The following is a 111,161-nucleotide window of genomic DNA, read 5'->3' as shown; positions in this document are numbered from 1 at the left end:
GCATGGCCATGGATGACGAGGAGACGGTGGCCTTGATCGCCGGCGGCCACACCTTCGGCAAGGCCCATGGCGCGCACGACGCCAAATGCCTGGGCGCCGCCCCCGCCGGCTCGGGCGTGGAGAAGCAGGGCCTGGGCTGGGAGAACAAGTGCGGCACCGGCAACGGCGCCGACACGGTCACCAGCGGGCTGGAGGGCGCCTGGTCCGCCAACCCCATCGCCTTCACCACCCAGTACCTGGACAACCTGTTCGGCTTCGATTGGGTGCAGACCAAGAGCCCGGCGGGCGCCATCCAGTGGGAGCCCAAGGACAAGAGCGCGGGCGACCTGGTGCCCGACGCGCACGATCCGAACAAGCATCATCCGCCGATGATGTTCACGACGGACCTGTCGCTGAAGATGGACCCCGCCTTCCGCGCCATCGCCCTGCGCTTCCAGAAGGATCCGGACGCGTTCGCCGCCGCCTTCGCCCGCGCCTGGTTCAAGCTGACGCATCGCGACATGGGACCGCGCGCCCGCTACCTCGGCAATGAGGTCCCGAAGGAGGTCTTCTCCTGGCAGGATCCCATCCCGGCGGCGGATTACGCCCCCATCGACGCCCAGGACGTGGTGGCGCTGAAGGCCAAGATCCAGGCGTCTGGCCTCAGTGTTCCCGAACTGGTGCGCACCGCCTGGGCATCGGCCGCCAGCTTCCGTGGCACCGATATGCGCGGCGGCGCCAACGGCGCCCGCATCCGGCTGGCGCCGGAGAAGGACTGGGCCGTCAACGACCCGGCGGAGCTGAAGAAGGTCCTGGCGAAGCTGGAAGGCATCCAGGCCGACTTCAACCGTGCCCAGAAAGGGGGCAAGAAGGTGTCGCTGGCCGACCTGATCGTTTTGGGCGGCGGCGTGGGCGTCGAACAGGCGGCCAAGCAGGCGGGCTACAGCATCGAGGTGCCGTTCCGGCCGGGCCGCACCGACGCCACCCAGGCGCAGACGGACGTCGCCTCCTTCGCCTATCTGGAACCGGCGGCCGACGGCTTCCGCAACTACTATGGCAAGGACAACCGCCTGTCGCCGGCCGAGGCGCTGGTCGACAAGGCCAACCTGCTGACCCTGACCGTGCCGGAGATGACGGTGCTGGTCGGCGGCTTGCGGGCGCTGAACGCCAATGAGGGCCAGTCGGCCACCGGCGTGCTGACCAGCCATCCCGGCACGCTGACCAACGAGTTCTTCGTGAACCTGCTGGACATGGGCACGAAATGGTCACCGTCGACCAAGACCCCGGGCCTGTATGAGGGGGTTGACCGGGCCAGCGGCGGCCTGAAATGGACCGCCTCCCCCGTCGATCTGGTCTTCGGGTCGAATTCGGAACTGCGGGCGGTGGCGGAGGTCTATGCCGCCGAGGACGCGCGCGAGAAGTTCGTGCGCGACTTCGTGGCGGCCTGGACCAAGACCATGAACCTGGACCGGTTCTGACCCAGTGCGGGCTGGGCTGTCGGGGCGAAACGGCCCATGCCGCTGGTATCGTCGGCTATAGCTGAGTCTGTCCGCGAGCAGCTTCACGCCCAAAGGCGATTCCACCTTTGGGCGATCTGCTCTAGGCGCCGCGCACGGCGTTCAGGAAAGCGTGGATGAGGGCCGGGTCCTTGTGGCCCGGCCTGTCCTCCACGCCGGACGACACATCCACCGAGGCGGCGCCGCTGATGCGGATGGCGTCGGCCACCGTCTCCGGTGTCAGGCCGCCGGACAGCATCCAGGGCTTGGACCAGTGACGGCCGGTCAGCAGGGTCCAGTCAAAGGCGACGCCGTTGCCGCCAGGCAGGGCGGAACCCTTCGGCGGCTTGGCATCGAACAACAGCATGTCCGCCACCGGTTCATAGGCCGAGGCGGCATCCAGGTCGGCCGCCGTTTCCACCTTCAGCGCCTTCATGACGGGCACACGGTGGGCGGCGCGAATCCCGGCGACCCGTTCCGGCGTCTCGTCGCCGTGCAACTGGATCAGGTCCAGCGGCACCTGGGCCAGCGCCCGGTCCAGGAAGGCGTCGGTGGGATCGACGAACAGGCCCACGGTGCGCACGCCCGTGGGCACCGTGCGCGCCAGTTCCGCCGCCAGGGGCAGCGAGACGTTGCGCGGTGACTTCGCGAAGAACACCAGCCCGATATAGCGGGCACCGCCGGATGCCGCCGCCGTCAGCGCCTCGGGATGATTGATCCCACATATCTTCGCCTTGACGGGCATTTTCGTGTTCCTCAAGCGTCGGCGGCGCATCCGCGCCTTGGCTATCCTCAGTTTCCAGTCCGCTGTGCTCCCCAGAAACTTCCGGCGCCCGCGGTCGGGGGCTAAGGGGGCGGCCTGGTATTCCTTACGCCGCCAACTCGGTGACGATGCGCTGGGCGGCCTGCACGGGGTCGGGGGCGTCGGTGATGGGGCGGCCGATGACCAGGTAGGTGGCGCCGGCCGTCACGGCGGCCGCCGGGGTCATGATGCGCTTCTGGTCGTTGGCCGACGCCCAGACGGGGCGGATGCCCGGCACCATCAGGGTGAAGTTGGGGCCTAGTTGCCGGCGCAGCACGGCGCATTCGTTGGGGGAGCAGACGACGCCGTCCAGCCCGGCGACATGGGCGAGGTCGGCCAGCAACGCCACCTGGTCCGCCACCGGCCGGTCCACACCCACCGATGCCAGGTCCAGCACGCTCATGCTGGTCAGCACGGTGACGCCCAGCAGTTTGGGCCGCGGTAGCCCCAGTTGGGTTGCGGTTTCGTCGGCGGCGTCCGCCGCCGCCCGCATCATCGCCGCCCCGCCCAGGGTGTGCAGGGTGATGAAGGCGGGGGCCAGCGGCATGACGGCCCGGATGGCGCCCGCCACGGTGTTGGGGATGTCGTGCAGCTTCAGGTCCAGGAACAGGGGCAGGTCCAGCCCCTCGGTCACGGCGCGGACGCCGTCAGGCCCCGCCGCGCAGAAGAACTCCAGCCCTAGTTTGATGCCGCCGACATGGCCGGCCAGCCGCTGGGCCAGGGCGCGGGCGGCATTCGGCTCGGGCGTGTCCAGGGCGACGAAGGTGCGGCGGGCGGGCGGGATCATGGCGGGGCGCATCTCCGGCTGGGGCGAGTCGATGGGACTTTAGAGGAAATACGGGATCCGCCACCGTCGCGCATGCGCAATTATCCGCGCGTTCCTATGCGCCGTCCTCGCCCCCATCATCATCCCCATTGGCCGCCCGCTCTGGCCGCCAACCGCCCAGCGGGTAGGAGCGCAGGGCGTGATAGGTGCTGCCCTGGCGACCCAGCACGCTTTCATAAAGGATGAACTGGTCCACCGGGAACGGGCCCGCCTGGAACAGGCCGTATTCCTCCAGGAAACGGCCAAGGCGCGCCGGGGGGGTATCCCGGCCCAGGGTCGCCAGGGTGACATGGGGGCTGAACTTGCGCGTCTCCGCCGGCAGTCCCGTCCGCACCACGGCACTCTCCACCTTGGCCTGCAGGTGGTCCAGGGCCGGCTCGGGGCCCACCCCGGCCCACAGGGTGCGGGCCCGCACGCCCTGGCCGAAATGGCCCAGCCCGTCCAGCGTCAGGGCGAAGGGGGGCGCCGTCACCAGGTCCAGCGCCTCATCCACATCCTGCGCCACGCCCTCATCCACCTCGCCGATGAAACGCAAGGTCAGATGATGGTTTTCCGGCCGCACCCAACGGGCCCCGGGCAGGCCGCCGGCCAAGCGGGACAGGGTGTTGCGCACCGCTTCCGGCATCGCCAGACCCACGAACAGGCGGATCATCTTCTCCCTCCCCACCGAATCCCCGTCCGCACCGGGGCCCGGTCCCCGGGGGCGGACCCTTCAAGCCAGCGTGGCCTTCCGCACCTTCCGCGCCGTCAATGTAGTACGCCGGCATGGAGTTTCAGGCGCTCCGCCGTCTGTGCCAGCCGCTTGTCGCGTGTCCACAGGGCCGTGCCGCTGGTGAGCCGCGTCGCCGCCAGCAAGTGCGCGTCCACATAGCCGATACCGGAGCCTGACAGGGCATGCTCACGGATGAAATGCAGGACTTCACCCTCGCGGGCGACCACCGCTTGCGGCAGATCGGCAAGGAGTCCAAGGATTTCGTCCCGCTGGCGCAAATTGCCAAGCGCCAGCTCACCCAGGATGAACGGATGGGCAAGCACGCGCCCTTCATTCAGCAATCGGCTCAAGACCGGATCACCCTGCCGCAGGTGGTCGACCCAGATGGAACTGTCCACCAGGATCATTCAGGACGCCGCCGGGATGCCGTCTCCAGCTCCGGCTCGCTGCCGCCCAGGAGCGCAAGCCTTCGGGCGGTTTCGCGCTCGATCAGGGCCTTCAGGGCCTCACGCACCAATTCGGCCTTTTCCTTCAGGCCAGTGAAGGATTGCGCCTTGGCCACCAGGTCATCATCAAGCGCGAGTGTCGTACGCATGGAAGCCTCCAATTCAAGGCACGAATTTGGCACCGATCCGTGGCAGGTTCAATGCCTAGAAGGCCATGTAACCGAAGGCGCCTCCCTGTTCTTCGTCGCCCGGCCGGTATCCGATACCGCGCCCTTGCGCAGGATCAGGTCCCGGCCAGGCGGAACATCTTCTCCCTCCGCACCGGGGCCCGGTCCCCGGGGGCGGGCCTTTCAAGCAGGGGGCCGTCAGGGACAAGGTGACGGGTTGGCGCGGTGCACGGCCTCGATCTCCGCCAGCACCGCCTCATCCAGTTTAAGGTCGAACGCGGCGATATTGCTTTCAAGGGTGGCCATGCTGGTGGCGCCGATGATGGTGGCGGTCACGAAGGGCTGCCGGTGCACGAACGCGATGGCCATCTGCGTCGGGTCCAGGCCATGGCGGCGGGCAATGTCCAGATAGGCCTGGGTGGCGGCGTCCGCGCCCGGCCGGTCATAGCGTGAGCCGCGGCCATCGATGGACCGGCGGGTGCCTTCCGGCACGGCGCCGTTCAGGTACTTGCCGCTCAAGGTGCCGGCGCCCAGGGGCGAATAGGCCAGCAGGCCCACCTGCTCGCGCACCGCCACTTCCGCCAGGTCACCGTCGAAGGCGCGGGACAGCAGGTTGTAGACGTTCTGGATGCTGGCGATGCGCGGCAAGCCCTGGCGCTCCGCCGCCCGCAGATAGGCCATGACGCCCCAGGCCGTCTCATTCGACACGCCGACATGCCGGACCTTGCCGGCCGTGACCAGTTCCCCCAACGCCTCCAGCGTCTCCTCGATGGGCACGCCACCATCGATGGCCTCGCCCTCCGGGGCCGGGCGGCCGAACAGGGCCAGCGGCCGTTGCGGCCAATGCACCTGATAGAGGTCGATGTGGTCGGTGCGCAGGCGGCGCAGGCTGGCCTCCACCGCGGCGGTGATGTTGGCGCGGTCCAGCCGGTGGCGGCCGTCCCGCACCCAGGGCGCCGGCGTCGGGCCGATGACCTTGCTGGCCAGGAAGATCTGGTCGCGCCGGCCGGTCTTGGCGAACCAGGTGCCGATGATCTCCTCCGTCCGGCCATAGGTCTCCGCCGTCGGGGGGATGGCGTACATCTCGGCGGTGTCGAAGAAGGTGATGCCCCGGTCGACGGCATAGTCCATCTGCGCGTGGCCCTCGGCCTCCGTGTTCTGGCGGCCCCAGGTCATGGTGCCCAGGCAGATGGCGCTGACGCTGATGTCGGTGCGACCGAGACGACGGTATTCCATGGCGGACTTCCTTCGATGCGGGAAAAGGTTAACGTCCGTCATACGCGACGGTGGGGGCCGGGGAATAGCCCCGGCGGAGCTGTAAAACCGCTATTTGCCGGAGGGCGCGGCGTCCTTGAGGGTGGTCAGCGCCTTGGCCACCACGGGTTTCAGCCCCCGGACCATGACCGCCACGCCATCGCCGTTGGGATGCATGCGGTCGGCGATGGTCAGCTTCGGGTCCAGGGCCACGCCGTCCAGGATGAAGGGGTAGAAGGGCACGGCGTACCGTTTGGCCAGGTCGGGATAGATCGTGTCGAAGGCCGCGACATAGTCCGCACCCAGGTTGGGCTGGGCCTTCATGCCAGCCAGGATGGTGGAAACGTGCCGGTCCTTCAGGGTGGCGAGGATCTTGTCCAGGTTGGCGCGGGTGGATTTGGGGTCCACGCCGCGCAGCATGTCGTTGGCGCCCAGTTCCACCACCACCAGGTCCGGCGCGTCGCCAAGCATCCAGTCCAGCCCGGCCAGGCCGCCGGCCGAGGTCTGGCCGGACACGGCGGTGTCGCCCACCGTGACGTCGAAGCCATCATGACGCAGCGCCGCCTCCAACTGGCGGGTCAGGCCCTGGCCCGGTGGCAGGTTGTAACCGGCCGACAGGCTGTCGCCCAGCACCACCACCTTCAAGGGGCGCGCCTGCGCCGCGCCGGCCGCCAGGCCCGCCAGCAGCAAGAGGGGAAGGAGGGAGAGTCGCATGCCGGAACCTGCTCGCTGTTGAAAACGCCCCTGGCCGAAGCCGGTTGAAGACACCCACGGGCTTGGCCCGTCAGAACACCCACGGACTTGGCCCGTTGAAAACCATCCGGGCCGGGCCATATCGGCTGGAGATCCCCGAAATCCCCTGAAAGCCCCGCGCCCATGCCCGTTTCCGAACCCGCCCTGCGCCTGGATGGCCTGACCCTGACGTTGGAAAGCGCCGCCGGCCGCGTCAACATCCTGAAAGGCATCGACCTTTCGATCCAGGCGGGGGAACGGATCAGTATCGTCGGGCCCAGCGGGTCGGGTAAATCCTCCTTGATGATGGTCATCGGCGGGCTGGAACGGCCCACCGGCGGCACGGTCGCCGTCGCTGGCCACACCCTGAACAGCCTGTCAGAGGATGGTCTCGCCCGCTTCCGCCGCGATCATGTGGGGATCGTCTTCCAATCCTTCCACCTCATGGGCGCGATGACGGCGCTGGAAAACGTGGCGTTGCCCATGGAACTGGCCGGCGACCTTGACGCCTTCGACCGTGCCCGCGATGGCTTGGCGGCCGTGGGCCTGGCCCACCGACTGGACCACTATCCCGGCCAACTGTCGGGTGGGGAGCAGCAGCGCGTGGCGCTGGCCCGCGCCTTCGCCCCCCGCCCCCGCCTGATCCTGGCGGATGAGCCCACCGGCAACCTGGACCAGGAAACGGGGGAGCAGATCATCCGCCTGATGTTCGACCAGGCGCGGCGCCATGGCACCACCCTGATCCTGGTGACCCACGATCCGGGCTTGGCCGCGCGCTGCGATCGCACCATCCGCCTGGCCGATGGCCGGGTGGTGGAGGACAGCGTGGCCCGCATCGCCTTGGCCGACTGAGGCGCCACCATGATCAACCTTGGTGAAGTGAAGCTGGCGGCCCGCCTGGCGCGGCGCGAACTGCGCGGCGGCATCCGGGGCTTCCGCATCTTCCTGCTGTGTCTGGCCTTGGGCGTGGGGGCGATCGCCGCCGTGCAGTCGGTGGCCGGTGGCATCCAGCGGTCCCTGACCCAGGACGGCCGCGCCATCCTGGGCGGCGACGCCTCCGTCCGCGTGCTGTACCGCGAGGCCACGGCGGAGCAGCGCCAGTGGCTGGAGGGGCAGGGCACGGTCGCCGTCACCGCCGACATGCGGGCCATGGCGCGCAAGGCGGTGGACGATCCTGGTGCCGACGCCGACCTGGGCGCCTCTGGCCTGGTGGAATTGAAGGCGGTGGACGGGCGCTATCCGCTCTATGGCCGGCTGACCCTGACGGACGGCGGCGCGGACGCGCAAGCCCGCCTGGCCGCGCGCGACGGCGTCTACGGCGCCTTCGTCGACGACACGCTGGCCGCCCGCCTGGACCTCAAGCCTGGCGACACCCTCATCGTCGGCGACGCCACGGTGCAGGTGCGCGGCATCATCGACCATGAGCCGGACAAGGCGGGGTCGGGCAGCATCGCCCTGGGCCCCCGCCTGATGATATCCGCCGACGCCCTGCCCAGCACCGGGCTGGTGCGGCCCGGCAGCCTGGTCAACTGGTCCTACCAGCTGCGTCTGCCCGATGGCACCGACGCCGCCGCCTGGGCCAAGATGGTCGACAAGACCTTTCCCGACGCCGGCTGGCGGGTGCGGGATTACCAGAACGCCGCCCCGCAGCTGACCCGGTTCATCGACCGGCTGGCCCAGTTCCTCACCCTGGTGGGCTTGACCGCCCTGCTGGTGGGCGGTGTGGGTGTGGGCAACGCCGTGCGCAGCCACATGGACGCCAGCGTCCATTCCATCGCCACGCTGAAATGCCTGGGAAGCCCCGCCCGCCTGATTTTTCAGATCTATCTGATGCAGATCCTGGCGCTGGCCGGCCTGGGCATCGCCGGCGGTTTGGTGCTGGGCGCCGTGCTGCCGCTGGCGGCGGGCCGGGCGTTGGCGGGCTTGCTGCCCATAACGGCGGAGATTGGCGTCTATCCCGGCCGCCTGGCGGTGGCCGCCCTGTTCGGCCTGGTGACGGCGCTGGTCTTTTCCCTGTGGCCCCTGGGCCAGGCGCAGGGCGTGCCGGCGGCGCGGCTGTTCCGCGAGGGTTTCGCCGGGCGGCGGGGCCGGCCGCCGCTGGTGGTGCTGGCCGCCTTGGCTTGGTTGGCGACCGCCTTGGGGGTGCTGGCCGTGCTGACCTCCGTCGATCAGAAGCTGGCGGCCTTCTTCGTCATCGGTGCCGCCGCCACCCTGCTGCTGTTCCTGGGGGCGGGCACCGGCATCACCCGCCTGGCCCGCCTGCTGCCCCGCCCCCGGCGCCCGTCCCTGCGTCTCGCGCTGGCCAACCTGCACCGGCCGGGCAATTTGTCGGGCATGGTGGTGCTGTCCCTGGGCTTGGGCCTGACGGTGCTGGTAGCCGTGGCCCTGATCGAAGGCAACTTCCGCCGCGAGGTGGGGGAGAGCCTGCCGGCCAACGCCCCCAGCTTCTTTTTCGTCGACATCCAGCCCGACCAACTGGACCCGTTCCGTCAGACGGTGCTGGCGGTGCCGGGCGCGCACGATCTGGAGACCACGCCCAGCTTGCGCGGCACCATCGTGCGGGTGGAGGGCAAGCCGGCGCAGGAGCAGGTGCACGACCCCGACAAGAAATGGGTGGTGAACGGCGACCGGGGTGTCACCTATCAGGCCGCGGCACCGGCGGGCGACAAGATCCTGGCTGGCGCCTGGTGGCCGGCGGACTACAGCGGCCCGCCCAAGCTGGCCATTTCCAAGGATATCGCCCAGGCCTTCGGCATCGGCCCCGGCGCCCACATGACCCTGTCCGTCCTGGGCCGCGAGATCGAGGCGGAGGTGGCGGTGGTGCGCGACCTGGACTTCACCACGCTGGGCATCAACTTCACCCTGGTGATGAGCCCCGGCGTGCTGGAGCATGCGCCCCAGACCTACCTCGCCACCGTGCGGGCGCCCGCGGCGGACGAGGCCGCCCTCCAACGCGCCGTCATCCGGGCCTTCCCCAACATCACCGCCATCCGGGTGAAGGAGGCGCTGGCCACCGTCTCCACCATCATTGTCAACATCGGCATGGCGGTGCGGGTGGTGGCCGCCGTCACCCTGGTGGCCGGCACCCTTGTGCTGGCTGGTGCCATCGCCGCCGGCCACCGCCGCCGCGTCTATGACGCCGTGGTGCTGAAGGTGCTGGGGGCGGCACGGGCCACCATCCTGCGCACCTTCCTGATCGAGTACGGTGCGCTTGGCCTGGTGACGGCGCTCATCTCCGGCGCCTTGGGCACGCTGACCGCCTGGGCGGTGCTGACCAAGGTCATGAGCATGAAATGGGTGTTCCTGCCCCAGACCTTGGTGCTGACCGCCGTGCTCAGCACCGCCATCACCCTGGCCCTGGGCCTGGTCGCGACCTGGCGGGCGCTCAGCCAGCCGGCGGCCCCGCTATTGCGGGAGGAGTGATAGGGCTTTTGTTACTACGGGTTTGTAGTAACATCCTCGTATGGACAGGCTGTTCGAATGGGATCCGATAAAGGCGGCGAGCAATCACCGCAAGCACGGGATCACCTTTGAAATCGCCATGCGCGCCTTCGATGATCCCTTCGCCCAAACCCGGCAGGATCGCATCGAAGGTGGTGAGATTCGTTGGCAGACCCTGGGTATGGTCAAAAGCAGTCTGGTGCTGTTGGTCGCCCATACTCTGTGGGAAGAGGACGACGAGGGCCAAACTGTCGAGGTCGTCCGCATCATCTCAGCCTGAAAGGCCACACGGACGGAAAGGCGCCGGTATGAGCACGAAGATGGTTAGGATGAAAATGTCCGATCTTCCTCCCTTGACCGAGGCGGAGGAGGCTCAATTGAAAGCCCTGGCCGAACGGCCGGACAGCGAAATCGACACCAGTGACATCCCCGAATTGACGGAGGAGTTCTGGAAGAACGCCGTGCGCGGTCGTTTCCACAAGCCGACCAAGACGTCAACCACCGTGCGGATCGACTCCGACGTGCTGGCTTGGCTGCGGTCACAGGGCAAGGGCTACCAATCCCGTATCAATGCCATCCTGAGGCGGGAAATGTTAGCCTCCCTCAAGAACGGCTGAGGAGGCGGCGATGAATCCGGAACAGGCGGTCAGCAAGCTGCGCGCCCATGAGGCCGAGTTGCACCGGGCCGGCGTGGCGCATCTGTTCCTGGTGGGGGACTCTGTTCCGGCGGAGCGGGGCGGCGGGGTGGAGCTGTTCCTGGACACCCATGACCCGCGCTTCAGCCTGATCGAGTTGGCCGACATCCAGGACAGGGTGCGGGCCATCCTGGGCCGCCAATCGGACGTGGTCACCCGTGACAGCCTGCACCCCCGGCTGCGCAACCGCATCGAGGCGGAAGCCCTGTGCGTGTTTTGAGCGGCCCTGGGCGTCTTTCGAAAGGCGGGGGTTGAGATGCGGCGCAGCGTCATCCTGCGGCTGGGCGATCTGAGGGAGATCCTGGACGGTATCAGCGGCATCACCGCCGGCATCGCCTATCCGGACTTCGCCGCCAACTGGGGCCTGCAGCGCGCCGTGGAGCGGGCGTTGGAAATGGTGTCCGCCTCCGTCCAGCACATCCCCGCCGACCTGAAGGCGGCGGAGCCCGATATTCCCTGGCGGCAGATCGCGGCCATGGGGCAACTGCTGCATCCCCCTGACCGGCGGGTGGCGACCCGCGTGCTGTGGAACAGCGTGCTGGAACACTTGCCGGCCCTGTCCGGCGCGGTGGAGCGTCTGATCGTGCTGACGGAAGGCCGCTGATGGGAAACTTAAGAGCAGCGGCACGAGATTCTGACTTGTGCCGCTGTAGCCCGCGACTGCGGGCGCTGGAGCTTTGCGGGGAGCGTAGCGGACTGGAAAGCGAGGAAGCCAAGCGACCGGATGGTCGCGCCCGGCGATTGAGGGCCGGCATTTGACCGGTCACGATCAAATGCCGTGGGTATTAGAGCAACACGTCCAGGAACATGCCGCGGCGGTAGCGCGCGGGCAGGGTCAGTATGCCGTTGACCATCAGACTGGCCAGTTCACGGGCGGTGGGCCAGCGGCTGCCCGGCTTGGCCTTTTGCACGGCGCGGGTGGGTGCGGGCGGCGGAACCAGCATGGAGTTCCGCCCCGAACCATCGGGGATCAGCCCGCCCAGGCGGGAAGAGGTGGGGCGCGTCTCGACCATGGGCGGATCATATAGCGATGAGGCCCCGCCGGCCAAGGCCCCTTAAGGCGCAATCCGGCGGAAGGGTCGTGCGGACGGCATCACAGATAATCGTGGACGATATCGACGCTGGTCTCCACGCCGACCTTGTCGAAATTGGCGGCCAGCCAGCACTCCGCCGTTTCCCGTCCCTTGGTGAACAGATATTGCAGGAACTCCGGCTCGGCGTTCAGCTTGCTGGAGGCGTGCATGTCGGCCAGGGCCTCGTCATTCTCGATGACGTGCATGCGCAGGGCCTTGTACTGGTCGGACTGCAGGTCGCCCGAGTCGATCAGGCGCGAGACGAAGCGGATGGAGCGCATTTCGCGCATCAGTGAGGCGTTGAAGGTGATCTCGTTCACCCGGTCGGCGATCTCGAACGGGGTCTTGGGCACGCCCTTGCGCATCAGCGGGTTGATTTGCACGACGATGATGTCGTGGCTCTCATTCTCATACGCGATGGGCCATAGCGACGGGTTGCCCATGAAACCGCCGTCCCAGAAATACTCCCCCTTGATCTCCACCGCCTGGAACATCTGGGGCAGGCAGGCCGAGGCCAGGACGGCATCCACCGTGATGTCGCGGTTGCGGAAGATCTTGACCTTGCCTGTCTCCACATTGGTGGCGGACAGGTAGAGATCGATGCCGGCGGCGTAGCGCACCACATCGAAATCCACCAGATCCTCCAGGATGCGGCGCAACGGGTTGATGCCCAGCGGATTGCTCTGATAGGGCGAGACCACCATGTTCATCAGGTTGATGAAGGCATAGCCCGGGCTGTCGTCCACCCGCCAGCTGCCGCGCAGCCGCGACAGCCAGCTGCGCTGCAGGGGGGAGGCGCGCCCGGCTTCGCCCACCTTGGTCCAGAAGGCGCGCAGCGCCTGGCGGGCGCCGTCGCGGCCGTCCTTGCCATAGCCATGGGCCATGACCACGGCGTTCATGGCGCCGGCGCTGGTGCCGGAAATGGCCTCCACCTCCAACCGGCCATCCTCCAGCAGGCGGTCCAGCACGCCCCAGGTGAAGGCCCCGTGCGACCCGCCCCCTTGCAGGGCCAGGTTGACCCGCTTGTGGGGCCGGCTGGCACGCCCCTGGTCGGGCGGGCGGGGCGTGTCCTGGGGGGAGGAATTGTCGGGCATGGGGAGACCTGTCGTTTGTTGGCCGATGGTGCGACGCAACCGGATGGTGGCGGCGGCAGAGGGGAAGGCGGCCGGCGTCCCGTGGGGCGGAAAAAAGATATGGGGCGGCTTCGCGAAGGGCCAAGGGCGGCATTTCGCCCCGTTCGGCAGGGCGACCCCCGAGGCGCAGTTTAGCCCCGCCGGTCGCTGGCCGTCTTTGGCAAATGTTCAACCGGCATGTTGCGCCGCCAAAAACGCAGGCGCCCGGCTTTGCGCGTTCCCGGGTCTTCTGGTAAAACCGGCGGCGAGCGGGGGGTATCCCATATCCATTCGCGCATGGGGGCGCGATGCCGTGGGGAATCCTGGGTGGTAAACGACAGGCTGTCGGGGGGACGATGAGCAGGGGGGGCGGGTCCGGGGGGGCCGCGCATACGCGTCATGCCATTGACAGGGGGGGCCATCGGTCGCACCTTCCCTCGACCATGATCCGCGTCCATGCCACTTGCGTCAGTGTTGGCGGCGCCGGCGTCCTCCTCCGGGGGGCGTCGGGGTCGGGAAAGTCCGACTTGGCCTTGCGTCTGGTGGATGCGGGCGCCCTGCTGGTCGCCGACGATCAGGTGCTCCTCACCGCCGATACCCCATCCGCGCCGACCGCCGTCCTGATCGCCACCGCGCCCGAACGCCTGGCCGGCCTGCTGGAAGTGCGCGGTGTCGGCATCCTGCCCGTTCCCTTCGCCCCGTCCGCCCCCCTTCGCCTGGTGGTGGATTTGATGGACCGCGACGCCGTCGCCCGTCTGCCGGACCCGGCCGCCGTGTCGCTGGCGGACGTCATGGTGCCCCGCGTCGCCCTTTGGCCCTTCGCCGCCTCGGCCCCCGCCACGGTGCGCCTGGTGTTGGCCACGCTGGCGGCGGGCCTGCCCCTGGTGCCCCCCACCTGGGAGGAGGTCGCGGCATGAGCCTGCAGCAGACGCCCGCCCCTGCGGTGGCGCCCCAGGACAAGGCCCCCCTGCCGCCGGTGGTGGTGATCACCGGCCTGTCCGGTGGCGGCCTCTCCACCGCGCTGAAGGCGCTGGAGGATCTGGGGTATGAGGCGGTGGACAATCTGCGCCTGTCGCTGCTGACCCATTTGGTGGAACAGGCCAGCGACCGGCCGCTGGCCATCGGCATCGACAGCCGCACCCGCGATTTCTCCGCCGACGCCGTGCTGGCGGAACTGGACCGGCTGCGCCACGCCACCGGCCGGCCGGTCAGCCTGCTGTTCATGGAGGCCTCGGACGAGGCGCTGCAGCGGCGCTATACCGAAACCCGCCGGCCCCATCCCCTGGCCACCGACCGCCCCGTGCCCGACGGCATCGCCCGGGAACGCACCTTGCTGTGGTCCTTGCGTGACAATGCCGATGTGGTCGTCGACACGACCCAGCTTTCCATCCACGATGTCCGCCGTCTGCTGGGCGGGCATTTCCGGTTGGACACGGCGCCGTCGTTGCATGTCTTCGTGACCAGCTTTTCGTTCCGCCACGGCGTCCCGCGTGAGGCTGACCTGGTGTTCGACGTCCGTTTCCTGGACAATCCCCACTGGGATCCCGATCTCCGTCCCCTGACCGGGAACGATCCGCCCGTGGGCGCCTTCATCGAGAAGGATGGGGATTTTCCCGCCTTCTTCGACAACCTCACCCGCTTGCTGGCCCCCCTGCTGCCCCGCTACATGAGCGAGGGCAAACGCTACCTCACCATCGCCGTGGGGTGCACCGGGGGTCGTCACCGCTCCGTCTTTGTCGCCAACCGGCTGGCGGCATGGTTGCAAACCCAGGGCTCCAGGGTGGGCGTCGCCCACCGGGAATTGGACCGGTCCGGCGTAGTCCCGGAGCCCGCGCTTGTCGTCAATAGGGAGACCCGATGATCGGTATGGTCCTCGTGACCCACGGCCGCCTGGCCGAGGAGTTCATACTGGCCCTCCAGCATGTGGTGGGGGAACAGCCGCAGGTGCGCGCGGTCTGCATTGGGCCGGAAGACGACATGGAAAAGCGGCGGGAAGACATCCTGGCCAAGGTCGCGGAGTGCGACAGCGGCGCCGGGGTGGTGGTCCTGACCGACATGTTCGGCGGCACGCCCTCCAACCTGGCCATCAGCATCATGGACCGCGCCAAGGTCGAGGTGATCGCCGGCGTGAACCTGCCCATGCTGATCAAGCTGGCGTCGGTGCGGAAGACGGAGACGCTGGAAAGCGCCGTCCAGGCCGCGCGCGAGGCGGGCCGCAAATACATCAACGTCGCCTCGTCCCTGTTGGCGGACAGCTGAGCCATGACGGGCGAAGGGGAGGGGGCGGATGGGCGTGACATGGGCGCCTTCGGGCCGCCGCGCACGGCGCTGATCCAGAATCGCCGGGGCCTGCACGCCCGCGCGGCCGCCAAATTCGTGAAGCTGGCGGCGGAATTCGACGCCGAGGTCGAGGTGGAGCGGGGCGATACCCAGGTCAACGGCCAGTCCATCATGGGGCTGATGATGCTGGCGGCCGCGATCGGCACCTCCATCACCCTGCGGGCCAAGGGCCCCCAGGGGGAACAGGCCCTGGACGCGCTGGTCGCCCTGGTCGATCGCAAGTTCGATGAGGACTGAACGGCAAATGGCCGATCGTTCATCTGGGCGTGAGGGTGGCCGGGGCCGCGCGGCGAAGGTCGTGGTGGACCGCGTGCTGCGGGGCGTGGGCGTGTCGTCCGGCATCGCCATCGGGCCGGCCCACGTGGTCGACGCCGGCGCGCTGCTGGCCCCGGAATACGCCGTCGTCGAGGCCGAGCTGGAGGCGGAAGTCCAACGCTTCGCCGCCGCCGCCGACAAGGCGCGCCGCCAGGTGCGCAAGCTGAAGAGCAAGGCGTCCACCCTGCCCGGCAGTGCCGCGGAGGAGATCGGCTTCCTGCTGGACGCCCATTTCGCCATGCTCTCGGGCTCCCGCCTCATGCGCGGGGTGGAACGGCGCATCCGCGAGGACAAGGTGAACGCCGAGGCGGCGGTGCAGGCGGAGATCACCAGCATCGCGCAAAGCTTCGCCGACATGGAGGACGCCTACCTGGCGGCCCGTGTCGCCGACGTGCGCGAGGTGGGGCAGCGCCTGCTGCGCAACCTGATGCAGCACAAATACCAGGCCTTCTCCTTCCTGCCGGAGGGCTGCATCGTCCTGGCGGAGGATCTGAGCCCCGCCGACACCGCGCTGATGGATCCGCGCCGCATCGCCGGCTTCGCCACCATGCTGGGCGGTGCCGAGGGGCACACCGCCATCATGGCGCGATCGCTCGGCCTGCCGGCGGTGCTGGGCACGCTGGGCCTGATGCAAGGCGTGCAGAACGGCGACACCGTGGTGGTGGACGGCATCACCGGCCAGGTCTGCGTCAACCCCAGCCCGGACGTGCTGGACGGATACCGCCGCCGGCGGGCGGAACTGCTGGCCGAGCGGGCGCAGCTGAAAAGCCTGCGCAAGCTGCCGGCCATCACCCGCGACGGCACCGCCGTCACGCTCAACGCCAACCTGGAGCTGCCGCGCGAGCTGGACGGCGCCATCGAGGTCGGCGCCTCGGGCGTGGGCCTGCTGCGTACCGAATTCCTGTTCATGAACCGCGAGGACCTGCCCGACGAGGATGAGCAGACGGAGATCCTGACCCGCATCGTCGCCAACATGGACGGCAAGCCGGTGACGGCCCGTACGCTGGACATCGGCGGGGAGAAGATCGCCACGGCGCTGCGGGGCTATTTCGCGGAGCCGACCAACCCCGCCCTGGGCCTGCGCGCCATCCGCCTGTCGCTGAAGGAACCCAAGCTGCTGGAAACCCAGCTGGCCGCCATGCTGCGCGCCGGCGCCCACGGCAATCTGCGCATCCTGCTGCCCATGATCAGCTCCATCGCCGAGGTGCGGCGGGTGCGCGAGATCATGGCGACGGTGGTGCGCCGCCTGCGCCGCCGGGGGGTGAAGATCGCCAGCCCCTTGCCCAAGCTGGGCATCATGATCGAGATTCCGGGGGCCGCCCTGTCGGCCGACGGGCTGGCGCCCTTCTGCGACTTTTTCGCCATCGGCACCAACGACCTGATCCAATACACCCTGGCCATCGACCGGGGCGACGAGCAGGTGGCCGACCTGTACGACCCGCTGCATCCGGCGGTGCTGCGCCTGGTGCAGTTCACCACCGAGGCGGCGCTAAGGGCCCGCATCCCCGTGTCCATTTGCGGCGAAATGGCCGGCGATCCCCGCTATACCGCCCTGCTGCTGGGCCTGGGCATCCGTGAGCTGTCCATGGCGCCCAACAACCTGCCGGTGGTGAAGCGCCGCCTGCGTGGCCTGGACCTGGTGGAGGCCACGCGCCGGGCCCGCACCATCATGGACCAGACCGACCAGGGCCGCATCGCGGCGTTGCTGGACGATTTCAACGACGCGGCGGCCTAACCGGGCTTGACCGGATTCCAACGTTGGCCGCACCTTCGGCACTGCCAGCATTGCTGGCAGTCGCTGGAGACCCCGCATGCCCACAGCATTGACCGTTCGTGGCCTGGATGAGGAATTGGTGCGCCGCCTGAAGCTGCGCGCCGCCCGCCATGGCCGTTCCATGGAAGCCGAGTGCCGTGACATTCTGCGCCAGGCCTTGGCCAACGAGCCGCAGGATTTCCGCGCGCTGGCGTCCTCGCTGCGCCAGTCCCTGGCCGACCGCCCCCACCGGCCGGCTGGCGACGTCATGGCCGGCGTGCGGACGGAGACCTGGGCCGCCGTGCCGGAAACGCGGGAGGTGGCGCCGGACCTCGGCGCGGGAGAGGAGGCATGAGCCTGCAATTCGTCATCGACGCCTCCGTGGCATTGCAATGGGTGGTGCCGGAGGCGACCAGCTCCGTGGCCGACCGCCTGCTGGGCCACCGCCTGCTGGCGCCCGACGTGCTGATGGGCGACCTGGCCCAGGTGCTGGGGGCCAAGGTGGTCCTGGGCGATCTGACGGCGGTGGAGGCCGCCACCGCCGCCATGGCCCTTCAGGGGGCGGAGGTGGAGCTGATGCCGTCGCGGCCCCTGCTGGCCGACGCGGTTCGCCTGGCGGCCCAGCTGACCCACCCGGCGCAAGACTGTCTGTACCTGGCCTTGGCGCAGGGACTGCAACTGGTCTACGTCACCGCGAACCCCGTCCTGGTGCGGGCGGTGCGCGGCCCCTTGGGTGGTCGCCTGGCCGGCCGGGTGGTGCTGGTGCACGAGGTCGAGCGGTTCTTGCGGTGACGCCCGGCCCCGGCGGGCTCGCGAACGGATAGCTTGCCAACAAATGCACACATAAAGATGTCTTTATGCTTGCTGGTCGGCCATCGCGCTGTTACACCCAGGCCCATCATCCAGCCTGGAAAGGCCGTGGCGTCGGCACCTCTTGCCCGCCCTGACGGCACCCACGGCACCAGAGGAGCATCGCCCCCATGACCGCCTTCACCGACTACAAAGTCCAGGACATCGGCCTCGCCGGCTGGGGTCGCAAGGAAATCACCATCGCCGAGACCGAGATGCCGGGCCTGATGGCCCTGCGCACGGAATACGCCGGCAAGAAGCCGCTGGACGGCGCCCGCATCGTCGGCTGCCTGCACATGACCATCCAGACCGCCGTGCTGATCGAGACGCTGGTGGATCTGGGCGCCTCCGTGCGCTGGTCCTCGTGCAACATCTTCTCGACCCAGGATCACGCCGCCGCCGCCATCGCCGCCGCCAACATCCCGGTCTTCGCCTGGAAGGGCGAGACGGAGGAGGAGTTCTGGTGGTGCATCGAGCAGACGCTGCGCGGCCCGGCCGAGGGTCCCTATGCTGGCTGGACCCCCAACATGATCCTGGACGATGGCGGCGACGTCACCCAGATCCTGCACGACAAGTACCCCGAGATCCTGGCCGGGATCCGCGGCCTGTCGGAAGAGACCACCACGGGCGTGCATCGCCTGTATGAGATGATGAAGAAGGGCACGCTGAAGGTTCCGGCCATCAACGTGAACGACAGCGTCACCAAGTCCAAGTTCGACAACCTGTATGGCTGCCGCGAGAGCCTGGTGGATGGCATCAAGCGCGCCACCGACGTGATGATGGCCGGCAAGGTCGCCGTGGTCTGCGGTTATGGCGACGTGGGCAAGGGCTCCGCCGCCTCGCTGCGCAGCCAGGGCGCCCGCGTCATGGTGACCGAGATCGACCCCATCAACGCCCTGCAGGCCGCCATGGAAGGCTACCAGGTCGTGACGATGGAAACGGCCGCCCCCCTGGGCGACATCTTCGTCACCGCCACCGGCAACGTCGACGTCATCACGCTGGACCATATGCGTGAGATGAAGGACCGCGCCATCGTCTGCAACATCGGTCACTTCGACAGCGAAATCCAGATCGCCGCCCTGCAGAACTACGTCTGGGAAGAAGTGAAGCCGCAGGTGGACGAGGTGGTGTTCCCCGATGGCAAGCGCCTGATCGTCCTGGCCAAGGGCCGCCTGGTGAACCTGGGCTGCGCCACCGGCCATCCCAGCTTCGTCATGTCCGCCAGCTTCACCAACCAGGTGCTGGCCCAGATCGAGCTGTGGAACAACCACGAGAAGTACGAGAACAAGGTCTACGTCCTGCCCAAGCACCTGGACGAGAAGGTCGCCCGCCTGCATCTGGCGAAGATCGGCGCCGCCCTGACCACGCTGACCCAGGCGCAGGCCGATTACATCGCCGTCAGCCCGCAGGGCCCGTTCAAGCCGGACCACTACCGGTACTAAGCGTCGAGACTGTCGCCCGGGCCGCAAGGCCCGGGACCTTTGGGGAAGGCCGGGTCGCAACGCCCGGCCTTTTCTTTTGCCCCCGTCATCGCCGCCGGAACATCGGGTCGCCAGGCTTTGTTCGGCGAGGCAAGGGTTTGCCACGAAAACGTAGCCTTCCGTTGGCTTGGCACCCACCCCGTCATTAACTAAGATTCAGGCGTCATGCCCAAGAACGCCGCGTCCCCGCCCATCGCGCTGCCCATCGCGCTTGCTGTCGCCGCCCTGGCCGCCTCCGGGATCCCGTGCTTGCGCCTGGTGTTCCCCGACCTGCCGCTCCCGCTGGTGCTGGCGGGGTCGGCCGCCAGCCTGGCGGCGGCGGGTGTCTGCCTGACGCGCCTGACCGGCCAGCGCGCCCGGGTGGCGGCGCGGGCGGGTCGGGCGGATGCCCTGCTGGCGGGCTGCCCTGATGAGTGGCTGGCCTGGCGGACCGGCCGCGTGGTGGCGGCCTCCTCCGGAATCGGCGGCTGGCTGGGGCTGCCGGCGCCCCAGCCGGGCGACCGGCCGCAGGACATCGTCCAGGCCTTCGCCCCGTCCGATGCCGACGCCCTGCGCCTGTCCATGCGCGAGTTGGAGGACGACGCCAAGCCCTTCGTCCGCCAGCTCTACTGTCCCCAGGGGCGGCGTACCCTGATGCTGATCGGCCGGCCGGCGGCGCCACCGGTCACGCCGGGGGATGGCGGCGACCAGCCGGCCGCCCTCAGCGTCCTGTGGCTGCGCGACGTGACCGGTGCGGCGGCCGATGTCCAGGCGCTGGCCGGGCGTTGCCAGGGGATGGAGGAAAGCCTCGCCCGCTTTCGCGGCGCCCTCGACCTGCTGCCCTTTCCTCTGTGGATGCGGCGGGCCGACGGCGCGCTGCTCTGGTGCAACCAGGCTTACGGCGCCGCGGTGGGGCTGGCCCCTGAGGAGGCCGTGGCCCAAGGGGTGGAATTGCTCACCGGCCCCGGCGCCGCGCGGTCGCTGGCCGCCCGCGCCTTGGCGGCCAAGGCGCCTGCCTCGGAAAGCCGCCATGTCATCGTCGCCGGCCAGCGGCGGTTGTTGCGCCTGACGGAAACGCCGCTGGCCGCTCCCGTGGGGGTGACCGGCGCCGGACCCGCCCTGCTGGGTCATGCGCTGGACTGCACCCGTGAGCAGGAACTGGCGTCGGAACTGGACCGTCACATCGCCGCCCACGCCGACGTGCTGGAACATTTGGGTTCCGCCATCGCCATCTACGGCGCCGATACCAAGCTGAAGTTCCACAACCGCTCCTACGCCCGCCTGTGGGGGCTGGACGAAGCCTGGCTGGCGACCGAGCCCGGCTATGGCGAGGTGCTGGAGGACCTGCGCAGTCGCCGCCGCCTGCAGGAGGAGGTGGACTTCCCCCGGTGGAAGCGCGCGCTGCTGGCCCAGTTCACCAATCTGACGGAACCGCGCGAGGACATGACCCACCTGCCGGACGGCACCACGCTGCGCAACATCACCGTGCCCCATCCCTTCGGCGGCCTGATGTTCGTGCTGGAGGACGTGACCAACGCCCTGGCGCTCGAGTCCTCCTACAACACCCTCATGGCCGTGCAGCAGGAGACGCTGGACAATCTGGCGGAGGGCGTGGCCGTGTTCGGCGGCGACGGCCGGCTGAAGCTGTGGAACCCGTCCTTCGCCCGCATCTGGCGCCTGAAGCCGATGGATTTGAACGGTGAGCCGCACATCACCCAGGTGATCGACAAGCTGCAGCCCCTGCTGGACCATGACGGCGACTGGCCGGCCCGGCGGCGCGCCATGATCGCCGATTTGCTGGAACGGTCCAGCTATGCCGGCCGGCTGGAACGCACGGACCGCAGCATCGTCGACGTTTCCAACGTGCCGCTGCCCGATGGCGCCGTGCTGATCAGCGTGCTGGACATCACCGACAGCGTGCGGGTGGAGGAGGCCTTGCGCGCCAGCAACGAGGCGCTGGCGACAGCCGACCGGCTGAAATCCGAATTCATCGCCAACGTCTCTTATCAGCTGCGCACGCCGCTGAACGCCATCATGGGCTTCGCCGAGATCCTGAATAACCAGTATTTCGGCGCCCTGAACGAACGCCAGGCGGACTATACCAAGGGCGTGCTGGAGGCCAGCCGCCGCCTGCTGGCCCTGATCAACGACATCCTGGACCTGGCCACCATCGAGGCCGGGTTCATGACCCTGGACCGCTCGCCCGTCGATGTCGCGCAGTTGCTGGAGGCGGTGTCGGGCCTGACCCTGGACTGGGCGCGCAAGCAGGATGTCACCCTGCGGGTGGAACATCCCTGCGACATCGGCATGCTGGATGCCGACGAGCGCCGATTGAAACAGGCGCTGTACAACCTGGTCAGCAATGCCGTGAAGTTCACGCCGCCGGGCGGCCAGGTGGTGCTGGCGGCCACGCGCCAGATGGGTGAGCAGGGACCTGAGATGGTGTTGTCGGTCAGCGACACCGGCATCGGCATTCCCGCCGCCGATCGTCAGCGGGTGTTCAACAAGTTCGAACGGGGCGAGGTGCAGAACCATCCCGCCGGCGCCGGCCTGGGCCTATCGCTGGTGAAAAGCTTCGTCGAACTGCATGGCGGCTGGGTGGAAATCAGCGATAGCGAGCATGGCACGCTGATCCAGTGCCACCTGCCCCTACGCCAGCCCGCCGCGATGGCGGTTTAGTTCCAAGAGGGGCGCCCTCAAACGGCGGGGGTTTCCGCCCGCCGTTTGAGGGAAACGGCGCGTGTCACGCGCTGGTGTCGACCTTGCCGGCGTTGGTGCCGGCCTTGGCGACGCAGACCATGGCCTCGCGCAGCAGGCGGCCCTGGATGGTGTAGCCGGGCTGCAGGATGGTGACGACGGTGCCGGCGGGCTTGCCGCTGGCGTCGACCTCGGCCACCACCTGGTGGAAGTTGGGGTCGAAAGGCTGGTTCAGCGGATCCAACTTCACGATGCCGGCGCGGTCGAAGGCGGCGATCAGCTGGCGCTCGGTCGCTTCCACGCCGGTCAGCAGGTTGTTCACCTGGTCGTTGCCGGTGCGCACATCGGCCGGCACGGCCTCGATGGCGCGGCGCAAATTGTCGGCCACGGCCAGCAGCTCCTTGGCGAAGCCGGACACGGCGTACTTGGCGGTGTCCTCACGTTCCTTCTGGGCGCGGCGGCGGGTGTTCTCCGCCTCGGCGATGCTGCGCAGCAGCTGGTCCTTCAGGGACGCGACCTCGGCCTCCAGCGTGGCGACGGCATCCTTGGCGGCCGGCGCTTCCTGCTGCGGGGCGGCGTCGGTTTCGGGGGCGGCGGTCGTCTCGGTGTGATCGGTCATCTTGCGTGCGGTCTCTACGGGTGTGCGGAAGAAGGCGGCTTGCCACCGCCGGGACGGGTGGAAGATAGGTATACTACAGCCGTCGCGCCAGAGGCCATGCGGCGGCGGTGGGGTCAATAATGGGGCGGCCCTAGCCGATCATCCGGCTGATGACCTTCGCGGTATAGTCAACCATGGGAATGATGCGGGCGTAATTGATCCGTGTCGGTCCGATCACCCCGATGGCGCCGACGATCTGGTCCTTGCCGTTGGTGTAGGGCGAGACGATCAGGGAACAGCCGGCGTGGCTGAACAGGTTATTCTCCGCCCCGATGAAGATTTGCACGCCCTCCGCACTACCCGTCGCCTCCAGCAGGCGCATCATGGCGTCGCGGGTCTCCAGCGCCTCGAACAGGCTGCGGATGCGTTCCAGGTCCGACAGGGCGCTGACATCGTCCAACAGCTTGGCCTGGCCGCGCACGATCAGCACGCCGTTGTTACGGCTGCCGGCCCAGGTGGCCATGCCCGTGTCCACCACCCGGCGGGTCAGCTCGTCCAGCTGGGTGCGCTGTTCCTCCGCTTCCGCCAGCAGGCGGGTGCGGGCCTCGGCCAGGGTGCGGCCGACCACGCGGGCGTTCAGGTAATTGCTGGCCATCTGCAGGACGGAGGAGGGGATGCCCATCGGCACCTCCACCACCCGGTTCTCCACCAGGCCGTCCTCCGTCACCAGCACCACCAGGGCGCGGCCGGGCTGCAGGTTCACGAATTCGATATGCTTCAGCGGCCGGTCGGTCTTGGGCGCCATCACCAGCCCGGCGCAGGACGACAGGCCCGACAGCATGGTCGTCGCCTCTTCCAGCGCCTCGGGCAGGGAGCGGCCGGAGGCGGCGCACTGGGCGTCGATGCTGACCCGCTCATCCTCCGACAGGTCCCCCACTTCCAGCAGGCCGTTGACGAACAGGCGCAGGCCCACCTCCGTCGGCACGCGGCCGGCCGAGGTGTGCGGGGCCTTCAGCAGGCCCAGCTCCTCCAAATCCGCCATGACGTTGCGGATGGTGGCCGGCGACAGGCTGATGCCCAGGCGCCGCGACAGGGTGCGGCTGCCGACTGGCTCGCCCGTTTCGACATAAGCTTCCACGATCTGCCGGAAGATGTCGCGGGAACGCTGGTTCATCTCGGTGATCATGGGGGCGCGGGTCGGGTCCACGGGGTGGCGGCGGGCCTCAAGGCACGCCCATCCCTAAATCTAATGGGCGCGGCGGGTGTTATCAATCACCCCGGATCAATCCCGCCGGGCCCCCTGGGCTCCCTGTGCCCCTTGGGCCGCCCCGGCGGCGGGCGTGCCATGCGTGGGCACATCCAGGGTGGACAGGGCGGCCCATCCGTCGCTACGTAGGGTCTTCTCTTTTCATAGACAGCCACGGGACCGCCCCGCCATGACCCGCCCTTCCGGCCGCGCCGCCGACCAGCTTCGTGCCGTTTCGCTTGAGACCGGCTTCGCCAAGTACGCCGAAGGCTCCTGCCTCGTGCGCTTTGGCGACACCCACGTGCTGTGCACGGCCAGCGTCGAGGAAAAGGTGCCGCCCTTCCTGCGCGGCCAGGGCCTGGGCTGGGTGACGGCGGAATACGGCATGCTGCCCCGCGCCACCCACAGCCGCACCGACCGTGAGGCCGCCAAGGGCAAGCAGTCCGGCCGCACCCAGGAAATCCAGCGCCTGATCGGCCGCGCGCTCCGCGCCGTCACCGACCGCAAGGCCATGGGCGAGGTCCAGGTGAAGATCGACTGCGATGTGCTGCAGGCCGACGGCGGCACCCGCACCGCCGCCATCACCGGCAGCTATGTCGCCCTGCACCAGGCCTTCAGCCACCTGTTGCGCATCGGCGTGGTGAAGCAGATCCCCCTGATCGACAGCGTGGCCGCCATCTCCTGCGGCATCTACAACGGCCAGGCCGTGCTGGACCTGGATTATGCCGAGGACAGCAACGCCCAGGCCGACGCCAACTTCGTGCTGACGGGATCCGGCGGCATCGTGGAAATCCAGGGCACGGCCGAGGAACGCCCCTTCGACGAATCCCAGTTCAACGAGCTGCTGCGCCATGCCCGCCACGGCATCGGCCAGTTGACCGCCCTGCAGAAGACCGCCCTGGGCCTGTGATCACGGCGGCCCCATATTGACCGCGATGGGGCTTGGCATCAAAAGCCAAGCCCCTAGCCCGCGCCTCCTATTTACGAAAACGGGCGGGCGCCGGAGATTTCCGGGGAACGCAGTGGACTGGAAATCGAGGACAAGCCAAGGGGCGGATGCCCCGCCGGCGCTTGAGGAAAACAAATGACTCCACGGAAATTCACCGGTGACACCCTGATCATCGCCACCCACAACAAGGGCAAGGTGAAGGAGATCGCCGCGCTGCTGGGCGACCACGTCGCCAACTTTCCCACGGCGGGGGATCTGGGCCTGCCGGAGCCGGAGGAAACCGGCCTGACCTTCCGCGCCAACGCGGAGCTGAAGGCCCTTGCGGCGGCCCAGGCGTCGGGTAAGCCGGCGCTGGCTGACGACAGCGGCATGGCGGTGAAGGCGCTGGACGGCGACCCCGGCATCTATTCCGCCCGCTGGGCCGGGCCGGAGAAGGACTTCCGTGCCGCCATGGCGCGGGTGGAGCGTGAACTGCCGCCCGGCGCCCCGCGCGACGCCAGCTTCATCTGTGCCCTGACCATCGCCTGGCCGGACGGCCATGTGGAGACGGTGCAGGGCGAGGTGCACGGCCAGCTGGTCAACCCGCCCCGGGGCGACCGCGGCTTCGGCTACGACCCCATGTTCGTCCAGGACGGTTACACCGTGACCTATGGCGAGATGGAACCGCACGAGAAGCACGCCATCAGCCACCGGGCCGACGCCTTCCGCCAGCTGGTGGAGCGATGCTTCCGCTGACCGCCCCCACCCCGGACGCCGCCGCCATCCCGGGCGGCTTCGGCCTCTATGTGCACTGGCCGTTCTGCGCCAGCAAATGCCCCTATTGCGACTTCAACAGCCATGTCCGCGAGGGCGTGGACCAGGCCCGCTGGCGTGCCGCGATGCTGCGGGAACTGGACACCATGGCCGATCGCCTGGCGCGCGACGGCGGCCCCCGCCGGCGCCTGGACAGCGTCTTCTTCGGCGGCGGCACACCCTCCCTCATGCCGCCGGAAACCGTGGCCGCCCTGCTGGCGCGCGCCGACCAGCATTGGGGCATATCCTCCGGCGTGGAAGTGACGTTGGAGGCCAACCCGACCTCGTCGGAGGCGGCGCGCTTCGCCGGATTCCGCGCCGCCGGCGTCAACCGCCTGTCCATGGGCATCCAGGCGCTGAACGACACCGATCTGAAGGTGCTGGGCCGCAAGCACTCGGCGGCCGAGGCGCAGGAGGCCATCGCCCTCGCCAAGCGCAGCTTCGATCGTTTCAGTTTCGATCTGATCTATGCCCGCCCCGGCCAGACCGTGGCCGTCTGGCAGGATGAACTGTCCCGCGCCCTGGACCTGGCCGTCGGCCATTTGTCGCTCTATCAGCTGACCATCGAGGAAGGCACCCAGTTCCATACCCTGCATCAACGTGGCGCCCTGGTGGTGCCGGATGAGGAGGTGGCGGGCGACCTGTATGAGGCGACGCAAGCGCTGCTGAACCAGGCGGGCATGCCGGCCTATGAGGTGTCCAACCACGCCCGTCCTGGCCAGGAAAGCCGGCATAATCTGGTCTACTGGCGCTATGGCGACTATGTCGGCGTCGGCCCCGGCGCCCATGGCCGCCTGACACTTGATGGCCAGAAGATCGCCACCCGCACCCACCGCGCGCCAGAGGTCTGGCTGCAACGGGTGGAGGAGGGCGGCACCGGCGCTCACGCGGATGAGGGGGTGACACCGGAGTTGCGCGCCCGTGAGGCCCTGATGATGGGCCTGCGCCTGGCCGAGGGCGTCAGCCTGTCGCGCCTGGCGGCCGAGGGCGCCGGCCTGTCGCCCGTCAACCCGGCGGCGGTGGAGCGCCTGACCCGCCACGGCTTCCTGACGCGGGACAACGATCGTTTGGTCGCCACGCCGGAGGGGCGCCAACGGCTGAACGGCGTGCTGGCGGCGTTGCTGGGGTAGAGGCGGCAAGGGCTTGAGGACCAGGCATGGCAATGCCATCCTGATCCGGCCCTCCCCGTGCTTTCCAGGTCCCTTCCATGACCGTAACGCTCCGCTTGTTCGCCGGCGCCATGCGTCGGACCGTGTGCGGTATCCTGGTGATCGGTTTTGCCCTGCTGACGCACCAGGGGGCCGCCGGTGGCATTCCGTTTGTCGGTTGTCCGCTGGATGGGCAAACAGGACCGATACCGGCGCCGAAGAAGGATTCCGTTCCTCCGTTACCGGCGAGTGTTTCCGCGAAGATGGTAGCGCGGTTGGCATATTATCGCGCCGATTTCGGAGAGTTGGGGGTATTTGCCCCCAAAGGTTGGCACTGCTTCGGCCTGTATGGATCCAGCGGGTCGCAACTGGTGGTGATGGCCAAGCCGCCGGCCAGCCGGAACCTGTTCAAGGCCATCGAACACATCGACGGCCCGGCCATCCATCTGTCATTGATCGAGGGTGGCACATCCGGCCGGTTCGAAGTCGCTCGTATCGTTGCCCGCGTTTTTCCCATCGCCCAAGACTTCGTTGAGCAAGTGGTTGCCGAGGGGATAGAGGAGAAATCGGCCTTTCCGCAGGGACCTTATCCCACCGACATCATCGTCCGCCATGGCCCTACCTCGGTGGATTTCGTAACCCCCGCGGGGCAAGAGGGGATGGGCACCCACCATAGCTGGCTGCCCAAAGGCGATCAGCCCATCACCGGCAGCATCCTGCTCTTCCCTGATGATGACATGGACGCCCGCGTTCTGGCCTTTCGCCTGCCCCCGGAGTCGCGGGATTTGGGGACTGTCATCCAGGCGACGTTCCGGCCGGATTAAGCACTGCCTCCGTCGTCATCACCCGGGCATACTCACCCGCCATATTGGCCAGTGACAGGGCGTGCACGTCCTCCGCACTCCACACCCGGCCCCGCAGGTCGCGCTTGGCGAAGGTGTAGGTCGCGTCGCTGACCACGGTGGTGGCGTAGCCCAGATTGCCGGCCATGCGCGCCGTGGCCTCCACCGAATTGTTGGTGATGACGCCCGCGATCACCAGGGCGGTGACGCCCCGCCCGCGCAACAGATCGTCCAACCCCGTGCCGATGAAGGCGCTGTTGGTGCGCTTGGCCACGATGGTCTCCCCGGGCAGGGGCATCGCCTCATCCTTGAAGGCGTTGCCCGGTTGGCCGGGACGGTAGCTGGAGTTGGGTTCCACCGAATCGTGGCGCACATGGATGAGGGGCCAGCCCCGCGCCCGCCACGCCGCCAGCAGCCGGGCCACATTGGCCTCGGCCTCCGGATTATTGCGCGGCCCCTCCGCCGCCCAGCGCGGGTCGTCGATGGCGCGTTGTAGGTCGATGAGCAGCAATGCGGGCGGGATCATGGAATACGGGTCCGGCGATAGGCCGCGTATTCGCGGGTCAGCTTCATGAGGCTCACCGCGATGATACCGGCAAAGCAAAAATAGGTCGTGGTGTTGTAGAGCTGGATGGGGTGATAGCTATCGGGAAGGCCGCGCTGGACGCAGACAAGAAAGGCCAGCCCCTGGCTGACGGCCAGCAGGATCAGCCCGAAGATGGGCAGGGCGAGGACGCAGAGCGCGGATAGCGCGATCCCCACGAAGACCAGTTCCAGCACCAATTCCTTGTCGGGCACCTGCGGCTCCCGTCCACCCAGAAAAAAGGCGATGCCCGCTTCCGTAACCAGGCCATAAGCGGCCACGACGATCATGCCCACGATGGCCAGGACGGAGAAGGCGCGCCAGGCGAGGGCCGTCGCCCTCACCGCACCACCACCCGGCGGTAGCTCAACGCCTCGGCTATGTGCAGGCGGCGCACCGTCTCGGCGCCTTCCATGTCGGCCAGGGTGCGGGCGACGCGCAGGACGCGGTGATAGCCCCGGGCGGACAGGCGCAGGCGGTCGGCGGCCTCGGTCAGCAGGGCGCGGCCGGCGGCCTCCGGCGCCGCCACCTTTTCCAGCAGTTCGCCGTCGGCCTCGGCGTTGGTGCGGATGGTCGGGTGGCCCGGCTTCGTCAGGGCGGCGTAGCGCTCGGCCTGGATGCCCCGGGCGCGGGCCACGCGGGCGGCGACGATGGCGCTGGTCTCGCGCGGCGGTGGCAGGGACAGGTCGGACGCCTTCACCGCCGGCACGTCGACATGCAGGTCGATGCGGTCGAACAGCGGGCCGGAAATCTTGGACTGGTAATCGGCGGCGCATTTGGGTGCCCGGCCGCAGGCCTGGGCCGGGTCGTCCAGATGGCCGCAGCGGCAGGGGTTCATCGCGGCCACCAGTTGCACCCGCGCCGGATAGGTGACATGGCCGTTGGCCCGCGCCACCGTCGCCCGGCCCGTCTCCAGCGGCTGGCGCAGGGCCTCCAGCGTCGGCCGGGCGAACTCCGGCAACTCATCCAGGAACAAGACACCCTGGTGCGCCAGGCTGATCTCCCCCGGCTTGGCGCGCACCCCGCCGCCCACCAGGGCCGGCAGGCTGGCGCTGTGGTGCGGGTCGCGGAAGGGGCGGCGGCGCATCAGCCGGCCGCCGTCCAGCTTGCCGGCCACGGAATGGATCATGGACAGGTCCAGCGCCTCCGCCGGCGCCAGCGGCGGCAGCAATCCCGGCAGTCGGGCGGCCAGCATGGACTTGCCGGACCCTGGCGGACCGACCATCAGCAGGTTGTGGGCGCCGCTGGCCGCGACCTCCAGCGCGCGCTTGGCCGTCTCCTGCCCCTTGATGTCGGCCAGGTCCGGCAGGGTGGTGCCGTCCTCCTCCTCCATCTTGGGCTGGGGGCGGGACAGCACCTGGGTGCCCTTGAAGTGGTTGATCAGCTCCAGCAGGGTGCGGGGGGCCAGCACCTCCAACTCCCCGGCCCAGGCGGCCTCGCCGCCGCAGGCCGCCGGGCAGATCAGGCCCCGGTCGGTGGCCACAGCGTGGATGGCGGCGGGCAGGGTGCCGGCCACGGCGGTCAGCGCCCCGTCCAGCGCCAGTTCGCCCAGGGCGCAGAAGCCCCGGATGTCCTCATCGGGCAGGATGCCCATGACGGTCAGCAGGGCGATGGCGATGGGCAGATCGTAGTGCGACCCCTCCTTCTGCACGTCGGCCGGGGCCAGGTTGACGGTGATGCGCTTGGGCGGCAGGGCCAGGCCCAGCGCGTGCAATGCCGCCCGCACCCGCTCCCGGCTTTCCGCCACCGCCTTGTCCGGCAGGCCGACGACGGTGAAGGCCACCTGCCCGCCCGACATCTGCACCTGGACATCGATGTCCAGGACATCCACCCCCTGGAAGGCCACCGTCGAAACCCGCGCTACCACCGGCCCCACCCCGTCCCGCCTCTACACGCCCGGGTAGTGTAGGCGGGCGCGGTCCCGCGCGCCAGCGATGGTGGGAACCGGGGTGCGACATTCGGGCGCCCGGGGTGCGACACCACGGTGACTGCAACTCTGTGACGGGAAACCATAACGCTTGCGTCTCTGTTGGTTAAACAAGGAAACTTTTATGCGCAAGCTGGGTGTGATGGGGTGGGCCGCCGCGGTGGCGATGGTGGTCGCGTCGGGGGCCGCGTCGGCGCAGGAGGGGGCGTCATGGGGCGGCCTGTACGTACAGGGCTTCATCGGCGACGCCGCTGGCCAGGCGCGACAGGACCTGACCAATGGCCGCACGACCGGCGACCATTCGGGAAACCAGGTTTCCGGCGGTGCCGGTCTGGGCTATGGCCTGCAGGTCGGCCGCCTGCTGGTGGGGGTGGAGGGCGACATCGCCAGCGGCAGCGGCGACATCACGGCGCACAACCCCTCGCCCGATTACAATTACACCACCCACAACGGCTGGCTGGCCACGGGTGTGGTCCGCGCTGGTTATGACCTGGGATTGGGTTTCCTGCCCTACGCCCTGGGCGGGGTGGCGGCGGGTGACGTGCGGTTGCACACCTACCGCACCGATGGGCCGGGATCGTCGATCGACTTCAGCCACACCCAGGCGGGTTGGACCTTGGGCGCTGGGGCGGAGGTGCCGCTGCCCCTGGATGCGTTCCGCCTGAAGGTGGAATACCGCTATGTCGACCTGGGGAAGACCGACGGGACCGGCAGCCTGGGCAACGCCGTCAGCGGCACCATGCGGCAGAACCAGGTGCGGCTGGCCCTGGCCTTCCGCATCTGATGGGCGACGGCGCTGGTCTTACGCGATCAGCGCCGCCTCGCGCCGGGCGATGGGCGGGCGCGAGGGGTGCAGGACGATGCCATCGTCGGCGATCTCCACCTTCGCTTCGGGATAGACGGCGGTGGCCAGCGCCAGGGCGTCCAGGAACACCGGTTTGAAGTGGCTGAGCTTGGCGTAATGCTCGCCGAACTGGCGGCGGAGCGCCGCCCAGCGCACCGGCGTCGCCTGGTTCAGCACGTGCAGGCGATAGGCCAGCCAGATGTAGACGTCGATGGCGGTGCTGCTGGCGCTGATGTGGCGCAGGGCCGCTTCAGACACCGGCACGGCGTGCTGCTTCAGGCTGTCGTAGAAGCTTTCGTTCAGCTCGATCACATCCTGGAACAGGGCCACCTGGCGCTGGTCGGGGTTGGACTTGAACAGGATGGAGTTGTTGACGAAGCCGGCGTTCTGCCGGGTGACGGAGGCGTCCGTCTCCCACAGGAATTGCAGGCTGCAGGCGGTGATGCGCTGCGCCTGTTCCATCACCAGGCGATAGGTCTTGCCGCCGGGGCTCTCCCCCATGGCCTTCAGCCAGGAGTGCCAGCTCTTGCCCAGTTCCACCTGGCGGGAATTGGTCTTCAGCGCCTCCGTCTGCAGATACAGCAGGATCATGCGCGCCTTGGCGCCATAGGGCACGCCCACCAGGCTGCCGTCGCCATGCCGGCCGCTCTGTACGATCAGGGTGCAGCGCCCCGTTTCCTTGCGGTGGTACTCGGGCTCCGGTCCCTTGTCGATGGAGCGGTGGGGCAGGCTGGTCAAAGCGAAGCCGGCATGGGTGATGCCCATGCTGTCCTCTTCCTGGGCCAGCATGGCGGCGGCCACGTCCACCAGGGTCCGGCCGGTCTTGCTGGTCGCCATTTCCCGCGCCCGGTCCACCCCATGTTCCAGGATGAGACGGTGTATGTCGGCCATGGCTGCAGCCCCCTGCCAGTCGGATGGTTACGGTCGGTTCGTGTCGGTTGATGGCTGGAGTGTTCCAAAGCGAAATCACTAAATCTAGGTCGGACTTTACCGGCCCCCGCTATTTGTGGGGTATTTGGAGTCTGTTATTTGATGTGCCGGTTAAGTCCGGGAAATAATCCCGAGTCGGGCCGGTAGAGTCCGGAGACCGGCCGGCAAAGTCCGGGGGAAAAGACTTCTTTCCATGCGCGCCACCGCCGCCGACACATCTTGTGGCCGGTAAAGTCCGGGGGGAGGCACGTCGATTCTGTGGATAACTTCCACTGGGCCGGTAAAGTCCGAGCCGAATCGTGACGAATCACCCGGAATGGGATCCTGCGGACGACTCCAGGGGACTCGAAGGCGGGGGCGACTCCGGCCCCGGCACGGACTTTACCGGCCCTGTCGACGGAAAACCGGGCGTTTTCGGCCGGGGGTGGTCGCGCCGAAGGGGCGGCGGGCGGCGGGCGCGCCGGCGCAAATCCGCGCCCGCCGGATCCACACGGACTTTACCGGCCCTGCCGGGAGGGCGGGGCTGTCCCGCCCCGGCATTTTTTCCTGGACTCGGACTTTACCGGCCTTGGGTTGGGTGGGGGATGGGGATTCGGACTTTACCGGCCCCTGCCGAGGGCGGCTCAGAAAGACGAAAGGCGGGGCGGCTCCGCAGTACCGCCCCGCCCATCCCTCACGGGCGGCGGATGATGGGGTCGCCGCCCGTCAGTTCTGTCCTGCCCCTACCGCCAGCAGGCCGGCGGTACCGCCTTGCGCACCAGCGCGGCGAAATCCTCCACCGTGCAGCGGTCACCGCCGCAGGCGGGCAGGGGCAGATCGACCTTACCCGCCGGATGCGCCGCCGTCAGGGCGGCGGCTTGCCGCAGGTCCTCCAGCGTTTGGTAGTACAGCGCGACATGGACATAGCGCTTGCCCGTCGCCGGATCGCGGCTGACCTCGAACGCCAGGGTGGTGTCCGGCGCCGTCTTGTCCGGCTGGCCGGGCAGGGTCCAGTCCAGCCCCAGCAGGCCCGCCACGTTGGACAGGTTGGTGTCGTGCCCCAGGATGGAGATCAGCCGGGCCCCCGCCGGCACGGGCGCGAGCGGGCCGCCGGCGGCCGGAACCTCACCCGTCACCGCCGCCACGATCTGACGGGCCAGCAGCGCGCCGTTGTGGCTGGCGATATAGGGCGTGCGGCGGGTCAGGTCGGCCTGGTAATCATGCACCGGCAGGATGGCGGCCAGGGCCTCCGGCGTGCCGGCCCGGCCCCAGCCCACCTGGGCGGTGGGCATGCCCTGCACGTATTCCAGGAAGATGCTTTCCGCCAGCATGGCACCCCGGGCCAGAGGGCCGTCCAGCTTCACCTCACCGCCCTTGTCCACCAGCTTGACCGGGCCGGTGGCGAAGCAGGCCTGCCCGCCGGTCGGGGAACCGGCCGCGCAGGCCTTGGGCGCCACCACCCGCACCAACGCCGCCAGCGCCGGGGCGATGGCGGCCGGCACGGCGGCGATGTCACCGCCGTTGGCCGCCGCCAGCGCCTTCTCCGCCTCCGCCGGGTCCAGGGGGCAGATGCCGCCCGACGCCGCGTCGAACAGCACGTCCTGGCTGTCCGGCGCCCGCCCGTGGTTTTTCAACCCGCAGCCGGGGGCGATGCCGTCGGCCAGGGCCTGGGCGCTGGCGCGGGTGCGCTGGTCACCGCTGTCGCCCCAGACGAAGACGGTGTCGCCGGCGGGACACCGGTCCGCGCCCAGCAGGCCCCGCTGGCGGTACAGATCGCCCAGATAGACGCCCAGCTGGCGGATGGCGTCGGCGCCGTGGGGGGTCAGGATGCCCTGGCCCACGGGCCATGCCGGCCAGTCCTGGTCGGAATGGCGGCGCAATTCCGCCGGCCCCTTGGTGGGGCTGCGCACGCCGTGGCGGGACAGCATCACCACCCGCTCCAGCACCAGGCCGGGGGCAGCCGGGGGCGTCGCGGGGGTGTCGGCCGAGGCGGGGCCAGCCAGGACGAGGCCAGCCGCCAGGGCCAGGGATGACACCAGCGGCATGAGCTTCCGCCTCATGCCGCCGCAGGACGCGACGGCGTCCGCCGGAGCGAGCACCGCAGGGCGCAGCGAGGATAGCCAAGGCCACGGATGTGGCCGCCGGCGTTTGAGGGGCGTTTGAGAGGTCACGATCAAATGCCGCTGGTATAAGGCCGTGCCGCGCATCACCACCCCGTGACCGACAGGTTGAAGAACACGCTGCGGCCCGGCGTCGTCCAGTACAGCGCCTGGCCGGTGGCGGACTGCGTGCCGGCGAAGCCGTTGATGCGGTGGGTGTCGAACAGGTTGCCGATCTTCAGGCTGGGGGTGACGTCCAGCAGGTGATAGCCCAGGTCCTTGAGGCGCCAGCCCACCGACACGTCGGCGACGAAGCCGGCGTGGATGCGGTAGGCGTTGGCGAAATCGGGCTGGCCGGTGGCGGCGTCGGTGGTGTTGTCCTGGCCATAGAACGGCCCCACCACCTTGCCGATGGCGGAGAAGTACAGGCCGTCGCGGCTGTCGTACATGACGCCGGTGGTGGCCATCCATTGCGGCGTGTCCGCCACCCAGACGTTGGTGTTCTTGTACTGCGCGCGGTTCAGGCTGGCGTTGGCGTAGAGCGACAGGGCGTCGGTCAGGGCGTACTGCGCCTCCCCCTCCAGGCCCTTGTAGATGACACCGGCGCCGTTGACGAAGGTGGTCTCCGTCGTGCCCGGCACCTGGCTGGTGGAGATGTAGTTGGAGAAATCGATGTAGTAGGCGTCGACGCCGACCATCCAGCGGCCGCGCTGCACGGCGGTGCCGATCTGGTAGTTCCAGGTCTCCTCCGGCTTGATCGAGGCGATCTTGGTCACCTGGAAGACGTCAATGGGCGGCGCCAGGAAGCCCTTGGCCACCTGGGCGTAGGCGGTCCAGCCCTCCTGGAGGGTGTAGTGGGCGGCGATGGAGGGCTGGGCCTCGGTGTAGGTCTCGCTGTAGTTCAGCGGCGCCGGCGGCTTGGTCTTGTTGTACAGCGCCTCGACGTCGCGGGTGAAGCTGGTCACCTTCACCCCCGGCACCAGGGTCAGGTCCGGCGTGACCTTCCAGTCGAGTTCGGCATAGGGCTGCCAGGTGGTGTTCACGTCGCGGTATTTATAGCTGTAGGCCGTGCCGTATTTCGTCGGGGCCCAAATGGCGCCCTGGGTCCAGTCGATGGTTTCGGAATGGCGGTGGTCCAGCTGGCGGTCGTACCAGACGCCCGCCTTGATGTCGCCGAAGGACAGGCTGTCGGTCAGGCGGAAGGTGTCGCCGAAGGTGCGGTAGTTGGCGTTGGCTTCCTTGCCCGGGATGTCGTTGGCATATGTGGCCACCTTCTTGCCAGCGGCGTTGTAGAAGGTGACGCCGTTGTCGGCGGCGTTGTTGTCACTGGCGTCCTTGGATTCCTGATAGTGGTGGCCGAAGCCGTTGGTGTAGGTCGTGTTGTCCAGCTTGAAGCTGTCCGTCAGTTCCGACTGGACCCGGATGTATTCGAAGTCGGAGCTGTAGCGGCTGGGCTGGTATTTGTAATAGGACTGCAGCTTCGGATTGTCGCCCAGGCCGTAATTGTCGCCGTATTTGGCGATGTCGGCCAGGGTGGCGCCTTGCGTCGTGTATTCGAAGGAGTGGTTCTTGCTGGCCGCCAGCGTCACCACCGTCTTCTCGCCGATGTCCAGCTGGTCCTTGAAGAAGTAGTTGGTGCGCTCTTCCGCCGCGTGGGTCAGATAGCCGTCGGAGGTGGTGTGCTGCACGTCGAAGAACATGCGGCCGACCACGGTGCGGCCGGTGTCGATCTCACCGCCGATGCCCTTGGTGTTCCAGCTGCCGTAGGTGGCATAGGCGGTGACGGACGGGTCTTCCGACGGGGTCTTGGAACGGAAGCCCAGGGTGCCGCCGAAGGTGGCCTTGCCGATGGTGGACGCTGTGCCGGGGCCACGATCCACCTCCGCCTCGCCCATGTCGTGGGCGACGAACAGGGCGGAGCTGGTGTGGTGCAGGTCGGTGGCGTCGCCGAAGGGGATGCCGTCGAAGGTGATGTTGAACTGGCTGTCCTGGAAGCCGCGCAGGCTCAACGTTTCCGCCTTGCCCAGGCCGGGGCCGTTGGGGCTCTGCGCATAGACGCTGGGCTGGAACTTCACCATGTCGTCGAAGCTGGACAGCGGCACGATGTTGTCGCGCAGGAAGCCTTCCGGAACGATGGAGGTGGGCTCCAGGGAGTCCAGCGGCACGTTGGACGGCGACACGTGCATGACCGTGGCGACGACGTTGATTTCCTCGATGGGGCCATCGGCCTCCGGCGTCTCGGCGGCGCGGGCCGCGCCGGCACCCAGGGTCACGGAGCTCAGGGCCACGGCGGCGGCGGCCCCCATCATCAGCTGCGCCCGCATCGGGCGCCTCGCCAGCTTCGTCCTCATCATCGTCCCCCTTCGTTGATCGCGGCGCCTTGGACGGCGCTTTGCCAAATCGCGTGCCGGGCTGGTACAGTCGGGGTGGAAGGCGGGTCTTGACGGCAGCCTGACGGAAATTTCAGGTATCCTTGATCATGGCGGGATCATAAGGGCTTAGGGGTCACCGCTTTTCTTGTGAATTTCATTTGACCCTTACATGACGGGATGATGACAGGCCGCCTCGCCTTGACCGCGCTGAACGCCGATGCCGGCGAACTGATCCAGGAGTTGGCGGTCCTGGGCTGGGATGTCAGCGCCGGCTCCGCGCCCGACGCGCGGCTGTTGATCGCCCCCAACCCTCACGCCCTGCTTCCGCTGCTGGGCGGTGACGTCCCCAGCCTCTGCCTCGCCGATGCGGATGCCGACGGCGAACGCGCCCTGCTGCGGGCCGGCGCGCACATGGTGCTGCCCCGGGGCTTGGGTGGGGAGGCCGTGGCGGCGGCCCTGTCGGCGCTGACGCGGCTGGCGGCGCCGGCGGACCGGGCCTTGCGCGTGGGCGATCTGGCCCTGCATGTCGACCGGCGGGTGGCGCTGTGCCGGGGCCGTCCGCTGGCCTTGGCGCCCTTGGACTTCGACCTGCTGCTGGTGCTGGCCGGCCGGGCGGGGCAGGTGGTGCCGGCGGCGGACCTGCGCGCCCAGCTGTGGCCGGACGCCGGGGACTCGGCGGATCGTCTGGCCGCCCACATCCACAGCTTGCGCCGGGCCCTGGGCGCCGCCGTGCCGCTGCACACCCGGGGCCACCGGGGCTATATGCTGGGCGGCGTTAGGTAATATACCGGATATCGTGGCTGGCGGCCGTGGGCCTAAGGTTCCCCCACTGGTACCACCATGCGGGTGATCCCCATGCGCGCCCTTCTGATCGGCAAGGCCACGCCCCCCGTCGCGCGTCTCTCGCGGTTGCTGCGGGAACGCGGCTGGCAGGTCGATGCCTTGGCCGCCCTGCCCGGGGTGCCCCGCATGGCCGATGTGGTGGTGCTGACCGGGGATGGCCGCCAGGGGCGTGAGCGCCTCGCCCAGGCGCGCCAGCGGTTTCCCGGCGCCCTTGTCGTCACCTTGGCCGGCGATCAGGCGGACCGCGCCGGCGCCTTGGCGCTGGGGGCGGACGACCAGGTGGATGCCGGGCTGCCCGGCGATCTGGTGGTGGACCGCCTGCTGGCGCTGCTGCGGCTGAAACGCCTGGGGCCGCGCCTGGCCTACGCCCTGGACGACCTGACGGTGGACGTGCGCCAGCGCCGGGTGCGCCGCGCCGGCCGCGACATCCTGCTGTCGTCGCGCGAATTCCAGCTGCTGGTCCTGCTGTTGCAGGCGGAGGGTGCCGTGGTGCCGCGCAGCGCCATCCTGGACCGGCTGTGGGCCGGGGACCTGGATGTGGCCGACAACGCCGTCGACGCCCTGGCCTCGCGCCTGCGCCGCCGGCTGGAGGGGCCGGGCCAGTCCCGTCTGCTGCACACCCTGCGCGGCGTGGGCTATCGCCTGCACGCCGCCCTGCCGGAAACGCTGGCGGCGTAAGCTCCGGTCAGCATTGGCGCTTGCCTCACCCGGCGGCCAGCGCCAGGTGGATCAGGGCGGAGACATTGTCGCAGCCGGTCTTCTCCATGACCCGGGCGCGGTGGTTTTCCACCGTGCGGGCGCTGATACCCAGTTTCCAGGCGATGACCTTGTTGGGGTGGCCGGCCACCAGCAGGTCCATCACCTCGCGTTCCCGGATGCTCAAGGTGTCCAGCCGGCTTTGCGCCGCCTGGGACTCGGCCAGGTGGCGCAGGGTGTCGCCGCTGCGGTCCATGGCGGTTTCGACGGCGCGCACCAGGGCGTCGATGGCGAAGGGCTTCTCGATGAAATCCACCGCCCCGGCTTTCAGCGCCGTCACCGCCTTGGGCACGTCGCCCTGGCCGGTCAGGATGATGATGGGCAGGGCGCAGCCGCGGCGGGCCAGTTCCGCCTGCAGTTCCAGCCCGCTCATGCGCGGCATGTTGATGTCGGCGATGATGCAGCCGGGCACGGCGTCCCCACCCGCGTCCAGGAAATCGACGGCCGATGGGTAGGCCGCCACCGGATAGCCTTCCGCCTGGAACAGGGCGCTCAGCCCGTCGCGCACCGCCTCGTCGTCATCGATGATGGCCAGGGTCAGTTCAGGCCGCGGCATGGGGCGCCTCCGCTGCTTCAGACGCGCCCGCCGGGGTGGCCAAGGGCAGCGTGAACGAGAACGCCGCCCCGCCCAGCGCGCCGCCGCCGGCCTGCAACCGGCCGCCATGGGCTTCGACGATGCCGCGGCTGATGCTGAGGCCCAGGCCCATGCCGGTGCGGCGGGTGGTGGTGAAGGGGGCGAACAGGCGGGGTGCCACCTCCGCCGCGATGCCGGGGCCGGTGTCGGCCACGCGGACATCCGCGCGGCCCCCTTCCGCCGCCGCCCGCACCTCGATCAGGATGCGGCGTTCGCCGTTGGCGCCGGCCAGTGCGTCCAGGGCGTTGCGCACCAGGTTGATCAGCACCTGCTCCACCTGCACCCGGTCGATGGACAGCACCAGGGACTCGTCCACCGCCAGGTCCAGGCGCGCGCCGGCGTTGGCCACCTCGTCCGCCAGCAGGCGGGTGACACCGGCCACCAGATCGCCGGCCGCCACCGGCCCGCTGGCCACTAGGCCGGTGCGGTAGAACTCCCGCAGGTGGCGGATGATGGCGCCCGCCCGTTCGGCTTGCGCGGCGGCCTTGCCCATCAGGTCCAGGGCCTTGGGGGCCCCGCCCGCCTCTCCCTGGGATTCCAGGATGCGGCGGCAGGCGCCGGTATAGCTGACGATGGCGGACAGCGGCTGGTTCAACTCATGCGCCAGGGCCGCCGCCAGCTCCTCGGTCAGATGGCTGCGGCTGGCCTGTTCCACGGCGGCGCGGTGCTGCCCCAGCGCGGCGGCCGCGCGCTTGCGGGCGGAGATGTCGCGGATGGTCAGCACGCCGACAGGGCCGTCCGGGCCGCCCGGTTCATCCGCGCCCGTCTCCGCCACCATGGATAGGGAGGATTCCACCGGCAGCCGCATCCCGTCCGCGCCCACCAGCCATTCCTCCCCCTCCTCGCGGTGCAGCAGGTCGGTCAGCGGGCGGCCACGCAAGGCCTCGGCCGGGCGGCCCGTCAGGTCGGCCACCAGGCGGTTCACCTGGTCCACCCGGCCGCCGGCGCCCAGGATGATGATGCCGTCGGGCGCCAGCTCGATCAGGGTTTTCAGCCGCGCTTCGCCCCGGGCCGCCGCCGCCCGCACCCGCTCGCGTTCCGAGATGACGGCCCCCAGCAGCAGGCCGGTCATGGCCAGCGACAGCATCAGGATCTGCAGCTTCAGCGCCTGATACGGCAGGATGTCGCAGGCGGCGATGCCCAGGCTTAGGCCGATCTCCAGGGCGGCCAGGGCCAGGACGGCGCCGGGCAGGCCGCTGCCCGCCGCCACCCACACCAGGGGGATGAACACGGGGTAGAAGCGTGACCCCACCACCCGGGGAAAGATCACCGCCACCGACAGGCAGATGCCGGCCACCTGGCCCAGGGTCTGCGCCCGCAGCAGCCGGCGCGGGTTCAGATGGCGGGACAGGCGCGGCGCCATCAGGGCCAGCGCCGCCGCCACGGCCACGCCTGCCATGTCGCTGATCCAGTGCTGCAAGGCCACCGTCAACGGGTCGGCCAGCATGGCCCGTCCGTCCCAGCCGGTCAGCGTCCACCCCGCCAGCGGCCAGGCTGGCAGGCACCAGGCCAGCGCCAGCAGCAGCAGGCTCTGCCCCAGGGCGCCGCCCATGGCCAGCACCAGCAGGCGGGTGACGCCGTCCGCGTCCTCCAGCACGAAACCCTCGCCATCCCGGCGCAGATGGCGGGTCAGCAGGATGGCGGGCACGGCGAAGGCCAGCGGCTCCACCAGCGTGGGGATGGCCGCAAGGGGGGCGAAGGGGTGGCTGGCCGGCACCAGGCCGGCGCGCAGGGCCAGGCCGGTCAGGGCCGCCAGCATCACCAACGGCAGGCGCCGCGCACCCCATAGCATGACCAGCGCCAGGCCGATGCCGGCGCGCACGTTCCACGGCGCCCAACCGGGCACCGCCGACACCAGCAAGGGGTCCAGCAGACCGGCCAGCGGATACAGTGCCAGCAGGGCCCACGGCCAGCGGTGGTCAGGGGACGGGGGAACGGCGGTGGACAACAAAAGGCCCCATCACGGTGGGAGACGAAGGCGCTTCCTTCGTTCCCCTGTGATAGGGCCCTTGCGTTACGGTCTTGTGACGGTGCGCGCGCCGTGCGCGCAACGCCCTCTTTACCGGGACGCCGTCTTCGCCGTCATCTTTACCGAGACGCCGTCTTCGCCGGCTTGGCCCACTTGGCCAGCCAGTCGACCACGGCCTGCGGCTCCATGTGGCGGGCGTCGGTCAGGTCGAAGGAGGCGTCGCCGTTCACCAGGGTGCCGTCGCCCTCCACCACCAGCACGGTGGGCACGCCCTTGAACTTGGGCACGCCAAAACGGGCGGGCACGTCCATGTTCTTGGTGTAGCGGCCCACATCCACCGACACCATGACGAAGTTCTTGTCCAGGAAGCTGTGGACCTCCGGCAGTTCCACCAGGCCGGCCAGCACGCGGCAGTCGCCGCACCAGTTGCCGCCGAAATCCAGCAGCACACGCTTGTGCTCCTTCTTCGCCTTGGCCAGGGCCGCGTCCACCTGGGCGTTCACGGCGGCGTTGTCGATCTGCTCGTCATAGGGGTAGGGCAGGGGCTGCTTCAGTTCCACATTGCCCACCTGCGGGGCGGCGACCTGGGCCGACGCAAGGGTGGGGACGGCCAGCAGGGCGGCGACGCCCAGGGCGGAAAAGGTGGCGCGGAGGGTCATCGCAGGCTCCTGGGCTAAAGACGGTCGCGTTTTTCCAAGCATGGGCTGGACGCGGGCGGCGATCATTATGCCTGATATGGGGCCGAGCGGAAGCCCCGCCAGGGCCTTGTCCCCGCCACCCACGGCATAACGGTCCGGCATTTACAGAATAGGCGCCTGTGATCCGGGAGGAATTACCACAATGAGCGATGTGGATAATAATCAGGTCATGACGCGCGCGGCCCTCAACCGTGCCCTGCTGGCCCGCCAGATGCTGCTGTCGCGCCACGCCGCCGGCGTGGTGGCGGCGGTGGAGGCGCTGGCCGGTCTGCAGGCGCAGGAAGCGCGACCGCCCTTCATCGGCCTTTGGTCCCGGCTGCTGGGCTTCCAACGCGACGATCTGCTGACGGCCCTGCGCGACCGCCATGTTGTTCGCGCCACCCTGCTGCGTGGCACCCAGCACTTGGTCAGCGCCCGGGACTATCTGGCCTGGCGCGGCCTGGTCCAGCCCATGCTGGGTGCCGCTTTTTTCGCGCTGGGTGACCGCACGCGGCACATCGACCCGCTGCCCATCGCGGCCGTGGCCCGGCCCTTCATGTCCCTGCCGCACACCTTCACCGGTCTGCGCGCCCACCTGGCGCACGCCTTTCCGGAGGAGCCGGACGACCGTGCCATGGGCCACGCCGTCCGCTGCCACCTGCCCCTGGTGACGGTGCCGGACGACACCAGCCCCTGGGGCGTGGCCCGTGATCCGCTCTATGTCGCCGCGGAGGAGTGGCTGGAGGGTGCGGTGGATTTGCAGGGCGACCTGCAGGATCTGGTGCGCCGCTACCTGGGCGCCTTCGGTCCCGCCACCGCCGCCGACATGCAGTCCTGGTGCGGGCTGAAAGGCTTGAAGCCGGTGCTGGAATCCATGGCGCCGGAGCTGGTGGCGCTGCGCGATGAGCGGGGCAGGGTGCTGTGGGACCTGCCCGACGCCCCCCGCCCGCCGCCGGAAACGCCGGCGCCGGTGCGCTACGTCCCCGCCTTCGACAACCTCATCCTGGCCCATGCGGACCGCGGCCGCATCGTGGATGAGGCCTGGCGCCCCCGCATCGTCGCCAAGAATCTTCAGGTGGCCGCCACCTTCCTGGTGGATGGCTTCGTCGCCGGCATCTGGAAGGCGGCGCGCAAGGCCAAGCTGGCGACCCTGACCCTGGAGCCTTTCGCCGCCTTGGCCCCGTCGGATGAGGCGGCGCTGCGCGAGGAGGGGGAGGCGCTGCTGCGCTTCCTGGAACCGGACGCGCCGGGGGCGGAGATCAAGATCACCCGACCGTCGTAAGCCTGTGTCCATCTTGTGCCGGGCGTCATCTTCCGGCCCGCCTTCGGGAACATGGGTTGCCGCCTTGCCTGCGCGGAAGCCAAAAAACTCCAGAGACGACATCCAATATATATAAATAGAACAAGGGGATGAGCGCATTTTGCGGCGCAATAAAACCTATCGGATATTTGTATTTTTCCAATCCCCTTCCGTGACAATTGGCCGCGATAGGTGTGCGCTATTGATTAGTTCGGGAAAGCATGCCTTTTTGCATATATATGTAGAACGGGGGTATCCGCCGGCGGGCGATGGCCAGCGGTATCGCCGTCCATGCCCATCCCCAAGATCTCGCTCGCTTGGGTTTTCAGGAACGTCATTCGGGCCGTCTTTCCCGGCCCTTCCGTTTAACGTGGCGCCCGGTTTTTCCTCTGGCCGCCTTGGAGAAACGACCATGGTGGCTTTTCCCGACACCGCTGGCGGTGCCGTGTCCGAGGTTGAACTGCCGTCCGCCGACGCCCAGCCCCTGGATCGCGGGCTGCGGGCCCGCTGGCGCCGCGCCCGCTTCATGGCGCCCGCCGACATCGGCCTGTTCCTGCGCAGCGCCAAGACCGATGGCGCCATCGGCCGCTGGCGGGGGGAGGTTGGGCAGCGCGCGGCGTTTGAGAACGCCTATGGCCGCTTTGACGATCCCTGGGCCTCGGGCAGCGACCGCTATCGCTACCAGGGATGGAAGTACGACCGTATCGTCGATTGCCTGCCGGCTGGCCGCCGCTTCTCAAGGGCGCTGGACCTGGGGTGTGGACTGGGGCTGCTCAGCACCCGGCTGGCCGCCCGTGCGGACGCCGTGGTGGGGATGGACATCGCCCAGGCGGCCGTGGACCGTGCCGCCATACGGTCGGCCGCCCATGGCAATGTCAGCTTCCGCCAGGGCGACGTGCTGGATTTGCCACGCGAGCTGGATGGTCAGTTCGACCTGGTGGTCATCGCGGACACGCTCTACTACCTGCCGCCGCCCCTCACCCCGGCCACGCTGAAGGGGGTGGCGGCGCGGGTGGCCGATCTGCTGGCCCCTGGGGGCGTCTGCCTGCTGGCCAACCACTATTTCTTCGCGGCCGATCCCGACTCGCGGCTATCGCGGCGCATCCACGACGCCTTCACCTGGTCGCCGCGCTTCCATCAGGTGCGGGAAAGCCGCCGGCCCTTCTATCTGGTCAGCCTGCTGGATCGATTGCCCTGATCGCTGCGGCGGCCCTTTCGGCCCGCCGTAGCCGGATATGCGCTTCCAGCCCATGCAGCCAGCGGCTGCGCAGGGTCGCCGGTCGTTCGGGATAGCGCTCGTCCAGGAAGGTCGCCTCGACCACCCGGTCGGTGCGGAAATGGCGGAAGTCCTGGCGCAGTTCGCACCACGCCACCAGCAGCCGCACCGTTTGCAGATAGGCCACCGCCACCGGCCAGACGGTGCGCCGGCTTTCCCGCCCGCCCTCGTCGGCGTAGCGCAGCGTCATCTTGCGCCCGGCATGGATCCAGGCCCGGGTCCGGGCGACATCCAAGCGGTCGGTGGGCGCGTCGTTGTGCGGCGGCGTGCGGGCCGCCGGTTCCAGCACGTAGGGGCGCAGGCGTTCCGGCACGGCCGCCGCGATCTTGGCGATCAGATCCTGCGCCGCGCGGGCCAGCGTCGCCTCCCCCTGTGCCGCCACCCATTGCGCGCCCAGCACCGCGGCCTCGATCTCATCGGGTGTCAGCATCAGCGGCGGCAGGTCGTAACCATCCTCCAGCACATAGCCGATGCCGGCCTCTCCCCGGATGGGGACGCGCTGGGCCATCAGGTCGGCGATGTCGCGATAGACCGTGCGCCTGGATGTCTCCAACTCGGCGGCGATGGCGTCGGCCGTCAGGGGGCCCCGGCTGCGGCGCAGGATCTGGATGATCTGGAAAAGGCGGTCGGCGCGTCTCATGCGGAGGACCCTGGCTCAACGCTGCTGACAGCATGTTGGCAGCAGGATGGCAGTAGAACGGGGGCATCGACAAGCCCGCCCCCGCTGGCCCGCCCCCGCTGGCCCGCCGGAAGATGCCCGCCGGAAGATAAAGGAACCCCGCCATGACCGTCGCCCAGCCCGCCCCCGTGCCCGCCCAGCCCATCACCCTGTATGGTGGTGGCGCCCTGTTCGGTCTGCCCGATGCCAGCCCCTTCGTCATCAAGGCGGAGGTGCAGCTGAAGATGGCGGGCCTGCCCTATGTGAAGACGCAGGCCATGCCCGACCAGGGACCCAAGGGCCAGATCCCCTTCATTGAGGACGACGGCCTGCGGGTGGGGGACAGCACCTTCATCCGCGCCCATATCGAAAAAACCTATGGGGTGGACCTCGACGCCGGCCTTACCCCGCGCCAGCGGGCGGAGGCCTGGGCGATCGAGCGCCTGCTGGAAAACCAGCTGTACTGGACCCTGGTCTACGGTCGCTGGTTGATCCCGGAGAATTTTGAGAAGGGGCCCGCCCAGTTCTTCAACCGCGTGCCCGAGGCGATGCGGGAAGAGCTGCGCCGGACGGTGCTGGAGCGGGTGACGCAGAACGTCCGCGCCGCCGGCCCCGCCCGTCACACGGCCGATGAGGTGACCGGCCTGTGCGACCGCTCACTATCCGCCCTGTCGGTCCTGCTGGGGGATCAGCCCTATTTCATGGGCGACCGGCCCAGTGCCGTGGACGCCACGGCGCTGGGCATGCTGGCCGGCCTGCTGACGCCCTATTTTGACACGGACCTGCGCCGCCGTGTGCTGTGCTACCTCAACCTGCTGGCCTACACCGACCGGCTGATGGCGGCGTTCTATCCGGACTTCGCCTGGGCACCGGTGGCGGTCGCGGCGGCGGCCTGACCCGCGTTTCGACGGGAGGGCGCCGCCGACGCCCGCCCGCTCCCCGTGCGTCGGAAAATGATCGTTCATAAAATCGGAACGATATCACCAGGTCATGGCCATTTTTCACGCAAGGAGTGAAGCGTATTCCTAAGGGTGTCGGGCCGGCGATGACGCGAAGGCCCCTTCAAGGACAAGGATACGCATCATGGCCCGTTTAGCGAACAAGACCGCCCTGATCACCGGCGGCACCAGTGGCATCGGCCTGGAGACGGCCCGCCAGTTCATTGCCGAGGGCGCCCGGGTGGCCGTCACCGGCAGCAGTGCCGCCAGCGTGGCCCAGGCGCGTGAGGCGTTGGGGCCGAACGCCCTGGTCATCCAGGCCGACGCCGGCGACGTGGCCGGTCAGAGGGCCATCGCGGAGCAGGTGGCACAGGCCTTCGGTGCGCTGGACGCCGTCTTCATCAACGCCGGCGTGGCTGATTTCCGCCCGGTGGAGGCATGGGACGAGGCCGGCTTCGACCGCTCCTTCGCCGTGAACGTGAAGGGACCCTACTTCCTGGTCCAGGCCCTGCTGCCGCTCCTGGCCAATCCGGCGTCCATCATCCTGAACACCTCGATCAACGCCCACATCGGCATGCCCAATTCCAGCGTCTACGCCGCCACCAAGGCCGCGCTGATCTCCATGGCACGCACGCTGTCGGGTGAACTGATTGGCCGAGGCGTGCGGGTGAACGCCGTCAGCCCGGGCCCCATCGCCACCCCGCTCTACGGCAAGCTGGGCCTGGCCCCGGCCGACATGGACGCCATGGCCGCCGGCATCCTGGCGCAAATCCCGGCCGGCCGCTTCGGCGAGCCGGTGGAGGTCGCCAAGTATGTGGTGTTCCTGGCCTCGGACGAGTCGCGCTACACGGTGGGCAGCGAACTGATCATCGACGGCGGCATGAGCACGCTGTGAGGCCAGACTGACATGAAGGATGTATAGGAGAGTATTTTTAGAAAGGAGAGCGCCGGATCAATTCAACGGCCTAACCTATCTATTCGCCTGTCACTTGAAGCGAATGGCGCGCCCGGAAGGACTCGAACCTCCAACCCCCAGATTCGTAGTCTGGTGCTCTATCCAATTGAGCTACGGGCGCTTTTTCGTCTCGCCGGTGTCGGCCGGTGAGGTGGGTGCTTGTAGAGGATGATCGGGGGGGATGCAACAGCTTTTTTCATCCCCCCACGATTTCTTTTCGCCCCCCGATCCGGCCCCGATCCGGCCCCGCACGGCGGGCGAAGCGGCGGTGCGTCGCGATGCATTGTCCAGGGGGCGGGGATGGGCTATCTACCAAATCCTGCCGTTGTGTGAATTTTTTGACTGTTTTGCGGAGCGCCGCCCCCATGACCAAGCACGCCGATACCGCCAAGAACTTCCCCGTCACCTGGGAAGAGCTGCACCGTCATGCCAAGGCGCTCGCCTGGCGCATCAGCGACAAGGGGCCGTGGAAGGGCATCGTCGCCATCACCCGCGGCGGCCTGGTGCCGGCCGCGATCCTGGCGCGTGAACTGAACATCCGCCTGATCGACACCATCTGCATCAGCAGCTATGACCACCAGAACCAGCGCACCGCCCAGAACCTGAAGCCGCCGGGGGCGGTGGAAGGTGATGGCGAAGGCTGGCTGATCGTCGACGACCTGGTGGACACCGGCAAGACCGCCGCCATCGTGCGCAACATGATGCCCAAGGCGCATTTCGCCACCATCTATGCCAAGCCGGCCGGTCGGCCGCTGGTGGACACCTTCATCACCGAGGTGTCGCAGGACACCTGGATTCATTTCCCGTGGGACCTCAACCCCATCGCCTACATGCAGATCCGCAACGACTGATCCGCATCGGCCCTCCGCCACGACGAACGGCCCCGCCCGGCATCCCGGCGGGGCCGTTCGCGTTTCCGCCGGACCTCAAGCGCCCGCTGGGCACCTACTTGGATTCAGGTGACACCACCTGGCTCAGGTGCGGGGTGTCGGGGTCGGCGATGATGGCGCGCAGGGCGGAACGATCCTGCGGCAGCTTGCCCAGGGGAACATCCATCAGGGTGTCGGCGCGGGTGTTCAGGGGCACCGGCCTGCCGTAGATGGCGTTCAGCCGCTCGTACTCCGCCCGGTGGAAGGCGTCGTCCTCCTCGGGGTTGGGGTAGATGCGGGGGGTGATGATGATGTCTTCCTGCTGGGTGGCGCCATTGGCGCGGCGGGGTCCCGGCGCGGGGACGGACACCGATTGGGTGGTGGCCGTGGGCTGGGCCGTGGTGGTCTGCTGCGCGCCGGCGGGCATAGCGAACAAGGCCGCCCCCAGCAGGGCGGCGGATGCGGTCAGCGGTGGGGAAAGGCGGGTCGGCATGGCGTCGGTCTCCTCTGATGCCGGCCCAGGGAGGGCCGAACGGGGAAGGAATCCGCGACCGCGAACGAAAGCCCCCCGGAACCCGCGACCGGGGTTGCGGGGAGGCGGCGGCGGGTAAGCCACTTGAGACCGATAATATAGGCGAGACCGGCTCTTATTCCCAGACGGCCAGGGCGCTTATTCCCAACCGCCTAGCAGGGGGCGCATGCGCTTGCTGTCCACGTTGCGCACCTTCTGGCGGCCGTGGACATGGGCCGGGGCGGGCGCGATGGGGCCGCCGGCCCGCACCGGGCGCTCGGCGAAGCGGCCCAGCGAGATCATGCGGTCGTACATGACGATGGCGGCGGCCACGGCCACGTTGACGCAGAACTTGATGGGGATCTTGATGATGTGCTCGCAGCGCGCCTGCATGGCCGGCGACAAACTGCCGCGCTCCGGCCCCAGGACATAGGCCGCCCGCAGCGGGTGGCGGAAGCTGGGCAGGTCCACCGCGTCATCCGTCAGTTCCACGCCCACCAGGGTGCAGCCCTCGGGCAGGGCCATGGCCGACACGCTGGGATAGGTGTAGAGCGGGACGTGGTCCTGGCCGCCGGATGTGTCCACCCGGTTGACCTCTTCCAGGTCCAGGGCCGCGTTCACGGTGAACACAAAACTCGCCCCGAACGCATGGCCGGAGCGCATGATGGTCCCGATGTTGCCCGACTTGCTGATCCCCTCGGCGCCCAGGGCGAAATATCCGCGCATGTCGCGCACCTTGCACAAGGCAAGCCCCTTGGGCAAGGTTCCAGCCCCCCGGGATTCAGGATTGCAGTCATGCCCCGGCCGGGGGAGAACCCGCGCGACGGACCAACCCCAAGGCAGAGCGGCCGGCCATGCACGACCACGACCATGATGACACCCACGGCCATGACCATGAGGGGGGCTGCTGCGGCGGCCACGCGCCGGCGGCAGCGGCCACCGTGCGCCAGATCGACATCCCCGACCGCTCCGACGCGCCCATCCTGGTGGAGGTGACGCGGGGGGCCATGGTGGAATCGCGCCATCGCGGCCGGGTCGTGGTGGTCGACGCCGCCGCCCGCGTGGTGGCCCATTGGGGTGACATGGACGGGCTGGTCTATCCCCGCTCCTCCAACAAGGCCTTGCAGGCCATTCCCCTGATCGAAAGCGGGGCGGCCGACGCCTACGCCGTCACGGATGAGGAACTGGCGCTGGCCTGCGCCTCCCACCAGGGGGAGGCCATGCACACCGAGCGTGTCGCTGCCTGGCTGGGCCGGCTGGGCCTGTCGGCGGGCGATCTGGAATGCGGCGCCCATCTGCCGACGCATGAGCCGACGGCCGCAAGCCTGCTGGCGGCGGGACGGACGCCCACCGCCCTGCACAACAACTGCTCCGGCAAGCACACCGGCTTCCTGGCGGTGGCCAAGCACAAGGGGGAGAAGCTGGCCGGCTACGTCCGCTACCAGCATCCGGTGCAACAGCGCATCCTGGGCGTCATCGAACAGGTGACGGGCCAGGATCTCAGCCGCGCGCCCTGGGGCGTGGACGGCTGCTCCATCCCCACCATCGGCCTGCCCCTGGGCGCCCTGGCGCTGGGCATGGCCCGCTTGGCCGACCCCGACGGCCTGCCCGACCGGCGGGCGGAGGCGGTGATGCGCCTGCGCCGCGCCTGGGCGGCGCATCCGGAACTGGTGGGCGGCACCGGCAACTTCGATACCGAGGTCATGCGCGCCGCCAACTCCGCCGTGCTGCTGAAGTCGGGGGCGGAGGGGGTGTGCTGCGCCGTGCTGCCGGAACACGGGCTGGGCATCGCGCTGAAGATCGAGGACGGAGCCCCCCGCGCCGCCGGTCCCGCCATGGCGGCGGTGCTGAAGCGCCTGGGCGTGCTGCCCGACACGGTATGGGACGGCGTCGCCCACCTGGCGGTGGCGCCCGTCACCAGCCGCAGGGGCGACACCGTCGGCGAAATCCGCCCCACCGCCGTGGCGGCGGGGTGAGCGACGGCGGCTGAAGCGCAGACCGTTCGTAGCGTACAAATGAAAACCGCCGCCGGGGGTGACCCCGGCGGCGGTTTCCGTTCAGGGCTGCCCCGCCCCGGTGTTTCAGTGGATGGACTCGCCGTGCAGGGCGATGTCCAGGCCGTCGCGCTCGATATCCTCATCCACGCGCAGGCCGATCACCAGGTCGATGATCTTCAGCAGCACGAAGGTGATGACGGCGCACCACACGACGGTGAAGGCGACACCTTCCAACTGGATCAGCACCTGGCCGGCATTGCCTTCGATCAGGCCCAGCTTGGTGTCCGGCGCGTCCTTCAGGGCCGCGGCGAAGGCACCCTCGCTGTTGCCGATGGCCATCTTGGCGAAGACGCCGGTCAGCAGGGCGCCGACGATGCCGCCGATGCCATGCACGCCGAAGGCGTCCAGGCTGTCGTCATAGCCCAGGGCGCGCTTCATGTAGACGGCGGTGAAGAAGCAGATGACGCCGGCGGCGATGCCGATGGCGAAGGCGCCCACGGTGTCGACGAAGCCGGCGGCCGGGGTGATGGCCACCAGGCCGGCGACGGCGCCGGAGATGATGCCCAGGACGGAGGGCTTGCCCTTCAAGGCCCACTCGACGAACAGCCAGGCCAGGGCGGCGGCGGCGGTGGCCACCTGGGTCACCGTCATCGCCATGCCGGCGCGCGGGCCGGCGGTCAGGGCCGAGCCGGCGTTGAAGCCGAACCAGCCCACCCACAGGAGCGAGGCGCCGATGAGGCTCAGCACCAGGTTGTGCGGGCTGAAGTCGGCGTTAGGGTAGCCCTTGCGCTTGCCGATGACCAGGCAGGCCACCAGGCCGGCGATGCCGGCGTTGATGTGCACCACCGTGCCGCCGGCGAAGTCCAGCACACCCAGCTTGGCCATGAAGCCGTTGGGATGCCACACGGTGTGCGCCACCGGGGCGTAGACCAGCAGTGACCACAGCGTGATGAAGACCAGCATAGCCGAGAACTTCATGCGATCGGCAAAGGCGCCGGTGATCAGCGCCGGCGTGATGATCGCGAAGGTCATCTGGTACATCATGAACACCGGCTCCGGAATCGTCGGGGCCAGGGCGTGGGTGCCGGTCGGGTCCATGCCCGCCAGCAGCACGCGGCTGAAGCCGCCGATGAATTCCTTGGCATCCGCCGCGTCACTGGCGGCGGTGAAGGACAGGCTATAGCCGACCAGCGCCCAGAGGACGGTCACCAGGCAGGTGATGGCGAAGCTCTGCATCACCATGGCCAGCACGTTGAACTTCCGCACCATGCCGCCGTAGAACAGCGCCAGGCCGGGGATGGTCATCATCAGCACCAGGGCGGTGGACGTCAGCATCCACGCCGTGTCGCCCCCGCTGATGGTGGGGGCCGCCGGTGCCGCCGCCGCCGCCGCCGCCGCGGCTTCGGCGACGGGGGCCGCCGCGTCCTGCGCGAAGGCCAAGGCGGGCGTGAGCGCCGCCAGCGCCATCGCGCCCATTCCAACTAAACGCTTTCCCAGCAAACGGCTCATCCCGCTCCCCATTCCCAGTCGTTCCCAGCAGCCCCAGGCCACACCCCCCGGGGGGACAAGCCATCAGCGAACCCGTGCCCTCACCAAAAGAGCGCGCGTCCTCTTTCAAACTCCGTGCCGCAGCGCACCTAGACGGTGTTGGGGCTTCGTTCGGGGATGGCGTGGCTAAATTATGGGCGGAAAGGAGGGCCGATCCGGCTTCCCTGCGGGCATATGCCCAAGATATGGGCGGCGTCGCGGTTAAGTTTGAGCGCTTACCGTAGGCCTATCAGGCACTTATCAACCGGGCGCGTCAAATATCGGCGCCTTTGTCGGCAGACCCGAAGAAAATTGCCTAAATATTAGGCGTCCAAAAGGGCGAGCCCGAGGGGAAGCCTGAAAACAGAAGCGCCGGCACCCGTCCCTTCCATCGATGAAGGGGCCGATGCCGGCGGCCTCAAAAACGCGAGATCGGGACGGATCGCGAAGTCGCGATTATTCCTCTTCCTCGTCGGCGTCCTGCTCGATCTGGTTGGCCAGGTCATGCAGCATGTCGACCACGTCCTGGTGGGTGGTTTCTTCGACGGCCTGGTTCACGGCCACTTCGATCATGGCGACGGCGACATAGGCGGCCAGGGGGCCGGCTTCCTTGAGCGCCGCCTCAAGATGCTTTTCCGCGACGCTCAGCGCCTTCTCGAACAGGGCTTCCGCGGTGGAGTTGTTGGTGTCGCTCATGGCAGACCTTCACTGTGATAATAGGGTGTGTGGGGCAGATAATGGGCAGCTATAGCACCCTTCCCCGGGGCCGTCACGCCGCCCCGCTTGCCAAATGCCGTCTTAGGCCCCTAATCCCAGGGGCGGATCCCGCCCCGTCACAGGAACTTAACGCCCGTGTCCATCCCGACTTCGCCTCCGCCGCCGCTCTCCGGCGCGGCCGACCTGCCTTTCGACCTGGCCGATGCCGCCAGCTATCGATTCTGGACGGATGAGCACGTGCGCTTCAATGACCTGGACCCGGTGGGGCACGTCAACAACAACGCCTTTGGCGTCTATTTCGAATCGGGACGCGTGGCGCTGCACCAGTCCCTGCGCCAGGCGGCGGATTTCCGCCGTCATGCCATCGTGATGCGCAAGATCACCATCGACTATCTGGCGGAGATCACCTACCCGAGCGCGGTGCGCGTGGGCACCCGCCTGGTACGCCTGGGCCGCACCTCCTGGACCACGGGCAGCGCGCTGTTTGTGACCACCAAGGGGGAAAGCCGCTGCCACGCCACGGCCCTGTCCGTTTCCGTTCTCGTGGACGGGGCCAGCCATCGGCCGATCCCCATCACCGACGATCTGCGTCCCGCTTTGGAGGGTTTCCTGTGAACCGCCGTCCCACCCCCGGCCGCGGCGGCAAGCCGCCGGCCAGCCGTCCATCCGCCGGCCGCCACCAGACCCGTCGTCCCGCCGCCCGCCCGGTGGTGGAGCCACCCACCACCGGACCCGTCGAGATCGTGGTGGAAAGCGTCGGCGCCCTGGGTGACGGGGTCGCCCATTGGCAGGGCCATCGCCTGTTCGTGCCCCAGACCCTGGTGGGCGACCGGCTGATGGTGCGCCTGACCCAGCAGCGCGGCGAAGGTTGGCTGGTGGAACCGGTGTCCCTGCTGGCCGAGGGGCCGGGCCGGGCCGACCCCGCCTGCCGCCATTTCGGCATCTGCGGCGGCTGCACCCTGCAGCACCTGGACGCCGACACCTATGGCGCCTGGAAGGTGGACCAGTTGCGCCATGCCCTGGCGCGCGCCGGCATCACCGATCTGTCTTTCGCGCCGCTGGTGCGAACGCCGCCCCATGCCCGACGCCGCGCCGTGCTGGCCGGCGCCCGCCGGGGCCGCCGCATGTGGCTGGGCTTCAATGAACGCGCCAGCCACCGCCTGGTGGATATCGAGGAATGCACGGTGCTGGCCCCCCGGCTGATGGCGCTGGTGGCCCCCCTGCGCGCCCTGCTGCTGGACCTGCTGCCGGATGAGCACACGCTGGACGTGGCGCTGACCCTGCTGGACGACGGCCCCGACGTGGTGCTGCTGGGGCTGCCGCAGCCGGACCTGGACGCCCTGGAAAAGCTGGGCGCCTTCGCCGAGGCGCAGGACGTGGCGCGGTTGTCCTGGGCCAAGCGTACGGGCGCGCCGCTGGAGCCCATAGCGCTCCGCCGCACCGGCGTGGTGCGTTTCGGGCCGGTGACGGTGTCGCCGGCACCGGGCGCCTTCCTGCAGGCCAGTGCCGAGGGCGAGGCCGCCCTGGTGGCGGAGGCGCTGGCGGGTGCCCAGGATGCCCTGTCGCGCGGCGGCGCCCACGGCGCCCTTTCGCATGGGGGCGGCCGCATCGCCGACCTGTTCGCCGGCAGCGGCACGCTGACCTTCCCCCTGTCCACCCTGGCGCCGGTGCACGCGGTGGAGGGCGACGGCGCCTCCATCCAGGCGCTGGAGGCGGTGGCGCGGCAGGGCGCGGGCGGCCATCCCGTGACCGTGGAACGCCGCGACCTGTTCAAGGAACCGCTGTCGCCGGCGGAGCTGGCCGCCTACCAGGCGGTGGTGTTCGACCCGCCGCGCGCCGGGGCCCCGTCCCAGGCGGCGGCGCTGGCGGCGTCGACCGTGCCGGTGGTGGTCGCCATCTCCTGCAACCCGGTCAGCTTCGCCCGCGACGCCGCCCTGCTGCTGGGCGGTGGTTACGTCCTGGAACGGCTGGTGCCGGTGGACCAGTTCCTGTGGTCCCCCCACCTGGAAGTGGCCGCCCGGTTCCGCCGGCCCTGAGGCGCGTGCGCCACGGTGGCGCTAAAGGTGATGGCGGGGGACGGTGTGGCAGTGCGGGGGACGGCGGGGCGTGCTATAACCCGCACCCCGTTTGCACAATCCAGAAGCGAGTCCGGCAGTCCCATGAGCAAGGCGCTTGAGATCCTGAAGTCCTACGCCCCGGCGACGGTGGCCGAGGAAAACGTGCTGAACGATATCCTGGACCGGCTGGGCCGCCGCACCCTGGACGCGGACACCGCCGTGGAACAGATCATCGACCGGCTGGACTGGCCGCTGGATCGCGCGGCGGCCGAAGTGGATGCTTATCTGGAGTGACCTTGTGCGCCGGCGGCCGCCGGATGGCGGCGCCCGGCGCTTGAGGGCCGAAAAAACCATCACTCCGTGATGCGTATGGTGGGCAAGCCGACGCCGGCGGCGGCGCGTTCGCGCAGGATTTCGCGGCGGAAGCGGTAGAGTTCGGCGGGACGGCCGCCGGTGCGCACTTCCAGGGCGCCCGTCGCCTCCACCAGGCCACCAGCGATCAGCAGGCGGCGGAAGTTCTGCTTGTGCAGGCGCACGCCCGACAGCGCCTCCACCAGGCGCTGCAGCTGGAACAGCGTGAACTGCGGCGGCAGCAGGTCGAACACCACTGGCCGGTATTTCAGCTTGCCCCGTACCCGGCCCAGCGCCGCCGCCAGGATGCGGCGGTTGTCCTGCGCCATGGGAATGCCGGTGGCGCCCAGGGCGTCGGGCTGCACCGGGCCCGACCACAATCCCGCCACGTCGGCCGGCAGCTTGCCATTCTGGGCCAGGCGGGCCAGCACGGCGCGGTCGCGCGGCGCCTCGGCCACCAGGCCGGCCTCGTACAGCAGCTCATACCGCTCCAGCACCCGTTCATAGTCCCAGGCGTCGTCGTCGGGGCTGAAGGTGGTGTGCACGCGGTCGCGGCGCAGGGCGGCCAGGTCGGGGTCGTGCGCCGCCCAGCGCTCCAGCGCTGGCAGCAGGGTGCGGGCGATGACGGCCGGCCGGCCGTCGCGCCAATCCTCCCACGGGAAATAGCTGTACCAGTCGTGCCACTCGGCGGCGCCGGAACCCGACAGCGGTGCCTCGCGCGTCAGGGCGATGTAGCCGACGGACACCACGCGGGTGTCGCCGTCCACCTCGCGCAGATCGCGGTAGCGGTCGCCGAAGGTGTACAGCTGCTCAACATAGCCCAATGGCAGGCCCGTCAGTTCCGTCACCCAGCGGCGCAGGCCCTGCTCCAGGGTGCGGTGCCGTTCGGGCGCGAAGGGGCCGAAGGGCAGCGCGTCCCAGTCACCGCTGGCCTGCTGCTGCGGTGTGGCCAAGTCATGGGTCAGGCGCCGCACCACCAGCACGCGCGGCACCTCCCGCGTCACCGCCACGATCACGGCGGTGAGGCCGATGGACGCCCGCTCGGGCGAGGGTGCCGCCGCCGGGGGCGACACGGTGGGGGCGGCTTGGGGCTGCCGGTCGCTGGTCACGAGTCTCCCGCCAAATCTGTTTTCTGGGCACCTTTTCCGGGCCCGGGGCGGAGGCCCGTCCCGGGGCGCGACAGAATGTGTTGTCCGAGACGCTTTTGACGGCAAGAGAAAGTTCACCGGCCCCTGTTAAAAGACGACAATCTTCTTATTGTCCTAGGGGGCGGGATGCCCCTTCGTTTCCCCACCGCGGTTTGCCTATGGTAGGCCCCGCGAATTAACGGGCCGCCGGCATGTGAGAGCCACATGTTGAGAGACGGCCCGACTTCGGGAGAGAGACCCATGGCGCTCAAAGCAGAGCAGCGCAAATCCGAGCTGACCGACCAGATCGCCGCCAAGGTGCGGGACCGCCTGTCGCGGGAGAAGTCCGGTCCGGCCGAACGCTTCGTTCGGCAGTTCTACGCCAACGTGCCCCCGGACGATATCCTGCGCAGCAGCAGCGATGAGCTGTACGGCGCCGCCATCGCCATGTGGCAGTTCGGCGCGGTCCGCAAGGCCGGCGTCGCCCAGGTGCGCGTCTGCAATCCCAAGGTGGAGCAGGACGGCTGGCACGCCCCCCACACCGTGGTGCAGATCGTCAACGACGACATGCCCTTCCTGGTGGACAGCGTTTCGGCGGAACTGAACCGCCACGGCCTGACCGTCCACCTGGTCATCCATCCGGTGGTGAAGGTGCGGCGCGACGCCGAGGGACGCCTGGTTGAGCTGTATGAGCCGCAGGCCGCCCCCGCCGACGCCAAGGCCGAGAGCTTCATGCATGTGGAGGTCGACCAGCAGACCTCGCCTGAGTTGCTGGAAGAGGTTCGTGCCGGCCTGGCGCATGTCCTGGCCGACGTGCGGGCATCCGTGGACGACTTCACCGCCATGCGCCAGCGGGTGGCCGATACCATCGCCGAGTCGAAGAAGGCCAACCAGCCGCTGGACGCCGCCGAGGTGGCGGAAGGCGTGGATTTCCTGGAGTGGATCGACGACGACCACTTCATTTTCCTCGGCGTGCGGGAATACCGCTTCGGGCAGGAAGATGGCCAGGACACGCTGGACATCCTGAGCGGGGCCGGCCTGGGCATCCTGCGCGACGACGATGTCTCGGTCTTCGACGGCCTGCGCTACTTCGCCCAGCTGCCGCCGGACGTGCGCGCCTTCGTGCGCCAGCCACGCGCCATCATGGTGACCAAGGCCAACAAGGATTCGACCGTCCACCGCCCGGCGCCCCTGGACGCCGTGATGGTGAAGCTGTTCGACGACAAGGGCGTGGAGATCGGGGAGCGGCTGTTCGTCGGCCTCTTCACCTCCGTCGCCTATAACCGGACGGCGCGTGAGATTCCCTATCTGCGCCAGAAGGTGAACCGGGCGCTGGAGCGGGCGGGCTTCGACAAGTCCAGCCACGACGGCAAGGCCCTGCTGCACATCCTGGAAAGCTATCCCCGCGATGAGCTGTTCCAGATCAGCGATGATGAGCTGTTCGACATCGCCATGGGCGTCCTGCACCTGCAGGACCGCCAGCGCGTGGCCCTGTTCGTGCGCAAGGACCCGTTCGAACGCTTCGTCAGCGCCCTGATCTACGTCCCCCGCGACCGCTACGACACCGACCTGCGGCTGCGCCTTCAGGGCATCCTGGAGCAGGCGTTCGAGGGCAAGACGACGCAAAGCCACGTCATGCTGTCGGAAAGCGTGCTGGCCCGCGCCCACCTGATCATCCAGACCACGCCCGGCAAGGTCCCGGACTTCGACGTCCGCGACATCGAGGAGACGCTGATCGAGGCGGCGCGCGGCTGGGGCGAGCGGCTGCAACAGGCCCTGGTCGATGCCAAGGGGGAGGAGGTCGGCCTGCGCCTGGCCCGCCGCTACCGCCGCGGCACCCTGGCTGACGGCTATCGCGAGACCTACACCCCCGAAGCCGCCGTGATGGATATCGAGCGGCTGGAAACGGTGGCCGAGACGGGCCGCATCGCGCTGAACCTGCACCGCCCAGTGGAGGCCGAGCCGCACGAGCTGTTCTTCAAGGTCTATCATGACGGCACGCCGGTGCAGCTGTCCCAGGCCCTGCCCATGCTGGAGGATCTGGGCCTGAGGATCCTGGCGGAGGGCGGCCCGCACGAGGTGCGCCTGCCCGGCCGCGACCGGTCCATCTGGATCCAGGATTTCGAGATGAAGATGGCCAATGGTCAGGCCGTCGAGCTGGATGCCGTGAAGGACGCGTTCGAGGACGCGTTCATGCGTGTCTGGACCGGCGAGGCCCAGACCGACGGCTTCAACAAGCTGGTGCTGGGCGCGGGCCTCGCCTGGCGCGACGTCACCATGGTGCGCGCCTATGCCAAGTACCTGCGCCAGGCCCGCTTCGACTTCTCCCAATCCTATATCGAGGATACGCTGGCGGCCCATGTGCGCATCACCAAGCTGCTGGTGCGCCTGTTCCACCTGGCCCATGACCCGGCCATCCTGACCAAGCTGGGGCGGGACGAGGTGGACAGCCAGCGCATGGGCCTGGTGGTGGAGATCGACCACGCCCTGGACCAGGTCACCAACCTGGACGAGGACCGCATCCTGCGCCGGATGCTGAACCTCATCCGCGCCACGTTGCGCACCAACTTCTTCCAGAAGGGGCCGGACGGCCAGCCCAAGACCTATCTGTCGTTCAAGCTGGACAGCCGCTCCATCGACGACCTGCCGCTGCCCCGGCCCATGGTGGAAATCTGGGTCTACAGCCCCCGGGTCGAGGCCGTGCATCTGCGCGGCGGCAAGGTGGCGCGCGGCGGCATCCGCTGGTCCGACCGCAAGGAGGATTTCCGCACGGAAATCCTGGGCCTGATCAAGGCGCAGATGGTGAAGAACGCCGTCATCGTGCCCATGGGGTCCAAGGGCGGCTTCGTGGTCAAGAACCCGCCGCCGGCCTCGGCCGGCCGCGAGGCGGCGCTGGCCGAGGGCATCGAGTGCTACAAGACCATGATGCGCGGCCTGCTGGACATCACCGACAACCTGGTGAAGGGCCAGGTGGTCCATCCCAAGGACGTGGTGCGTCTGGACGGTGACGACCCCTACCTGGTGGTGGCGGCGGACAAGGGCACGGCCACCTTCTCCGACATCGCCAATGGCGTCAGCCGTGACTATGGCTTCTGGCTGGACGACGCCTTCGCCTCGGGCGGCTCCGCCGGCTACGACCATAAGAAGATGGGCATCACCGCCCGCGGCGCGTGGGAGGCGGTGAAGCGCCATTTCCGCGAACTGGGCCGCGACTGCCAGACCCAGGATTTCACCGTCGTGGGCGTGGGTGACATGTCAGGCGACGTGTTCGGCAACGGCATGCTGCTGTCCCGGCACATCCGCCTTGTGGCCGCCTTCGACCACCGTCACATCTTCCTGGATCCCAACCCGGACGCGGCCAGCAGCTGGGAGGAGCGTCAGCGCATCTTCGACCTGCCGCGCTCGTCCTGGGCGGACTACGACGTCTCCAAGCTGTCCAAGGGCGGCGGGATCTTCGAGCGCGGGGCCAAGTCCGTGGCCCTCAGCGCGGAGGTGCGCCAGGCCCTGGGCATCACGGTGGAGCGCATGACCCCGGCCGAGTTGATGCAGGCCATCCTGAAGGCGGATGTGGACCTGCTGTGGCTGGGCGGCATCGGCACCTATGTGAAGGCCGGCACCGAGTCCAACGCCGAGGTGGGCGACAAGGCCAACGACGCGCTGCGCATCGACGGCCGCCAAGTCCGCGCCAAGGTGGTGGGCGAGGGCGCCAATCTGGGCTTCACCCAGCGCGGCCGTATCGAGGCGGCGCAGGCCGGCGTGCATCTCAACACCGACGCCATCGACAATTCCGCCGGTGTCGACACCTCCGACCATGAGGTCAACATCAAGATCCTGCTGCGCGACGTGATGGACACGGGCAGCATGACCCTGCCCCAGCGCGACGCGTTGCTGGCCACCATGACGGATGACGTGGCGGCGCTGGTGCTGGCCGACAACTACCAGCAGACCCAGGCGCTTTCGATCGATGAGGCGGTGGCCCCGGACACGCTGGACGATCTGGCGCGCTTCATCCGCCTGATGGAAAAGGCCGGCAAACTGAACCGCGCCATCGAGTTCCTGCCGACCGATGAGGAGGTGGCCTTGCGCGCCCAGGCCCGGCGTGGCCTGACCCGGCCGGAAACGGCGGTGCTGCTGGCCTATGCCAAGATCGACCTGTACGACAAGCTGCTGGGCTCCGACCTGCCGGACGACGCCAAGATGGCGGCCGATCTGGTGGACTACTTCCCGGAAACGCTGCAGCGCCACTACCCGCAGGCGGTGGCGGGACACCAGCTGCGCCGGGAAATCATCGCCACCGTGGCCACGAACAGCATGGTGAACCGCGTCGGCCCCAGTTTCGTGGCCGAGATGGTGGAGCAGACCGGCCTGGGTGAGGCGGACGTGGCCCGGGCCTACCACATCGTGCGCGACGCCTTTGGTCTGCCGGGGGTGTGGAAGGCCATCGACGCCCTGGACAACCAGGTGCCGGCGGCCACACAGACGACCATGGGGCTGGCCACGCGCCTGCTCCTGCGTCGGGCGGTGCCGTGGATCCTGCTGAACAGCAGCCACCCGCTGGACATGGCGGCCGGCATCGCCCGCCTGGGCCCGGCGGTGAAGGTGCTGTCCAAGGCGCTGGCCGACATCCTGTCGCCCGACGCCGCCGCCGATCTGGCCGCCAAGAAGGATGAACTGACCCGGGCCGGGGTGCCGGAGGAGTTGGCCCACCACGTGGCGGCCTTGCCGGCGCTGGCCGCCGCCACGGATATCAGCCAGATCGCGGTGGAGACCAACCGGGGTGTGGAAAAGGTGGCCGCGGTGCACTTCACGCTGGGTGAGCGGCTGGGCTTCGATTGGCTGCGCGGCCGGGCGGGGGCGGTGAAAACCACCACCCACTGGCAGCGCCAGGCCCTGGGGGCCATCGTCGACGACCTCTACAGCCTGCAGGGCCGCCTGGCGGCCCGCGTGCTGGCGGGGGAGGGCGATGACGTCGCGGCGCTGATCGACGCTTGGCTGGCCGCCAAGGCCGGCCCGGTGGACCGCATCCAGTCGCTGCTGTCGGAACTGCGCGGCGTGGCGCACATGGACGTGGCCATGCTGGCCGTGGCCACACGCCAGCTGCGGGGCCTGACGGCGGGTTGATCGCAGACCATTCCCCGGCGGCTGTCCTATCCGGACCGCCGTCGGGGAACGTTTCCCGTAAATTTCAACCCCGATTTTCCCCGGCCGGCGCTGTGGCTGGTGGGGGTGAACTGTCGCTTGCGCAAACTTCGGCGACTCCATATTTATTGATTTCACATCGCCTTGTCCGTGCATTCCTGAACTGGGTGGACCGATCTGATCCGCTAAATCGGGAATTGTCCGGCGGGCGCTGCGATTCCCCGATATTCTGCGGGGTATCGGTCCCGTGTGACAGGTGTTCCCTTGGCTGACGTCAGCGCCCCGGATTTCAGCGTTCTTGATGGCAAGCGCGTTCTGCTGGTCATTTCCGGCGGCATCGCCGCCTATAAATGCCTGGAACTGATCCGCCGGCTGAAGGAACGGGGCGTGCGCGTCCGTGCGGTGCTGACCGACTCCGCCCAGCAGTTCGTGACGCCGCTGTCGGTCGCCGCCCTGTCGGAGGAAAAGGTCTACACCGACCTGTTCTCCCTGACCGACGAATCGGAAATGGGGCACATCCGCCTGTCGCGTGAGGCGGATCTGGTGGTGGTGGCCCCGGCCAGCGCCGACATCCTGGCGCGCATGGCCGCCGGCATGGCCAACGATTTGGCCACGACGGCCCTGTTGGCGACCGACAAGCCGGTGATGGTGGTGCCGGCCATGAATGTGATGATGTGGGGCAATCCCGCGACCCAGGCCAATGTCCGCACCCTGGAACAGCGCGGCGTCCGCCGCCTGGGGCCGGCCGCCGGCGACATGGCCTGCGGCGAGGTGGGTTCCGGCCGCATGGTGGAACCGGCGGAGATCCTGGCCGCCATAGCCGGTTTTTTCGCGGAGGGGGCGGCGCCGAAGCCTTTAGCGGGGCGGCGCGCCGTGGTGACCAGCGGCCCCACCCATGAACCCATCGATCCCGTCCGCTACATCGCCAACCGCTCCTCCGGCAAGCAGGGCCATGCCGTGGCGGCCGCCCTGGCCGCCCTGGGCGCCGATGTGACGTTGATCAGCGGCCCCGTCACCTTGGCCGACCCGCCCGGTGTCCGCGTGGTGCGGGTGGAGACGGCGGCGGAGATGCTGGCCGCCAGTCTGGCGGCCGTCCAAACGCCTGCCGGGCCGGCCGATATCGCCGTCTGCGCCGCCGCCGTGGCCGACTGGCGCGTGGCCACGGCCGCCGGCGACAAGGTCAAGAAGGGCCCGGACGGCCCACCGACCCTGGCCTTGGCCGAAAACCCGGACATCCTGGCCACCCTGTCCCAGCCCGGCCCCCGGCGGCCCCGCCTGGTGGTGGGCTTCGCCGCCGAGACGCGCGACGTGCTGACCTATGCCGCCGCCAAGCTGGCGAAGAAGGGCTGTGACTGGATCGTCGCCAACGACGTGGCGACGGGCACCGGCACCTTCGGTGGCGACGACAACCAGGTGCACCTGCTGCGCCGCGACGCCGCCCCTGAGGCATGGCCGCGCCTGTCCAAGACGGCGGTGGCCCAGCGCCTGGCCCAGGCCATCGCCGATACGTTTGACCCCTCCGCCACCGCCACATCGGAAGCTGTTTGATGACTTCACCCGTCACCGTCGCCGTCACCCGTCTGCCCCATGGCAAGGATCTGGACCTGCCCGCCTACGCCACCGCCCAGGCCGCCGGCCTGGACCTGCTGGCCGCCGTGTCGGCCCCGGTCGTGATCGCGCCCCAGGGTCGCGCGCTGGTGCCCACGGGCTTGGCCATTTCCCTGCCGGTGGGCTTCGAGGCGCAGGTGCGCCCACGGTCAGGCTTGGCGCTGAAGAATGGCGTGACGGTGCTGAACGCGCCGGGTACGGTCGATGCCGACTATCGCGGTGAGGTGGGCGTCATCCTGGTGAATTTGGGCGAGCAGCCCTTCACCGTCGAACGCGGCATGCGCATCGCCCAGATGGTGATCGCCCGACACGAACGCGTCCAATGGAACGAGGTTGATAACCTGGATGAGACGGCCCGGGGCGCTGGTGGTTTCGGGTCCACCGGTGTGGCCGCTCACAAGGCGGGCTGAAAAAAATGGGGGAAGGGATGCTGCGGATTTCCAAGAAGCTGATGTTCGCCATCGAGGTGGTGCTGGACATCGCCTACAACGCCGGGTCGGAACCGGTGCAGTCCGGTGAGATCACGGCGCGCCAAGGCATTCCTAAACGGTACCTGGAACAGGTGCTGCAAGCCCTGGTGCGGGCGGGTATCCTGGCGGGCGTGCGCGGCCCCCGCGGCGGCTACCGCCTGGCGCGGGAGCGGCGCCGCATCACGGTGGGCGAGATCGTGCGCATCGTCCGCGCCCTGGAACAGGCGACCGACCCCATCGAAGAAGCGGTGGGGGCGGAGCTGGGCCGCCAGGTGGTGCGCCCCCTGTGGGCCGAATTGCAGGAGGACTGCATGCGCCGCCTGGATCAGACCACCATCGAGGATTTGTGCCTGCGCGCCCATCGCGCCGGCATCGAAAGCGAAGCGACCCACAAGCTGGACTTCAGCATCTAACTGAAAACGGAGCCCACCATGGCTGACCTTACCGCCACCTTCCGCGGCCGTGTTTACGACAGCATCCTGGAAACCGTGGGCGCCACCCCGCTGGTGCGCCTGAAGCGCCTGGGGGCGGCCCACGGCGTGAAGGCCGACATCATCGGCAAGTGCGAGTTCTTCAATCCGCTGTCCAGCGTGAAGGACCGCATCGGCCTGGCCATGGTGGAAGCGGCGGAAGCCGATGGCCGCATCTCACCTGGCCGCACCCTGCTGATCGAGCCGACGTCGGGCAATACCGGCATCGCGCTGGCCTTCGTGGCGGCGGCCAAGGGCTACCGCCTGATCCTGACCATGCCGGAGAGCATGTCGGTGGAACGCCGCCGCATGCTGAAGCTGCTGGGCGCGGAGATCGTGCTGACCCCGCCGGCCCAGGGCATGAAGGGCGCCATCGCCAAGGCGGAGGAGTTGGCGGCCGAGGCCAGCGACGCCTACATCCTGCAGCAGTTCAAGAACCCGGCGAACCCGGAAATCCACCGCCGCACCACGGCGGAGGAAATCTGGAACGACACCGCCGGCACCGTGGATTTCCTGATTTCCGGCGTGGGCACCGGCGGCACGTTGACCGGTGTCGCCAGCGTTATCAAGGAACGCAAGCCCAGCTTCAAGGCGGTGGCGGTGGAGCCGGAAGACAGCCCCGTCCTGTCCGGCGGCCTGCCTGGCCCCCATAAGATCCAGGGGATCGGCGCCGGCTTCGTGCCCGACATCCTGGACACCCATCTGATCGATGAGGTGCTGCGCATCTCCAACCAGCGCGCGTTCGAAACGGCGCGCGAGGTGGCCAAGCTGGAAGGCGTCGCCGTCGGCATCAGCTCCGGCGCCGCCCTGGCCGCCGCCATCGAACTGGGCCAGCGCCCGGAGAACGAGGGCAAGCAGATCGTCGTGATCCTGCCCAGCTTCGCCGAACGCTATCTGTCCACCGGCCTGTTCGACGGCCTGGATTGAGGATCAAGGGGGCCGGTCACAGCGCCGGCCCCCTACTGTCATTTGTCATTTCACCTAGGCCGCGACTGCGGCCGCCGGAGCTTTCCGGGGAGCGTCAGCGGACCGGAAAGCGAGGACGAGCCAAGGGGCGGATGCCCCGCCGGCGTTTGAGGCAACTCAAGACACCGCCATGGACTTCAACGATTCCCAGATCGAGCGCTATTCCCGCCACATCATCCTGAAGGAGGTTGGGGGCGAGGGGCAGGCGCGCCTGCTGGCCGGGTCCGTGCTGGTGGTGGGCGCCGGCGGCCTGGGGGCGCCCTTGCTGCTGTACCTGGCCGCGGCCGGGGTGGGGCGCATCGGCATCGTCGACGACGACACGGTGGACCTGTCCAACCTGCAGCGGCAGGTGGTGCACGACATGGCCTCAGTGGGCCAAGCCAAGGTGGACAGCGCCGCCGCCCGCCTGCGCGCCATCAACCCCGATGTGGTGGTGGAGGTGCACCGCACCCGCCTGGGCCCCGGCAATGTCCGCGACCTGATCGCCGCCTATGACATCGTCGCCGACGGGTCGGATAATTTCGCCACCCGCTTCCTGCTGAACGACGCCTGCTATCTGGTCGGGCGCACGCTGGTGTCGGCGGCCATGCTGCGCTTCGACGGCCAGATTTCGACCTTCAAGGCCCATTTGGGCGCCCCCCACCCGTGCTATCGCTGTGTTTTTCCCGAGCCGCCGCCGCCAGGCCTGGTGCCGTCATGCTCGGAGGCCGGCGTGCTGGGCGCGCTGGCCGGCACCGTAGGCTCGCTGCAGGCGCTGGAGGTGCTGAAGGAACTGCTGGGCATCGGCGACAGCCTGTCGGGCCGCCTCATGCTCTATGACGCCCTGGCGGCCAGCTTCCGCACCGTGCGGGTGAAGCCGGACCCTGATTGCCCCCTGTGCGGCGCGCATCCGACGATCACGGCCCTGCCGGGCGAGGCGGCACCGCCGGCGGGGGCACCGACGTGAGCGCCCCTGACCACTCCCCGGTGGCCCTGTCCATCGTGCTGCAGTCTGGTGGCTTCGACCGGGTGCACTACGCCCTGGTCCTGGCCACGGCGGCGGCGGCCATCGGCCGCCCGACCCTGCTGTTCGTCACCGGCCGGGCGCTGCGCTTCCTGCTGGCGGATGACGGTTGGACGGGCCTGGAGGCGGCCGACGACGGCGCGGCGCCGGTGGAGCGGGAACGCCAGTACGCCGCCACCAACGTCGCCACCCTGGCCGAGCTGGTCGAGTCGCTGACGCCGCTGGGGGTGCGCGTCATCGCCTGCGAGATGGGCTGGCGCGTCCTGGGCCTGGACAGGCCGGCCTTGCGGTCCGATGTGACGGTGGAGACGGCGGGCGTGGTCACGCTGTTGCAGGCGACCCCTGCGGGCGCCCATCTTATCCACCTCTGATCCCCGTCATTCCGCCCGTCAGCCTGAAAGCGCCGCCATGCCTGAATTGCCCGAGGTCGAAACCGTGGCCCGGGGCCTGGCCCTGAAGATGGAGGGCCGCACCCTGGTGCGCGTGGCCCAGCATCGCCCCAACCTGCGCCAGCCCTTCCCCGCCGGCTTCGTCCAGCGCCTGACGGGCCGGCGCGTGGCCAGCATCGGCCGCCGGGCCAAGTACGTGCTGGTGCGCCTGGACGGGGTGTCCGGTGGGGGGGAGGACACGCTGCTCATCCATCTGGGCATGTCCGGCAGCATGGTGGTCAGCCGGGGGCCGGCGGGCACGCCGGGCGCCCATGACCACGTGGTCATGGAAACGGACGACGGCGCCGTCGTCACCTTCAACGATCCCCGGCGCTTCGGCCTCATGGATCTTGTCGCCGACGGCGCCCTGGACAGCCATCCCCTGCTGGCCAAGCTGGGGCCGGAGCCGTTGGGCAACGCGTTCGACGCGGACACGCTGTCCGCCCGCTTGGCCGGCAAGATGACGCCCATCAAGGCGGCGCTGCTGGACCAGCGGGTGGTAGCCGGCCTGGGCAACATCTATGTCTGCGAGGCGCTGTTCCGGTCCGGCATCAGCCCGGAACGCTCCGCCGCCAGCGTGGCGGGCAAGGACGCCCAGCGCCTGGTGCCGGCCATCCGCGACGTTTTGACCGAAGCCATCGCCGCCGGTGGCAGCTCCCTGCGCGACTATGTCCAGTCGGATGGCGAGCTGGGCTACTTCCAGCACTCCTTCGCCGTCTATGGCCGGGAGGGGGAGGCCTGCCCCGGTTGCGATTGCGATATCGCGCGCACGGGGGGCGTGCGTCGGCTGGTGCAGTCCGGCCGGTCCAGCTTCTATTGCGCGCGGCGCCAGCGTTGACGCATGCGGCCTTGGGCGTTGCCCGCCACCGGGCCCTGGGGCACCCTAAGGCCTGCTGATCCGCGTGTGATCCCGGGAAACCCGATGCGCCTTGTCCTTGCCGCCGTCCTTTCCGCCGCCCTGCTGCTCATGGCCGCCACTCCCGGCCTGGCGGGGCCGGCGGAACCAGGGTTCGTGCCGGGCGTGGAGGATCTGCCCCTCATGCCGGGGCTGACGGCGCCAGCCAATGACGCCATCGTTTTCGACCAGCCCGAGGGTCGTATCGTCGAGTCGGCGGCCCGGGGCGATGTCAGCGCCGACGCCATCACCGCCTTCTACACCCAGACCCTGCCCCAGCTGGGATGGCGGCCGGCCGGACCGGGCCGCTGGGCCCGCGAAGGGGAGCGGCTGGAGATCACGGCGACTCGGGATGGGGCCGGCCGGCAGGCCGAAACCATGGTGCGCTTCGTCCTGCGCCCGCAATGACAGGGCGTGAAAGACGGCTCCGCCGAAGGCCCAAGGGACGGTAGGTATATCAAGTAAAACACGCATCATCTTGGGGTGTTGCGACAGAATCGGGGACGCCTGGCTTTAGATTCGTTGAATCCGGGGGGCGGGGATGCCCAAAGCAGGGGCGTGCGCGGCTGATTTTGGTCTAGTGTGGTCTCGTTTTTAGGGCCGTGCCGCTTGACGGTTCCGTGGGGAGGGGGTATAAGCCCGGCCTTCCACGGCAAGGGTCGTGTTCGAAAAGGGTTTGTCATGGCTAATCATAAGTCCGCTGAAAAGCGCATCCGTCAGACGGAAGTTCGTACCGAAGTCAACCGGGCCCGCGTGTCCCGTATCCGCACCTTCGTGAAGAAGGTCGAGCTGGCGCTGGAAGCCGGCGACAAGTCCGCCGCCGCCGAGGCCTACAAGCAGGCCCAGCCGGAACTGATGCGCGGCGTCTCCAAGGGCGTGCTGCACCGGAACACCGTGTCGCGCAAGCTCTCCCGTCTGTCCATCCGCATCAACGCTCTGGGCTGATAAGCCGGCCGCCACCGCGACCGTTTCAGGCGCCCCTTAAAGAGCGCTTGTCGGCCGAGGTGGAGGTCCCAGCTCTTGCCCCGTGGAAGTTTGCGAGGGCCGCGTCCTGCCGGGTAACGGCGGGACTGCGGCCCTTTCATTTCCTGCGATCTGTTACTACGTTTACGCTCCCCTTATTCTTAAAGAATAGTCCAAAGGGTTGGTTTGGGGCGGGGCTCGCGAGCATCATTCGGTCTTTTTTGTTTGTTCCCTTTTCGAGCCTATTGCGAGTCCCCGACGGCCCGACTAGCATCTGCGGATGTGCGGGATCGTTCTCCACGATGAAGTAATCAAAGCGGCGGTAACGCCCGCGCAGACCGATGGCAGATGTATATTGATGGCGACGCTTGGCGTTCGACGTCACTCTGGCGACGGTAGATTTCTGAATCTTTGAAGAAGATCATGTGTCTGCGGGAGATTCTTTAAAATGAATCCCGTAAGACGCGCGGTTTTGTTTGCGTGTCTGGGTTTGGGTCTGCCTGTTATTTCAGCGGAATGGTGCCGGACGGGGCAGGGGCGATGCCCCGTAAGCCCGGGATGAGCCAGTCCGGTGGGAGGAAAGGCGGTCACGGAACCGGCCGGGACAGGGCTGGCGGCGGGGGCTGACGAAGCGAGGTTTGGGCGGAGTTGGTGAGGGTGGGCCCGATAGGGTTCCAGCCCACACTATCCGTCATGCCGGCTGTGTCCGGCCGACCCCCGCTTTATGATCGGCCCTCATGCCGTCACCCGGACTCCGGCCCCCGGGCTTTTGGTCCCTGGGGGTGAATGGGGCGTCCCGCCATAAGGTTCTGGTCCGATTTGATCCGGCGTCGGGCCGGCTGTCGTTGGCCGGTTGTGTCGTGAAATTGATTGTCCGGGTCCGGAAGGCGTTGGGGCAGGAGCGAAGCGGGAATGTCGGTTCAGGCATCTCTGGATCAGCAATGGGCGCGTGTCAGCGGGCGCCTTAAGGACGAGGTGGGTGAAACCGCGTATCGCAGCTGGCTGAAGCCGTTGACCGTCGAGGATTTCATCGGCGGCCAGGTGCGCATCGTCGTGCCCACGCGCTTCATGCGCGACTGGATCCGCACCCATTACGCCGACCGCATCCGGGCCTTGTGGACGGGGGAGAATCCCGGCGTCCAGTCGGTGGAGATCGTCGTCGCGCCGCCGCGCACCGATGCCGCCGCCCTTGGCTCCCCCACGGGGGGCAGCCGCCTGAACGCGGCGCCGCGCGGTGCGGCCAACGCCTCCGTCGATTTCGGGTCCGCTGCCGAGGGGGGCGCCGACCGGTTCCCGTCCCATGAGGCGCCCGGGGCCGCCGCCGCGTATTCCGGGGCGCCCGAAGCGCCGCCCCTGCCGGTCTTCATTGGTGGCAATGGCCTGGGCGAGGAGCGCGACGACGTATCGGCGTTGCTGGATCCCCGCTTCACCTTCGAGAATTTCGTGGTGGGCAAGCCCAACGAGCTGGCCTTCGCCGCCGCCCGCCGCGTGGCCGACGCCAACGCCGTGACCTTCAATCCGCTGTTCCTTTACGGTGGCGTGGGCCTGGGCAAGACCCATCTGATGCACGCCATCGCCTGGCACATCCGCAAGAAGGACCCCGCCCGCCGGGTGATCTATCTGTCGGCGGAAAAGTTCATGTACCAGTTCATCCGGGCGCTTCGGTACAAGGACACGATGGCGTTCAAGGAGCAGTTCCGCTCCGTCGACGTGCTGATGATCGACGACGTTCAGTTCATCAGCGGCAAGGACAGCACCCAGGAAGAGTTCTTCCACACCTTCAACGCCCTGGTGGACCAGAACCGCCAGGTCATCATCTCCGCCGACAAGAGCCCGTCCGACCTGGAAGGCATGGAGGAGCGTCTGCGCTCCCGCCTCGGCTGGGGGCTGGTGGCCGACATCCACCCGACGACGTATGAGCTGCGCCTGGGCATCCTGCAGTCCAAGGGCGAGCAGATGCGGGTGCAGATTCCGCTGAAGGTGCTGGAATTCCTGGCCCACAAGATCACGTCCAATGTGCGTGAGCTGGAAGGGGCCCTGAACCGCATCGTGGCGCATGCCGAGCTGGTGGGCCGCGCCATCACCCTGGAAAGCAGCCAGGAAGTGCTGCACGACCTGCTGCGCGCCAGCAACCGCCGGGTGACCATCGAGGAAATCCAGAAGAAGGTGGCGGAGCACTACAACATCCGTCTGGCGGACATGAGTTCCGCCCGCCGCGCCCGCGCCGTGGCCCGCCCCCGCCAGGTGGCCATGTACCTCTCCAAGCAGCTGACCTCCCGCTCCCTGCCCGAGATCGGGCGCAAGTTCGGCGACCGCGACCACACCACCGTGATGCACGCCGTGCGCAAGGTGGAAGAGCTGTGCGCCACCGACCCCACCTTCTCCGAAGACGTGGAGCTGCTGCGCCGGATGCTCGAAGGCTGAGGCTTTTTATCCGGGGCGTCCGGCCCCGGCGCACCCCTTTCGGCCAGGTCGCGACTCGGCCTTCCGAAACCCCCTGGAATCGGTCGAAAACGCTGTCCAGGTGCTGGGCTTGTGCTATGGTGAGCACCCCTTTTTCCGGGCCCTGTGGGGGGGCTTTGGGGGAATTAAGGCAAACAATCAGCCGCGCCCCAGGGGGCCGCGGGTCAGCACAAGCGGAACGGCATGAAGATCACCATCGAACGCGCGGCGTTGCTCCGGTCTCTCGGTCATGTTCAGAGCGTGGTGGAGCGTCGGAACACCATTCCGATCCTGTCCAACGTCCTGCTGAAGGCGGAAAACGGTGAGCTGGCGCTGACCGCCACCGACATGGATCTGGAGATCGTGGAATCCGTGCCGGCCGACATCGCGCGCCCCGGTTCCGCCACCGCCCCCGCCCACACCCTGTACGACATCGCCCGCAAGTTGCCGGACGGCAGCCAGGTGGAACTGGACTTCACCGCCGACACGCTGACCCTGCGGTCCGGCCGGTCGCAGTTCCGCCTGGGCGCCCTGCCGGTGGAGGACTTCCCGGTGATGGCCGGCGGCGACAGCGGTCACCGCTTCACCCTGTCGGCCAGCGACCTGAAGATGCTGGTGGACCGCACCAAGTTCGCCATCTCCACCGAGGAGACGCGCTACTACCTGAACGGCATCTACCTGCACGCCTCCAAGGCCAAGAACGGTGCCGCCGAGATCCCCGTGCTGCGCGCCGTGGCCACCGACGGCCATCGCCTGGCCCGGGTGGAGATGGCGCTGCCGGACGGCGCCAGCGGCATCCCCGGCGTCATCATCCCGCGCAAGACGGTGATCGAGGTGCGCAAGCTGCTGGACGAGGCGGCGGACCGCATTGAGGTGCAGCTGTCCGACACCAAGGTGCGCTTCGCCTTCGACAGCATCGTGCTGACCAGCAAGCTGATCGACGGCACCTTCCCCGACTATGAGCGCGTCATCCCCACGGGCAACGACAAGGTGATGGAGGTCAACGCCGGCCAGTTCGCCGCCGCTGTCGACCGTGTCGCCACCATCTCCACGGAAAAGAGTCGCGCGGTGAAGCTCAGCCTGGACCGGGGCATCCTGACCCTGTCGGCCTCCAGCCCCGAGGCGGGGTCCGCGACCGAGGAGATCGAGGTCAGCTACGACAACACCGCGCTGGAGATCGGCTTCAACAGCCGCTACCTGCTGGACATCACCCAGCAGATCGAGGGCGACGGCGTGCGCTTCACCCTGGCCGACGCCGGGTCGCCCACCGTGGTGCGCGACGTGGCCGACGGCTCGGCCCTCTATGTCCTGATGCCGATGCGTGTCTGAGGCCTGGGGTGATCCCGGGACGGCGGTAGCGCTTGCTGGTCGCGATGGGCGCCATGTCCACAGATGAGCCGCCCCTGACGGGGGAACCGGTGGCCGCCTTGGTGATGGCGCCACCGGCGGCGCTGGCCGTCACGCGGCTGACCGTCACCCGCTTCCGCTCCTACGCCCAGGCGCGCCTGGTGCTGGATCGCCGTCCGGTGGCGCTGACCGGTCCCAATGGGGCCGGCAAGACCAACCTGCTGGAGGCCGTCAGCTTCCTCGCCCCCGGCCGTGGCCTGCGCCGCGCCAAGCTGGGCGATGTGGAGCGGCTGCAGGCCCCGGGCGAGGCGTGGGAGACGCCGGGCTGGGCGGTGGCGGCGGGGGTGGAAACGCCCCTGGGTGCGGTGGAGATCGGCACCGGCCGCGACCCCGCCGGCGCGCCGGGCAGCGAGCGCCGGGTGGTGCATATCGACGGCCGCCCGGCCAAGAGCCAGATGGCGTTGGCGCAGTACGTCTCCTGCGTCTGGCTGACGCCACAGATGGACCGCCTGTTCGTGGAGGGGGCGGCCGGCCGCCGCCGCTTCCTGGACCGGCTGGTGTTCGGCTTCGATCCGGAGCATGCCGGACGGCTCAGTCGCTTCGAGCAGGCCATGCGGGAACGCATCCGGCTGCTGCGCGAGGGGGGCGATCCCTCCTGGCTGACGGTGCTGGAGGACCAGATGGCGACCAGCGGCGTCGCCGTGGCCGCCGCCCGCCGCGACGTGACCGCCCGCCTGGCCGCCGCCTGCCGGCGGGGCGTGGGGCCCTTCCCCGCCCCGGGCCTGGCGCTGTCCGGCACGGTGGAGGGCTGGCTGGCCGACCGGCCGGCGCTGGAGGCGGAGGACGCGCTGCGCCGGGCGCTGGCGGAGGCGCGGCGCATTGACGCGCATGCCGGCACCACCACGGTGGGCCCCCACCGCACCGACCTGGCCGTGACCTATCTGGCCAAGGACATGCCGGCGGAAATGGGCTCCACCGGGGAGCAGAAGGCGCTGCTGATCGCCATCGTGCTGGCCAACGCCCGGCTGATGGCGGCGGACGGCGGGGCGCCGCCCCTGCTGCTGCTGGACGAGGTGGCGGCGCACCTGGACGCGGCGCGGCGCAGCGCCCTGTTCCAGGAGGTGCTGGCCACCGGTTCGCAGGCGTGGATGACGGGCACCGACGCCGCCACCTTCGCCGAGCTGGGCGCCCTCGCCAACCACGTGCGGGTGGGGGAGGGCGGGGCCGGCGGCGGCACGCTGGAAACGGCGGATTCGGCCCCTTAGCACCAATGGAATGGGGATCAGCGATCCCCCATCGTAATGACGGTTTTGCCCCAGGGCGACGCGATATCTGGTAGAGTGTATCCATGGCACAAGAAGCTCTGACGACCCCCGACTCCGCCGCCGAGGAATATGGCGCCAGCTCCATCAAAGTGCTGAAAGGCCTTGATGCGGTTCGCAAGCGTCCCGGCATGTACATCGGTGACACCGACGACGGTTCCGGCCTGCACCACATGGTGTACGAGGTGGTGGACAACGCCATTGATGAGGCGTTGGCCGGCTACTGCACGCGCGTGGACGTCATCCTGAACCCGGACGGCTCGTGCACCGTGCGCGACGATGGGCGCGGCATTCCCGTGGATCTCCACGTGGAAGAGGGCGTGTCGGCGGCGGAGGTCATCATGACCCAGCTGCATGCCGGCGGTAAGTTCGACCAGAACAGCTACAAGGTGTCGGGCGGCCTGCACGGCGTGGGCGTGTCGGTGGTGAACGCCCTGTCGGAGATTCTGGACCTGCGCATCTGGCGCCAGGGCCGGGTGTGGGAAATGCGCTTCGCCCATGGTGATGCGCAGGCGCCGCTGGCCAACATCGGCCCCGCGCCGCTGAAGGCCGATGGCCGCCCCTTCTCGGGGACGGAGGTCACCTTCCTACCGTCCAAGGGCACCTTCACCAAGACCGAGTTCGACTACCAGACGCTGGAACACCGCCTGCGCGAACTGGCCTTCCTCAATTCCGGCGTCACCCTGTACCTGACGGACGCCCGCGGTGTGGAGCCCAAATCCTGCGAACTGCATTACGAGGGCGGGCTTGAGGCCTTCGTGCAGTGGCTGGACCGGTCCAAGACCCCCCTGCACAAGCCCACCATCGCCCTGAAGGCGGAACGGGCCAGCGACCTGGGCGGCACCATCGGGGTGGAAGTGGCGCTGCAGTGGAACGACAGCTACCACGAAACCACGCTGTGCTTTACCAACAACATCCCGCAGCGCGACGGCGGCACCCATCTGGCCGGCTTCCGCGGGGCGCTGACCCGCACGCTGAACAATTACGCCAACGAGTCCGGCATCGCCAAGAAGGAGAAGGTCGCCCTCTCCGGTGACGATATGCGCGAAGGCCTGACCTGCGTGCTGTCGGTGAAGGTTCCGGATCCGAAATTCTCCAGCCAGACGAAGGATAAGCTGGTCTCCTCCGAGGTCCGCCCGGTGGTGGAGGCGGTGGTGGCCGAGGCGCTGGCGACCTGGCTGGAGGAACATCCGGCCGATGCCAAGCGCATCATCGGCAAGGTGGTCGAGGCCGCCGCCGCCCGTGAGGCGGCGCGCAAGGCCCGCGAACTGACCCGGCGCAAGGGCGCCCTGGACATGGCCTCGCTGCCCGGCAAGCTGGCGGACTGCCAGGAACGGGACCCGGCCTTGAGCGAGCTGTTCCTGGTGGAGGGTGACTCGGCCGGCGGTTCCGCCAAGCAGGGCCGCTCCCGCCAGTTCCAGGCCATCCTGCCGCTGCGCGGCAAGATCCTGAACGTGGAGCGCGCGCGCTTCGACAAGATGCTGTCCTCGGCCGAGATCGGCACCCTGATCGCCGCCCTGGGCACCGGCATCGGGCGGGAGGAGTTCAACGCGGACAAGGCGCGCTACCACAAGGTCATCATCATGACCGACGCCGACGTCGACGGCGCGCACATCCGCACCCTGCTGCTGACCTTCTTCTACCGGCAGATGCCCGAGCTGATCGACCGCGGCTATCTCTACATCGCCCAGCCGCCGCTCTACCGGGTGAAGCGCGGCACGGCGAAGGAGCGTTACCTGAAGGACGACCGGGCGCTGGACGACTACCTGATCGGCCAGGGGCTGGAGGACGTGGCCCTGGCGGGGGCTGACGGGACCCAGCGCGCTGGCGAGGAGTTGCGCGGCGTGGTGGAGCAGGCGCGCGCGGCCCGCCACCAGCTGCAGGCCCTGACCCGCAAGGTCGGCAACGCCGCCGTGGTGGAACAGGCGGCCGTGGCCGGCGGCCTGTCCATGACCCTGCTGGCCGACGAGGCCCGGGCCGATGAGCTGGCGCGCACGGTGGCGGAACGCCTGAACCGCATCGAGACCCAGGCCCAGGGACCCGACGGCGCCGCCGTGGGCGTGGGCGCCTGGCAAGGTGAACGGGCGCGCGAGGGCGGGCTGATGCTGTTCCGCACCAGCCGCGGCGTCACCCATCGCCACCTGCTGGACGCCGACGTGCTGAAAAGCGTGGAGGCCCGGCGCCTGGACGCCATGGCCGAGTTCCTGAAGGCGGTGTTCACCGACACCAGCACCCTGACCTATCGCGGCCGCGTCACCCGCCCCATCGTCGGCCCCACCGGCCTGATGGACGCGGTGCTGGAACAGGGCCGCCAGGGCCTGTCCATCCAGCGCTACAAGGGCCTGGGCGAGATGAACCCGGACCAGCTGTGGGAAACCACCCTGGACCCCAAGATCCGCTCCCTGCTGCAGGTCAAGGTCAACCACGCGGACGAGGCGGAGGAGGTGTTCTCCACCCTCATGGGCGACATCGTCGAACCCCGCCGCGACTTCATCCAGGAAAACGCCCTGAAGGTCGCCAACCTGGACGTCTGATCCGGGTGGGTTTGTGAGCTGACCCATAAAATAAGAGAGTTTGACCGATAGCGTGAGAAAAGGAGGCTTTTCTCACGCTATCGGGGCAAGTCTTTTACGGCTGGCCCCGCGCCCTACCGCGACGGTGCAATGGGCCGGGGTGGGGGCGTATGCTATTGATGCGCCTTCGTTTCCGTCCGTTGAGGGGCCCTGGCTGCCGTGACCGCGCTAATCCTGTTCGTCGTTCTCGCCTTCATCTACCGCTTCGCCCTGCTGGCGGTGTCCATCCGGCATGAGAAGGCCCTGCGTGGCGCCGGGGCGGTGGAGCATGGCGCGCGCAACACCCTCGCGCTGACCATCGCCCATATCGCCTTCTACCTGTCGGCGACGGGGGAGGGGCTGGCGCGCGGCGCGCCCATCGATGCGGTCAGCGGCTTTGGCTTCGCCATCTACCTTTTCGGCGCCGTCATGCTGCTGGTGGTGGTGCGGCTGCTGGGGCGGCTGTGGACGGTGAAGCTGCTGATCGCCCGCGACCACCAACTGGTGGCCCACCCGCTCTTCCGCCTGGTGCGGCACCCGAATTACTTCCTGAACATCCTGCCGGAACTGGTGGGCTTCGCCCTGACGCTGCACGCCTACTACACCCTGGCCATCGGCCTGGCCGTCTACCTCGTGCCCCTGACCATCCGCATCCGGCAGGAGGAGCGGGCCATGCGCGAGACCTTCGCCGCCTATTGACCGGACCCGTTCGGGAGACCTCCGGGAAAAATCGCTGGACCTGGGGCGGCACCGACCCCACCTCCATGGGCGAGAAGCGATTGGGGACAAGCGCTTGGTTTGGGGACGGATCAGAGGAACAGCATGACCGCGGGCGACGCCCCCCACATCCGGAGCCCCCATGGGGACGCGTCCGGACACCACGCCGCCGACGCCTCCCCCGGCCATGATGGGGCCCGGCCCGCCAAGGTGTCCGACATCCTCCAGGCGCTCGCGGCGGACGAGGGGCGGGAGCGTGTCGCCATCGCCGACCTGTTGACCGCGCTCAGCGACCGGGCGGTGGGGGCGTTGATCTTCGTTTTCGCCGTGCCCAACGTCCTGCCCACGCCGCCTGGCACGTCGGCCGTGCTGGGCCTGCCGCTGGTGTTCCTGACGGCGCAGCTGGCGCTGGGCCGCCGGCCCTGGTTGCCGCGCTTCATCGCCGGCCGCTCGCTGGCGCGCAAGGATTTCGCCGCCCTGATGGCCAAGGTGGCACCCTGGCTGGCCAAGGCGGAACGCATGCTGAAGCCGCGCCTGGGCGCGCTGACCCGCCCCCCGGCCGAGAACGCGGTGGGCGCGCTGTGCTTCCTGCTGGCGCTGATCCTGTTCCTGCCCATCCCCCTGGGCAACATGCTGCCGGCCCTGGCCATCTGCCTGGTGGCCCTGGGGGTGTTGGAACGGGACGGTGTCTGGGTGCTGCTGGGCCTGGGCACGGCGGTGGCGGCCGTGACCGTGGTCTGGGGCGTGCTGCTGGCCCTGCTGAAAAGCGGGCTGTTCCTGCTGGAGCACGCGCTGGGGGTTTGACCGGGGGGGGGGCGTTTGATCAGACGCTCCCTCCCATTGGCCCTACCGGGTGCCGGCGGCGGACTTCTCGATGCGGTTGATGTGGTCCAGGCCGGGCAGGATCTCCGACCGCACGAATTCCACCCGCTTCATCGGGCCGCCGCCGCCGTGGGGGAAGCGGGCCTTCCACAGCGCCATCTTGACCGCCAGCCCGCACAGCACGCCGCCGATGGTGACATGGTGGGCGCTGATCTGGGCGCGGACCGACCGGAAGCTGTCGGCGTTGATATCGTGCCAGAAATCCTTGCTGCGCCGGTCGAAGGCCTCGAACCGCCCGGTGATGGAGGTGGTGATGCCCGTCAGCATGCGCATGACATCGCCGATCATCTTCATCATCAGGCGGTCGCGGGTGACCATCTCGCTCTTGGTGGCCTCGCTCACCCAGCCCATGAAGCGCTGCACCTCCGGCACCAACCCGTCCAGGCAGCTGCGGAAATAGGCCAGCGACAGGAAGACGTCGCCATATTCCTCCAGGAAGCTGGGGATGTCCTGCAACTGCACGTTCAGCTTCTGTGACAGCAGGGTCAGGTTGCGCAGCGCCTCTTCCCGGTCGGGGTTGGCCAACAGGGCGAACAGCTCGGCGATGTCGTTGATGGGGCGCTGTTCCGAGCCATAGACCTGCTGGATCAGGGGCAGGGTGAAGTCCCGCATATAGGTCGTCAGCTCCAGCCGCTTGCTGGCCGACAGGCGCAGGTAATTGACATCCTCCACCGGGATGCCCAGGCGGCGCAGCTCGATGCGCAGGCTGTAGACGTCATAGCTGTTCAGTTGGGTCAGGCGGTGGATCTGCGCCATGTCGGTGCGCATTTCCTTGCCGTGCGACGGGTACATGCTGGCCAGATGTTCCGGGTTGACCTGGCCGCTGCCGGCCGCGCGGTCCTTGAACACCTCCACCACCGTTTCCAGCCGGGCGTTCTTGATCAGCCGCGCCCGCTTCAGCCCGGGCGTCTGGACGGGAATCATGCCCAGCGGCAGGATGTGCAGCGCGTCGCGGTCGGAATCGTCGAATTGCCCATCGTCGCCCGCCCTCGCCGCGACGCCGGCCTCGGGTGGGGGGGCCTCGGCCGCTGCGGCCTCGCTGTCGGAAGGGGCGGGGGAAGCTGTCAAAGGGAAACTCGAGCGGCAAAAGAACAACTGTGCCGGCGCCCGTTTGGCGTCCGCGTCAGCCTTGCGTCAGGTATAGACGATGGGGGGCATGGTCAAGGGCGGCACCTTGGGGATTCACCTATTCCGCCATCGCGCCGGCGCTTTCGAAATTTCGCCGCGTCAAGGGCGCACCCCACCCCCCTGGACATTTGCACCCGGCCTTTGCCGTCGCATACTGTGTCCCACTGCAAGCTGTGCGCCGCGGGATCATTTCGCCAATGAGCTGCTTTGGGCTAAGACGGGTTGGATGGGGGCCATGCGCCAATCGGTGATCGGCGCCCTTTTGTGCCTGGCGTTGCTGCAGCTGGGCATGGCGGTCGCGGACATGCGCGCGGCCTGGACCCATACCCAGGGCGCCCAGGCGGCACGGGCCCAGGTGGTGGCCGCCCGGGCGCTGATCGCGGCCGAGGATGCCCAGACGGCGCAATGGACCGTCTCTCTCCTGGCTCTGGAGGGCCTCCCCCTCGCCGCGCCGGCCACGGAGGCGCTGGCGCAGAAGCGGCAACAGGCGGACCGGTCTCTGGACGTGGCGCTGGCCGCCCTATCGCCTGTGTCCGCTTCAACGCCTGGCCTGGCCATCGGCATCCAGACCTTGGCAGGGCTGCGCCAGCACCTGGCGGGGCTGCGCCGGGCCGTGGATCAGGCTTCGCACCAGGCCCAGGACGGCCGTGACCCAGCTTTGCAGCGCAACTGGCTGGCGGCGGAGCGGGCGCTGGCCACGGCGGAAAGCCGCGTTGCCCTGGCGGTCGTGCTGTCCGCCGCGGCGGTCCTGCCCAGCGGTGACGCCGCCCTGGCGGTGGAGGCGCTGACCGCGCGTCGCGACGCCGACATCGCCTGGGCGGACGTGCTGGTCGGGGCACCCGCCGGCCCGCCACCGTCCCTCCTGGACTGGTCCGCCGGCGTCCCGCGCCCTGATGACGGCCTGGCCGAGGCGGTGGCGGGCGTCGTCACCGTCCTGTCGGCGTCCCGTCCCCCGGCCGCGCCGGACCAGGTGGAGACCGCGCTGGGGGCTTTGAGCGCCATCGGTGCCGTGGCCGACCGGGCGCTGGCCCGCTGGGCGGCGGCGCCGGTTGCCAATCCGGGCTGGGCCGCGGCCAAGGCCGGGGTGCCCCTGGTGGCCGCCGCCCTGGTCACCCTCGCCGTCCTGGTCGGTCTGCGCCAGGGCCTTTTCCGGGCGGTGTCGCGCACCGCCCGGCTGATGCGCGACCTGGCGGAGGGCCAGACGACGCAGGCGCCGACGCTGACGCCCGGCCTGGGTGGTGACCGGGCGGTGGCGGAACTGCATGCGGCCCTGGCGCTCTATTGGTCTCACGCCCGGCGTATCGAGCGTGAGACCCAGCGGCGCGAGCGGGCGGAACGGCTGCTGACGGTGGAGCGGCAGGTGCTGGGCATGACCGCCGGTCGGGCCCCCTTGTCCGCCGTGTTGTCAGCCCTCTGCTCAGGCATGGAGGCCGAGCTTGAGGGGGGGCTGTGCTCCATCGTGCTGGCCGATGCCGAGGGGCGCACCATCCGCACCGGGGCGGCCCCCAGCCTCCCGGCCGCCTATGTCCGCGCCATCGACGGATTGGCGGTGGGGCCGGCCGCCGGCTCCTGCGGCACGGCCATCCTGCGGCGGGAGCCGGTGATCGTCACCGACATCGCCAATGACCCGCTGTGGCATGACTATCGCGAGGTGGCTGCCGCCGCCGGCCTCGCCGCCTGCTGGTCCCTGCCCATCATGGCCGGCGATGGCAATCCGCTGGGCGCTTTCGCCGTCTATTTCCGCACGCCCCGCTCGCCCGAGGGCTGGATGCTGGACCTGGCCCGCCGGGCCAGCCGCCTGGCCACCGTTGCCATCTCCGCCGAACGCGCGGCGGAGGATGTGGAACGGGCCAAGGCGGCGGCCGAACTGGGCAACCGCACCAAGACGGAGTTCCTGGCCAACATGAGCCATGAACTGCGCACGCCCCTGAACGCCATCATCGGTTTCGCCGAGGTGCTGGAGAATGATCTGCGCCGCGTGCCGGAGCAGGCGACCAACACCGGCTACGCCGCGGACATCGTGGCCAGCGGTCGCCACCTGCTGGCCATCATCAACGACATCCTCGACGTCTCGAAGATGGAGGCGGGCAAGGTCGACCTGCGGGAACGGGTGTGCGACGTGGCGACCCTGGTGGCGGGGTGTGAGCGTATCGCCCGCGCGCGCGCCATGGAGAAGCGTATCGACCTGGTGATCGCCATGGCGCCGGGCCTGCCGCCCCTGCTGGCCGACGATGTGAAGATCAAGCAGATCCTGCTGAACCTGCTGTCCAACGCCGTGAAGTTCACCGATGCCGGCGGCACCGTGACGCTGACCGCCACCATCAACCCCGAGGCGCAGTTGGTCATCGCCGTCGCCGACACCGGCATCGGCATCGCGGCGGAGGATCTGGCCAAGGTCTTTGTGCCCTTCCAGCAGATCGACAATGTCTATGCCCGTACCACCCAGGGCACCGGGCTGGGCCTGTCCCTGTCCAAGGGGCTGGCGGAGCTGCACGGCGGCCGGCTCGATATCGTTTCCCAACTGGGGGAGGGAACCACCGTCTCGCTGGTTCTGCCCAGCCAGCGCCTGCTGACCGGCGGCATGGGGGACGACGCCCGCGCCACCCCGACCGCTGGCGTCCGGGCCGCCGCGTCGGGCGACACGGCCGGCGATTGAAGGAAGACAAAAATGAAAAGGCCCGGAAGCGCTGGGCTTCCGGGCCTTTCCCCCGCCGCTTGGCGCGACGGACCGGGTCTCCCGACCCTCAGATGTAGTAAGAGGCCAACGGTGAGAAGCCGTTGAAGTTCACCGCCGAGTAGGTGGTGGTGTAGGCGCCGGTCGCCAGGATGTCGATCTTGTCGCCGATGCGCAGGTCCACCGGCAGACGGTAGTCCGTCTTCTCGTACAGCACGTCGGCGCTGTCGCAGGTGGGGCCGGCCAGGATGACGGGTTCGGCCGGGCTGTCGTCGTGGGGCGTCTGGATCTTGTACTTGATGGCCTCGTCCATGGTCTCGGCCAGGCCGCCGAACTTGCCGATGTCCAGGTAGACCCAGCGGCGGTCGTCCCGGTGGGACTTGCGCGAGATCAGCACCACTTCCGAGCGGATGATTCCAGCGTTGCCCACCATGCTGCGGCCGGGCTCGATGATGGTTTCGGGCAGGCGGTTGCCGAAGTGCTTGCGCAGCGACGCCTCGATGGCGTTGCCATACTCACCCTCGCTGGGGATGTCCTTCAGGTACCGGGTGGCGAAGCCGCCGCCCAGGTTCACCATGCGCAGCATCACGCCCTTTTCTTCCAGGTTGTGGAAGATCTCGGCGGTTTGCGCCAGGGCCTTGTCCCACTGGGTCAGGTCGCGTTGCTGCGACCCGACATGGAAGGAGACGCCGTAGGGCACGACGTTCATGGTGGAGGCGGCCAGCAGCAGTTCCGTCGCCATTTCCGGCTCACAGCCGAACTTGCGCGACAGGGGCCAATCGGCGCCCTCGCCGGAGGTCAGGATGCGGCAGAAGACGCGGGCGCCGGGGGCATGCTCCGCGATCTTCTCCAGCTCTTCCAGGCTGTCGAAGGCGAACAGGCTGATGCCCAGGGCGTGGGCCCGGGCGATGTCCGACGCCTTCTTGATGGTGTTGCCGAAGCTGATGCGGTCGGCGGTGGCGCCGGCGTCCAGGCAGTACTGGATTTCGGGCACGCTGGCGGTGTCGAAGCAGGACCCCTGCCCGACCAGCAGCTTCAGAATCTCCGGCGCCGGATTGGCCTTCACGGCGTAGAAGATGCGGGCCTCGGGCAGGGCGTCGTGCAGGTTGGCGTAATTGTTGGCCACAACGTCCAGGTCGACCACCAGGCAGGGGGTGGCGGGCGTGTTTTCAGCGAAAAAACGAGCGATCTTCTCGGTCATCGATGACTCCGAGGCCAAAAGGCATATCAGGGGATGGATCGGGAATGGGGGATCAGCCGGGCGATGGCCCGGGTCCGTTCAAGCGTGCCAGTGGAGCGGCCGGCCCAAACGGTTCAGATACTGGAGATATGCCCAGGTGGCGCCAGCAGCGCGCAAACCACCGGCCCGGTCTGGCTACAGACCGCCTGATCATGGCCCATCTGTTCCCCATTCAGGGCGCGGGCGGCGGATCGGGGAAAGGCGGGCGCGTGCCCACCGACAACAACATCAACCATCGTAGCCTCCAATCGCCGCCTTGCTTAAGGGACGGACGAGGATACGCGTTACGTCGTTGCATAACCCATGGGGGGAACCATTCCGCCCCGGGGCCATAGGCACGTGCGCTGCGACTGAGGGCTATATAAGATGGAAATCCGGGGTTGCCCAGCGTTTTTTTCAGGGGGAAAACGCCCCTGCGGCGCCATGGCGCAAACACGCCACGGCGGGCCCAGCCGGGCCGTTTTTCACGTGGCGCCCCGAGGGTTTCAGCCGGGTGCGGGGACAAGGCCACAAATCTCAATTTCGCCACTTTTGCGGCCCAAATTGGCCATGTCGCGATGGCCTTATGCGCATAGAGGACGACGCGACGTGACCCCCTGCCGGGGTCGGAAGCACTCCCGCCCGGTCTCCCCCGACCGGCCTACCGGAGGTGTCCTCTCCAGCCTGCCCCGGCTGGTCTACCAAACGGCCACCGCACCTGCCCCCCGCGGTGGCCGTTTTCTTTTTTTGCGCTTTCCGCTTTTGATCCAGCGCTTTGTCGTCATGGCGCCGCCAGCCTATAGTTGGCTCCCCGACCGATCCCGGCATCCCATCGCGGCCCCTTGTCCCATGACGTCTCCCCCCCATTTCACCGGCCGTGACCTGCTGTGCCTGCGCGGCGGGCGCCTGGTGTTCCAGGACCTGGACTTCACCCTCGCCCCCGGCGGCTGCCTGACCCTGGTGGGCCCCAACGGCAGCGGCAAGTCCACGTTGCTGCGCCTGATGGCGGCTTTGCTGAAGCCCTTGCGCGGCACCATCGCCTGGGACGGTGTCGCCCTGGCCCAGGACCCGGAGGCGCATCGCGCCCGCCTGCACTATGTCGGTCATCTGGACGCGGTCAAGGCCAGCTTCACCTGCCGGGAGATCCTGTCCTTCTGGGCGGGGGTGCGTGGAGTCGCCGACCGGGCGGCGGTCGACCGGGCGCTGGCCGCCTTCGCCATTGATACCATCGCCGACGTGCCCGGCCGCTTCCTGTCGGCGGGCCAGCGTCGGCGCCTGTCACTGGCCCGGCTGGTGGCGGCCCCGGCGCCGCTGTGGTTGCTGGACGAACCCACCGTGGGCCTGGACCGGGCGTCCGTCGCCCTGCTGGAGGGGGCCATCGCCCACCACCGGGCGGGGGGCGGGCGGGTGGTCCTGTCCACCCATATCGATCTCGCGACCCCGGATGGCGCCGTGCTGGACCTGGCCGCCTTCGCGCCACGGGGGGATGAGGACGATGGCGACGTCGCGGAGGACGCCGCCTGATGCTGCGCCTGATCCTGCGCGACCTGCGCTTGGTGTTCCGCCAGGGCAGCGACGCCACCGCCGCGCTGATGTTCTTCGTGCTGTGCGTGGTCCTGTTCCCCTTCGGCGTGGGGCCGGAGCCCAACGTGCTGACCCGCATCGCCCCCGGCGTGATCCTGATCGCGGCCTTGCTGGCGGCGCTGCTGTCCATGGAGCGGCTGTTCCAGGGGGATTTCGAGGACGGCAGCCTGGAACTGCTGCTGCTGTCGCCCCTGCCGGCGGAGGGGGTGGCCGTGGCCAAGGTGGCGGCGCATTGGCTGGTGACGGGCGTGCCCCTGCTGCTGGTGGCGCCCCTGCTGGCCCTGCTGCTGCGCATGCCCGTGGAGCAACTGGGCTTGCTGGTCGGCACGCTGGCCCTGGCCACGCCGCTGCTGAGTCTGATCGGCGCCGTGGGCGCGGCCCTGACCTTGGGGGCGCGGCGTAGCGGGGTGTTGTTGCCCCTGCTGGTGCTGCCCCTCTACATCCCCGTGCTGATCTTCGCCGCCGCTGGGCTGGACGCCGGCCTGTCCGGCCTGTCGCCCCGGCCCCATCTGCTGCTGCTGGGCGGCCTGCTGTGCGGCGCCCTGGTCCTGGCCCCGCTGGCCATCGCAGCGGCGCTGCGGGCGGCGCATGAATAGTCGGCCCGTCCTGTCGGCTGTGCTGATCGCGGGTTTCCTGCAGGCGGCACCCGCGACCGCCGTGCCCAATGCCGTCATGTCGACCACCGGATGGAAGACCTACCTCAACGCCGCCGGATTCCAGGCGCGCTATCCGGGTGATTGGGTACGCTGGAACGAGGAAGGCAAAGACCTGTTCCTGACCAGCACGCATGAACGGTTGGAAGCGGTGGTGATCGCCCATGGCGAGGCCGAGATCACACTGGGGGAACTGCATCCCCCAGTGCCGGGGAATCCACGATCTGACTATAAGGACGGAGTCAGCTGGGATGAGATGATGGGAGATACCGTCATCCCCCGAGAGGCGGGCGCCCCCGATGCCTGCGGCGACATAGAGCGACTCGCGGTGCGGGTGGAGATCGGTCCCCGGACTTTCCAGGACAGCATCATTCTCCTCTGCGCCATCAGGGGGTGGTCATTCCAGACCGTCCTGACCTATTGGCGCGACGAGGGCATCAAGCCCGGGTGGGAAGCCACGGCCCTGGAAATGATGCGGTCATTGCGCCTGCCTTGATGTGGGTGTGGGCACGATTTGCCCGGTGCATCATTGGGCCTGATCCATATCAATTTACAGTGTATGCCGATGGCAAAGGCTAGGTGGCGTGATACATAACGGGTGCCATGCATCGTTTCGCCAACCCCGCCCGCTTCCTCAAGATCGCCAACGCCGTGCTGCCGTGGGCTGCCGGTCTGTCGGCGGTGTGTTTCGCCGCCGGGCTCTATCTGGGCCTGATCGCGTCGCCGCCGGACTACCAGCAGGGCGACACCGTGCGGATCATGTACATCCACGTGCCCGCCGCGTGGATGAGCATGTTCACCTACAGCACCATGGCCCTGGCGGCGGCGGCGGCCCTGGTGTGGAAGCACCCGCTGGCCGAGGTCTACGCCAAGGCCGCCGCCCCGCTGGGCGCCGGCTTCACCGCCCTGTGCCTGCTGACCGGTTCCCTCTGGGGGGCGCCGATGTGGGGCACATGGTGGGTGTGGGACGCGCGGCTGACCAGCGTGCTGGTGCTGTTCTTCCTGTACCTGGGCTACATGGCCCTGGTGGACGCCTTCGACGACCCGGCGCGCGGCGCCAAGGCCGGCAACATCCTGCTGCTGGTCGGGGCGGTGAACGTGCCCATCATCAAGTTCTCGGTGGAGTGGTGGAACACCCTGCACCAGCCGGCCAGCGTCTTCCGCCTGGGCGGGCCCACCATCGCCGCCAGCATGCTGTGGCCCCTGTTGCTGCTGGCCCTGGCCTTCCAGAGCTATTTCGTCGCCGTCGTCATCCTGCGCATCCGCGCCGGCCTGGCGGCCCGCCGGGTGCAGACCCTGCGCCTGGGCCAGACGGGATAAGGGGCCGGATCTGGGGTTGGGACAAGAAGACCGGCTTCGGTCATGCCCGTGGCGTGATAGCGTGGCGATCACGCCGCTTCCCGCGCCTTCAGGGGCGCAGACTGCGGTTGAGGCAGATTTCGGTTGAGAGTGTGATGGACGGGTTCCTGTCGATGGGCGGATACGCCGCCTATGTCTGGTCATCCTACGGGGCGGCGGCGCTGATCCTGGTGGGCCTGCTGGTGCTGAGCCTCAGCGGTCTGCGCCGGGTGGAACGCACGCTGGCGACGCTGGAGGCGGCCAAGCCCCGGCGCAAGCGGGAACCCAAGGCGACCGCCCCCACGGGAACCCCGGCGGCGGAGACGGCGCCATGACTCGCAAACGCCGCCGTATGATGATCCTGGCGCTGGCCCTGCTGGGCCTGGGCACCGCCACCGCGCTGACCCTGTCGGCGTTCCGCGACAACATCGTCTTCTTCTACAGCCCCTCCGACCTGGCGGCCAAGCCACCGGGTGGACGCACGGTGCGCATCGGCGGCCTGGTGGAAACCGGCAGCCTGAAGCGCGACGCCGGCGGACTGACCGTCACCTTCCAGGTGACCGACACCGCCAAGTCCTTGCCCGTGACCTACACCGGCATCCTGCCGGACCTGTTCCGCGAGGGGCAGGGCGTGGTGGCGGAGGGCAAGCTGGGCCCCGATGGCGTGTTCACGGCGACCGAATTGCTGGCCAAGCATGACGAGAAGTACATGCCGCCTGACGTCGCCGACGCCCTGAAGCGCGCCGGCCATCCGGGAAAGCCGGGTGACGCGGCGCCGACCGGCGCCCCTGTCGCGGCGGGGGAGGAGCATCAGACCTCCACCTTGCGCACCAATCCCTGACCCCCTGCGGATAGAACGCCCATGATTCCCGAGCTTGGACACTACGCGCTGGTGCTGGCGCTGGTCGTGGCCCTGGTGCAGTCGGTGGTGCCGCTATGGGGGGCCGCGCGGGGTGACCGCGCGTTGATGGAGGTGGGGCGCACGGCGGCCTACTGCCAGTTCGCCGCCCTGGCGCTGGCCTTCGGCGCCCTGACCTATGCCCATGTGGTGTCGGACTTCAGCGTCCTGAACGTGGTGGAGAACAGCCACACCGACAAGCCCATGCTCTACAAGGTGGCCGGCGTCTGGGGCAACCATGAGGGCTCGCTGGTCCTGTGGGTGCTGATCCTGGCCCTGTTCGGCGCCCTGGTCGCCGCCTTGGGCACCAACCTGCCGGCCAGCCTGCGGGCCCGGGTGCTGGCGGTGCAGGGCATGATCGGCGTGGGCTTCCTGTGGTTCATGGTGGCCACCAGCAACCCCTTCACGCGAGTGAGTCCGGCGCCGCTGAACGGCCACGACCTGAATCCGCTGCTGCAGGACCCCGGCCTGGCCTTCCATCCGCCTTTCCTCTACCTGGGTTATGTCGGCTTCTCCCTCTGCTTCTCCTTCGCCGCCGGCGCCTTGCTGGAGGGCAGGGTGGACGCCGCCTGGGCCCGCTGGGTGCGGCCCTGGACGCTGATCGCCTGGTCGTCGCTGACGCTGGGCATCGCCATGGGATCCTGGTGGTCCTACTACACCCTGGGCTGGGGTGGCTGGTGGTTCTGGGACCCGGTGGAAAACGCCAGCCTCATGCCCTGGCTGGCCGGCACGGCGCTGCTGCACTCCGCCATCGTGGTGGAAAAGCGCGACACGCTGAAAAGCTGGACCATCCTGCTGGCCATCGTCACCTTCACCTTGTCCCTGATGGGCACCTTCCTGGTGCGCTCGGGCGTTCTCACCTCCGTCCACGCCTTCGCGTCGGACCCGGCGCGCGGCGTCTTCATCCTGGCGCTGCTGGTGGTGGCCACCGGCGGCGGCCTGCTGCTCTATGCCCTGCGGGCGCCCATCCTGAAGGCTGGCGGCCTGTTCGCGCCCATCAGCCGCGAGGGCGGGCTGGTGCTGAACAACCTGCTGTTGTCCACCGCCTGCGCCACCGTCTTCCTGGGCACGCTCTACCCGCTGTTCCTGGACGCCGTCGGCGGCGGCAAGATCTCCATCGGCCCGCCCTTCTTCAACGCCACCTTCGTGCCCCTGATGGTGCCGGTGGTGGCGGTGATGGCCTTGGGGCCGATGCTGTCGTGGAAGCGGGCGGACCTGGCCGGCGTGCTGGGGCGGCTGAAGGTCGCGGCCCTGGTGGGCGTCGTCGCCGCGCTGGCCGGGCTGTGGCTGGCGGGCACCAAGCCCGTCCTGGCCATCCTGGCCCTGGGCCTGGCCGGCTGGGCCATCGCCGGCGCCGTCAGCGACGTGGCGGAGCGTGTGCGCCTGTTCCGCATCCCCCTGGGCGACAGCCTCAGCCGCGCCCGCCATCTGCCGCGTGGCGCCTGGGGCACGGCCCTGGCCCATGCCGGCCTGGGTGTCGCCGTGGCCGGCATGGTCGGCACGTCGGCCTGGACGGCGGAGGCCATCCAGGTGCTGCATGTCGGCCAGTCGGTCGAGATGGCGGGCTACAGCTTCCGCCTGGATAGCGTGACGGAGGCGCCGGGCCCCAACTACACCGCCCGCCGTGCCCTGCTCACTGTCACCCGCCACGGCGACTTCGTGGCCACGCTGGCGCCGGAACAGCGCTTCTACCCCGTCACCCGCATGACGACGACGGGGGCCGCCATCCACACCAATTTCTTCAGCGACCTCTACGCCGTGGTGGGCGAGCCGGCGCCGGACGGCACCGGCTACAACACCCGCTTCTATCGCCACCCGCTGGTGCCGTGGATCTGGGTGGGCTCCCTCCTGATGATGGCCGGCGGGCTGGTCAGCCTGTCCGACCGCCGCCTGCGCGTGGGCGTGCCGCTGAAGCGCGCGGCACCCCGCGCCGTCGCCGTCTCCGCCGAATAGGTCCTCCCGCATGCGCCGCCTGATGTTCCTGATCCCCCTGGTGCTGTTCCTGGGCCTGGCCGGCTGGTTCGCCGTCCGCCTGAAGCAGATCGACCGGGGCGATACGCCCGACCGCCTGCCCTCCGTGATGATCGACAAGCCGGTGCCGGCCTTCGACCTGCCGCCCTTGGTGGAGGGGCAGCCGGGGGTGGCGTCCACGGGGTTGGCGGACGGCAAGGTCCGCCTGGTGAACTTCTGGGCCAGCTGGTGCGCGCCCTGCCGCGCCGAGCATCCCATCCTGATGCGCTTGGCGGGGCAGGGGGTGGACATCCGCGGCATCGACTACAAGGACAAGGCGGCCGACGGCCAGGCCATCCTGGCGCGCGACGGTAACCCCTATGCCGCCGTCGCCATGGACCAGTCGGGCCGCACCGCCATCGATTTCGGCGTCTACGGCGTGCCGGAGACCTATGTCATCGACCGGCAGGGCCGCATCCGCTACCGCCAGGTGGGGCCCATCACACCGCAGGATTTGCAAACCCGCATCCTGCCCCTGATCAACGAGTTGTCGAAATGAGGCGGGTGCTTTCCGGGGTGGCTTTGGCGGTCCTGCTGCTGTCGGGCCCGATGGCCCATGCGGTGCAGCCGGACGAGATGCTGCCCGACCCAGCGCTGGAGGCGCGGGCGCGCGGCCTCTCCAAAGACCTGCGCTGCCTGGTCTGCCAGAACCAGTCCATCGACGACAGCGACGCGCCGCTGGCCCGCGACCTGCGGCTGCTGCTGCGCGAGCGGCTGGTGAAGGGCGACAGCGACGCCCAGGCCGTGGCCTTCCTGACCGACCGCTATGGCGACTATGTCCTGCTGCGCCCCCCGGTGCGGCCGGCCACATATCTGTTGTGGTTCGGGCCCTTCGCCCTGCTGCTGGCGGGGGGCGCCATCCTGCTGTGGCGCGGGCGCCGGGGCGGGGCGGACGCGGCGGCGCCCCTGACGGCGCCCTTGACGGCGGAGGAGAAGGCCCAGTTGGCCGTGCTGATGCGTGACGGGGATGAAGGGAAGGGGCGGCCATGATGGCGTTCTGGATCGCCGCCGCCCTGCTGACGGCGGGCGTGCTGCTGCTGCTGCTGCGCCCGCTGATGGTGTCGCGCGCCGGGGGCGTGGAGGCCGAGGGCACGCCCGAGGTCGATATCTACAAGGACCAACTGGCGGAGATCGAGCGCGACGTCGCCCGCGGCCTGCTGACCGACGACCAGGCAGCCGCCGCGCGGACGGAGGTCAGCCGGCGCCTGCTGGCGGCCCACGGGCGTGTCGAGGCGGCCCGGACCCACGCGGCCGGGACGGAGCCGGCCCCGACGGTGAAGCCGTCGCGCAAGCTGGCGACCGCCCTGATGGCCCTGGTGCCCCTGCTGGCCATGGGCATCTACCTGCGCTTGGGCAGTCCCGACCTGCCCGGCCAGCCGGCCGCCGGCCGCACCGACCAGGGCGGCGGCGCCCAGGCCCAGGCGGTGTTGCGCACCCTGCAGGCCCGGGTGACGGCCAACCCGAAAGACCTGGAGGCATGGAAGGCGCTGGCCACCGCCCAGGGCATGATGAACCGGAACGACCAAGCGGCGGCCTCCTGGGCCCAGGCGGTGGCGTTGTCGCCGGATGACGCCAATATCCAGGCTTCCCGCGCCGAGGCGCTGGTGCTGGCAGCCGACGGCGTGGTGGGGGTGGAGGCCAAGGCGGCGCTGGCCAAGGCGCTGGCCCTGAACCCCAAGGAACCCCGCGCCCGCTACTATGACGGCCTGGCCACGCGCCAGGCGGGCGACTTGAAGGGCGCCGTCAGCCGCTGGTCGGCCTTGCTGGCGGAAAGCCCGGCGGATGCGCCCTGGGTGCCCTTCCTGCGCGGGCAGTTGGGCGAGACGGCGACGGAGGCCGGGCTGGACCCGGCGGCCGTGACGCCGCAGCCGCTTCCACCCTCGGCCCCGCCTGCAACCCCATCCTCGGCCAGCGCGGCGCCCGGACCCACCGCCGATGACATGGCGGCGGCCGCCACCATGTCCGGCGGCGACCGCGCCGCCATGATCCGGAGCATGGTCGATCGCCTGGCCACCCGCCTGAAGGACCAGCCCAACGACGCGGAAGGCTGGACGCGGCTGGCCCGCGCCTATCGCGTGCTGGGCGAAAACGACAAGGCGGCGGAGGCCGAGGCCAACGTCCAGCGCCTTGGCGGCAAAGCCACCGCCCCGGTTGTCCCGGGCGCGGGGGCCGTACCCTCCGGCCTGCCCGATCCCGCCAGCCTGACGCCGGAGCAGAGGGCGGCCACGGTGAAGTCGCTGCTGGGCCAACTGCGGGCGGCGGCGGAAAAGGAACCGGGGAGCCCGGAAGGCTGGCGCCGCCTGGCCCAGGCCTATGAGGTGACGGGCGACGTGGCCTTGGCGCGCGAGGCCTGGGCCAAGGCCGTGGCCGCGGCCCCGGACGATGCCCAGACCAACCTGGCCTATGCCCGCGCGCTGCTGCCGGCCGATGGCGGCCACCCGCCCCCGGCCTTCTTCACGGCGCTGCGGGTGGTGCTGAAGGACAATCCCGGCAACCCCCAGGCCCTGTGGTATCTGGGCCTGGACGCGGCGGAAGGCGGCCGCAAGGCGGAAGCTCGGGAGCTGTGGGGGCGTCTGCTGCCGCTGCTGCCGGAAGGGGAGGATCGCAAGGAACTGGAAGGCCGGCTGACGGCGCTGGGGCAATGAAACGCCGATCCGGGGGGGTATCACCGGCTGGGCTAATCCGAAGGTGGGGCGATGGGCCGCACCCTATCCCTCGGAATTGTGCCAAGGGCGGTGCAAACCGCAGGTGAATGACCTAAAGTACATGAATAGCCCTTGTCCGGCCGGGACCCCGCCCGCCTTCCGCGCGGTACCTGGCCTCGTCATCAGGATCGTCTTCCCGCGATGAATGTGTCCCCTTTGCCTTCCGCCGCCGGTTTGGCCGGCGTGGTGGACGAGCATCTTCGGTGGATCGGCCAGTGGCATCGCGCGGCGTTCTTCAACCACGGCGACGGGGTCGTCCTGCCGATACCCACCGCGTTTCCCGCCTGGGTGCGGGGGGCGTCCGGCAGCGAGTTGGCGGACCAGCCGGCCATCGACCGCCTGATTGCCCTGCACGACCAGATGCACCGCATGGCCCGGCTGGTGCACATGCGGGCGAACGATGGGCAGCCGCCCACCCTGCCGGCCTACGAGGCGGTGATCGAGAAGTTCGATGAGTTCATGGTGCTGTTGCGCCGCATCGAGCGGGCGTTCAGCGTGGCCGGCAGCGGCATCGATCCGCTGACGGGCTTGCGCAACCGCACCGGCCTGCGCGAGGAGATGGAGCGCGAGGTCAACCGCTACCGCCGCACCGGCCGGCCCTTCTGCATCGCGTTGTGCGATTTGGACAAGTTCAAGTCGGTCAATGACAGCTATGGCCATGAGGCCGGCGACCGCGTGCTGATGGCCGCGTCCGGGGCGGTCAACCAGGGCATCCGCTCGTTCGACGAAGCCTTCCGTCTGGGCGGTGAGGAAATCCTGATCCTGCTGAAGGACGCCACCCTCTCGGACGGCTATGCCGTGGTGGAACGCCTGCGCCAGGATATGGAGGCGATGTCTGTCGCCATCGGCGGCGGGCGCAGCATACGGTTCACCGCCAGCTTCGGCCTGGCCGAGGCCCGGCCGGACAGCGACCCCGAGGACCTGGTGGCGGAGGCCGACGCCGCCCTCTATACGGCCAAGCGTCAAGGGCGCAACCAGGTGGTTCGCGCCGCCCCGCCACCGGCGCCCGGCGCCTGACCGCCCGGTCAGGATCGCCCAGGCACGGTAACCGGTCGCCTATTTGGCCGGCGGGCCGGTTTGCCCGTGTCGCGACGGTGGCGCTTGGCTGCCGGGTCCGCTAGCTTGGAACCAATTCCACCGCTTTCGATCCTGGTTCAGCCGCCATGCGCACCGTCGCCGATTTCCCCAACCTGTTCGTCACCGACCATCCGCTGATCCAGCACAAGCTGTCGCATATGCGTGACAAGCGGCGATCCACCATGGGGTTCCGCCAGCTGCTGCGCGAGATCGCCCTGCTGATGGGGTATGAGATCACCCGCGACCTGCCGCTGACGACGGAACGGATCGAGACGCCGCTGGTGGAGATGGATGCCCCGGTGATCGAGGGCAAGAAGGTCGCCGTCGTCCCCATTCTGCGGGCGGGGCTGGTGATGGCCGAGGGGCTGCTGGAACTGATGCCGGGCGCGCGCGAGGGCCATATCGGCCTCTACCGCGACCATGACACCAAGCAGCCGGTGGAATATCTGGTGAAGCTGCCGGCTGCCCAGGGCCGCACCTTCATCCTGGTCGACCCCATGCTGGCCACCGGCAATTCCGCCGTCCACGCGGTGGACGTGCTGAACCGCCACGGCGTGGCGGATGACCAGATCCGCTTCATGGCCCTGGTGTCGGCGCCGGAGGGCGTGCGCGTCTTCCACGCCGCCCATCCGGACGTGAAGGTCTACACCGCGGCGCTGGACAGCCACCTGACCGACGACGCCTACATCGTTCCCGGTCTGGGCGACGCGGGCGATCGGCTCTTCGGGACGAAGTGAGGCCTTCCTCAGGCGCGGGCGCCTGAGGAAGGCTATTCCGCCGGCGGGATCACCAGGATCTTGTCGATTCGGCGGCCGTCCATGTCCACCACCTCGAATCGGTACCCCGCGTGGCTGATGCCCTCGCCCACGCGGGGCAGGTGGCCCAGCTTGAACAGCAGGAAGCCCGCCAGGGTCAGATAGTCGCCGCCATTGCGCAGGCCCGGCAGGTCCAGCACGCTGGAGGCCTCGTCGATGGCCATGCGGCCGTCGATCAGCATGGACCCGTCCTCGCGGCGCACGAACTCGTCCTCGTCGGCATCGTGGGCCTCGGGCATGTCGCCGGCGATGGATTCCAGAATGTCGGTCAGGGTGACGATGCCCTCCGCGCTGCCGTACTCATCCACCACCAGGGCCATCTGCTGGCTCGACGCGCGGAACAGTTCCAGCAGGCGCATGACCTGGGTGCCGTCATGGACGATCAGCGCGGGGTTGGCCAGCTTGGCCAGGTCCGGCGTCTCGCCGGCCAGCACGGCGTCCAGCACGGCCTTGGCGTGAAGAATGCCCACCACCTCGTCCAGGCTGCCCCGGCAGACGGGGAAGCGGCTGTGGGGGCTTTGCTGGATCTCGGCCGTCAGCGTGGCGACGTCGTCATCCAGATCCAGCCACATGACGTCCAGGCGCGGGGTCATGATGGCGCGCGCCGGCCGGTCGGACAGGCCCAGCACGCCCTCGATCATGCGCTTTTCCTCGGGCTCGAACACGCCGGCGGCCGTGCCCTCGGCGATCAGGCTCTTCACCTCCTCCTCGGTGACGGCGTTCTCCGGCTTGCCGGCGGCGCCCAGCATGCGGAGCAGCAGTTCCGTCACCGTACCCAGCAGCCAGGCGATGGGGGCGGCGGCGCGGGAGAGGAACAGCAGGAAGGGGGCGGTCACCAGGGCGATGCGTTCCCCCGCGTGCAGGGCCAGACGCTTGGGCACCAGTTCCCCGACGATCAGGGACAAGAGTGTGATGCACACCACCACCAAGGTGACGGCGATGCTTTCCGCGTGGGGGGCGAGGGCCGGGATGGCGGCCAATTCCTCCGCCAGGGGGCCGGACAGCGTGGCGCTGCCGAAGGCGCCTTCCACGATGGCGATCATGGTGATGCCGATCTGCACCGTGGATAGGAAGTGCGACGGGTTTTCCTGCAACGCCAGCGCCGTCCGGGCGCCGCGGTGGCCTTTTTCCGCCAGGGTGGCCAGGCGGCTGCGCCGGGCGGATAGCACGGCCAGTTCGGACATGGCGAAAAAGCCGTTCAGCAGGATCAGCAGAACCAGGATGGCGACTTGCAGGTAAAGCATCAGGGCGGCGTCGTAGCCTGTCGAGGGATGGGGAACACGCGGCACGATAGCATGGACGGACACTCTGTCGCGTCTTTGCCGTCGTCGCGGGCCAACATTTACGGCATATGCCGGCAAGCGGCCCCCGGCGACAACAGCGGGGAGATGACGTTTTCGCGACCATGCGCGTGGTATCGCGCCTGGGTGCTTGATTCCCGTCCGGACTCGTATTATCTCCGCTAGCACTCACTGGGGCTGAGTGCTAACAGCAGGCTCAGCCCCCTTTCGCTCTGTATAGAGCCTTTTGCCTTTTCAGGGAGAGAATCCATGAAGTTCCGTCCGCTGCACGACCGGGTGGTGGTGCGCCGCGTTGAGAGTGAGCAGAAGACCGCTGGCGGCATCATCATCCCCGACACCGTCAAGGAAAAGCCCCAGGAGGGCGAGGTCGTCGCCGTGGGCCCCGGCGCCCGTGACGAGCAGGGCAAGCTGATCGCCCTGGACGTGAAGGCTGGTGATCGCGTGCTGTTCGGCAAGTGGTCCGGCACCGAGGTGAAGATCGATGGGGCCGAATACCTCATCATGAAGGAATCCGACATCCTCGGCATCGTGGCCTGATCTGGGCCTGATTTGGATGACGGGCCGGCTGACTGTTCCTAGTCGCCGCCCCCCGGATTTCCCCTCTTAGCCATCATGGGCCGCCCCAACGGGGCCAGGCCCCCGGAAAGTCAAGGAAGAGAAATTATGGCTGCCAAGGAAGTGAAGTTTGGCGTCGATGCCCGTAACCGCATGCTGCGCGGCGTGGACATCCTGGCCGATGCCGTGAAGGTGACCCTGGGCCCGAAGGGCCGCAACGTCGTCATCGAGAAGAGCTTCGGCGCTCCGCGCATCACCAAGGACGGCGTCTCCGTCGCCAAGGAGATCGAGCTGTCGGACAAGTTCGAGAACATGGGCGCCCAGATGGTGCGCGAAGTGGCCTCGAAGACCAACGACGTCGCCGGTGACGGCACCACCACCGCCACCGTGCTGGCCCAGGCCATCGTCCGTGAGGGCGCCAAGGCCGTGGCCGCCGGCCTGAACCCGATGGACGTGAAGCGCGGCATCGACGTCGCCGTCGCCGCCGTCATCAACGACATCAAGGGCCGTTCCAAGAAGATCTCCACCAACGCCGAGATCGCCCAGGTCGGCACCATCTCCGCCAACGGCGAGTCCGAGATCGGCGAGATGATCGCCAAGGCGATGGAGAAGGTCGGCAACGAGGGCGTCATCACGGTGGAAGAGGCCAAGGGCTTCGAAACCGAGCTGGAAGTCGTCGAGGGCATGCAGTTCGACCGCGGCTACCTGTCGCCGTACTTCGTGACCAACGCCGACAAGATGACGGTCGAGCTGGAAAACCCCTTCATCCTGCTGCACGAGAAGAAGCTGTCGGGCCTGCAGGCCCTGCTGCCGGTGCTGGAGTCGGTGGTGCAGAGCTCGCGTCCGCTGCTGATCGTGTCGGAAGACGTGGAAGGCGAGGCGCTGGCCACGCTGGTGGTCAACAAGCTGCGCGGCGGCCTGAAGATCGCCGCCGTGAAGGCTCCGGGCTTCGGCGACCGCCGCAAGGCGATGCTGGAGGACATGGCCATCCTGACCGGCGGCCAGGTCATCTCCGAAGACCTGGGCATCAAGCTTGAGAACGTGACCCTGGACATGCTGGGCACCGCCAAGAAGGTGGTGATCACCAAGGACGCGACCACGATCGTGGACGGCGTCGGCGCCAAGGCCGACATCGAGGCCCGCATCGGCCAGATCAAGGCGCAGATCGAGGAGACCACCTCGGACTACGACCGTGAGAAGCTGCAGGAGCGTCTGGCGAAGCTGGCGGGCGGCGTTGCCGTCATCCGCGTCGGCGGCGCCACCGAGGTCGAGGTGAAGGAACGCAAGGACCGCGTTGACGACGCCATGCACGCCACCCGCGCCGCGGTGGAAGAGGGCGTGGTCGCCGGCGGCGGCACCGCCCTGCTGTACGCCACCAAGGCCCTGGCCGACCTGAAGCCGGTCAACGACGAGCAGCGCGTGGGCATCGACATCGTCCGCAAGGCGCTGCAGTCGCCCGTGCGCCAGATCGCCTTCAACGCCGGCACCGATGGTTCCATCGTCGTCGGCAAGCTGCTGGACCAGTCCAGCGCCGACTTTGGCTACAACGCCCAGACCGGTGAGTTCGGCGACATGTTCGCCTTCGGCGTGATCGACCCGACGAAGGTCGTGCGCACCGCCCTGCAGGACGCCGCCTCCGTGGCCGGCCTGCTGATCACCACCGAGGCGATGGTCGCCGAGAAGCCCGAGAAGAAGGCCGCTCCGGCCGGCGCCCCGGGCATGGGTGACATGGACTTCTAAGTCGTCCCCGGACGAATTAGGTCTTTCAAGGACAGGGCCGGTTCCCAGCGATGGGGGCCGGCCCTTTTCCTTGGGATCAGGTTGGACCGTCTAGAGCAGATCGCCCAAAGGCGGCACCGCCTTTGGGCGTGAAGCTGCTCGCGGACAGACTCAGCTATAGCCGGCTGTGGTTCCGATTAAACGCAGCCGGCTATAGGACCGTTTTAAGCTGGCAATCCCAGGGGGGATGATCAGGGGCTGGTCTGGCGCGCCAGGTTGGCCTGAAGCACGCTCCGGTCGCGCGGGTCGGCGAAGGTGGCGCCCAGGTGGTCATTGTCGCCGGGCGTCGCCTCCAGCCGCCCCCCTATGAGGCGATCGCAAAAGCCACCGTTGGACTCGTCGATGCCGAATACGGTCGTGGCGGGGCCGCTGGCGTTCTCCCTCGTTCCGGCATAGCGCTGCGTCAGGCGGCAGTTCAACGGCGCGCCCAGCCATGCCGTGCCGGTCTGCCGTCCATCGCCGGACTGAATGGTGAGGGTTAGGGGGACGGGCCGTCCCGAAACCTCGGCTTGGCCGATCCAGGTGCCGGTCGTCGGTGGAACGGGCTGCGCCTTGGACGCGCCCGCGATCAGCGACGGGCAACCGGCCGCCGCCAGCGCCAGCGCGGTCACCGCGCGCCTCAAACCACGCCTCAAGCCATGCATGGGTGTCTCTCTCGTTGAAGACGGGGAAGGTCTTCCCACCATACAGGCAAGAGCCGGCGGCCGCTAACGCTCCGGATCACGGCGTGCTTGCATGCAAAAGCGCCCGCGGGATGTCCCACAGGCGCTTCTGGTTAAGGGCGCAGCTGAAATGGGGGGGACGGGGGCCAACCGGCGCCCCGCGCCGGGTTCAATGCACCCGCTGAGGTTCCATGTCGTGCTGGCGGACGGAGGCCAGGGCCACTTCCGGCGAGGCGGCCACGGCCAGCGGCGTGCCATCGGCGGCGTGGATGGCGTAGCCCAGGATGCCCTGGGTCACCACCGGCTTCACATAAGCCAGCACGTTGACGCCGAAGGCGGCGAAATCCTGGGAGGAGAGGTGGCGCAGGGCGTCGGCGCTCAGCGCTTCGGTGACATCGGTATCAAGGCTGTCGGTCATGATGATCACTCGCTTTTCGCAACGTGAAGGAAGACAGGCTTCGGGAGCCCTGCCAGGGTGAACGCGGAAAATGGCCCGAACGCGGACCCACCAGGTCTTTTATGGGGCGGCGTTCTTATCGGGCGAAACGTCGATGGTCTGCGGCTCGGCCGTCCCGTCGCCCACGCCGCTGATCTTGATGGTCCGCACCTTGGGCTCGGGAATGGGCCGGCGCAGATCGATGTGCAGCAGTCCGTTGTCCAGGCTGGCGCCCAACACCTCTATGCCGTCGGCCAGGACGAAGCTGCGCTGGAACTGCCGGGCGGCGATGCCACGGTGCAGATAGATGCGCGACTTGTCGTCATGCTGGCGGCCGCGGATGATCAGCTGGTTGTCTTCGGTCTGCACTTGCAGGTCATCGAAGGTGAAGCCGGCCACGGCCAGGGAGATGCGAAGGCCGTCTTCGCCGACCTGTTCGATGTTGTAAGGGGGGTAGCCCTCGGCGGCGGATTTGGATATCCGGTCCAACGTGCGCTCGAACTGGTCGAAACCCAACAGGAACGGGCTGTTCAGGAACGAGACTCGGGTGTTCATGATGTCGGCAACCTCCTCCAACGAGCGAGTGTGCGGGGGCGGCCTATGGCGTCCATCCCATCCGGGGACGGGGCCATCGGCCCGCTACTCGGCGGCCCGGAACGGCACCGCCTGTGAGATACATGGGTACCTCCTCCCACGGTTCAAGACAAGCGCCGGCACAGGATCGACGCGATTGCCCGGCGCCCTCGTGGGGGAACCGTTCCATCCTGTGATGACCATCATGGCAGGGTCCCACATACCTTTCGGCCAGGGGAAACGGTGCTGGCCAGCTGTCCCCAGAAACTGTGGATAAGTCTGTGAACGGGCGGTGCCGGGGCCAGGAGTCCCGTGGCTCTGCCCTGTTTGCCCAAAAAATGAGCTATAAATTCAACCCATTGAAAGTAAAAGATATTAATGGGTGAGGGTGGCTGCGGATGGCGATATTTCCGTATCGCGAAGGATCACGACGCGGCGTGATTCGGCCTTGACAGGCTTGTGGACCGCCATTCCCGCCCAGGCGGGCGGGCCATCCTCCGGAATCCTTGGGGCTAAGCCCTCCGTCGGCGGCACCGAGTCGCGGCGGTGGTCGCCGGCCCCGCCGTTGGTGGAGGGATATTACCGGCGTCGCGCTTGAACAGTCGCCGGGGGCATGACACAAGCAATGCCATCTGCCAATCCGGCTTCTTGCCGTGTCTTGAGGTGATCCATGCGCCGTTTGTTCTTGGCCCTTGTTCTCGGTCTTCTGGTGGTGGCGCCGGTTGGTGTGTGTGGGCGGGCCGCCTGGGCCCAGTCGGGCGGCTTCGGCTTCGCCGATGAGACACCCATCACCCTGAACGTGGCGGAGATCGAGGTGGTGAACGACTACGTCTCGCCCATGAAGCCGCCCAACATCGAACACCAGCTGCAGCTGACCCCGGCGGAGGTGGTGCGCCTGTGGGTGCAGGACCGGCTGAAGGCGGCGGGCTCCAGCGGCAAGGCCCGGGTCGTCATCAAGAACGCCAGCATCGTCGAGGTGAACCTGCCGCGCACCACCGGCGTCAAGGGTTGGTTCACCACCGACCAGTCGCAGCGTTATGATGGTCGGGTGGAGGTGGAAATCCAGGTGGACATGCCGGCCAAGGGCTACGCCGGCAGCACGTCGGTCATCATCACCTCCAGCCAATCGGTGTCCGAGGACGTGACCCTGAACCAGCGGGAAAAGACCTGGGCGCAGCTGGTGCGCGACATGGCGCGCGACATGGACGCGCAGCTGGCCAAGGGCATTCGGGACAATCTGTTCGTCGCCATGGTCTTGTGAATTTCCCAAGCGCCGGCAGGCCCATCCGGGCCTGGGGCCGTCCACGCGGCTCAGGATAAAAATTGGGTCCTGGGCACGGGGCGCGGGATTGGGCGTGAAAAGAAAAAGGCCGGTGGCGCGGATGTGGCGCCACCGGCCTTTTTCATTGGCTTCAGGCCGCTCAGAACATGGCGCCGGCGGGACTGGAATTGCCGATCATGGCCAGGAACTCGCGGCGGGTGCTGGCGTCGTTGCGGAAGGCGCCCAGCATGCGGCTGGTCACCATCGAGACGCCCGGCTTGTGCACGCCGCGGGTGGTCATGCACTGGTGCGCCGCCTCGATCACCACCGCCACGCCCAGGGGCTGCAGCACCTCGTCAATGGTGTTGGCGATCTGCGAGGTCATCTTCTCCTGGATCTGCAGACGCTTGGCGTAAACCTCCACCACCCGCGCCAGCTTGGAGATGCCGACCACGCGGGAGCGCGGCAGGTAGGCGACGTGGGCCACACCGATGATGGGCACCATGTGGTGCTCGCAATAGCTTTCGAAGCGGATGTCGCGCAGCACGACCATCTCGTCGTAGCCGTCGGTTTCCTCGAAGGTGCGGGCCAGCAACTCCATGGGGTCCGAGGCGTAGCCGGCGAAGAACTCCTCATAGCTGCGCACCACGCGGTCGGGCGTGCCCAGCAGGCCCTCGCGGCTGGGGTCGTCGCCGGCCCAGCGCAACAGGGTGCGTACCGCCTCCTCCGCTTCCGCGCGGCTGGGGCGGCCTTGGGGCGACACGGTGCGGCGCCCGTGGACCGGACCGACCACGATGGTCTCGGCGGGGGTCTTGTCGGCTTGGGTCACGGTCTATTCTTCCTCGGATGCTGGGGCCGCCGGTGGCCGGGAAGGTCGGCTTCCCGGGTGGTGGCGGCGGGCCCGGTCAAGGGCCTTGGGGTTCGTGCGTTCTTAACGCGATGGGGCGGCGTTGACTGTGACGGGCGAACATCGGTGACACCGCCCATCGAACCTTCTACGGATGGGGGCCGCCGTCAGTTCAGCACCCCGCGTTCATGGGGGCTGTCCAGGGAGAAGGCGGGGATGCGCACGTCGAAGCGGCTGCCGTCGGCGCGTTCCATCTGGTAGCTGCCGACCATGATGCCGGACGGCGTGCTGAGCGGCGTGCCGCTGGTGTATTCGAAGGACTGGCCGGGGGGCAGCACCGGCTGCTCGCCCACCACGCCGGCGCCCCGCACCTCTTGCACCTGGCCGCGCGCGTCGGTGATGTGCCAGTGGCGGCTGCGCAATTGCACCGTCTCGCCGCCGGTATTCTCGATTCGCACGGTGTAGGCCCAGACATAATGGGCCTCATTGGGGGACGACTGGTCCTCCAGGAACTGCGGGCGCACGCTGACCCGGATGGCATGGGTGGTTTCACTGTACATCGGCTGTCTTTCCCGGGCCGCCCCTTCCCTGCCTGGACTCTCCCTATGCCTGGCGAGGGGGCGATACCGATATCCTGTTTCCGTCTTTCTTAGGCCTGTTCGCGACCAATCTCCAGGCCCATGGCCCCGCTCGGCGCCCCCGCCCGGCGCCATGGGCGGAGTCACCAAAGGTTCATCCAGCATATCACAGGCGGATGGCTGCCCAGCGTTGCCGGGGGTGGGATGCCGATCCCAGCCGGACGATGGTCGGCACCGTAAAAACACGCTTGCGCCCGGGGGGGCTTGGCCTCATATAGGCCCTCAGGTGCAACTGCCGACGGCACGTTTCATGTACGCCAGCCTCCTCCTTCGACGACGATCCTCCGGTCGCCTGCCATGCGGGCGACAGGGTCGTATCACGGCCGGATGCTGACGCGGCGCCCTCTCAACGGCGACGCCCCTCGGTTCCGGTCTCTAGGCGCCTCAGGTGCCAATGATTTAGAGAACCGGGACACCCCAATCGTATGATCCTGACGACTGAGCTGCCGGCGCACGCCGGCGCCATCGAACGCCTGCTCGATACCGCCTTCGGACCGAAGCGCAAAGCCAAGACCGTTTACCGCCTGCGCCGGGGCATCGCCCCCGTGGCCGACCTGTGCATGGTGGCCCTGGATGATGAGGCGCCGGGCTATTCCGCCGCCCAGCCGCGGCTGGTGGCCTCCATCCGCTACTGGCCGGTGATGGCCGCCGACGGTACCATGACCCTGATGCTGGGCCCGATCGCCGTGGCCGAGGATTACCGGTCCGCCGGCCTGGGGGGCCAGCTGATCCGCGCCAGCCTGGCCCGGGCCAAGGCCCTGGGGTACGAGAGCGTGCTGCTGGTCGGTGACGCGCCCTACTACAACCGCTTCGGCTTCACCCGCCAGCCGGTGCTGGGCCTCAAGCTGCCGGGCCCGGTGGAACTGGACCGCTTCCTCGGCCTGGAATTCGTGCCCGGCTCGCTGGCCAAGGCGCAGGGCATGCTGGGCCGGGCCGCCACCCGGACGACAGTTCCGGCCGCCGCGTCGGCCGTGGGTGGACCGGCCACCGAGCCCGCCGTGGCCAAGGTCGCCCGTCCGCGCCGGAGGGCGGTTCGCTGAACCGTCCGGTCCGCCGGCCAACCGCAATGACCCGGAGGACTGAGGGTATTTTGACCGCGTTCACCAGCGGCGGCTCCACTGCCGCTTGAACGCCGCTCCGGAAAGCCCTATAAGCTCTTTCCCGGCGCGGGTGTAGCTCAATGGTAGAGCAGAAGCTTCCCAAGCTTACGACGAGGGTTCGATTCCCTTCACCCGCTCCAGTTCCGGTTGACCGGAACCCGCCGCCGTCGCCCTTGCGCGCTCCCCATTTTCGGTGAAACGCTTCCTCCCGCCTTTGAACGCCCGGCGCCTTTTGGCAGCTGTCCTGGCGCCGTCGCCCAATCCCGCCCACATTACAAGTGTGTAACCCGTTCGGGCATCGGTCGCTTTACCGTTGAATCACGGGGCCAGTGGGACAATATGGAAGTCGCGGCCCATGGGGGTCGTCTGGGTTTAACCTGGGACCATTCGAGGAACGTCATGGCTATCGGACCCTACAATCGTTATGCGTCGAGCACCGGCGCTTACGACCGGGCCCTATTTGATGAGGGCCTGCGCCAGCACATGCTGCGCGTCTTCAACTATATGACTGTCGGCCTGATCGTCACCGGCCTTGTGGCCTTCTTCGGGGCCCAGTCCCCGGCCCTGGTGGCGGCCATCTTCGGCACGCCGCTGAAGTGGGTGGTCATGCTGGCCCCGATCGGTTTCGTCTTCGCGCTGTCGGCCGGCGTCAACCGCATGTCGTCGGGCACGCTGCGCACCGTCTTCTTCGCCTACTGCGCGGCCATGGGCCTGTCGCTCATGAGCATCTTCCTGGTGTTCACCGGCGCCAGCATCGCCCGCGTCTTCTTCATCTCGGCCGCCACCTTCGCCGGCGCCTCGCTGTACGGCTACACCGCCAAGCGTGACCTGACGCAGTTCGGCTCCTTCCTGATCATGGGCGTCATCGGCCTGGTCATCGCCAGTGTGGTCAACATCTTCCTGGCCTCCAGCGCGCTGCAATTCGCGGTGTCGGCCCTGGGCGTGCTGATCTTCACCGGCCTGACCGCCTACGACAGCCAGCGCATCAAGGAGATGTACGCCGAGTCCTGGGGCACCGAGGCCAACACCAAGCTGGCCGTCATGGGCGCGCTGAGCCTGTACCTCGACTTCATCAACATCTTCATCTCCCTGATGCAACTGATGGGCGACCGCCGCAACTAAGCGGGGGCCTGTCCCTGCGAGCAGGGGCCTCACCAATAGGGTTAGGCGTGGGGGGCCGTCCGGGAAACCGGGCGGCCCTTTCCATTGGGCGCCCCCGCTGGCCATGATGGACCCATGCGCCCCTTCCTTCCCCGCGCGAGGCTGCCGCCATGATTTTCCTCTACACCGATTTCGGTTGGTCCGGCCCTTATGTCGGCCAGATGCGGGCGGTGCTGGCGGCTCGCGCGCCGGCCGGAACCCCCGTCATCGACCTGATGCATGACGCCCCCGCCTTCGACGCCCAGGCCGCCGGCCGCCTGCTGGCGGCGCTGCTGCCGTCCACCTTGGTGGCCTTGCCGCCCCGTGCCGCGCCGGCCGTCTTCCTCGCGGTGGTCGATCCCGGCGTGGGAACGGAGCGCCGCCCCCTGGCGGTGCGCCTGGGCGGCGGGCATCCCCACCTGGACGGGCCGGTTTGGCTGGTGGGGCCGGACAATGGCTTGTTCCAGCCTCTGATCGCCGACACTGCCGCCAGCGGCGGCCAGGCCGACGCGTGGGAGATCACCTGGCGGCCCCCGGCGCTGTCCGTCTCCTTCCATGGCCGCGACCTGTTCGCGCCGGTGGCGGCCCTGCTGGCGGAGGGGCGTGGTCTGGGGGATTGGGGGCGCCCCTTGGCCATTACCGATCTTGTAGGGACCGATCTTGTGGGGACCGACCCGGCAGGGGTAACGGCCGATGCCGCGCGCATCCTCTATATCGATGGCTATGGCAATGGCTGGACCGGGCTGCGTCCTGTCGGTCCGCTGGGCGGCGGCGTGGCGCCGGATGCCCGCCTATGGGTCCGGGGCACTGGTGGCGGCCAGGCGGTGGGGCCCGCGCCCACCTTCGGCGCCGTGCCCAAGGGCACCGCCTTCTGGTACGTCAACTCCAGCGGCCTGGTGGAGATCGCGGTCAACCAGGGCCGGGCCGACGAGGCGCTGGGCTTCACCCTGGGCACGCCCGTCGGCGTGCGCGCGCCTTACATCAAACTCTGAGGGGCCGCCGGCCCCGCGGCGGTAGGGCGGTAGCGGCGCGCCTCAATGCGCCGTCGGCACCACCGTCGCCTCATCCATCAACGCCAGGAAGGGCAGGTCGCTGGGCTGGTTGCCATAGCCCCAGCGCCGGCCATAGGGGCCCGTCTCCTGCATCCACAACGCCAGGCGCCGGGCCTTTTCCGCCCGCACGCAGTTGCCGGCCACCATCTCCCCCGTCAGGCGGCCGTCCTCATCCACCGCCATTTCCGTGCCCAACAGGTCGTGCACCGGCAGGTCGGCCAGCAGGGTCGGCATGTAGAGGGTCAACGCGCCGGTGGCCACCAGCACCCGGTGCCCCTGGTCGGCATGGCGCAGCAGGGTGTCGCGCAGCGGCTTGTGCCAGCGCACCCAGGCGGCCATCGCCGCCGCCGCCTCCCGCGCCTGATCCAGTGGCACCCCCGCCAGGCAGCGGCGTAGCAGCCGGCGCTTGAACGCTGTCTTGAAGTCATCGTCCGCGTCCGCGGCATCGCCCGCCTTCACCAAGGCGTTCGCCAGGCCTCTGGGGCGGGGCAACCGGCGGGAGGCGGCGCCGGCCATGCTCCCGGCCAGATGGCGGCGCAACGTCTCCCGTCCCACGACCCGCGCCAGGAAGGGCAGCAGGCTGTCGCCCAACACCAGGGTGCCGTCGAAGTCGAACACCGCCAAGCCCGGCAGGGGGGCACCTGGCGGATGGTCGCCCGGCAATGCGGCGGCGGGGAGGGGTGTGGACTGGGGCATGGAGGCTCTGGGCAGGCGAAGGGCGGGGGGCGCATGGCCCCCCGATTGACAGCGCCATAAAACGGGGTGGGCGGCTTCCTCTCAAGTGGTTTTCGCGCTAAGTGTCGGCCTTTCCGCACGCCGCTTCAGACAGACGGTCCCGCCATGATCACCACCCCCGCAGCGCCGACGGCGTCCACCCCCGCCGCCAAGCCTTACAAGATCATCATCGACACCGATCCCGGCCAGGATGACGCCGTCGCCATCCTGCTGGCGCTGGCCAGCCCGGAGGATGTCGAGGTGCTGGGCATCACCGCCGTGGCCGGCAACGCGCCCCTGCCCTGGACCGAGAAGAACGCCAGGCGGGTGTGCGAGCTGGCCGGCCGGCCCGACGTGAAGGTCTATGCCGGCTGCGACCGGCCCCTGGTGCGGCTGCTGCACACCGCCCCCGAGGTGCATGGCGACACCGGCCTGGATGGCCCCGTGCTGCCGGAGCCCACCATGCCCCTGCAGGACCAGCACGCCGTCGACTTCATCATCGACACGGTGATGCGCGAGGAAGCGGGCGCCGTCACCCTCTGCCCCCTGGGGCCGCTGACCAACGTGGCCCGCGCGTTGGTGAAGGAACCGGCGATAGCCTCCCGCCTGCGGCAGATCGTGCTGATGGGCGGCGCGCAGATGGAGGGGGGCAATTCCACCCCCTGCGCCGAGTTCAACATCTATGTCGACCCGCACGCCGCCGACATCGTCTTCAAGTCGGGCGTGCCCATCGTCATGTTCCCCCTGGACGTCACCCACCAGGTGCTCACATCCCGCCGGCACATGGACCGCATCCAGGCTGTGGGCAACCGGGTGGCCCAGGCGACCCATGAGATGCTGGATTTCTACCAGCGCTATGACGAGCACAAGTACGGCACCGATGGTGGCCCGCTGCACGATCCCTGCGTCATCGCCTGGCTGATCCGGCCGGAGATTTTCCAGGGCAAGACGGTCAATGTCGAGATCGAGACGGGCAGCCCGCTGACCACCGGCCAGACGGTCATCGACCGCTGGAACACCACCGGCCGGGTGCGCAACGCCACCGTCATGCTGCGGGCCGACAGCGACGCCTTCTTCGACCTGCTGGTGGAACGGCTGAAGCGCTTCGGCTGACGCTTTCCCGCCCCCCGGTTGCACTGCCCGGGCTGCGATCGGGGGCTGCATGATATTTGCATGATTGTCGTCCCGGGTGGGGCAGTCCCACCCCTTTGGCCAGCCAGGGGGACGACCATGACCGCGATTTCCACCAGCGACGGCGGCACGGCCGCCGCCAGCCAGAAAGCGGCCGCCAACAAGGCTGCGAACCAGAAGACGGACGGTGAGTTCGCCGACCTCCTGAAAGGCGGCGACGACCCCAAGGACATGCTGGCGGAGATCACCAGCGGGGGCTTCAAGGGCTATTGGGCCTGGCGGGTGAAGGAGATGAAGGCGCGGATCGCCCAGCAGGTCATGGGCGCCATGGGTGTGACCCGTGAAGGACTGGCCCAGATGTCGGAAGACGACCGCGCGGAGGTGGAGGGCCTGATCATGCGGGAGGTGGCGCGGCAGGTCCGGGAAATGACCTCCGGCCAAGCGGCCAAGGGGGGCAAACTGGAAGACCGGGGCCCTGACGGCCAGATCGACGACAGTGCCGATCCATCGCGGCCGGCGCCGACGGCGACCGGCGGGGCGGCGGTCGTGTCGCGCGGCGCCTTGGGGGACGCCACCCTGCAAAGCATGCTGATGGAACAAGAGGCGGGGTGAGGCGATGGTGGCAGATCGGCAATAATTGCCGATATGTCGGAATCTTCTGCCGCACGGCAGATGTTCCTTGCCGCTCTAAACCGACGCGCCAGGGGCGCGGCAGTAAGCAATTCTTGGCATTTTTGCCGCTGACCAGCGCGGCCCGGCCCTTGCTTGGCAACGGCTCGTTGACCCTGGCGCGCGTCGGCCGGCCTTGGGCCATTCCCGTTCCACTCCATGGGGCCCCGCGTCACGGGGCGGGGGACCGAAGACCATGTCGTTCCTGAACACCAGCAACCAGACCCAGTCCGCCGCCAACGCCTATGGCGGCTTCGGCGCGGCGGGCAGCGGCGGCACCGGTGCGACCAGCAGCCTGGGCGGCGGCGGCAGTCTGTCCAACGCCCAAACCGACAGCGCCTTCGCCGACATGCTGAAGGGGGACGACGATCCCCAAACCATGCTGAAGGATATGACCACCGGCGGGTTACAGGGGTACTGGTCCTATCAGATCAAGCAGATGAAGCAGAAGATCGCCGAGGATACGCTGCAGTCCAAGGGCCTGACGACCGGCGACGTGGCCAACATGCCGGCTGACCAGAGGGCGGATCTGGAGCGCGCCATCATGCGCGAGGTGGAACAGAAGGTCCGCCAGATGACCTCCAGCGGCAAGGACGGCAAGAACGGCCTGCAGGACGCCACGCAAGGCGGAGGCGGCGGCACCGGGCAGGCAGCCGGCTATGGCAGCCAGGTCGCCGCCAACAGCAACCAGACCGGTGCGCGCAGCGGCGTTCCCATCGCCGGCGGCGACACCTTGCAGGGCATCCTGTCGGCGCAGGAAACGCAGGGTTAGGGCAGGGGAGGCGGGGCTTACGGCCCGCCCCAGCGCAAGGTGGTGACCAGGCGGCCCGCCGTGCCATCCTCCAGCAGGATGCGTTCCCAGCGCATGCGGCTACGGCGGATCAGCAAATCCGGGCGGTGGTTGGTTTCGGTTTCCAGATCCAGCACGCCATCCGGCCGGTCATACCAGCCGGCATCCGCCAGGCCGGATTCCGCCGCCAGGATCTGTGGCGTCGCGTAGGACAGCAGGGGCCGGCCCAGCACCGTGCTGGCCGATACCGTCCATTCCGCCTCTCGCGCGGGCGATGCCGCCAGCAGCCGGTGGCTGCGGTCGCAAATCAGGTGCACGGGATCGCGGGAACGCCGCACCAGGTGCTTCAGCGCGCTGTCCTGGCCCGGGGTGGCCTGGGTCGGCCCCTGGCTCAGCAGCCGGGCGATGAGGGCCGTATGCGCCTCATCCGGCCAGGCCAGACCCCGTTCCCAGCGCGACACGGTCGCCTGGGTCACACCCAGCAGGTCCGCCACATGCCCCTGTTTCAGCCCGCGCACCCGGCGCAGGCGCCGCAAATCCCGCCCGATGGTGTGGCTATCATTCATATCGGCGGTTCCTCACGGGCCCTTCCTTGGGGGCCAAGAGAAAGGGAGGACAAAGCGAAAGGGCGGCCCGAAGGCCGCCCTTGAACCGTACCTGTTTTCCCACCCGGCAGGGCCGTCGGTCAGGCCGTCAGTGCGATGGGCCGCTCTGGATGGTGCCGGAGATGGAGCCGCCGTCGGCGATGCTGATGCGGCCATAGCGGATGGTGCCCTCCACCTGGCCGGTCTCACCGATGGACAGGGTGCCCGTCACCTCGATGGTGCCGGTGGCGCGGCCGGAAACCTTCATGCTTTCCACCACGGCGGTGCCCTCGAAATGGCCCCCCTCGGCCACCTCCAGCACCTTGACCTCGCTCAGCGTCACATCGACCAGACGGCCGGCGACATGCAGCGTGTGGCAGTGGGAAATCTTGGCGCCCTCGATGCGCGCCTCGGGCGAGATGGTGGTGACCCCGCCACCCAAATCGGGCGCCGGTTCCGCCTGCGGTCCGCCGTTCAGGCCCGGCCGCAGAAAGCTGCGCGGATCGAGGATGTCACTGGCCATCGGTCCCCCTCATCGTCCGGCGCAGGCCGGAACTGGAAAATAGTCCGGCGCAGGCCGGAACTGAAAAATAGCCCGGCGCAGGCCGGAACCAAAGATTACCCGGCTTGGCCGGCATTCAAAAAGGCGCCGGGCATGGCCGGCAGCCGAATTCCCCATACGGCGTCTTCGCCCCCGCCGAAACGGGCCGGACGCTTTGAAACTCTTAAGCGTTTCTGGGGCTTTTCGCAACATCTCCCGGGCTGCCCCGACGGGCCTTTCGCCAGGGGCCGCCGGGAAGGTCACGGGGGGGCGGGCGTTCCCCCCGTACCGCATGCGCATGGCAGGGCGCGCGCGGGATAGCGCTGGTTGAGATTGACGGAGGCCTTACCGCGCACAATAGTCGGCGGTTCCAAACCCTGGTTCGGGCGCCGAGGGCGGCCCGGGCTTTGTTATAATTTCGTGTACGCACCCCAAGAAATATAAGGAGTGTCTGGCCGTGATTCCTGTCGTGATGCCGACCTATTCCCGTATCGACATCGTGTTCGATCGGGGTGAGGGCTGCTTCCTCTACGACACCACCGGCCGACGATTCCTGGATTTCACCAGCGGCATCGCGGTGAACGCCCTGGGCCACGCCCATCCCTACCTGGTGGAGCGGTTGACCGAGCAGGCGCACAAACTGTGGCACACCTCCAACCTGTTCCGGGTGGGACAGGCGGAGAAGCTGGCCGCCCGCCTGACGGAGGTCACCTTCGCCGACACCGTCTTCTTCACCAATTCCGGTGTCGAGGCCTGGGAATGCGGCGTGAAGGTGGTGCGCAAGTACCATTATGAGACCGGCCATCCGGAGAAGAGCCGCTTCATCGTCGCCGGCGGCAACTTCCACGGCCGCACCATGACGGCCATCGCCGCCAGCGGCCAGGACAAGATGGTGAAGGGCTTCGGCCCCCTGCTGGACAGCTTCGACCGGGTCGCCTACGACAACCTGAATGAGCTGCGCGCCGCCATCACGCCGGAGACGGGCGCCATCCTGGTGGAACCCATCCTGGGCGAGGGCGGTATGCGCCCGGCCAGCCTGGACTATCTGCGGGCATTGCGCGCCATCTGCGACGAATACGGCCTGCTGCTGTATTTCGACGAGATCCAGTCCGGCATGGGCCGCAGCGGCAAGCTGTTCGCCCATGAGTGGGCCGGCATCACCCCGGACGTGATGTGCATCGCCAAGGGCATCGGTGGCGGTTTCCCGCTGGGCGCCTGCCTGGCCACCGAAAAGGCGGCCCAGGGCATGGTGGCCGGCACCCACGGCAGCACCTTCGGCGGCAACCCCTTGGCCACCGCCGTGGGCAACGCCGTGCTGGACGTGATGCTGCAGCCGGGTTTCCTGGACGGTGTCGTCACCAAGGGCGCGCTGTTGCAGGGCAAGCTGGAGGCCCTGGTGCGGCGCCATCCCAAGGTGCTGGACAGCGTGCGCGGCAGGGGCCTGATCCTGGGCGTGAAGTGCGTGCTGCCGGCCGGCACGCTGGTCGACGCGCTGCGCGATAACGGCATGCTGGTGGTGTCCGCCGCCGAAAACGTCATCCGCATCCTGCCGCCGCTGATCGTGGGCGAGGGCGAGATCGATGAGGCCGTGGCCATCCTGGACCGCACCTGTGCGGCCCTGGCGGCCTGAGGGGAGCCTGATTTATGACCGAGACGACCAAGACGGTCCGGCATTTCCTGGATATCAGCGATTTCGACACGGCCACGCTGCGTCAAATCCTGAACCGGGGCCATGACCTGAAGAAGACCAGCGGCACGGCCGCCCATCCCCGGCCCTTCCAGGGGCTGACGCTGGCCACCATTTTCGAGAAGCCGTCCACCCGCACCCGCGTCTCGTTCGAGGTGGGGATGCGCCAGCTGGGCGGTGAGGTCATCACCCTGACGGGACGCGAGATCCAGCTGGGCCATGGCGAGACCATCGCCGACACGGCCCGCGTGCTATCGCGCTTCGTCAACGTCATCATGATCCGCACCGATCATGAGACCAAGGTGCACGAGATGGCGGGGGCGGCCAGCATTCCCGTCATCAATGGCCTGACCGACACCTCCCACCCCTGCCAGATCATGGCGGACATCATGACGTTCGAGGAGAAGCGCGGGCCCATCGAGGGCCGCGTCGTCTGCTGGAGCGGCGATGCCAACAATGTCTGCCAGAGCTGGATCCACGCGGCCGCCCGCTTCGGTTTCGAGATGCGGGTGGCGGCGCCTAAGAGCCTGCAGCCCACGGCCGATACCGTGGCCTGGGCGGCGGCCGAAGGCGCGCGCCTGGTGGTGACCGAGGATCCGCGCGCGGCGGCGGAGGGCGCGGACATCGTGGTGACGGACACCTGGGTGTCCATGCATCACAAGGATGCGCCCGCGCGCATGGCATTGCTGACCCCCTTCCAGGTCAACGACGGCTTGATGAAACTGGCCTCCCCCGACGCCATATTCATGCATTGCCTGCCGGCCCATCGGGAGGAG

109 protein-coding genes and 2 tRNA genes (2 of these 111 cut by a window edge) are annotated in these 111,161 nt (G+C 68.7%); 73 read left to right on the top strand and 38 right to left on the bottom strand.

Features of this window, described 5'->3' with window-relative positions; all coding sequences use genetic code 11:
• On the top strand, nt 1-1,457 hold the 3' portion of the coding sequence (katG, locus tag FHS74_RS20725) for a catalase/peroxidase HPI (protein ID WP_184804397.1). It extends 754 nt beyond the left edge of the window; only the last 1,457 of its 2,211 coding nucleotides appear in the window; its start codon lies beyond the left edge, outside the window; its stop codon occupies nt 1,455-1,457.
• A gap of 121 nt (nt 1,458-1,578) precedes the next feature.
• Here katG and FHS74_RS20720 read toward each other — a convergent pair whose 3' ends face one another.
• From FHS74_RS20720 to FHS74_RS20690, 7 genes are all read right to left on the bottom strand, one after another.
• Nucleotides 1,579-2,220, bottom strand: a complete 642-nt coding sequence (locus FHS74_RS20720) for a phosphoribosylanthranilate isomerase (protein WP_184804395.1) — start codon at nt 2,218-2,220, stop codon at nt 1,579-1,581.
• Nucleotides 2,221-2,344: 124 nt separating this feature from the next.
• Nucleotides 2,345-3,064: an orotidine-5'-phosphate decarboxylase gene (pyrF, locus tag FHS74_RS20715; RefSeq protein WP_184804392.1), complete on the bottom strand. Its 720-nt coding sequence runs from the start codon at nt 3,062-3,064 to the stop codon at nt 2,345-2,347.
• A 94-nt stretch (nt 3,065-3,158) separates the two neighbouring features.
• Nucleotides 3,159-3,755 (bottom strand): RNA 2',3'-cyclic phosphodiesterase, encoded by a 597-nt coding sequence (gene thpR / locus FHS74_RS20710; protein WP_184804389.1) that lies wholly within the window; start codon nt 3,753-3,755, stop codon nt 3,159-3,161.
• Nucleotides 3,756-3,850: 95 nt separating this feature from the next.
• A complete protein-coding gene (locus tag FHS74_RS20705) occupies nt 3,851-4,222 on the bottom strand; it encodes a type II toxin-antitoxin system VapC family toxin (RefSeq protein ID WP_184804385.1) in 372 nt (123 codons plus the stop codon).
• On the bottom strand, nt 4,219-4,410 hold the full coding sequence (locus FHS74_RS20700) for a type II toxin-antitoxin system VapB family antitoxin (RefSeq protein WP_184804382.1): 192 nt from the start codon (nt 4,408-4,410) through the stop codon (nt 4,219-4,221). The genes FHS74_RS20705 and FHS74_RS20700 overlap by 4 nt, the downstream gene beginning before the upstream one ends.
• Nucleotides 4,411-4,626: 216 nt before the next feature.
• Nucleotides 4,627-5,664, bottom strand: coding sequence for an NADP(H)-dependent aldo-keto reductase (locus FHS74_RS20695; protein WP_184804379.1), 1,038 nt, complete (start codon nt 5,662-5,664; stop codon nt 4,627-4,629).
• Between the two features lie 90 nt (nt 5,665-5,754).
• Nucleotides 5,755-6,396, bottom strand: a complete 642-nt coding sequence (locus FHS74_RS20690; protein WP_184804376.1) for an arylesterase — start codon at nt 6,394-6,396, stop codon at nt 5,755-5,757.
• A gap of 162 nt (nt 6,397-6,558) precedes the next feature.
• On the opposite strand from FHS74_RS20690, the gene FHS74_RS20685 reads away from it, so the two are divergent.
• Genes FHS74_RS20685 through FHS74_RS20660 form a run of 6 tightly spaced genes read left to right on the top strand, consistent with a single transcriptional unit; the run spans nt 6,559 to nt 11,154 of the window.
• Nucleotides 6,559-7,266 carry an ABC transporter ATP-binding protein gene (locus tag FHS74_RS20685; protein ID WP_184804373.1) on the top strand — a complete coding sequence of 236 codons (708 nt, stop codon included), beginning with the start codon at nt 6,559-6,561 and terminating at the stop codon, nt 7,264-7,266.
• A gap of 9 nt (nt 7,267-7,275) precedes the next feature.
• Nucleotides 7,276-9,837: an ABC transporter permease gene (locus FHS74_RS20680; RefSeq protein WP_184804370.1), complete on the top strand. Its 2,562-nt coding sequence runs from the start codon at nt 7,276-7,278 to the stop codon at nt 9,835-9,837.
• Between the two features lie 40 nt (nt 9,838-9,877).
• On the top strand, nt 9,878-10,135 hold the full coding sequence (locus tag FHS74_RS20675; RefSeq protein WP_184804367.1) for a BrnT family toxin: 258 nt from the start codon (nt 9,878-9,880) through the stop codon (nt 10,133-10,135).
• Between the two features lie 55 nt (nt 10,136-10,190).
• On the top strand, nt 10,191-10,472 hold the full coding sequence (locus FHS74_RS20670) for a BrnA antitoxin family protein (protein WP_246463258.1): 282 nt from the start codon (nt 10,191-10,193) through the stop codon (nt 10,470-10,472).
• A gap of 10 nt (nt 10,473-10,482) precedes the next feature.
• Nucleotides 10,483-10,770, top strand: coding sequence for a nucleotidyltransferase family protein (locus FHS74_RS20665; protein ID WP_184804361.1), 288 nt, complete (start codon nt 10,483-10,485; stop codon nt 10,768-10,770).
• A 36-nt stretch (nt 10,771-10,806) separates the two neighbouring features.
• Entirely contained in the window at nt 10,807-11,154 is a 348-nt protein-coding gene (locus FHS74_RS20660) for a HepT-like ribonuclease domain-containing protein (protein WP_184804359.1), read from the top strand.
• 181 nt (nt 11,155-11,335) lie between these two features.
• On the opposite strand, the gene FHS74_RS20655 is transcribed toward FHS74_RS20660, so the two are convergent.
• Complete coding sequence (locus FHS74_RS20655) at nt 11,336-11,563, bottom strand: hypothetical protein (RefSeq protein WP_184804356.1); 228 nt, start codon at nt 11,561-11,563, stop codon at nt 11,336-11,338.
• An 80-nt stretch (nt 11,564-11,643) separates the two neighbouring features.
• Nucleotides 11,644-12,717: a patatin-like phospholipase family protein gene (locus FHS74_RS20650; RefSeq protein WP_184804353.1), complete on the bottom strand. Its 1,074-nt coding sequence runs from the start codon at nt 12,715-12,717 to the stop codon at nt 11,644-11,646.
• A 461-nt stretch (nt 12,718-13,178) separates the two neighbouring features.
• Here FHS74_RS20650 and FHS74_RS20645 point away from each other — a divergent pair, with 461 nt between their 5' ends.
• From FHS74_RS20645 to FHS74_RS20605, 9 genes are all read left to right on the top strand, one after another.
• Nucleotides 13,179-13,652 carry an HPr kinase/phosphorylase gene (locus tag FHS74_RS20645; RefSeq protein ID WP_184804350.1) on the top strand — a complete coding sequence of 158 codons (474 nt, stop codon included), beginning with the start codon at nt 13,179-13,181 and terminating at the stop codon, nt 13,650-13,652.
• Nucleotides 13,649-14,596: an RNase adapter RapZ gene (gene rapZ, locus FHS74_RS20640; protein WP_184804348.1), complete on the top strand. Its 948-nt coding sequence runs from the start codon at nt 13,649-13,651 to the stop codon at nt 14,594-14,596. The genes FHS74_RS20645 and rapZ overlap by 4 nt, the downstream gene beginning before the upstream one ends.
• Nucleotides 14,593-14,994, top strand: a complete 402-nt coding sequence (locus FHS74_RS20635) for a PTS sugar transporter subunit IIA (RefSeq protein WP_184804345.1) — start codon at nt 14,593-14,595, stop codon at nt 14,992-14,994. The genes rapZ and FHS74_RS20635 overlap by 4 nt, the downstream gene beginning before the upstream one ends.
• Before the next feature lie 3 nt (nt 14,995-14,997).
• Nucleotides 14,998-15,312 carry an HPr family phosphocarrier protein gene (locus tag FHS74_RS20630; protein WP_246463257.1) on the top strand — a complete coding sequence of 105 codons (315 nt, stop codon included), beginning with the start codon at nt 14,998-15,000 and terminating at the stop codon, nt 15,310-15,312.
• A 7-nt stretch (nt 15,313-15,319) separates the two neighbouring features.
• The gene (gene ptsP / locus FHS74_RS20625) at nt 15,320-17,125 is read left to right on the top strand and encodes a phosphoenolpyruvate--protein phosphotransferase (RefSeq protein ID WP_184804342.1); all 1,806 of its coding nucleotides are present in this window, start codon (nt 15,320-15,322) and stop codon (nt 17,123-17,125) included.
• Between the two features lie 76 nt (nt 17,126-17,201).
• Nucleotides 17,202-17,498: a FitA-like ribbon-helix-helix domain-containing protein gene (locus tag FHS74_RS20620; RefSeq protein WP_184804339.1), complete on the top strand. Its 297-nt coding sequence runs from the start codon at nt 17,202-17,204 to the stop codon at nt 17,496-17,498.
• Complete coding sequence (locus FHS74_RS20615; protein WP_184804336.1) at nt 17,495-17,935, top strand: type II toxin-antitoxin system VapC family toxin; 441 nt, start codon at nt 17,495-17,497, stop codon at nt 17,933-17,935. Before FHS74_RS20620 ends, FHS74_RS20615 begins: the two co-directional genes overlap by 4 nt.
• A 188-nt stretch (nt 17,936-18,123) precedes the next feature.
• A complete protein-coding gene (gene ahcY / locus FHS74_RS20610) occupies nt 18,124-19,434 on the top strand; it encodes an adenosylhomocysteinase (RefSeq protein WP_184804333.1) in 1,311 nt (436 codons plus the stop codon).
• Nucleotides 19,435-19,638: 204 nt separating this feature from the next.
• Nucleotides 19,639-22,131: an ATP-binding protein gene (locus FHS74_RS20605; protein ID WP_281384676.1), complete on the top strand. Its 2,493-nt coding sequence runs from the start codon at nt 19,639-19,641 to the stop codon at nt 22,129-22,131.
• 64 nt (nt 22,132-22,195) lie between these two features.
• Here FHS74_RS20605 and FHS74_RS20600 read toward each other — a convergent pair whose 3' ends face one another.
• Both FHS74_RS20600 and hrcA read right to left on the bottom strand, forming a co-directional pair.
• Nucleotides 22,196-22,768, bottom strand: a complete 573-nt coding sequence (locus FHS74_RS20600) for a nucleotide exchange factor GrpE (protein ID WP_184804330.1) — start codon at nt 22,766-22,768, stop codon at nt 22,196-22,198.
• A 130-nt stretch (nt 22,769-22,898) separates the two neighbouring features.
• Complete coding sequence (hrcA, locus tag FHS74_RS20595) at nt 22,899-23,933, bottom strand: heat-inducible transcriptional repressor HrcA (RefSeq protein ID WP_184804557.1); 1,035 nt, start codon at nt 23,931-23,933, stop codon at nt 22,899-22,901.
• Nucleotides 23,934-24,183: 250 nt separating this feature from the next.
• On the opposite strand from hrcA, the gene rph reads away from it, so the two are divergent.
• The 4 genes from rph (at nt 24,184) to FHS74_RS20575 (ending at nt 27,706) form a co-directional block, all read left to right on the top strand.
• Nucleotides 24,184-24,903, top strand: coding sequence for a ribonuclease PH (gene rph, locus FHS74_RS20590; protein WP_184804327.1), 720 nt, complete (start codon nt 24,184-24,186; stop codon nt 24,901-24,903).
• A gap of 174 nt (nt 24,904-25,077) precedes the next feature.
• Nucleotides 25,078-25,677 (top strand): RdgB/HAM1 family non-canonical purine NTP pyrophosphatase, encoded by a 600-nt coding sequence (gene rdgB / locus FHS74_RS20585; RefSeq protein ID WP_184804324.1) that lies wholly within the window; start codon nt 25,078-25,080, stop codon nt 25,675-25,677.
• Nucleotides 25,665-26,864: a radical SAM family heme chaperone HemW gene (gene hemW / locus FHS74_RS20580; protein WP_184804321.1), complete on the top strand. Its 1,200-nt coding sequence runs from the start codon at nt 25,665-25,667 to the stop codon at nt 26,862-26,864. Before rdgB ends, hemW begins: the two co-directional genes overlap by 13 nt.
• A 77-nt stretch (nt 26,865-26,941) precedes the next feature.
• On the top strand, nt 26,942-27,706 hold the full coding sequence (locus FHS74_RS20575) for a hypothetical protein (RefSeq protein WP_184804318.1): 765 nt from the start codon (nt 26,942-26,944) through the stop codon (nt 27,704-27,706).
• Here FHS74_RS20575 and FHS74_RS20570 read toward each other — a convergent pair.
• The 3 genes from FHS74_RS20570 to FHS74_RS20560 are packed head-to-tail and all read right to left on the bottom strand — an operon-like array spanning nt 27,678 to nt 30,174.
• Nucleotides 27,678-28,250 carry a cysteine hydrolase family protein gene (locus FHS74_RS20570; protein ID WP_184804315.1) on the bottom strand — a complete coding sequence of 191 codons (573 nt, stop codon included), beginning with the start codon at nt 28,248-28,250 and terminating at the stop codon, nt 27,678-27,680. The genes FHS74_RS20575 and FHS74_RS20570 overlap by 29 nt on opposite strands.
• On the bottom strand, nt 28,247-28,651 hold the full coding sequence (locus tag FHS74_RS20565; RefSeq protein WP_184804312.1) for a hypothetical protein: 405 nt from the start codon (nt 28,649-28,651) through the stop codon (nt 28,247-28,249). Before FHS74_RS20565 ends, FHS74_RS20570 begins: the two co-directional genes overlap by 4 nt.
• The gene (locus FHS74_RS20560; protein ID WP_184804309.1) at nt 28,648-30,174 is read right to left on the bottom strand and encodes a YifB family Mg chelatase-like AAA ATPase; all 1,527 of its coding nucleotides are present in this window, start codon (nt 30,172-30,174) and stop codon (nt 28,648-28,650) included. Before FHS74_RS20560 ends, FHS74_RS20565 begins: the two co-directional genes overlap by 4 nt.
• A gap of 184 nt (nt 30,175-30,358) precedes the next feature.
• Here FHS74_RS20560 and FHS74_RS20555 point away from each other — a divergent pair, with 184 nt between their 5' ends.
• On the top strand, nt 30,359-31,018 hold the full coding sequence (locus tag FHS74_RS20555; RefSeq protein ID WP_184804306.1) for an outer membrane protein: 660 nt from the start codon (nt 30,359-30,361) through the stop codon (nt 31,016-31,018).
• A gap of 18 nt (nt 31,019-31,036) precedes the next feature.
• On the opposite strand, the gene FHS74_RS20550 is transcribed toward FHS74_RS20555, so the two are convergent.
• The 3 genes from FHS74_RS20550 to FHS74_RS20540 form a co-directional block, all read right to left on the bottom strand.
• Nucleotides 31,037-31,969 carry a replication protein RepA gene (locus FHS74_RS20550; protein ID WP_184804303.1) on the bottom strand — a complete coding sequence of 311 codons (933 nt, stop codon included), beginning with the start codon at nt 31,967-31,969 and terminating at the stop codon, nt 31,037-31,039.
• A 761-nt stretch (nt 31,970-32,730) separates the two neighbouring features.
• Nucleotides 32,731-34,032 (bottom strand): histidine-type phosphatase, encoded by a 1,302-nt coding sequence (locus FHS74_RS20545; protein WP_184804301.1) that lies wholly within the window; start codon nt 34,030-34,032, stop codon nt 32,731-32,733.
• Nucleotides 34,033-34,193: 161 nt separating this feature from the next.
• Nucleotides 34,194-36,440: a TonB-dependent receptor gene (locus FHS74_RS20540; protein ID WP_246463256.1), complete on the bottom strand. Its 2,247-nt coding sequence runs from the start codon at nt 36,438-36,440 to the stop codon at nt 34,194-34,196.
• 198 nt (nt 36,441-36,638) lie between these two features.
• On the opposite strand from FHS74_RS20540, the gene FHS74_RS20535 reads away from it, so the two are divergent.
• Entirely contained in the window at nt 36,639-37,241 is a 603-nt protein-coding gene (locus FHS74_RS20535; protein ID WP_184804298.1) for a winged helix-turn-helix domain-containing protein, read from the top strand.
• 72 nt (nt 37,242-37,313) lie between these two features.
• Nucleotides 37,314-37,979 carry a winged helix-turn-helix domain-containing protein gene (locus FHS74_RS20530; protein ID WP_184804295.1) on the top strand — a complete coding sequence of 222 codons (666 nt, stop codon included), beginning with the start codon at nt 37,314-37,316 and terminating at the stop codon, nt 37,977-37,979.
• A 25-nt stretch (nt 37,980-38,004) separates the two neighbouring features.
• Here the strand turns inward: FHS74_RS20530 and FHS74_RS20525 are convergent, their stop codons facing one another.
• From FHS74_RS20525 to FHS74_RS20515, 3 genes are all read right to left on the bottom strand, one after another.
• Nucleotides 38,005-38,613 (bottom strand): response regulator transcription factor, encoded by a 609-nt coding sequence (locus FHS74_RS20525; RefSeq protein WP_184804293.1) that lies wholly within the window; start codon nt 38,611-38,613, stop codon nt 38,005-38,007.
• The gene (locus FHS74_RS20520; RefSeq protein ID WP_184804290.1) at nt 38,600-40,639 is read right to left on the bottom strand and encodes an ATP-binding protein; all 2,040 of its coding nucleotides are present in this window, start codon (nt 40,637-40,639) and stop codon (nt 38,600-38,602) included. The genes FHS74_RS20525 and FHS74_RS20520 overlap by 14 nt, the downstream gene beginning before the upstream one ends.
• A gap of 140 nt (nt 40,640-40,779) precedes the next feature.
• Nucleotides 40,780-41,319: a thioredoxin family protein gene (locus FHS74_RS20515; RefSeq protein ID WP_184804287.1), complete on the bottom strand. Its 540-nt coding sequence runs from the start codon at nt 41,317-41,319 to the stop codon at nt 40,780-40,782.
• Between the two features lie 181 nt (nt 41,320-41,500).
• Here FHS74_RS20515 and FHS74_RS20510 point away from each other — a divergent pair, with 181 nt between their 5' ends.
• A complete protein-coding gene (locus FHS74_RS20510) occupies nt 41,501-42,619 on the top strand; it encodes a winged helix DNA-binding domain-containing protein (protein WP_211106434.1) in 1,119 nt (372 codons plus the stop codon).
• Nucleotides 42,620-43,049: 430 nt separating this feature from the next.
• On the top strand, nt 43,050-43,835 hold the full coding sequence (locus FHS74_RS20505) for a class I SAM-dependent methyltransferase (RefSeq protein WP_184804285.1): 786 nt from the start codon (nt 43,050-43,052) through the stop codon (nt 43,833-43,835).
• Here the strand turns inward: FHS74_RS20505 and FHS74_RS20500 are convergent.
• Entirely contained in the window at nt 43,810-44,553 is a 744-nt protein-coding gene (locus FHS74_RS20500; RefSeq protein ID WP_184804282.1) for a helix-turn-helix transcriptional regulator, read from the bottom strand. The genes FHS74_RS20505 and FHS74_RS20500 overlap by 26 nt on opposite strands.
• 143 nt (nt 44,554-44,696) lie before the next feature.
• Between FHS74_RS20500 and FHS74_RS20495 the strand changes: the two genes are divergently transcribed.
• Complete coding sequence (locus FHS74_RS20495) at nt 44,697-45,467, top strand: glutathione S-transferase family protein (RefSeq protein ID WP_184804280.1); 771 nt, start codon at nt 44,697-44,699, stop codon at nt 45,465-45,467.
• Between the two features lie 187 nt (nt 45,468-45,654).
• Nucleotides 45,655-46,404, top strand: a complete 750-nt coding sequence (locus FHS74_RS20490; RefSeq protein WP_184804277.1) for an SDR family oxidoreductase — start codon at nt 45,655-45,657, stop codon at nt 46,402-46,404.
• A gap of 104 nt (nt 46,405-46,508) precedes the next feature.
• On the opposite strand, the gene FHS74_RS20485 is transcribed toward FHS74_RS20490, so the two are convergent.
• A tRNA-Arg gene (locus FHS74_RS20485) sits at nt 46,509-46,585 on the bottom strand.
• A 244-nt stretch (nt 46,586-46,829) separates the two neighbouring features.
• On the opposite strand from FHS74_RS20485, the gene gpt reads away from it, so the two are divergent.
• A complete protein-coding gene (gene gpt / locus FHS74_RS20480) occupies nt 46,830-47,315 on the top strand; it encodes a xanthine phosphoribosyltransferase (protein WP_184804274.1) in 486 nt (161 codons plus the stop codon).
• Between the two features lie 94 nt (nt 47,316-47,409).
• Here the strand turns inward: gpt and FHS74_RS20475 are convergent, their stop codons facing one another.
• Nucleotides 47,410-47,826 (bottom strand): hypothetical protein, encoded by a 417-nt coding sequence (locus tag FHS74_RS20475; RefSeq protein ID WP_184804271.1) that lies wholly within the window; start codon nt 47,824-47,826, stop codon nt 47,410-47,412.
• A gap of 177 nt (nt 47,827-48,003) precedes the next feature.
• Nucleotides 48,004-48,606: a TrmH family RNA methyltransferase gene (locus tag FHS74_RS20470; protein ID WP_343066972.1), complete on the bottom strand. Its 603-nt coding sequence runs from the start codon at nt 48,604-48,606 to the stop codon at nt 48,004-48,006.
• A 92-nt stretch (nt 48,607-48,698) separates the two neighbouring features.
• Between FHS74_RS20470 and FHS74_RS20465 the strand changes: the two genes are divergently transcribed.
• The gene (locus FHS74_RS20465) at nt 48,699-49,820 is read left to right on the top strand and encodes an asparaginase (RefSeq protein WP_184804268.1); all 1,122 of its coding nucleotides are present in this window, start codon (nt 48,699-48,701) and stop codon (nt 49,818-49,820) included.
• A 105-nt stretch (nt 49,821-49,925) separates the two neighbouring features.
• Here the strand turns inward: FHS74_RS20465 and FHS74_RS20460 are convergent, their stop codons facing one another.
• Together FHS74_RS20460 and FHS74_RS20455 are read right to left on the bottom strand one after the other, a co-directional pair.
• On the bottom strand, nt 49,926-51,350 hold the full coding sequence (locus FHS74_RS20460) for an ammonium transporter (protein WP_184804265.1): 1,425 nt from the start codon (nt 51,348-51,350) through the stop codon (nt 49,926-49,928).
• Between the two features lie 474 nt (nt 51,351-51,824).
• Nucleotides 51,825-52,064, bottom strand: a complete 240-nt coding sequence (locus tag FHS74_RS20455) for a hypothetical protein (RefSeq protein WP_040843696.1) — start codon at nt 52,062-52,064, stop codon at nt 51,825-51,827.
• Between the two features lie 156 nt (nt 52,065-52,220).
• On the opposite strand from FHS74_RS20455, the gene FHS74_RS20450 reads away from it, so the two are divergent.
• The 3 genes from FHS74_RS20450 (at nt 52,221) to FHS74_RS20440 (ending at nt 54,436) form a co-directional block, all read left to right on the top strand.
• Nucleotides 52,221-52,700 carry an acyl-CoA thioesterase gene (locus FHS74_RS20450; RefSeq protein WP_343066971.1) on the top strand — a complete coding sequence of 160 codons (480 nt, stop codon included), beginning with the start codon at nt 52,221-52,223 and terminating at the stop codon, nt 52,698-52,700.
• A complete protein-coding gene (locus FHS74_RS31185; RefSeq protein WP_184804262.1) occupies nt 52,697-54,121 on the top strand; it encodes a class I SAM-dependent RNA methyltransferase in 1,425 nt (474 codons plus the stop codon). Before FHS74_RS20450 ends, FHS74_RS31185 begins: the two co-directional genes overlap by 4 nt.
• Nucleotides 54,122-54,244: 123 nt before the next feature.
• Entirely contained in the window at nt 54,245-54,436 is a 192-nt protein-coding gene (locus tag FHS74_RS20440) for a hypothetical protein (protein ID WP_040848183.1), read from the top strand.
• A gap of 59 nt (nt 54,437-54,495) precedes the next feature.
• On the opposite strand, the gene FHS74_RS20435 is transcribed toward FHS74_RS20440, so the two are convergent.
• A complete protein-coding gene (locus tag FHS74_RS20435) occupies nt 54,496-55,602 on the bottom strand; it encodes an NUDIX hydrolase (RefSeq protein WP_425491334.1) in 1,107 nt (368 codons plus the stop codon).
• A 279-nt stretch (nt 55,603-55,881) separates the two neighbouring features.
• Between FHS74_RS20435 and FHS74_RS20430 the strand changes: the two genes are divergently transcribed.
• From FHS74_RS20430 to FHS74_RS20355, 16 genes are all read left to right on the top strand, one after another.
• A complete protein-coding gene (locus FHS74_RS20430) occupies nt 55,882-60,741 on the top strand; it encodes an NAD-glutamate dehydrogenase (RefSeq protein WP_184804259.1) in 4,860 nt (1,619 codons plus the stop codon).
• A gap of 282 nt (nt 60,742-61,023) precedes the next feature.
• Nucleotides 61,024-62,307 (top strand): bifunctional phosphopantothenoylcysteine decarboxylase/phosphopantothenate--cysteine ligase CoaBC, encoded by a 1,284-nt coding sequence (gene coaBC / locus FHS74_RS20425; protein ID WP_184804255.1) that lies wholly within the window; start codon nt 61,024-61,026, stop codon nt 62,305-62,307.
• Nucleotides 62,307-62,777 carry a dUTP diphosphatase gene (gene dut, locus FHS74_RS20420; protein ID WP_184804252.1) on the top strand — a complete coding sequence of 157 codons (471 nt, stop codon included), beginning with the start codon at nt 62,307-62,309 and terminating at the stop codon, nt 62,775-62,777. Before coaBC ends, dut begins: the two co-directional genes overlap by 1 nt.
• 17 nt (nt 62,778-62,794) lie before the next feature.
• Complete coding sequence (locus FHS74_RS20415) at nt 62,795-63,250, top strand: RrF2 family transcriptional regulator (RefSeq protein ID WP_184804249.1); 456 nt, start codon at nt 62,795-62,797, stop codon at nt 63,248-63,250.
• 18 nt (nt 63,251-63,268) lie between these two features.
• Nucleotides 63,269-64,234 (top strand): cysteine synthase A, encoded by a 966-nt coding sequence (gene cysK / locus FHS74_RS20410; RefSeq protein ID WP_184804246.1) that lies wholly within the window; start codon nt 63,269-63,271, stop codon nt 64,232-64,234.
• Nucleotides 64,235-64,403: 169 nt separating this feature from the next.
• Nucleotides 64,404-65,219 (top strand): HesA/MoeB/ThiF family protein, encoded by an 816-nt coding sequence (locus FHS74_RS20405; RefSeq protein WP_184804243.1) that lies wholly within the window; start codon nt 64,404-64,406, stop codon nt 65,217-65,219.
• Entirely contained in the window at nt 65,216-65,647 is a 432-nt protein-coding gene (locus FHS74_RS20400) for a DsrE family protein (protein WP_184804241.1), read from the top strand. The genes FHS74_RS20405 and FHS74_RS20400 overlap by 4 nt, the downstream gene beginning before the upstream one ends.
• A 37-nt stretch (nt 65,648-65,684) precedes the next feature.
• On the top strand, nt 65,685-66,542 hold the full coding sequence (gene mutM, locus FHS74_RS20395; protein ID WP_184804238.1) for a bifunctional DNA-formamidopyrimidine glycosylase/DNA-(apurinic or apyrimidinic site) lyase: 858 nt from the start codon (nt 65,685-65,687) through the stop codon (nt 66,540-66,542).
• An 84-nt stretch (nt 66,543-66,626) separates the two neighbouring features.
• The gene (locus tag FHS74_RS20390) at nt 66,627-67,007 is read left to right on the top strand and encodes a hypothetical protein (protein WP_211106433.1); all 381 of its coding nucleotides are present in this window, start codon (nt 66,627-66,629) and stop codon (nt 67,005-67,007) included.
• Between the two features lie 273 nt (nt 67,008-67,280).
• Nucleotides 67,281-67,544 carry a 30S ribosomal protein S20 gene (gene rpsT, locus FHS74_RS20385; protein ID WP_184804235.1) on the top strand — a complete coding sequence of 88 codons (264 nt, stop codon included), beginning with the start codon at nt 67,281-67,283 and terminating at the stop codon, nt 67,542-67,544.
• Between the two features lie 930 nt (nt 67,545-68,474).
• Nucleotides 68,475-69,986 carry a chromosomal replication initiator protein DnaA gene (dnaA, locus tag FHS74_RS20380; protein ID WP_184804232.1) on the top strand — a complete coding sequence of 504 codons (1,512 nt, stop codon included), beginning with the start codon at nt 68,475-68,477 and terminating at the stop codon, nt 69,984-69,986.
• Nucleotides 69,987-70,208: 222 nt separating this feature from the next.
• The gene (gene dnaN, locus FHS74_RS20375) at nt 70,209-71,333 is read left to right on the top strand and encodes a DNA polymerase III subunit beta (RefSeq protein WP_184804230.1); all 1,125 of its coding nucleotides are present in this window, start codon (nt 70,209-70,211) and stop codon (nt 71,331-71,333) included.
• A gap of 53 nt (nt 71,334-71,386) precedes the next feature.
• Nucleotides 71,387-72,616, top strand: coding sequence for a DNA replication/repair protein RecF (gene recF / locus FHS74_RS20370; RefSeq protein ID WP_343066970.1), 1,230 nt, complete (start codon nt 71,387-71,389; stop codon nt 72,614-72,616).
• A gap of 83 nt (nt 72,617-72,699) precedes the next feature.
• Nucleotides 72,700-75,207 (top strand): DNA topoisomerase (ATP-hydrolyzing) subunit B, encoded by a 2,508-nt coding sequence (gyrB, locus tag FHS74_RS20365; protein ID WP_184804228.1) that lies wholly within the window; start codon nt 72,700-72,702, stop codon nt 75,205-75,207.
• 198 nt (nt 75,208-75,405) lie between these two features.
• Nucleotides 75,406-75,924: an isoprenylcysteine carboxylmethyltransferase family protein gene (locus FHS74_RS30555; protein ID WP_184804226.1), complete on the top strand. Its 519-nt coding sequence runs from the start codon at nt 75,406-75,408 to the stop codon at nt 75,922-75,924.
• 123 nt (nt 75,925-76,047) lie between these two features.
• Nucleotides 76,048-76,746 (top strand): exopolysaccharide biosynthesis protein, encoded by a 699-nt coding sequence (locus FHS74_RS20355; RefSeq protein ID WP_184804223.1) that lies wholly within the window; start codon nt 76,048-76,050, stop codon nt 76,744-76,746.
• A gap of 42 nt (nt 76,747-76,788) precedes the next feature.
• Here FHS74_RS20355 and FHS74_RS20350 read toward each other — a convergent pair whose 3' ends face one another.
• The gene (locus FHS74_RS20350; protein ID WP_246463255.1) at nt 76,789-77,892 is read right to left on the bottom strand and encodes a hypothetical protein; all 1,104 of its coding nucleotides are present in this window, start codon (nt 77,890-77,892) and stop codon (nt 76,789-76,791) included.
• 295 nt (nt 77,893-78,187) lie between these two features.
• On the opposite strand from FHS74_RS20350, the gene FHS74_RS20345 reads away from it, so the two are divergent.
• Complete coding sequence (locus FHS74_RS20345; RefSeq protein ID WP_184804220.1) at nt 78,188-80,608, top strand: ATP-binding protein; 2,421 nt, start codon at nt 78,188-78,190, stop codon at nt 80,606-80,608.
• 88 nt (nt 80,609-80,696) lie between these two features.
• Here the strand turns inward: FHS74_RS20345 and FHS74_RS20340 are convergent, their stop codons facing one another.
• Nucleotides 80,697-81,827 (bottom strand): type III PLP-dependent enzyme, encoded by a 1,131-nt coding sequence (locus FHS74_RS20340; RefSeq protein WP_184804218.1) that lies wholly within the window; start codon nt 81,825-81,827, stop codon nt 80,697-80,699.
• Between the two features lie 867 nt (nt 81,828-82,694).
• Here FHS74_RS20340 and ccmA point away from each other — a divergent pair.
• The 12 genes from ccmA to upp all read left to right on the top strand — a co-directional run bounded on the left by ccmA (nt 82,695) and on the right by upp (nt 92,847).
• Nucleotides 82,695-83,369 carry a heme ABC exporter ATP-binding protein CcmA gene (gene ccmA / locus FHS74_RS20335; RefSeq protein ID WP_184804215.1) on the top strand — a complete coding sequence of 225 codons (675 nt, stop codon included), beginning with the start codon at nt 82,695-82,697 and terminating at the stop codon, nt 83,367-83,369.
• Nucleotides 83,369-84,025 carry a heme exporter protein CcmB gene (gene ccmB, locus FHS74_RS20330; protein WP_184804212.1) on the top strand — a complete coding sequence of 219 codons (657 nt, stop codon included), beginning with the start codon at nt 83,369-83,371 and terminating at the stop codon, nt 84,023-84,025. The genes ccmA and ccmB overlap by 1 nt, the downstream gene beginning before the upstream one ends.
• On the top strand, nt 84,018-84,578 hold the full coding sequence (locus FHS74_RS20325; RefSeq protein WP_184804209.1) for a hypothetical protein: 561 nt from the start codon (nt 84,018-84,020) through the stop codon (nt 84,576-84,578). The genes ccmB and FHS74_RS20325 overlap by 8 nt, the downstream gene beginning before the upstream one ends.
• A gap of 107 nt (nt 84,579-84,685) precedes the next feature.
• Nucleotides 84,686-85,402: a heme ABC transporter permease gene (locus FHS74_RS20320; RefSeq protein WP_184804206.1), complete on the top strand. Its 717-nt coding sequence runs from the start codon at nt 84,686-84,688 to the stop codon at nt 85,400-85,402.
• Between the two features lie 134 nt (nt 85,403-85,536).
• Complete coding sequence (gene ccmD / locus FHS74_RS20315) at nt 85,537-85,755, top strand: heme exporter protein CcmD (RefSeq protein ID WP_184804203.1); 219 nt, start codon at nt 85,537-85,539, stop codon at nt 85,753-85,755.
• A complete protein-coding gene (gene ccmE, locus FHS74_RS20310) occupies nt 85,752-86,261 on the top strand; it encodes a cytochrome c maturation protein CcmE (protein ID WP_184804200.1) in 510 nt (169 codons plus the stop codon). The genes ccmD and ccmE overlap by 4 nt, the downstream gene beginning before the upstream one ends.
• Nucleotides 86,262-86,282: 21 nt before the next feature.
• Entirely contained in the window at nt 86,283-88,271 is a 1,989-nt protein-coding gene (locus tag FHS74_RS20305; RefSeq protein ID WP_184804197.1) for a heme lyase CcmF/NrfE family subunit, read from the top strand.
• A 10-nt stretch (nt 88,272-88,281) separates the two neighbouring features.
• Nucleotides 88,282-88,827 carry a DsbE family thiol:disulfide interchange protein gene (locus tag FHS74_RS20300; RefSeq protein ID WP_184804194.1) on the top strand — a complete coding sequence of 182 codons (546 nt, stop codon included), beginning with the start codon at nt 88,282-88,284 and terminating at the stop codon, nt 88,825-88,827.
• Nucleotides 88,824-89,318 carry a cytochrome c-type biogenesis protein gene (locus tag FHS74_RS20295; RefSeq protein WP_184804191.1) on the top strand — a complete coding sequence of 165 codons (495 nt, stop codon included), beginning with the start codon at nt 88,824-88,826 and terminating at the stop codon, nt 89,316-89,318. Before FHS74_RS20300 ends, FHS74_RS20295 begins: the two co-directional genes overlap by 4 nt.
• A complete protein-coding gene (gene ccmI, locus FHS74_RS31000) occupies nt 89,315-90,973 on the top strand; it encodes a c-type cytochrome biogenesis protein CcmI (protein ID WP_184804188.1) in 1,659 nt (552 codons plus the stop codon). The genes FHS74_RS20295 and ccmI overlap by 4 nt, the downstream gene beginning before the upstream one ends.
• 201 nt (nt 90,974-91,174) lie before the next feature.
• Nucleotides 91,175-92,050 (top strand): diguanylate cyclase, encoded by an 876-nt coding sequence (locus FHS74_RS20285; protein ID WP_184804177.1) that lies wholly within the window; start codon nt 91,175-91,177, stop codon nt 92,048-92,050.
• A 146-nt stretch (nt 92,051-92,196) separates the two neighbouring features.
• Nucleotides 92,197-92,847, top strand: coding sequence for a uracil phosphoribosyltransferase (gene upp / locus FHS74_RS20280; RefSeq protein WP_184804174.1), 651 nt, complete (start codon nt 92,197-92,199; stop codon nt 92,845-92,847).
• Between the two features lie 32 nt (nt 92,848-92,879).
• Here the strand turns inward: upp and FHS74_RS20275 are convergent, their stop codons facing one another.
• Nucleotides 92,880-94,232: a hemolysin family protein gene (locus FHS74_RS20275; protein ID WP_343066969.1), complete on the bottom strand. Its 1,353-nt coding sequence runs from the start codon at nt 94,230-94,232 to the stop codon at nt 92,880-92,882.
• A gap of 243 nt (nt 94,233-94,475) precedes the next feature.
• Here FHS74_RS20275 and groES point away from each other — a divergent pair, with 243 nt between their 5' ends.
• Nucleotides 94,476-94,763, top strand: a complete 288-nt coding sequence (gene groES, locus FHS74_RS20270; RefSeq protein ID WP_040848135.1) for a co-chaperone GroES — start codon at nt 94,476-94,478, stop codon at nt 94,761-94,763.
• 126 nt (nt 94,764-94,889) lie between these two features.
• Nucleotides 94,890-96,521, top strand: coding sequence for a chaperonin GroEL (groL, locus tag FHS74_RS20265; RefSeq protein WP_184804171.1), 1,632 nt, complete (start codon nt 94,890-94,892; stop codon nt 96,519-96,521).
• 230 nt (nt 96,522-96,751) lie between these two features.
• Here the strand turns inward: groL and FHS74_RS20260 are convergent, their stop codons facing one another.
• The 3 genes from FHS74_RS20260 to FHS74_RS20250 form a co-directional block, all read right to left on the bottom strand.
• Entirely contained in the window at nt 96,752-97,171 is a 420-nt protein-coding gene (locus FHS74_RS20260; protein ID WP_184804168.1) for a hypothetical protein, read from the bottom strand.
• A gap of 220 nt (nt 97,172-97,391) precedes the next feature.
• Nucleotides 97,392-97,640 carry a DUF1150 family protein gene (locus FHS74_RS20255; protein WP_184804165.1) on the bottom strand — a complete coding sequence of 83 codons (249 nt, stop codon included), beginning with the start codon at nt 97,638-97,640 and terminating at the stop codon, nt 97,392-97,394.
• Between the two features lie 99 nt (nt 97,641-97,739).
• Nucleotides 97,740-98,213, bottom strand: a complete 474-nt coding sequence (locus tag FHS74_RS20250) for an Hsp20 family protein (protein ID WP_184804162.1) — start codon at nt 98,211-98,213, stop codon at nt 97,740-97,742.
• Between the two features lie 688 nt (nt 98,214-98,901).
• Between FHS74_RS20250 and FHS74_RS20245 the strand changes: the two genes are divergently transcribed.
• Nucleotides 98,902-99,492: a hypothetical protein gene (locus tag FHS74_RS20245; protein ID WP_184804159.1), complete on the top strand. Its 591-nt coding sequence runs from the start codon at nt 98,902-98,904 to the stop codon at nt 99,490-99,492.
• A gap of 160 nt (nt 99,493-99,652) precedes the next feature.
• Here the strand turns inward: FHS74_RS20245 and folE are convergent, their stop codons facing one another.
• Together folE and apaG are read right to left on the bottom strand one after the other, a co-directional pair.
• A complete protein-coding gene (gene folE, locus FHS74_RS20240) occupies nt 99,653-100,288 on the bottom strand; it encodes a GTP cyclohydrolase I FolE (RefSeq protein ID WP_184804527.1) in 636 nt (211 codons plus the stop codon).
• Nucleotides 100,289-100,506: 218 nt separating this feature from the next.
• Nucleotides 100,507-100,899, bottom strand: coding sequence for a Co2+/Mg2+ efflux protein ApaG (gene apaG, locus FHS74_RS20235; protein ID WP_184804156.1), 393 nt, complete (start codon nt 100,897-100,899; stop codon nt 100,507-100,509).
• A gap of 503 nt (nt 100,900-101,402) precedes the next feature.
• Between apaG and FHS74_RS20230 the strand changes: the two genes are divergently transcribed.
• The 4 genes from FHS74_RS20230 to FHS74_RS20215 all read left to right on the top strand — a co-directional run bounded on the left by FHS74_RS20230 (nt 101,403) and on the right by FHS74_RS20215 (nt 104,209).
• Nucleotides 101,403-102,017: a GNAT family N-acetyltransferase gene (locus FHS74_RS20230; protein ID WP_184804153.1), complete on the top strand. Its 615-nt coding sequence runs from the start codon at nt 101,403-101,405 to the stop codon at nt 102,015-102,017.
• Between the two features lie 126 nt (nt 102,018-102,143).
• Nucleotides 102,144-102,217: transfer RNA gene (locus FHS74_RS20225), tRNA-Gly, on the top strand.
• 259 nt (nt 102,218-102,476) lie between these two features.
• Nucleotides 102,477-103,199, top strand: coding sequence for a Bax inhibitor-1/YccA family protein (locus FHS74_RS20220; RefSeq protein WP_211106432.1), 723 nt, complete (start codon nt 102,477-102,479; stop codon nt 103,197-103,199).
• Nucleotides 103,200-103,348: 149 nt separating this feature from the next.
• A complete protein-coding gene (locus FHS74_RS20215; protein ID WP_184804148.1) occupies nt 103,349-104,209 on the top strand; it encodes an SAM hydrolase/SAM-dependent halogenase family protein in 861 nt (286 codons plus the stop codon).
• Between the two features lie 42 nt (nt 104,210-104,251).
• Here the strand turns inward: FHS74_RS20215 and FHS74_RS20210 are convergent, their stop codons facing one another.
• Nucleotides 104,252-104,965, bottom strand: a complete 714-nt coding sequence (locus tag FHS74_RS20210) for an HAD-IB family phosphatase (protein ID WP_184804145.1) — start codon at nt 104,963-104,965, stop codon at nt 104,252-104,254.
• 144 nt (nt 104,966-105,109) lie between these two features.
• Here FHS74_RS20210 and FHS74_RS20205 point away from each other — a divergent pair, with 144 nt between their 5' ends.
• The 3 genes from FHS74_RS20205 (at nt 105,110) to FHS74_RS20195 (ending at nt 107,555) form a co-directional block, all read left to right on the top strand.
• Complete coding sequence (locus FHS74_RS20205; RefSeq protein ID WP_184804142.1) at nt 105,110-106,096, top strand: nucleoside hydrolase; 987 nt, start codon at nt 105,110-105,112, stop codon at nt 106,094-106,096.
• 117 nt (nt 106,097-106,213) lie between these two features.
• Nucleotides 106,214-106,726: a hypothetical protein gene (locus FHS74_RS20200; RefSeq protein WP_184804139.1), complete on the top strand. Its 513-nt coding sequence runs from the start codon at nt 106,214-106,216 to the stop codon at nt 106,724-106,726.
• Nucleotides 106,727-106,979: 253 nt separating this feature from the next.
• A complete protein-coding gene (locus FHS74_RS20195) occupies nt 106,980-107,555 on the top strand; it encodes a hypothetical protein (RefSeq protein ID WP_184804136.1) in 576 nt (191 codons plus the stop codon).
• Between the two features lie 17 nt (nt 107,556-107,572).
• Here the strand turns inward: FHS74_RS20195 and FHS74_RS20190 are convergent, their stop codons facing one another.
• Both FHS74_RS20190 and FHS74_RS20185 read right to left on the bottom strand, forming a co-directional pair.
• Nucleotides 107,573-108,139 (bottom strand): helix-turn-helix domain-containing protein, encoded by a 567-nt coding sequence (locus FHS74_RS20190; RefSeq protein WP_184804133.1) that lies wholly within the window; start codon nt 108,137-108,139, stop codon nt 107,573-107,575.
• 127 nt (nt 108,140-108,266) lie between these two features.
• Nucleotides 108,267-108,680 carry a bactofilin family protein gene (locus FHS74_RS20185; RefSeq protein WP_184804130.1) on the bottom strand — a complete coding sequence of 138 codons (414 nt, stop codon included), beginning with the start codon at nt 108,678-108,680 and terminating at the stop codon, nt 108,267-108,269.
• Nucleotides 108,681-109,155: 475 nt separating this feature from the next.
• Here FHS74_RS20185 and FHS74_RS20180 point away from each other — a divergent pair, with 475 nt between their 5' ends.
• Nucleotides 109,156-110,328, top strand: a complete 1,173-nt coding sequence (locus FHS74_RS20180; protein ID WP_184804127.1) for an acetylornithine transaminase — start codon at nt 109,156-109,158, stop codon at nt 110,326-110,328.
• Nucleotides 110,329-110,342: 14 nt separating this feature from the next.
• A protein-coding gene (gene argF / locus FHS74_RS20175; RefSeq protein WP_184804124.1) for an ornithine carbamoyltransferase crosses the window boundary here: on the top strand, nt 110,343-111,161 show its 5' portion. Its footprint extends 108 nt past the window's final position; 819 of the gene's 927 nt are visible here — the first part of the coding sequence; the start codon lies at nt 110,343-110,345; the stop codon falls past the right edge of the window.

Source organism: Nitrospirillum iridis (genome assembly GCF_014205765.1).
In the GTDB taxonomy this organism is placed as follows: Bacteria; Pseudomonadota; Alphaproteobacteria; order Azospirillales; family Azospirillaceae; genus Nitrospirillum; species Nitrospirillum iridis.
The sequence above is the reverse complement of the archived record's forward strand: the minus strand, read 5'-3'. Positions and strand labels throughout refer to the sequence as shown.

Excerpts from the sequence above, each read along its gene's own strand:
- FHS74_RS20720 (WP_184804395.1), bottom strand. The coding sequence starts at position 2,220 with ATGCCCGTCAAGGCGAAGATATGTGGGATCAATCATCCCGAGGCGCTG.
- pyrF (WP_184804392.1), bottom strand. The coding sequence starts at position 3,064 with ATGATCCCGCCCGCCCGCCGCACCTTCGTCGCCCTGGACACGCCCGAG.
- thpR (WP_184804389.1), bottom strand. The coding sequence starts at position 3,755 with ATGATCCGCCTGTTCGTGGGTCTGGCGATGCCGGAAGCGGTGCGCAAC.
- FHS74_RS20705 (WP_184804385.1), bottom strand. The coding sequence starts at position 4,222 with ATGATCCTGGTGGACAGTTCCATCTGGGTCGACCACCTGCGGCAGGGT.
- FHS74_RS20700 (WP_184804382.1), bottom strand. The coding sequence starts at position 4,410 with ATGCGTACGACACTCGCGCTTGATGATGACCTGGTGGCCAAGGCGCAA.
- FHS74_RS20695 (WP_184804379.1), bottom strand. The coding sequence starts at position 5,664 with ATGGAATACCGTCGTCTCGGTCGCACCGACATCAGCGTCAGCGCCATC.
- FHS74_RS20690 (WP_184804376.1), bottom strand. The coding sequence starts at position 6,396 with ATGCGACTCTCCCTCCTTCCCCTCTTGCTGCTGGCGGGCCTGGCGGCC.
- FHS74_RS20685 (WP_184804373.1), top strand. The coding sequence starts at position 6,559 with ATGCCCGTTTCCGAACCCGCCCTGCGCCTGGATGGCCTGACCCTGACG.
- FHS74_RS20680 (WP_184804370.1), top strand. The coding sequence starts at position 7,276 with ATGATCAACCTTGGTGAAGTGAAGCTGGCGGCCCGCCTGGCGCGGCGC.
- FHS74_RS20675 (WP_184804367.1), top strand. The coding sequence starts at position 9,878 with ATGGACAGGCTGTTCGAATGGGATCCGATAAAGGCGGCGAGCAATCAC.
- FHS74_RS20670 (WP_246463258.1), top strand. The coding sequence starts at position 10,191 with ATGTCCGATCTTCCTCCCTTGACCGAGGCGGAGGAGGCTCAATTGAAA.
- FHS74_RS20665 (WP_184804361.1), top strand. The coding sequence starts at position 10,483 with ATGAATCCGGAACAGGCGGTCAGCAAGCTGCGCGCCCATGAGGCCGAG.
- FHS74_RS20660 (WP_184804359.1), top strand. The coding sequence starts at position 10,807 with ATGCGGCGCAGCGTCATCCTGCGGCTGGGCGATCTGAGGGAGATCCTG.
- FHS74_RS20655 (WP_184804356.1), bottom strand. The coding sequence starts at position 11,563 with ATGGTCGAGACGCGCCCCACCTCTTCCCGCCTGGGCGGGCTGATCCCC.
- FHS74_RS20650 (WP_184804353.1), bottom strand. The coding sequence starts at position 12,717 with ATGCCCGACAATTCCTCCCCCCAGGACACGCCCCGCCCGCCCGACCAG.
- FHS74_RS20645 (WP_184804350.1), top strand. The coding sequence starts at position 13,179 with ATGATCCGCGTCCATGCCACTTGCGTCAGTGTTGGCGGCGCCGGCGTC.
- rapZ (WP_184804348.1), top strand. The coding sequence starts at position 13,649 with ATGAGCCTGCAGCAGACGCCCGCCCCTGCGGTGGCGCCCCAGGACAAG.
- FHS74_RS20635 (WP_184804345.1), top strand. The coding sequence starts at position 14,593 with ATGATCGGTATGGTCCTCGTGACCCACGGCCGCCTGGCCGAGGAGTTC.
- FHS74_RS20630 (WP_246463257.1), top strand. The coding sequence starts at position 14,998 with ATGACGGGCGAAGGGGAGGGGGCGGATGGGCGTGACATGGGCGCCTTC.
- ptsP (WP_184804342.1), top strand. The coding sequence starts at position 15,320 with ATGGCCGATCGTTCATCTGGGCGTGAGGGTGGCCGGGGCCGCGCGGCG.
- FHS74_RS20620 (WP_184804339.1), top strand. The coding sequence starts at position 17,202 with ATGCCCACAGCATTGACCGTTCGTGGCCTGGATGAGGAATTGGTGCGC.
- FHS74_RS20615 (WP_184804336.1), top strand. The coding sequence starts at position 17,495 with ATGAGCCTGCAATTCGTCATCGACGCCTCCGTGGCATTGCAATGGGTG.
- ahcY (WP_184804333.1), top strand. The coding sequence starts at position 18,124 with ATGACCGCCTTCACCGACTACAAAGTCCAGGACATCGGCCTCGCCGGC.
- FHS74_RS20605 (WP_281384676.1), top strand. The coding sequence starts at position 19,639 with ATGCCCAAGAACGCCGCGTCCCCGCCCATCGCGCTGCCCATCGCGCTT.
- FHS74_RS20600 (WP_184804330.1), bottom strand. The coding sequence starts at position 22,768 with ATGACCGATCACACCGAGACGACCGCCGCCCCCGAAACCGACGCCGCC.
- hrcA (WP_184804557.1), bottom strand. The coding sequence starts at position 23,933 with ATGATCACCGAGATGAACCAGCGTTCCCGCGACATCTTCCGGCAGATC.
- rph (WP_184804327.1), top strand. The coding sequence starts at position 24,184 with ATGACCCGCCCTTCCGGCCGCGCCGCCGACCAGCTTCGTGCCGTTTCG.
- rdgB (WP_184804324.1), top strand. The coding sequence starts at position 25,078 with ATGACTCCACGGAAATTCACCGGTGACACCCTGATCATCGCCACCCAC.
- hemW (WP_184804321.1), top strand. The coding sequence starts at position 25,665 with ATGCTTCCGCTGACCGCCCCCACCCCGGACGCCGCCGCCATCCCGGGC.
- FHS74_RS20575 (WP_184804318.1), top strand. The coding sequence starts at position 26,942 with ATGACCGTAACGCTCCGCTTGTTCGCCGGCGCCATGCGTCGGACCGTG.
- FHS74_RS20570 (WP_184804315.1), bottom strand. The coding sequence starts at position 28,250 with ATGATCCCGCCCGCATTGCTGCTCATCGACCTACAACGCGCCATCGAC.
- FHS74_RS20555 (WP_184804306.1), top strand. The coding sequence starts at position 30,359 with ATGCGCAAGCTGGGTGTGATGGGGTGGGCCGCCGCGGTGGCGATGGTG.
- FHS74_RS20550 (WP_184804303.1), bottom strand. The coding sequence starts at position 31,969 with ATGGCCGACATACACCGTCTCATCCTGGAACATGGGGTGGACCGGGCG.
- FHS74_RS20545 (WP_184804301.1), bottom strand. The coding sequence starts at position 34,032 with ATGCCGCTGGTGTCATCCCTGGCCCTGGCGGCTGGCCTCGTCCTGGCT.
- FHS74_RS20540 (WP_246463256.1), bottom strand. The coding sequence starts at position 36,440 with ATGATGAGGACGAAGCTGGCGAGGCGCCCGATGCGGGCGCAGCTGATG.
- FHS74_RS20535 (WP_184804298.1), top strand. The coding sequence starts at position 36,639 with ATGACAGGCCGCCTCGCCTTGACCGCGCTGAACGCCGATGCCGGCGAA.
- FHS74_RS20530 (WP_184804295.1), top strand. The coding sequence starts at position 37,314 with ATGCGCGCCCTTCTGATCGGCAAGGCCACGCCCCCCGTCGCGCGTCTC.
- FHS74_RS20525 (WP_184804293.1), bottom strand. The coding sequence starts at position 38,613 with ATGCCGCGGCCTGAACTGACCCTGGCCATCATCGATGACGACGAGGCG.
- FHS74_RS20515 (WP_184804287.1), bottom strand. The coding sequence starts at position 41,319 with ATGACCCTCCGCGCCACCTTTTCCGCCCTGGGCGTCGCCGCCCTGCTG.
- FHS74_RS20510 (WP_211106434.1), top strand. The coding sequence starts at position 41,501 with ATGAGCGATGTGGATAATAATCAGGTCATGACGCGCGCGGCCCTCAAC.
- FHS74_RS20505 (WP_184804285.1), top strand. The coding sequence starts at position 43,050 with ATGGTGGCTTTTCCCGACACCGCTGGCGGTGCCGTGTCCGAGGTTGAA.
- FHS74_RS20500 (WP_184804282.1), bottom strand. The coding sequence starts at position 44,553 with ATGAGACGCGCCGACCGCCTTTTCCAGATCATCCAGATCCTGCGCCGC.
- FHS74_RS20495 (WP_184804280.1), top strand. The coding sequence starts at position 44,697 with ATGACCGTCGCCCAGCCCGCCCCCGTGCCCGCCCAGCCCATCACCCTG.
- FHS74_RS20490 (WP_184804277.1), top strand. The coding sequence starts at position 45,655 with ATGGCCCGTTTAGCGAACAAGACCGCCCTGATCACCGGCGGCACCAGT.
- gpt (WP_184804274.1), top strand. The coding sequence starts at position 46,830 with ATGACCAAGCACGCCGATACCGCCAAGAACTTCCCCGTCACCTGGGAA.
- FHS74_RS20475 (WP_184804271.1), bottom strand. The coding sequence starts at position 47,826 with ATGCCGACCCGCCTTTCCCCACCGCTGACCGCATCCGCCGCCCTGCTG.
- FHS74_RS20465 (WP_184804268.1), top strand. The coding sequence starts at position 48,699 with ATGCACGACCACGACCATGATGACACCCACGGCCATGACCATGAGGGG.
- FHS74_RS20460 (WP_184804265.1), bottom strand. The coding sequence starts at position 51,350 with ATGAGCCGTTTGCTGGGAAAGCGTTTAGTTGGAATGGGCGCGATGGCG.
- FHS74_RS20455 (WP_040843696.1), bottom strand. The coding sequence starts at position 52,064 with ATGAGCGACACCAACAACTCCACCGCGGAAGCCCTGTTCGAGAAGGCG.
- FHS74_RS20440 (WP_040848183.1), top strand. The coding sequence starts at position 54,245 with ATGAGCAAGGCGCTTGAGATCCTGAAGTCCTACGCCCCGGCGACGGTG.
- FHS74_RS20430 (WP_184804259.1), top strand. The coding sequence starts at position 55,882 with ATGGCGCTCAAAGCAGAGCAGCGCAAATCCGAGCTGACCGACCAGATC.
- dut (WP_184804252.1), top strand. The coding sequence starts at position 62,307 with ATGACTTCACCCGTCACCGTCGCCGTCACCCGTCTGCCCCATGGCAAG.
- FHS74_RS20415 (WP_184804249.1), top strand. The coding sequence starts at position 62,795 with ATGCTGCGGATTTCCAAGAAGCTGATGTTCGCCATCGAGGTGGTGCTG.
- cysK (WP_184804246.1), top strand. The coding sequence starts at position 63,269 with ATGGCTGACCTTACCGCCACCTTCCGCGGCCGTGTTTACGACAGCATC.
- FHS74_RS20405 (WP_184804243.1), top strand. The coding sequence starts at position 64,404 with ATGGACTTCAACGATTCCCAGATCGAGCGCTATTCCCGCCACATCATC.
- mutM (WP_184804238.1), top strand. The coding sequence starts at position 65,685 with ATGCCTGAATTGCCCGAGGTCGAAACCGTGGCCCGGGGCCTGGCCCTG.
- FHS74_RS20390 (WP_211106433.1), top strand. The coding sequence starts at position 66,627 with ATGCGCCTTGTCCTTGCCGCCGTCCTTTCCGCCGCCCTGCTGCTCATG.
- rpsT (WP_184804235.1), top strand. The coding sequence starts at position 67,281 with ATGGCTAATCATAAGTCCGCTGAAAAGCGCATCCGTCAGACGGAAGTT.
- dnaA (WP_184804232.1), top strand. The coding sequence starts at position 68,475 with ATGTCGGTTCAGGCATCTCTGGATCAGCAATGGGCGCGTGTCAGCGGG.
- dnaN (WP_184804230.1), top strand. The coding sequence starts at position 70,209 with ATGAAGATCACCATCGAACGCGCGGCGTTGCTCCGGTCTCTCGGTCAT.
- recF (WP_343066970.1), top strand. The coding sequence starts at position 71,387 with ATGTCCACAGATGAGCCGCCCCTGACGGGGGAACCGGTGGCCGCCTTG.
- gyrB (WP_184804228.1), top strand. The coding sequence starts at position 72,700 with ATGGCACAAGAAGCTCTGACGACCCCCGACTCCGCCGCCGAGGAATAT.
- FHS74_RS20355 (WP_184804223.1), top strand. The coding sequence starts at position 76,048 with ATGACCGCGGGCGACGCCCCCCACATCCGGAGCCCCCATGGGGACGCG.
- FHS74_RS20345 (WP_184804220.1), top strand. The coding sequence starts at position 78,188 with ATGCGCCAATCGGTGATCGGCGCCCTTTTGTGCCTGGCGTTGCTGCAG.
- FHS74_RS20340 (WP_184804218.1), bottom strand. The coding sequence starts at position 81,827 with ATGACCGAGAAGATCGCTCGTTTTTTCGCTGAAAACACGCCCGCCACC.
- ccmA (WP_184804215.1), top strand. The coding sequence starts at position 82,695 with ATGACGTCTCCCCCCCATTTCACCGGCCGTGACCTGCTGTGCCTGCGC.
- ccmB (WP_184804212.1), top strand. The coding sequence starts at position 83,369 with ATGCTGCGCCTGATCCTGCGCGACCTGCGCTTGGTGTTCCGCCAGGGC.
- FHS74_RS20325 (WP_184804209.1), top strand. The coding sequence starts at position 84,018 with ATGAATAGTCGGCCCGTCCTGTCGGCTGTGCTGATCGCGGGTTTCCTG.
- FHS74_RS20320 (WP_184804206.1), top strand. The coding sequence starts at position 84,686 with ATGCATCGTTTCGCCAACCCCGCCCGCTTCCTCAAGATCGCCAACGCC.
- ccmD (WP_184804203.1), top strand. The coding sequence starts at position 85,537 with ATGGACGGGTTCCTGTCGATGGGCGGATACGCCGCCTATGTCTGGTCA.
- ccmE (WP_184804200.1), top strand. The coding sequence starts at position 85,752 with ATGACTCGCAAACGCCGCCGTATGATGATCCTGGCGCTGGCCCTGCTG.
- FHS74_RS20305 (WP_184804197.1), top strand. The coding sequence starts at position 86,283 with ATGATTCCCGAGCTTGGACACTACGCGCTGGTGCTGGCGCTGGTCGTG.
- FHS74_RS20300 (WP_184804194.1), top strand. The coding sequence starts at position 88,282 with ATGCGCCGCCTGATGTTCCTGATCCCCCTGGTGCTGTTCCTGGGCCTG.
- FHS74_RS20295 (WP_184804191.1), top strand. The coding sequence starts at position 88,824 with ATGAGGCGGGTGCTTTCCGGGGTGGCTTTGGCGGTCCTGCTGCTGTCG.
- ccmI (WP_184804188.1), top strand. The coding sequence starts at position 89,315 with ATGATGGCGTTCTGGATCGCCGCCGCCCTGCTGACGGCGGGCGTGCTG.
- FHS74_RS20285 (WP_184804177.1), top strand. The coding sequence starts at position 91,175 with ATGAATGTGTCCCCTTTGCCTTCCGCCGCCGGTTTGGCCGGCGTGGTG.
- upp (WP_184804174.1), top strand. The coding sequence starts at position 92,197 with ATGCGCACCGTCGCCGATTTCCCCAACCTGTTCGTCACCGACCATCCG.
- groES (WP_040848135.1), top strand. The coding sequence starts at position 94,476 with ATGAAGTTCCGTCCGCTGCACGACCGGGTGGTGGTGCGCCGCGTTGAG.
- groL (WP_184804171.1), top strand. The coding sequence starts at position 94,890 with ATGGCTGCCAAGGAAGTGAAGTTTGGCGTCGATGCCCGTAACCGCATG.
- FHS74_RS20255 (WP_184804165.1), bottom strand. The coding sequence starts at position 97,640 with ATGACCGACAGCCTTGATACCGATGTCACCGAAGCGCTGAGCGCCGAC.
- FHS74_RS20250 (WP_184804162.1), bottom strand. The coding sequence starts at position 98,213 with ATGAACACCCGAGTCTCGTTCCTGAACAGCCCGTTCCTGTTGGGTTTC.
- FHS74_RS20245 (WP_184804159.1), top strand. The coding sequence starts at position 98,902 with ATGCGCCGTTTGTTCTTGGCCCTTGTTCTCGGTCTTCTGGTGGTGGCG.
- apaG (WP_184804156.1), bottom strand. The coding sequence starts at position 100,899 with ATGTACAGTGAAACCACCCATGCCATCCGGGTCAGCGTGCGCCCGCAG.
- FHS74_RS20230 (WP_184804153.1), top strand. The coding sequence starts at position 101,403 with ATGATCCTGACGACTGAGCTGCCGGCGCACGCCGGCGCCATCGAACGC.
- FHS74_RS20220 (WP_211106432.1), top strand. The coding sequence starts at position 102,477 with ATGGCTATCGGACCCTACAATCGTTATGCGTCGAGCACCGGCGCTTAC.
- FHS74_RS20215 (WP_184804148.1), top strand. The coding sequence starts at position 103,349 with ATGATTTTCCTCTACACCGATTTCGGTTGGTCCGGCCCTTATGTCGGC.
- FHS74_RS20210 (WP_184804145.1), bottom strand. The coding sequence starts at position 104,965 with ATGCCCCAGTCCACACCCCTCCCCGCCGCCGCATTGCCGGGCGACCAT.
- FHS74_RS20205 (WP_184804142.1), top strand. The coding sequence starts at position 105,110 with ATGATCACCACCCCCGCAGCGCCGACGGCGTCCACCCCCGCCGCCAAG.
- FHS74_RS20200 (WP_184804139.1), top strand. The coding sequence starts at position 106,214 with ATGACCGCGATTTCCACCAGCGACGGCGGCACGGCCGCCGCCAGCCAG.
- FHS74_RS20195 (WP_184804136.1), top strand. The coding sequence starts at position 106,980 with ATGTCGTTCCTGAACACCAGCAACCAGACCCAGTCCGCCGCCAACGCC.
- FHS74_RS20190 (WP_184804133.1), bottom strand. The coding sequence starts at position 108,139 with ATGAATGATAGCCACACCATCGGGCGGGATTTGCGGCGCCTGCGCCGG.
- FHS74_RS20185 (WP_184804130.1), bottom strand. The coding sequence starts at position 108,680 with ATGGCCAGTGACATCCTCGATCCGCGCAGCTTTCTGCGGCCGGGCCTG.